This is a genomic window from Micromonospora parva (genome assembly GCF_000718515.1).
Taxonomy (GTDB): Bacteria; Actinomycetota; Actinomycetes; order Mycobacteriales; family Micromonosporaceae; genus Micromonospora; species Micromonospora parva.
The window spans coordinates 57,256-172,598 of record NZ_JNZS01000015.1 but is presented as its reverse complement, the minus strand read 5'-3'; the positions used below and the strand labels follow the sequence as shown (position 1 = coordinate 172,598).

Sequence of the window (115,343 nt, the reverse complement as noted above, 5' to 3'; positions counted from 1 at the left end):
GATGATGGACCGCAGGAGCACGGGCGGAGCAGCCAGACACGAGCGCGGGGCGACGCCGCAGGGTCGCACCAGCGTCGGCGAAACGGTCGCACTCGAGCTGTTGGCGATCCCGCTACTGCCGATCATGTGCCTGTCGGGCATTGAAATTGTCGTTTCCATGGCCCCATCCGAGGCCTGCGTGCCCCCATTCGTGCAGGACCGGTCGGACTGCGGGCCCCAGCCATTGGCCGTGTTTCCGACCGCGTTGCTGGCGGGCGGCTACGCCACGGTGGCTGCTGTCTGGCCTTCAAGGCTAGCCTGCCACTCTGGATGCGGATCCTCGCCTTATCCGTGGCGCCGTTCGCCGCCGCTCCACTTCTCTGGGCGCTGTTTGTCGATCGTCCCTACTGATCACGAACAGCACGGGCCGTGGGGTTGCCGTTCGTAGCACAAAACCCACTGATCTACCGCGATCCGCGCTGACCAGCGAGATCTGGGCTTGTCAGGCCCGTCAAGTATGTGCCGAGGCACGCCAGAGACGATGCGCTCGGTAGCGAAGCGGCTGGGAGAGTGCGCACGAGTCCTTCATGTCGGCCAGTACGTCAAGCAGATCACGGATCGGCCACCCGGAGTCCAACCAGTCGAGTGCCAGCGTCGGCCAATGCTCACCCCACGCGCTGAGGGCGAACCGCACGAGGGCGGGTAGCGGCGTGTCAGTCAGGGGCACGTGAGACAACGCCGCCCTGACGTCGGTCGGGATGCGCTCCAGCAGTGGCAGCAGCCACACCAGCCGGTCCCCGGCCGGATGCACCAACCCGTCGGCAGCGCCCTGGATTAGCCAGGTGCCGACAGCATCCTGCACGAGGAGCAGGCCGTCGTTATTAATCTCCAGCGTTACACGGGGGCGATCGTTGGCGGCGCCCATGCCGAGCATCCTGTCATGCTGCGGTGCGCACACCAAGGGTGGCAGTGATGCTATGGGGCATGAGGCGAGATCGAGGTGGGATCCGACGCTGCTACCGCACAACCCGCCTGATGGCGGCGATCTGGCCGAACCAGTTGCTCAGCCGCGAGATCTTGACCGTGTCGCCGGTTTTCGGCGCCTGGGCGATCAGGTCCTGCCCGATGTACATGCCGACGTGGCGGGGGTTGGCCATGGTGCCATGGCTGCCAGGGATGAAGACGAGGTCGCCGGGTAGCAGGAGCGCCGGGTCGGCCACCGGGGTGCCGACGTTGACCTGGTCGGTGGTGACGCGCGGGATGGAGATGCCGGCTTCCCGGTATGCCGACTGCATCAGCGAGGAGCAGTCGCATTGCTTGTCGGGGTCGCCGGAGTGCGGGTCGGTGCAGGAGCCACCGAAGCGGTACGGCGTGCCGAGCTGGCCGACAGCCCAGAAGAGGGCGGTTGCTACGGCGGGTGGGGTGTTGGCGGGTAACGCGAACCCGGCGGGGAGCGCGTCGAGGGTGTCGGTGGCGCAGTCGGCGAGGGTGTTGGTCAACTGCTCGACGAGGTGCAGGGCGTCGTCGGTCCAGGTGGCGTAGGCGTCGGGGAAGGCGGACACCTGGACGGCTTGCGCGGCCTGGGTGAGCGGCATCGTCTGCCAGCCGGGCACGGTCTGGAGCTTGTCGAAGAACATGCCGGCCTGGTAGGCGGGCTTGGACAGTTGCGCGTTGGTGCCCCAGCCTTGGCTGGGGCGTTGCTGGAAGACGCCAATGGAGTCGTGGTCGTTGCGGTCGCCGAGGTAGGGCAGGTTGCGTAGGCCGGATTCCTGCATGGCGGTGGCGACGGCGACGATCCAGCCCCAGCGGGGTACGCCTTTGGTGACCCCGACGTCGATGATCGTGGCGGCGATGTCGAGTTGCTCAGTGTCCCATCGGCCGGGGCCGGACGGCTGCCCCGAGGGGCGTAGGCCGGGTGGGGCGACGATGGCGCATCCGCCGGGGCCGCCGCCGGTGACGGAGGACAGCAGTAGGAGGGGCAGGCCGAGGCAGGCGATGACGACGACGGTAACGGCGCCGATGATGACCTTTGTCATGGTGGTGACCTCTCGGGATAGCAGGAAGGGGTCGGTCCGCGTGTGGGTGCACGGCTGGACGCCGCGACGTGCGTTCTAGAGGCGGTAGAGAAGGGGGAGCAGCGCGGCGTGGGCCTCGCGCAGGAGACCGGCGATCAGGGTGCTGGCCGGGAGCAGCGGGTGGCCCACTTGACCCAGGTGGCGTAGCACCAGTCCCAGTGGCCGGGCTCTAAGCTGGGTACGTACCAGAGGGCGTTGGCGACATCGAGAGACACGGCGCCGTTTATCTGTGGGGCGAGCAGGGTCATGGGTTGGCTGGCGCAGGTGGCCAGGCAGTGGCAGCCGGGGTTGTTGTAGATCGAGCGTGGTTGGCCGTGGTGGATCGGGCAGCGGCAGTCGCAGGCGTGCTCGCGGACGTTGCGGTGAGTGCGGTGCATAGATGTCTCCCTTGGTCGTCAAGCACGAATAGGTCGTGGGCCGCCCTCGTGGGCGGCCCACGTTGAGCCCTCGGGTCAGTCGGTGGACGTGCCGAGGACGTTGGCGGCTTGGCGGAGCAGGTGCTCGATGACGAGGCTGGCGTCGTGGACGTCGGCGCGGGTGTCGATCTTGGTGGCGTTGTCCCAGTCCCAGGTGCCGTTGGCCATAGCGGCGACGTGCCAGAGGCCGCCGTTACGGTCGAGGAAGAACGCGCAGCCCCGCTGACGGGCCACAAGTGCGAGGGGTTGGGTGGGGCAGGTAATGGTGCAGGCGCAGCCGGGCTCGTTGTAGGTGGTGCGCGGCAGCCGGTGGTGAAGGATGCAGCGGCAGTCGCAGACCCTGCGCCACGGTGGCGTGTGCGTCACGGGTTCCTCCGCAAGGGGTGAATGCGCGTACGCCTGGGTCGTCGCCGGAGTTGGGGCGGCTTCCAAGGCGTACGCGGTGGGATCGGGTTGTGTCAGGCCGTCATGCGTTCGGCGGTGGGATGGCGGAGGTTCTGCTTGATCCGAGGAGCAGGTTGTCCTGGACCTGTCGGGTTTCCTCGACGGTGAGCAGGTAGGCGGGCAGCCGCGGTATGTGTTCGCGCCAGGCGCGGTAGAGGCGGTGGGTTCCGTCGATGAGGAGCGTGGCGGGCGGCTGTTCGTCGACGCTGATCTGCGCCACGATCAGGGGCTCGGCCAGGTCGGTGGTCCTGGCGTAGGTCCGGTTGAGGGCGGTGCTGGTCGGGCCGATGACGCTGGTTGTCCACGGGCTGTCGAGATGCGCGAGGCCGTACGCGGCGGCCCAGGCCGGCACGTCCAGGGGCCGGGTGTCGCGGGGCGACGCCGCGATCAGCGCCTGCGCGGCGTCGATCGAGAACACCCACGGCCCGAAGTGGAACCACTGAGGTAGGCGGGGGCCGGTCACTGGTGGTCCTCTTTCGCGGTGACGCGGGTGTAGATCGCGATGCAGCGCAGGATCAGCTCGTGTGACGGCAGGATCAGCAGCTGTTGCCGCTTGTCGTCGCGGAGCTGGTCCCAGATGAGGATGGTGACGCTGGCCGACCACAGGTCGACGAGGACGCCGTCGATCTTGGCGTGCTGCCGGTTGGCGATGATGCGCCGCAGCGTGTCGATGAGGGTGGGGTCTCCGGGTGGGTGGTTGGCGTCGTCGGGTCGTTGCGCTTCGGGAAGCAGGGTGTAGCAGTCCTCGCAGGTGGACTCGACGCTCGGCGGGTCTTCGGTGTCCCACCGCGGAACATCGGCGGCGGGCAGGCCGCAGACGGACTGTCGGAGGTCGCGGGGGTGGCGGATGTGGCGGATCATCGGCGTGCCGTTCCGTCTGATCCGCGCCGCCTGGTGCTCGGTGCTGCCATGGGCATGTCCGTTCTGTGCGGTCCGGGGCAGCGGTCGGTGGACCGCCGCCCCGAGGGGCCGAGGCGCGGTCAGACCTTCAGTAGGTCGAAGGCGGCCACCTTCAGCTCGCCGACGTTGCCAGTGAGCACCCGGTTGGCGCGGGCGAACTCGTTCTTGGCGGGCTGGTAGTGGTCGAGGTACTCGGTGATGGCCTGGTAGCCGGCCCACCGGGTGCCGGAGATGGCCTTCTGGGTGTCGGCCTCGCGGATCAGGTACTTGAGGGTGCCGAGGCGCTGCTTGGCGTTGTTGCGGGTTTGCTCGGACGCGTTGTCCTTGACCGGCCACACCTGGATGACGATCTTCTCGAACTCGCGCATGGTCAGCTCGGTCTGGAGCATCCGCTCGGCGGCCTTCTCGAAGGTCTCCATGTACTTCCACATCAGGCCCAGCGCCTCGCGGGCCTGGCTGATCTGGGAGTTGACGTTGGAGGTGTGCCGGAACGTGTAGTGCCCGGCAGAGTGGGCGAAGGCGGCGCGTTGGGTGTTGGCGCAGACGACCCGGATCGGGCTGGCGTCCACCCGCAGGGCGGCGGTGCCGTCGTGCGAGGTCGTGCCGATGAGGTAGAGGTCCAGCCGGTCTACCCCGGCGATCTCCATCGCCGTCGGCAGTTTCATCGTGACGAACACCGACTTGCCGCGGCGGAGGCTGCCGGCGGTCTCGAAGTGGGCGCCGCCTACCTGATCGACGAGGCGGTCGAGCAGCTCGGCGCACTGCTCGTTCTGAATCACGGTGTAGTCGGTGCCGACGATGCCCAGGTACTCGGTTGCGCTGGTGACCGGGTTGCGGCGGACCGTCATGCGCTTGTCGTCGGCGGGGATCTGCACCTCGGCTCCGTTGACGATGTCGATGCCGACGGTGCGGATGGTCCGTACGCCCCAGTCGCCGAGTCGGGCGGCGGCCATGATCTCCTCGGCCTTCATCGTGTCCTGGGTGACGGTGCCCAGCTGGTGCCAGGCCGAGAGGCGGGCGCTGGCGAAAGCGGTCGTTCCGTCGGCGAACGTTTCGAGTTCGTGCGGCATGGGTTTCTCCTTCTCGATATACCGTGGGGGCCGAGCGCATCCGCTCGGCCCCCACGATGAGTTGGGGATGGTGCGGGTCAGGACTGCTCGGCGCCGTTGTCGTCCTGCTGGGGTTGCTCCACGGTGGGGCTCGGGTCGGCCTGGGCCGGGTAGATGAAGGTCAGCGGCGCATCGGAGACCAGGAGGATCCGGCCGGCGGCGGCGGCCTTGGTGCAGTTGTTGCGCACCGCCCCGGAGCTGACCGCGCGGCCGAGTTGTGCACTGATGGCGGTGGCGATGTCCTGCGGGCTCATCGGCCGGCCTGGGTTCGCGGTCAGGACGTCGAGGGTCAGCTTCTCCAACTCGCCTCGGCCGAACGGCTGGCTGCCGTCGGCGTTGGCGGTCGCGTCGCTGCGGCGGCCCATGCTCGCGGTGATGCCTGTCGCGCGCGGCGGCGTGCGACGGGGCAGTGTGATGATGTGGATCTCGCCGTCCGATGCGACGACGTGCAGCGTGCCGTCCGGCCGGATCAGGGGCAGCACCGCCGCTGTGGCGCTCGGCGCGGTGGCCAGGCCGCGGATGACCTGGTAGCACAGCGGGCAGCGGGGCGGCTCCGGGTTCGGGTCGACCTCGCTGGCTTTGGTTGGGCCGGCGATCCACCGTTGCGGCAGGCCGGGCAGCCGGCGGGCGGCGTTGGCCTGCTCCATCGCGGTCAGCAGCCGCGAGGCGGTCGGGTGACTGATACCGCTCTCGCCCACGATCAGGTCCAGCGTGGCACCGATGTCCCCGTAGTCGGCCAGGACACCCTTGATGGCCATGACCTTGCGGTCCCCAGGGCGAGCAGGCTGCATGACCGCGACGATCGGTGCCTGCTCGTCCTCGCCACGGTCGGCGTCGTCCACCGTTGCGCCGTCGGGCTCCGTCGCGTCGTCGCTGTCGATCTGGCTGCCCGATTGGTCGGCCGTCTCGGTGTCCGGCGTGTCGACGGCGTCATCGCTGCCGTCGTCCGGTCGATCGTTCTCGGCAGTGGGGCCGTGGACCGCATCGGTGGGCTGGTGGCCTACCTCCATGTGCGGCTGGCCGGCCGTGTTGTCGAGGTCCGGGTCGCCGACGTCGGTCTCGTCGGCCGCGTCAACGGGCGAGAACGTATCGGAGTCGCTCGGCGTGGCGAGGGTCCACCGGGCGGTGGTGCCCTCGGCCGGGTCGGCGTCGGTGTCCACCGCGACGATGACACCGGCGTCGGCCAGGGTTTTGATCGCCTTGTCGGTGGTCGAGCGGGCCTTGCCGGACTTGTCGGCCAACTCGTGGACGTCGCCCTGACCGAGGTCGGTCAGGGCGTCGAGGACAGCCTGCGTGGCAGGCGTCAGCGACAGCTGTTCCATCAGGGTTTCCTTCCATGGGAACTGGTGAGGGACGCCGGGCACGATGGCGTGCCGGGCGGTGGTGCGCCGGGTCGCGGGCAGCGGCCAGCGCGGCAGGCGCGTGAGGTCGTGCGCCGCCGAGGGGTGCTGCCCAGGCGCGACCCGCTGGTCGTGGCGGTGGGTGGTGCCGCCTCGCCCGGTCAGTGGCCGGGGACGGCCTGGTCGGGCTGGAGGTTGTAGAGGCAGTCCTCGGTCGGGTCGCGGTAGATGCCGGCGTCGGGTTGGGACAGCCGCAGCGGGTTGACGCTGCCGGGCAAACGGAGCCTGGCGTCGGACGTGCCGACCTTGATGTTGGTGGTGTGTCCGGCGAGGTTCTGCCGACGGCATGCGTCGGTGTGACAGGACGCCCAGGACCCTGTCACCGGGGTTGACGTAGCACCGCCGCACTGGCCGGCCCGGGTTCGCCTGCGCGTATGCGGCCCGAGCCTCGTCGCCGGTGGGGTGTCGATCCAGTTGCGGGTGTACCGGTACTCCCGGATTAGCTCTCTGATGCTCCGCACCGGTGCGGCGACCGTGCTGATGGAACCGATCAGGTCGACTTTGTTCATCAGGAAGGTGCGCAGCAGGTCCACCGCGAGCGCCAGCTCGGTGCGCAAGTGCCGCAGGTTGGTGGCGGCTTCGGGCAGGTGCGCGGCGGCGGGGCTGGGGTCGGTGGCGTGTTGGTCGAGGGTGCGCTCGGTCGTCGCGGTGATCCAGCGGCTGATCATGTCGAGGTTCGGGATGAGGTCCCCGGCTTCAACTGGTGAGGTGGGCGAGTTCGGCGGGGTCGAGTTGGTCCGGGGTGCGGTTGCGCCAGGTGTCGGAGTGGCGCAGGTGCCACCAGCGCAGCAGGGCTCTGCAGGCCGAGGCGAGGTCACCGCAAGCGGGTAGCGGATACACCGTGGCGAGCGGGGCTCGGTGATGCGGCTGGGCGATGTAGGCGGTCGGCGTCCATCCGTGCTCGGTCTCGGTGACCTCGCCGACGACGCGATCCGGGTAGGGGATGTTGAATGCGCCCGCGGCCTCGGCGTCGGGCACCACCAGCCAGGTGTGTGGGTCGCTGCGCCGTAGCGTCGCCACGCCACGCGACGGGTCGCAGCGCCGCAGCAGGAGGTACCGCTCGTCGCCGTCACCGATCGGCCGGTGGTTGCGCCAGGCGTGGTAGCAGGTGATGAGCGCGGCTCCGAGGACGTTGTGCCGTTCGCGGGCGATGAGCGCGTCGGTGAGCGTCTGGTGGTAGGCGGCGATGTGCAGGTCGACGCGGGCGGCCAACCCTTGCCGGGCCGTCTCGGCGAGCACACCCACTCGGGCGAGGGCCTCATCGAGGCCGGTGGTGCTGTCGGTGAAGTCGCGGGCAGTCCTGTGCAGGATGCGGGCAAGGTCGCCGAGTGGGTCGGGGGTGGCGGTGTCGTGGCGCCACAGGTGCTCGGGCAGGACGTCGTTGGTGTCGGCGGCGATGCGCCGCAGCGCCGGATCGGTCAGGAACACGAGAGTTCTCCTTCGCGGACGGGTTGGGTTGTGGGCATGCCGAGCACCGGTCGCAGCGGGGCTGCGACCGGTGCGGGGTGCTTCAGGTGGTAGGTGGTTAGGCGATGGCGACGGCGCACAGGCGTGCGCTGGAGCGCAGGCCACGCACGTAGGCGCAGGCTTCGTTGAGGAAGCGGAACCGGTCGGCGACGGATTCAGTGGCCGGGGCGAGCAGGCGGCCGTCGGTGGTGATCAGCGCGTCGCCGATCAGCGCGATGCGCCAGTGCAGCCCGACGTAGGTGGCTTCGCCGGCCTGGTAGACGGACAGCTCGTACGGGTCGAAGGAGAGAGCGAGCATCGCCAGGACGCGGGGCTGTTGCTCGAAGCGGCGGCGGGCCTCGGCCACGCTGACCTTGGTCGGGTCGGCGTGGTGCTGGGCGAGGTAGTCCTCGAAGGGGCGGGCCGGACGGGTTGTCGCGGCGATGTGGGTGTTCCAGGCCCGCCAGCGCAGGGCGGCGTAGTGGGAGGCTGTGGCGGCGGTGCCGGTCAGGTCGAGGCGACCCTTGCGGCCTCCGGCGGCCATGGTGACCGCGCCGAAGCGGCGGGCGGCGTCGAGGAGGTAGTAGCCGAGGAATCGGGTCAGCCAGCCGATGAGGCGGCGGTGGCGGACCTGGTAGCGGCGGGCGGGGGTGCCGTTGGCGTGCAGAAGATCGTTGACCTTCTCCGAGGCGGCGAACCAGTCGGCGTCCTCGCCGGGGGCGAAGCAGACGGTGATCACCGAAGCGGTGAGCGGGCGGGGTGTGGGCATGACGGGGTGCTCCCTTCGGGAACAGCGGGCGTGGAGTGGGATGCGCGGTGGTGCCACCGGCGCGCGGCGTCTGGGCCGGGAAAGTTGCCGTGTACGGCGCGGGGCGTGAATCACGAGCCGACCGAGGGTGGGCTGTGGGTGATCCCGCTGGCGCGGGCAGATCCGAGGAGGACCGGACGGGGCGGCGGTGCGAGCAAAGAGAGAAGAAGCTGCACCGTAGCTGTGGGACCTGACAGCGTCAGCGTTGTCAGGAACCTTGACCATGCCGGGTGAGCTGCGCTGACAGGATTCGCCGTGGGAGTGCCAGGGTCTGTCAGGGTACGAAGACACCGTCGTCGTAGTTGGGGTTGTCCGCCACGGGCTGCCCGTGGTCGCTGGGCAGCTCGGCGAGCCGAACCCGAGAGGTGGCGCCTACCGGGAGCCAGACGGCCTCGGCCGGTTCGGCGGTGTGGGTGGCGGTCGCGACCGGTACATCTTCGCGCTGGCCGCGCAGGAGTTGGTGCAGGTGATCTTCGCGTTGCTCGCTGCTGAGCCAGAGCAGCACCGGGTAGCGGGGGCCGCCGCGGCGGATCAGCTGCGCGTACCGGTCGAGTTTGGCCACCACCCGGCCGAGGGGTTCGGTGCCGGTGTCGGCCTCCAGGAAGAACCCCACCGTGGCGTCGGCGACGCTCCACAGGCCGTGACCGTCGGCGGTGATGGTGCGGAACTGCTTGGTGGTCATCGTCTCGGACCACCACCGGTCCAGGCGCGCCTGGGGGTGTTGGCGGGCATGCACGGTGAGCCGGACGAAGAACTCGTTGGCCATGAGCAGGTGGGTCAGGTTCGGGTTGGCCGAGAGCCGGTCGACGCACTGACGGCTGGTACGCAGGGTCGGTTCGGGCCGGCGGTGAGCGGCGGCTTGGAACCGGTGCCCCTGGTGGCCGAGCGTCCAGTGCCACGGCTGGCTACCACCCCCGGCGCGGGCGAACCGGAACCGGTCCAGCAGGCCCAGGGCGGCCAGTTCACCGAGGCGGATCTGACAGGTCCGTCGGGCGAGGAACAGCATGCGGTGAATCTGATCGGTGGTGAGGACCTGGTGGTCATCGAGCAGCTGGAGAAGCCGACGGTCACGGCTGGTGATGTGGGGATAGATGGACAGGAGGGTGACCGGTCGTGACTGCGGCATGTGGATACACCCCTGGAGAGAGAGTCCCATAGGGAGTCTGGATGAGTTGATCTCGGTTCCAGTGCTGGTGTCGGGCGGGTTCGGGCAGGTCAGGCACCTGACAGACCAGGGGCGTGGGACTCGTGTGGGGACTCGTGTCGCGGACACCCCCAGACGAGTCCCCGGTGCCGCACCCAGCCGAGCCCCGATGCGAGCCGGAGTGCTTAGCGGTCACGGTCGGTCATACGCCGCTTCATCGCGGTACGAGCGAGCTGCTGCATCGGCGGCTCACCACCGGTGCGGCCATGCGAGGAAGCGCACTCCTGCCGGATCGCGGTCGCTTCACCCACCAGCGGCGCCGGCGGGTTGGTCACGAAGGTGAACGCGGGTAACTCCCGATTGCCGACCAACAGCCGGGCAGCAGCCGTATAGACATCGAGGTGCGCGAGGTCGTGTTCGTCCAGCTCCGGTTTGGTGTGTCGGGACAGGTCCCGCGCGTCAGCGGGGTCGACGTTGAAGAACAGCTTCGTGCGCGCGTTGGCCGACACCGCCGCGGCGATGTCATTGGGCAGTTGCGCCAGGTCCTGGTGCGCCAGGACGAGCCCGAGCCGGAAGCCGCGGGCCTCGGCCAGCATGTCCCCGACGCTGCCGGGCAGGGTGAGGAAGTTGTGGCACTCATCCACGTAGAGGTTGGCGTCCTTGCGCTGGTCTTCGGGGACGCTGGCGCGGGCGATGGCGGCCTGCCAGACCCGGGCGACGATCATCGAGCCGAGGATGCGGCTGGTCTCCTCGCCGAGGATGCCCTTGGGTAGCCGGCACAGCAGCACCCCGCCGTCAAGGACCTGGCCCATGTCGAACGACGAGTGGGCATTACCGATCACGCTCTTGACGAAGTCTCGCAGGAGGAAGGCCCGGAGTCGGGCGAGGACGGGTGCGATGACCTGGCCCCGGAACTGTTCGTTGATGCCGTCGTACCAGAGCCAGAACCCGCCGAGGCCGTCCGGGTCGTCCAGGCCGTGGGTGAACCGGGCCCGGAAGTCCCGGTCCTGCAACAGCGATGGGACCAGGCTCAGGGTTGGTTTCGCATGGCGCATCAGGGTGAGGCAGGCGACACGCATGGTGTCGTCCATGCGGGGCCCCCACTGGCCTTGAAAGATCTTCGCGAAGATGCCGACGAGGTTGTCCACGGCCAGGTGAGGGTCCCCGCCGTCATCGAGGGGGTTGAAGCAGCCGGGGTTCTCCTGGTCCGGATCGATGATCACGATCTTCTTGGCGTAGGAGGCGGGTAAGCGGTCGAGGATGTCGGTGATGAGGTCTCCACGCGGGTCGATGACCACGGTCCCGCGTCCGGACTTGATGTCGCCGAGAATCATGTTCAGCAGCAGCGTGGACTTGCCGACGCCGGTCTTGCCGACGACGTGCACGTGCTGGCGGGCGTCGGTGACATGCATGCCGATGCTGTGGTGGCCGATCTGTGAGCGGCCCAGCACCTTCACGCCCCGGCCGCCGGAGGGGACCTGCACGGGCGCCGGCACGGCCTTGGCCCGGGCCCGATCGAGGCCCGGGACGGCGAGGTCTTGCGGCAGCGCGGCGAGGGCCGAGAGTTCCGGGACGGTGGCCAGGAACCCGCGCCGCAGCCGCCGTCCGGCGATCGTGGCCACCGGGTGGGGCATCTTCATCCGGCGTAGCCGGTTCGGGCCGGTGTACGCCGCGGCGGCCGAGGCGATGGTATGGCCGAGCCCGCGGAGGCGTTCGCGGACGTGGTTGGCCTGCTCCTTGTTGACTGGTGCGCGGTCGGCGGCGACGGCGAAGCGAACCGCGATCTCGAAGTGCGGCACCCGCACCGCCTTGTCCACGACGCTGCGGGCGTTGGCGGTGGCTACCGGATCCCGTTCGGCTGCCCGCGCCGCTGCGGCGCGCGTCGGGCTGTGCGGCCGGGACGGGCCGGGCAGGAAGACCTCCAGGAGCCACAGCAGAGGCTCGATGGCCAACCGCGCCGCACCCGAGACAGCGTCGGCCGCGATGTCGGGCCGCCCGTGGGGGTGATTGCGGGTGGTGGCCGCCGCCCTGCGGGCCACCCGCACGCGGCGGGCGGGTGCCGGGCGGGCGAGGATCTGCACGCACGCGTGTTCGCGGTGCCGGGCCTCGGCCCCGGCGGCAAGCAACGCCCGAAGCGGGTCGGTGTCGTGCTCGCTGCGCAGCGGCAGCCCGTCGGTGTGCTGCGGCCAGTGCGCCCCGCCCACCTGCTCGCTCACCTGGGCAGGGATCGGCGCGGCGGCATCCGTGGTCGTGAGGGTCGCGGCGGGCCAGGCCGCCCGGACGGCGGCTTCGACCGCGCCGGGCGGCACCGTGCCCGGCACCCAGACCCGGATGGTCAGGGCACGGCCGGTCCAGGTGTATTCCCACCCGACGTGTGGGTACCCGTACATCCTGCGTCGCCACACCGACGGTGTCAGCACGCCCGTGAGCGTCGTCCAGAACGCGGCGGCGGCTTCGGCGGCAACCTCCGGCGGTGCGGCGATGGTCAGCCACCGCGCGCCAGCCGCGAACCGCTGGTGCCGCCAGGTGAGTAGCTGGCCGTGGCCCACCACCGCTGCGACGATCGCGGCGGCGGCGACAACGCCGAGCCATGGCCGGGCGATGATCCAGTGCCCGAGGTCGGTAGGCCACGTCGGGGCGGTCATCAGTCGGCCTCCCCGATCCCGGTTACGGCAAGCCTGTGCTCGGCCGCCGACCCGACCGCGCGGAACGGGATCCGGCTACGACCGGCGACGAGCAGCCCTTCGCCGCGTGGCGCCGACAGCAGCAGCCGCGCCTCCCCGGCGGTCAGGCCGAACGCCTCGGACACCGCGTCGATGGACTGCGTGCTCTGGCGCATCAGGACCTGCGTGGCGGCGTTGGACACCACGGCGAGGCCGAGGTCGGTCGACAGCACGTCGGCCGCGTCCTGGGTGATCACGCACAGGCCGGCGGACCGCTTCCGGGCCGCCTTGGCCATCCGGAACAGAAACCGGCTGCCTTCGCCGTCGCGCATCAGCAGCCAGGCTTCGTCCACCACGACGAGCTGCCGCCGCCGGCGGGCGGCGGTGGCGGGGGTGTCGATGCCCGACCAGATCGAGTCGAGCGCCAGCAGCGTGCCCAGCGTGCGCAGCTCGTCGGGCAGGTGCCGCAGCGACCACACCACCAGGTGCCCTCGCGGGACGGTCGTGGTCGGCCCGTCGAACAGGGTGGCGAAGTTCCCGACCGTCCACGGGGTGAGCCGGGCGGCGAGCTGCCCGGCGGCGGGGTCGTCGTCGGCTGAGAGCGTGTCGGCGAGGTCCCGCAGCAGCGGTGCGGGTTTTGTCCAGGTGGCCGGGTCGCCGTTGATTCCGGCGCGGGCGTAGGTGGCGGTGATCGCTCGGTCCAGGGCGGCGCGTTCGCCGGGCGGCGGGGTCGCTCCGAGCATGACCGAGATCAGGGTGTGCAGGTACAGGCCGCGTCGGGTGAGGGTGTCGGGCCGGTGGTCGGCGGGCAGATCGAGGGGGTTGACCCTGACGCCCGGTTGGCCCAGCTGCACGACCGTGCCGCCGACGTGCTCGGCGAGGGGCGCGTACTCGTCTTCGGGGTCGATGACGGACACGACTGTGCCCTGGTAGAGGTTCCGCAAGACCTCCAACTTGACGAAGTACGACTTACCCGCGCCGGAGCGGGCCAGGACGACCGAGTTGTGGTTGTCCTGCGCCCACCTGTTCCACATCACGACCCCGTTGCTGGTCGTGTTGATCCCGTACAGCAGGCCTTCGGGCGCCGCGATGGTGCCGGGGGCCGGGGCAGCGAGGTCCGCCGCGGCGAGGGGAAACGCCGCCGCGAGGGCGGTGGTGTCGAGGATGCGGCGCATGCGTAGTGCGTCCACGCCGACTGGCAGAGTGGAGATCCAGCCCTGGTGGTGGCGGAAGGTAGCCGGTTGCAGGTCCAGTAGCACGCTGGCGGCGGCGGATTTCACGCCCGCGGTGACGGTGCGCAGCTCGTCGAGGGTACGGGCGTGGATGGTGACGTAGATGCCGGTGTCGAAGAGTTTCGCCGCGCCACGGGCGACGCGTTCAGCGAGGTCGGCAGCGTCGGCTGCGGCCGCCTCGACCATGGGATCACCCAAGCGTCCCTGGTCGGCGTCCAGCCGGCGTGAGGATTCCAGGCGGGCGCGCTGGCGCTTGAGCATCGGCGCGGCCAGTTGCGGCGCCACCGGGTCCAGGTGCACCGAGACGTTGACCCGTGCGGGGTAGGACAGCAGCGGGTCGAGCCAGGCTGGGCCGACCTCGGCCGGATACCCGCACACCGCGTAGGTGGCGGCATACCCGTCGCCGACCTGCACGTGCCACGGCGTGACCGACAACGCGGCGGGGGAGGACATATCCTCGCCAGCCGCGAAACTCATCTTCGGCCTTCTTAACAGGTTCACGATGTGCTCCGCAGGGTGACCGGGGCGCCGGGCACCGCACGCGGACCAGGCACCGGCGGGGAGAACGGATCGACCGCCCCGGCGAGCGCGGAGGCGACAGCCGGCCCGTCCAAAACTGTGGCTTCGACACCGAGCCCGCACAGCGCGCGCACCGCCGCGTCGGCCCCAAGCTCCCCGCTGATGACAGCGAGGACCTGACGGCGCAGCGGATCACGCTGGCTGTCGAGGTCAAGCAGGAACTCGGCGTAGTCGTCGGCGGCGGCCTGCAACGCCGGGTGCGCCAGCCGTGGTGCGTGATCGACGGTCGCCTGCGCGTAGACGGTCAGGTCGTGCCGCTGCGCAGCCACGACGATCTGCGCCGGCCCGGTCAGGCTGTTGAGGAACCGACCAAACCCTTCCAGCAGCGAGCCCTGTTCACCGCCGGTGCGCAGGTGGATATTCGTGGTGCCGCAGGCGATCAGGACCTTGCCGCGGCCCTCACTGGTCAGAAGTCCGGTCGGGCTGACCGCCGTGACGGGAGAACGCAGCGGCGCCGGAAGGCTCGGATTGCCGGCCACGACCGCGATCGAGCTGGCCCGAGCTGCACCAGGGGCGAGAGTGCGCGGCTTGCGACTGAGTACGAACCCGTGCCGCAGCCACACGTCCAGCGGCAGGCCGTCACGGCGGCCGAGCGCCACCACGACCGCCACCGCGAACACGATCGCTCCGGCGACGATCCACGCCACCTGCGGCAGCAGATGCCCGAACGTGCGGTAGACACCGAACCCGACGAGGCCGGCGCCGCCGACGATGCCCAGTTGTCTGAACGTCAGCCCGAACGCGATACGGTCGGGCTCGTTGACGTTGGCCGGGACGACGGCACGCGGAACGTTGTCCTCGATCGTCATCGCCCACCTCGCAAGGCGGCACGTCGCGGCCCACCAAGCGGGAGACGACGGGTGATGCCCTGGATAACCACTGCCCGTAGCAGAACCCCGCCGATGTTCGGCGAGCCCCTGCCCATTGCGTAGCGGCGCATCATCCCGGGGATCTTGACCGTTATCCACAGAACCACCGCGACCAGCAGCAGGTTCAGCACGTCTGAGCTCGGCAGGCCGATCAGGACCGGAATGCTCGCGTCCGGGTCGGTGAGCAGTTGGATGCCGTTGGAGAACGCGACGGCCTGCAGCACGGCCGTGCCGAGGCAGCCCAGCAGGCTGCGCCACCACAGGTCGGCGGTGGGTTGCGTCCAGGGCAGGCCATAGCAGGCCAGCGCGACCGGGGCGAGCCCGGCCAGGATGACCAGCACCGCAACGCGTACGACCCAACCGGTGACGAGGGTGAACATCAGCCCGACGATCAGCAGCCCGATGATCAGGGCGACGAGGGCGTTGGCGGGGTCGATGAGGGCGGCGGCCACGTGGGTGCGGGCCATCGTGACCGCTTGTGTGGTCGGCGCCGCGGTGCCGACCATGGAAACCGTCAACGCGTTGGCGACAGAGATGAGCACGGCGCAGAGCGGGACCGCGACGTTCGACAGGATGAACCCGACGACGAGGCGTGGCAGGAATTCCTTGACGCCGTATCGCATCTCGAACGAACTGCTGGTCATCGTCACGACGCCGGCGGTCAGTAGCGCGAGGATGTAGCAGACGTTGACGACCATCGCGCTCTTCGCGGCGATGGTCTGCACCTGCGGCAAGACGGTGACGTCCGGCGACAGGAACATCCACGACGTCAGATAGGCCAGGAGTCCGCCGAGCAGGTCTTGCAGCCGCTCGGCGAGCCATTCCACCAGGCCATTCATCATCCAGTCGACCATGATCGATGCCCTCAGCCGCCGATGATGCCCTGCAGCACCTGCAGGATCACGGGGGACAGCACCGCCAACGCGTAGCCGATCAACGCAGACTTGAAGTTACCCTTCGCCTGCTCGACCTGGGCCGGGTCACCGCCAGCGGCCATGTACCGGAGGCCACCGATGACCAGGAACATTGTCGCTACCAGCGCGATGATGCCCATGATCCACGCGGTGATCGAGGAAATGACCTCGTTGATTGATTTCGGGGCCGCCAGCGGCTGCGGCGCGGTGGCGGCGAGGTCGGACAGGACTGACAGAGTCATGTGCATAGCGACGCTCCACAAAAATCTGCGGGCCGCCGCGGTGGGGACCAAGGCGAAGCTTCGATTGGACCGGTGGGGGCGCTCCTCCCTTACGTTAAGCGAAGGGTTGCGGTGTCAGTACGCCGCGCCAGCCGTGCCGGACCATCAGCCTCACTGGATAGGAGATCCCTACCGGGCGGGCATGCCATGGATGACATGCACCGCCCAGAACTCGGCTGTCAGACCGATCGAACTCACCACGCGCCTGTCACGACCCGACAAGACCGGTCAGTGCCTTACGTAATCCCCTGGTCTCCTTTCCCAGTTGACCTGCGCCGGTTCTCATTGTTGTTGCCTCGACCAGGCGTGTTTCTCGGCCCAGTCGCCCCAGGCGGGCCATGGTTGAGGTCACGTGTCCCGTCCCACTTGAATTGACGGGCAGAACGCAATCGTCGGGCAGTTCCGCTGAGACAGGACAACCAAGGGGGCGGCGGTGAGAGGCAAGGCAGGCAAGTGTCGACGCCGGATCAACCTGGACCCCTCTGTCCCCCCCGGAATCACGGGGTCAGTTTTCAGGCGGAGCCGACAGCAAGTCCGACCGACTCGTCCCCGCGCGGCCTGCCACCGTGCTAGCAACCGATCCGATTTCGGCACGGAGCGCTGGGCGATGCCGCTTGCCAATCTGCCGATGGCGGCGCACTGACACCTGGAATCCCAGCTACTAACGAGCCGTCTGGGCCGGCTCCCGTCGGGCCGGCTTGATGTCAACGCCACCACTGTGACCGCGAAAACGGTGGACGAGCGGCGCGGAACAGTGAGTCGTGTTGGTGGCCGAGGTCGCGAGCGTGGCATCCACCACCCAATTAGGCGAATCAAGTACATAATTCGCGGATACCGCAGAGCTGTGGGTCAGGCCTAGGCCACCATCGGCTTCGGACCACTGCTCGGACTGAGCCGGCGGCCCGTCGTCACCGCCGGACAGTCCGGTGCCGATTCGTGCAGGGTGTGAAGGAGTGACTCGAGCATGCGCCGAGCTGGAACCATGTTGATCGCCGCCGGATGCGCGCTGGTGGCAGTAGCGGGCATGCCTGCACCCGTGGCCGCCGCTGACGGAAAGTCGGGTGGCGGCGGGAAGAAGTGCGCTGCCGAGCGGGTGTTAGCCCAGCCGCCGTTTCCACCAACGAACGTGAATTTGTTTACGCCGGAGACGTACTCGCAGGCGTCGCCGATGGTGCCGGCGCCGCCGCGGCGGATCACCCCGGCGCAGTTGCGCGTGCAGTTGGCGAAAGCGTTGCTGCCGCGGGCGGCGCGGCATCCGGGGGTGGTGAAGCAAGGGCTGGCGGTCTTCGACTATCCGAAAATCAGAAAGATCATTCCGGATCCGAACCTGCGGGCCGCGTTGGCGTCGCTGGTGGGCGGGCCGTCGGAGGTCAGCGTCGAGACCATCAGGTCCGGCTTCTACGCCAAGGTCATCTTCGCGGCGCTGCCTGCCTCCACCATTGCGCAAGTTTCGCCCGACACGCAGGGTAACCCGCAGATCCTGTTCAATGAGCGGTACCGCTTTGAGAACTTCAGCCTGCTCGGCGTGGCGATGGCGCATGAGACCCTGCACCAGGATCCTGCGGTCGGTCCGATGGAGGAGTACATCGCCTACGCCTTACACAGCGGCTACTACGGGCAGTTACTCCTTGAGCAACCGAAGCTGGCCACCAGCGGCACCGAGCTGACCCGGCGGACCAACACTCAGCTTCTGGCCCTGGTGAACACCCGGGACGCGAAGGGTCGGCAGAGCTTGACGGCGAATCGGGGCAACGTGTTCCCCGGCGGGAAGCCCCTGGCCAACTTCCGGTCGATATTCCCCGCCGACCTCGGCCCCGCAACACCAGGGAATCCGGATCTGAACGCTTTCCTCGGCGCGATAACGAAGACCCGGCAGCGCAACGCCAACTTTGACCGGGCCACCGCCGAACTTCTCGACGTCCGGTTGCTCTGGGCGCCGCCCGAGGGCCGGCTGCGCGTGGCCAAGCTGCTCCAACTCAAGCTCCCCAAGGGGTGCCCGCCCTGGCCGCAGCCGACGGTGCCCACGCAGATTCCAGCCGGCGATCGGCCAGCCGAAGCTGAACCCGCCGCCAGCCCGGCCGAACACTCGACGTCAACCGACCCGACCGGTGCCCTCGCGGCGACAGTGACCATGGTTTCCGGGCTCGCCCTGCTTCGGCTTCGACGCGGTCACGGCCACCGTGCGGTGCCGTGTCGACTCCACTGATGGGTACCCCATCCAAGGCCCGCCGCGCTGGACCGCTGACGGCGGCTGCAGCCAGCTTGGCCGCAGTCGCCGCTCTGGCGGTCTATGTGTCCGGATCGGAGCCACCACGTACCGCCGGACTGTCGGCCCCTGGTGAGGGCCGGACAGCGACGAGCCCATCGAAGCCGTACCCCATCAACCTCTCAACAAAGCACAACCGGCCCTTCACGTCCACGGTGTCCGCCGTTCCGGGATCGACTGCCGTGGCCACTGCCGCTACGGCTGTGACGGACCTGTTCCGGTTGACCAAGCTGGAGCCGGGATCCGTCCGGCTGCCGCTGGGGGGCACGGCGCGGGTGATCCGCCGTGAGATCGGCGGAGACGGCATGCTGCCCCTGCCTGATGGCATCGGGGACGCGGCCTGGTGGGGATCGGCCCTGAGCGCCGGGACCGGAGCCGCCGTACTCGCTGGGCACGTGAATTGGCGAGGCGAGGTGGGGCCCTTTGCCGAGCTTTGGCGGGCCGGGCACGGCGGTCGGGTCGAGGTTGCCGACGAACACGGGAGGTACCGGCGGTACCGAATAATTGAGGTACACACCGTGGCCAAGGCCGACCTGCCCCGTCGCGCCCCGGATCTGTTCGGGCAGCACGGCCCGCACCGGATTGTGCTGGTCACCTGCGGTGGCCGATGGGTCGGCGGGCCCCTCGGTTACGAGGCGAACCGGATCGTCGTGGGCTACCCGGACTGACCATACGTCCGCGTCATGCTCGCCATCAGTCTCCGCGCGCATTGCGGGCCACATCCGCGCGGCGCCGCACTCAGTTGAGTGCGACCCGTGCATCGCAAGGGATCTCGCGAAGTAGGCGACTTCAATGTGTGTCCTGGCGCCGAGACCAGGGAAGTGTGAGGTCAGGCTGCGATGGCGGCATTGCGTGGGCGGTACGAGCGAACGGGGGTGGATAGATCACCTCGTGTGACGGCAGCGGCGACGATCCGTTCGGCTCGGCGGCGGCGCATCCGTAGGGCCGAGGCGGCCACGCCCCGTTCAGCGGCCAAGTGCTCGATCAGAGCGTCGCCGAAACGGGTCGCGCTGATCAGTTCGGCGGCGTCGGTGGTGATGAGGCCGGCGGTGGCTGCGCGACCGAGCAGCAGGTCCGGATGTCCGTAGGGCATCTTCGGCGACCGTGAGCCGCTGGGCAGATTGAGAGGCAGTTCCTCGCCGTCGTCGGCCTTGATGACGGTGACGCCTGCACGCCAGGCTGCCCAGCACAGCCGCAACCACAGCCGGGGCGGGGTGAGGTCCGCCGTGCGCAGGGCGTGGAGGAATCCGGCGAGGACTTCGGAGTCGACGTCGTCGGCGTGCCGGGCACGGCCGCGGCTGATCTTCGCGGCGAGGTGTGTCAGCGCGGGTAGTGCGATGCCGATCGCGCCGACGACCCACGCGGGTCCCCATTCGCGGGCGTGGTGGGCGAGCTGTCGCCACAACTCGTCGGTGGTGTCGCTGTCGTAGCGCTCGCACTTGAGCAGCGTGCGCAGCTCGTCCAAGGGAATCGTCGTGTCTGGTAGGCCCGGGACTGGGCGGGCGTCGAACGCCAGGGGCGCCGGTTCGTAGGTCAGGAACGCGAATGCGGTCTCCGCGGTCGTCAGCGCTGTGTCGGTCGTCCGGACGCGACTGGTTGTTGCCATGGTGATGTCCCCTTCGACAGGGAGCCTGTCGCCTGGTGCGAAGGCCGAGGCCCTCGATTGGGACAGCACGACCTGTCACCAGAGCTGGGTTGACAGATCGGGTCAGACCGTGTCCGGTCGTGACAGGTTCACCGTCGTCAGGGCGGCCCGCGCCCGCAGGCCCGGCTGTCAGACTGTCGCGGGTGACGGGTGCTGTCAGATCGGGGGCGGGTTCGATCGGCCTGTCAGCAGCGCACTGGGGATCGTCAGTACGCCCGCCGGTTCGGGGGCCACCGTGCCCATGACCGACAGAAATCATCACCGCGCACCAGTTCCCGTGGGGGACGTGGTACCCGGCGACCCACCCGTGCCGATCACTGTCTGGCCAGTCCCCGCCCCGCACGAGGGCGAGGCCATGTCCAACGCGATGGGGGTGCGGTTGGTCCACAACCTCACCCACCCGTCCGACCTCATCATCGACCTGGCCGAAGGACCGCAGTTGGCCCGCGCGATCATCGCGGCACACCGCCGTAGTCATCTGCAGGCGGCCCGCGCGGTCGGCTGGGGCCGCGAGTCGGCGACGCTGATCGTCACTGGCTGGCCGCTTGCCGACGACTCCCCGGTTGACTTCTTCCTCCGCTGCCGTGCCCATCTCGTGCCGGGAGGCTGCGTGGCGGTGCTGCTGGCCCACGGCGACATCGCTCTGCCAGTCGATGTCGTCATCGCCGCCAAGCGGGCCGGGCTGGCATACCTGCAGCACATCGTGGCGGCCGACCGGCCGCCCCGGCCTGGTCAGCAGGCGCAGCTGGCGATCCACACCGACGTGCTGATCCTGACCCGCAGCGCGATAGAGGGCGGGCGCGCCGATGGGTGAGCAGCTGTCGATCACCTCGGTGTGGCTGACCTGCCAGATACCCGCCCGTGACCAGCGGCGAGGCCGCTACGTCCGGCAGACCTCCAGCCATCCCGCCAAGATGTTGCCTCACCTGGCCGCGCACGCGATCAGCAAATACACCGCGTTGGACGACATGGTGTTCGATCCGATGTGCGGGTGCGGCACCACGCTGGTGGAAGCCATGCACCTCGGCCGCCGCGGCATCGGGATCGACATCGAGCCCTCCTATACCGCACTCGCCGAGGCCAACGTTGCCCTCGCCGCGTCGCAGGGTGCCGCCGGCACTGCCAGGGTATTCACCGGGGACGCCACCGATTTGCTCGACCTGGTGCCCGCGTCGGTGGTCGGCAGGGTGAGCCTCGTGCTTACCTCGCCGCCGTACGGGCGCGGGACGCATGGCCTCGTACAGACGACGGGGACCGGGGTACGCAAGCGAGACCACCTGTATGGCGACCGGGAGCGTGGCAACCTCGCCTACGCGGGGTGGTCCCGCCTGCTCGACGGGTTCGCCTCCATCCTGTCCGCCAGCTACCAGCTGCTGCGCCCTGGCGGAACCGTGGTGATCACCTCCCGGCCGGTACGCCGCCAACGCGATGACCTGATCGACCTGCCCGGCGAACTGCTCGCCGCCGCACGGTCAGCCCGGCTGGTCCCGGTCGAGCGGACAGCGGCGATGCTGGCCGCCGTCCGCGACGGGCAGGTCGTGCACCGGGCCAGCATGTTCGGAATGATGGCGGTCCGCCGCAGCCGCGACGACGGCATCCCGGTGCACCTGGTGGCGCACGAGGACGTGTTGGTCCTCCGCCGCCCTTGAGAGCCTTGCCTTCTTCAGGAGTATCGGACCCGCCAAAGCCGGCGCCGGATGGGGCTCACCAAGCCGCTGACGGTCAGCTAGGCGGGCCTCAGTCCTGGCTGGTCCCGCCGCAGCCAGCAGACCCGACACGAGATCGGGGTTGCCGGGCTGTCAGGTTCTGCCAGGAGGCCGAACCTGACAGCCCCGCAGACAGCGCCCCGGGCCAGCTAGCTTGAGGGCTCTTTCTACTTCCCATGTGCCTCTTTTCTGACGCCTCGCGCGACGGCATCGCGCCCACCAATCACGGTCGGCCGCCGCCGCCAGCATCGGATCTGGCACGCACCAACCCAACCTCGCGCCCTCGCGCGACCAGGGTGCGGCTCCACCATCCCTTCGGGCGGCCACCAACCGGTGGCCGCCTTCTTGCTGCCCTACGGAGGACAACATGCCTCGTCCCACCCGGCACCTGACAGACGGTGAGGTCCCAGCAGACCTCCATCAACTCACACCGCACGGTCTCCTCCACCGCACCTTTACGGCCATCGTCGAACACACCGACGTGCACCCGGACCACGACAGGACCAACGTTCAACTGGCTGCTTGCGCCGGGTTGGTCACGGGTACGCCCTCGGCTACTACGGGCAGTCAGGCGGTGCAGTGGTGACTGGCGGGAGCCCGGCGGACCAGGTCCGTGCTCTGCATGCCGAAACGACGGCCGCCATCGAGCAGCGGACGGCGCTGGCCGTCGAGGCCCGTTCCGTCCTCATCGCCGCGTTGCACAGCAGGCTGATTTGTCGGCCGGGATGCGAGGACGCTCTCGCGACATGGGGCCTGGATCCGCTGCCGCAACGGTGGACTATTTCCGGCGAAGCGCAGCTGTCGTACACGCGGTCGCACACCAGCCATGACGAGGCCCGCGAGCAAGCGCGCTGGGGTGTGCCGAACGAACTGCGCCAGCTGCAGCCGGCGACTGCCGTCTACCCGCAACACGTCATCCACCTGGCACGCGCACCCGGCGGCGACGACGTACCTGGGCAGCAGCGGTACACGATCACCGTGCAGGTCATGCTCCACAGCTGGGCCACGGCGGTCCGGGAGGCGGACGCGTGCGAGATCGCTCGCACGACGATGGACACCCATCTGCGAGCACTGGCTGAGGCCGGCATCACCCTGTCCACGCCGACCTGGCAGTGCACCGAGAGCCCTGACGATGCCACGCCGGACCTAGTCGGCATCGATGCGCAAGGCGCTGCCGGCGCGGTACAGCTAACAGACGGCGACGAGATTGCCGCTGCGACGGTGGCGCGTGATGCTGCCGTACAGGCCCTCGCAGGCCTGCGACGCAGCATCCGGGCCCGCGCGATCCGCGCCCTGGTCGACGACGAGTTCGGCGGCGTACACCAGCACGCCGCCCAGCGGGTCAACCAGTTCCTCGTCGACCTCGGCCTCGACCCCCTGCCTCAGGCACACCACATCACGGTGACCGCCGACCTCACGCTGCCGGTCGGCGACGGCACCGCCCAGGATGCCGGCGACGCCGCACGACACAGGATGCGCGCCGCCACCACGATCAACCCGGACGAGGCACGGCCGTGGACCGCGTACGGCTGGAGCATCCCTGAGAACGCCACCGTCGGCCCGGACGGATGGCGGATTCATTGGCGGCACGAGTACGAGATGTGGCTACGCGGACATGACACTTCCGCCGACGCCATCACCGCGGCCGAAGACCTGGTCCGCGCGGACTTGACCCGGGCACTGGCCGGAACCGACCACTGCCTGGTGACGGTGACAGCCAGCGTCGAGAGCCAGGGCATCGATTTCCACCTGGACTCCGACAGCGACTGACTCGTCTGCCGCCGAATCTCTACGTCCCTGAGCAGACGCCAACGGACTGCCTTCCACGGGCCGCCCTCGGTTGGCACCTGTTTCCGGATCGGCGCTATGTGCGACGACTGCGCCGTCCCGCCGGCTTTCCACTCCTTCACCGCCCTCTCTGACGGGAGATCAACGTGTCGTTCCCCGACAACAAACTGACGGTCCGATCCTCAGCCGACCTGGCGACCGCGGTGCCGTACCTCATCGGGTTTCATTCCGGCGACGGCAGCATCGTCGTGATCGCCTGCCGAGACCGGCGCATCGTGTTCGCCGCCCGGGCCGATCTGCCGGCACCCGGATCCCCCGCACATCACCTGCGTGACCTCACCGCTCACCTCGTCCCGGTCGTGCAGCGGCAGCAACCGATCACCGACCTCGTGATCGTCGGCTACGGCGCCCAGGGACACATCGACCCGGCACTGCGTGGCGTCGGCGACGCGTTCACCGCCGCCGGCCTGACCGTGCGGGAACTGCTGCGGGTCACCGGAAGCCGCATCTTCAGCCTCACCTGCGGCGACCCCGGCTGCTGCCCACCACAGGGAACCCCCATCGAACCCACCACCTCGCTCGTCGCCGTGCACGCGACCGTCGCCGGGCTCGTCGCAGGGCCGGACCGGGCGGCAGTGGCCAGCCGCTTCACCAGAGACGACAGCACCGGCGACGGCATCCGACACGCCACGACCGAGGCGACCGCCCGCATGACGGCCTTGGCGACCAGCGGCAGCGCCGCTGTGTACGAGGCCGGCGTGCACGCAATCCGCAGCGCCTTACGGCAGCACGACGACGGCACGGGTCTTACCGACGACGAGGTGGCCTGGCTGACCGTGCTGCTGACACACCGGCCCGTGCGGGACCTCGCCGTCGATCTCACCCAACCGCACGACCAGCACGTCACCTTCTGGGCCGAGGTCACCCGCCGCGCCGACGAGGCGCTCGTGCCGGCACCCGCGACCATCCTCGCGCTCACCGCATGGCGCTGCGGCGACGGTGCCCTGGCCCTCATGGCCGCCGAACGTGCCCTGCAGATCGACCCCGACTACCAGCTCGCCGACCTGCTCCTGCAGGCCCTGCACGCCGGTCTGCCGCCCTCCGCCTTCGAGCAGGCGACCACCAGCACCCAGCCCAACCCTTCGAACCCGAACACCCGTACCGAACAGGAGTAACACGGTGGATCCCATTCGCAGCATCCTGCTGTCACTCGCCCGCACCGCCGAAGAAGCCCGACTGCGCTGGAACGCCAACCGCGCCGCCCTGCGCGCCCGCGGAGAAACGCCCACCCGCGACGAGGCATTCGCCCACAACGTCCAAGCCAACCTCTGCCTGATCACCGCGATCACCGCCGCCAACCTTCCAGCGAACTTCCGCCTCTACGACACCACGCTGTCCCGAGACCCGCTCACGGCAGCCACACAACTTCGCCAGGTCACCTCCGCCTACGACCACAGCGGCCCGATCGAGGCCGCACACGAGGCAGCGCGCCTGGCCTACAAAGCGGCGTTCGTCGAACCACTCACCGCACAAGAGCAGCACTACGTCGACCTGCTCGTCGATCTGCCCGCCGCGCGACGCGACAAGATCATCGAGGTAGCGGAGGAACGCTCCCGCCGCCTGCCGCAATGAGCATCGGCGCACCCGCCGCCGGCACCCCATCCGCCCTTCGGGCAGGGGCGCAGTAACACACGCTGCTCCCTCCGCGACTGCGGCGGAGCAGACCCTGCCGGTGCTCGACAGTGTCGGCCACGGCGGGGGAGTGAGCCACGACGGCGCAACGCGCCGCCCGGCACATCCACCCACGCCATCGGCCCACCGCCGCAGGACCTGCTTGGACGCAGGGCGCGCCGGGCATGGGCGGTAACCCCACGAAAGGAACTGATGAGCCTGTACACCCTCACACCCAAGCCCGGGTTCGAGCGGTACACCATCCAGGTCGGCTGGAACCCGCACCGCACGTACGTCGCGACCGTCGTCGACTTCACCTGGGACCCGGTCACCGAACCCCACCACCAGCCCGACACCATCCACCTGGGCCGGATCGAGACGATCCTCGACCCGGCCGAGGTGCTTATAGCGGTCGCGCCCTACGCCCACATACCAGCCGCCCTACCCGCCAAACTCCGCGCCGACCAGGCCGCCCACCCGGTGCGCCGCTGACACCAACTCCCGACTACCTGAGACGTCGCATTGCGCGCCAACGGCCGCAACCAACTCGCAGGCACGCCTACACGAGCACTGCTGACTGAACCATCCCGATGACGCCTCCTCGGGGAGGTCGCCGTCATCACCGATGCCGTGAGCCCGACCGGCACGAACCGCAAACCCGGTCCGCCCCAGAGGCGGGCCGTCGTCGTATCAGGACCCGGGACGCGCCGCCTGGAAACGATCGCGTCCCGGGTTCTCCAGTAAAGGAGGAACCCAGTGTCCCTACCACTGATCATGATCGCCACCGCGGTGGTGGCGCTCGCTCTCGGCAGGCTCACCGCCTGGCCGACGATCCGCAGCCTGCGCACCCAACTCGCCGACGCCACTTGGTCGGTGCTCCACGACCCGCTCACCGGCATGCTCAACCGCGCCGGCCTGCAGGCCGCACACGCGACCCTCGCCGAAACCGGCTCCGCACAGCCCGTCATTGTCGCCCTGGTCGACCTCGACGACTTCAAACGCGTCAACGACACCCACGGCCACGGCCGAGGAGACGGCCTCCTCATCGAAGTCGCCGACCGCATCACCGACATCGCGACGCTTCACGGAGGCGCCGCCGCGCGGCTCGCCGGCGACGAATACGCCCTGCTCCTGCCGGCCCGCGCCGACGACTTGGACCGCGTCGCCGAAACCATCGCCACGATCATCGCCCAACCCGTCGCGCTTCCCGCAGACGGCCGCTTCGCCACGGTCACCATCACCGCCAGCATGGGCCTGGCGCTCGTCGACACCAGCGACCCCTTCACCGAAGTGGCCCTGCACCGCGCCGACATCGCCATGTATCACGCCAAGCGAAACGGCCGGAACCGGCACGCCATCTACCAACCGGGCATGACTATGCCGCCCGTGCAGCACCGTCGCGGACCGCGCCTCCGCGACCGGCACCAGCCGGCCGACGGGGCCGCGGCATGACCGCCCCACACGAAGAGATGGCCTGCCAGACCTGCCTCTACCCGCTGAACACCCTCGGCATGCCACCCACCTACGTGCACCCGACCCACCTCGCCACCGACGGCCACGAACCAGCGCCCGTCCCGGTCAGCCAGCTCGACACCGTGCGCCGCAGCTGCGACTTCTGCGGCGACCCATACCCCATCTGGACGCTGCACGGCGGCGAGGTGACCGCCATCGCCATCGGCCCCACTGCAGGGCTGGTCCAAGACTTCGGCGACTCCTGGGCAGCATGCGCGGCCTGCCAAACCCACATCGACGACAGCCGCAACGACATAGTCATCGACCGCGCGGTACGGGCGCTCGGCCTCGCCAACCATCCCCACGTACGAACTCGAATCGAAGAGCTGCACCAAGCGTTCCTCAACGCCCGACTCGCCGGCCGAACGCTCATCACGACGACCACGTGGCCGGCAACCACCATCACCGCCGCAGAACTGCCCAAGGTCCGTGACCGGCTCACCCGCTTCTACCGCGGCAACAACAACCTGCCCGCCGCACTCGGAATCACCGACACACGCCAGCAGATTGCCGCCGGCCTCGAACGATCACACCTGTACTGGATCGACAACGACTTCACCGACCTGGCTGAGCACGCCGCAGGACAGCTGCCCGACGTACGCATCAGCCGCGACCTCATCCCCTCGGCCGACGGAATACTCATCTGGCCCCGGCCAGTGACACACCGGCAACTCACTGCCGCATCCTGGACCACCACCACCCACGGCCGGACCATAGTCCTCTACCGCGCCATCGGCGGCGGACTGCACGGCAAACCGCTGCAACGGCTACGCGAACAGGTCGGCTGGCTCGCACCGACGAGCGCAACCCACCTCCCCGAACAGCACTTGACACCCGGTGACCATCCGGCGGCAGCGCTGGTCGCGACATGGCTGCTAATCGCCCAGCAAACTGCAGACGTCACCGCGGCACGAGTCGACAAAGCCGTCGCCAAGACCTACGCCCGCACCAATCGGCCCGTACCCGAGGTGCGCATCGTGCGGATACGCGGCCGCAGCAGTCCAAGGCCGGACGCCGAGAAGATGCCAGGCAACCCTGGGGGCCCTCAGGCCAGTCGGTCCTGGGTCTCCGGACATTGGCGCAACCAAGCCCACGGCCCTGGCCGATCGCTGCGCCGCCCCGTCTACATCCACCCCTTCCTCAGGGGTCCCGACGATGCGCCGATCAAGTTGAGCACCACCGTACGCATGCTCAGTAGCCACCAATCCGAATCCCAGGACGATAAATAGATAGCGTTGTCGGCGGTGGCACGGTTCGGCCCGTCCCACCGCCGACAACGAACATCCGCCGCTATCTGTTTGTCGGGCCTGCTGACTCGGAAGCTGAAGGGGGACGGCCCGCTCGTCTAGCCTCGTGACCGGGCCGACCCCTTACGCGGTGCTATCCGTGGGGCCGTCGGCGCGGTGCGGCAGGCGGTGGCGAATGCGGCAGACGCAATCCGGCCCATGGACGCTCCCCTGCAGCGGCGCAAGAGCGCTACCGGACCTCCTGTCCTTACAAAGCCGAGCGGCTTGCCGGACACCGCATCGCGCGGGCGCTGACCACGCCGGCGTGAAGCGATTGACTGGCGTAGTCGAATGTCCCCCGGTCGAGCGAATTGCGGGCTCAGGGTCCGTCGGTTACCAGTCGAGTGGCCGTCGTTGGTAGAAGAGTCCCCCGGTTGGGCCGCCTGATGGCAGCGTGGCAAGCCATACGAAGGTGTCGGCAGCTTCATCGGGCGTGGAGGTCGCCTTCCCGTACGCCAGGCGGGTGTCGACCTTTCCCGGGGACGCGGCATTCACCAGGATGCCGTCGTCCTTGAGTTCAGCTGCGAGGATGCAGGTTAGTGCGTTTACCCCAGCTTTGGACACTCGGTAGGAGACGCTTCCGGTTCCCATCTCGCCGAAGGTACCCATGTGGCTGGTGACGTTGACGATTCTGCCGTATCCGTTCTTTCTCATCTCAGGGATGGCTGCGGTGCAGCAGCGCCAGGTCCCCGTGATGTTGGTGTCCAGGGTGGCTCGCACCTTCTCGATGTCGGCGCTAGCCGCTGCCTGGCCTCGGTCGATGGCGATGCCGGCGTTGTTGACGAGGATGTCTAGCCGGCCGTACTGGTAGCCCACGTCCGCCATGGCGCGAGCGACGCTGGCCGGATCGGCGATATCTAGTTGCTGCCCGGAGGCCGAAAGTCCATCCGCGAGTAGTTCGTTGGCGGCCCGATGTGCGGCTTCCTCGGTTCGGGCTGTGACGACCACGTGGGCGCCGGTCTCGGCTAAGCCGCGGGCGATGGCCTTGCCGAGTCCGCGGTTGGAGCCGGTAACAACTGCGACCCTTTTGGCCTCGTTCATGTCAGCAGACTACGCACGCACTCATCCAACTTTCCTGCGGCGGGGTGTCGATGCGCCACGAGGCGACCATGGATGTCGAGCAAGCGGCGATGGTTGCGCACGGATCGGGTGGCAACGACATCTGGAGCAGCCTGGGCAACAAGGCTGCACGCCTGCTCGACATCTCCGAGATTCAGTACGGAATCAGCGCGCCAGATCAGATAGGTTGCGCGGTCCCGGCTGCGCTCGGCCGGTTGGAGTGCGAGGGTCTGCTGAAGCCAATAGTCACTGGCATGGTGGCGCTGCAGGAGTAGGTAGCACGCCGCAACCTGGGCGGAGTACTCCGCATGATCAAAGTAGCTGGCCCAGGCTGGGCTTGTTTCATCATCAGCGCGTGACATCTCTGTGTCGGCGTCTGCGAGCCGGCGCTCGCACGCTACCGATTCGCCAAGCACGGCGTGTGTACGAGCCAAACGGGTAGTGAGCATCGCTCGCACGCGGGCGGGCGCATCCTTCGCCCCAGCCCGCGCAGCGTCAGCCAAACGGAGTGCCTCGGTGGGGCGTTCGGTGTCGACCCGCTGAAGGCTCATGCACTTCAGGATGTTCGCGCCTGCCGCGCGGTCGGCTGCGGAGTGGGCAGCGTGGAGGGCGGCAAACCAGTAACGCTCGGCCGCCGCGTGAAATCCTGCATCGAAACTGGCCCAGCCAGCGATTCGCCCCAATTCGGCAGCGACCACCAGCAGGCGATTGCCGGTAATCTCCGAGTAACTGCTGTGGCGCAGGAGATCCGTGACCAGGCGAAGCTCGGCGTCAACCAGCGACCGCACGCTCCCGCCGCCGAGGCTGGCGTCCATGCGGCGCAGGGCCGGCAGCCGCTGCTCAAAGCAATCTAGGAGATCTGCGTCGACGCGGCCTCCCTCAAGCGCTGCGTTGATCTTCGGAGGCTCGGTTGCGAGCCATCGTTCGGCTATCGCGGCAGCTAACCCGGCCTGCATGATCAGAAACCCTCGGCGATCTAGCACTGCTGGTCCTGCAGTGTCGTCAAGCAAGGCCAATGCTCCCTTGACAGTCCAGGGTGCTGACGCGCTGATCGCGGGACCGGTAGGGAGCCAGTGGGGCCACCCGAGCGCCTTAACTGTTTGCCTATCAACGCCGAGTTCGTCGGCCAATGCGACCTGTGAATCCTCATCCGGCACCACGCCCCATCGCTCCCAGCGCCAAGCCTTCTCGCGCCGGGCTGCAGTGTTCAGACGGCGCGCGATGACATCGACGAGATCTTGCTGCGTCCAGCTTCGCTGTTCTCGAACGTAGCTCAACGGATGCACCAAGAGCTGACTCCGTGGCGATGGTGTCCGCGTCATCCTGCCTCCCGATCGTCGCCGTCACTCTAGTCCGATCCGGTCAAAGAAACGTGCTCTCAGCTGCGGAAACTGCTCGGATTCGTCATGAGACAACAGCGAGACAACAAGCTAGGCGTCGATTTGCTCTGGTCGTTCGGCTTTCCTGAACGGGCCAATCCGTTTCGGTGTCGACCGGTCGCTGTCGGTGATTGGACCGCGCAGAACTCAGGTCGCCCGGCTCGGCGGTGAGCAGGGGAGGTCCGCCCTAGAGGCGTTGGCGAGCCTCCTGCATGGAGGAGTCAAGTTGGGGCCGAGAGAGGGGTGGCTTAAAGATGCACCGGAGGAAGTGGTTTGTTCCGGCCGACGATAGGTCGTTCGATCCCGTAGGCAGCAACGTGACGCGGCATAGGGCTATCGACGCACGGGTAAAGACGTGTGCGGAAGATCCGAAGCCCAGGCGGGTGGTGCTTAGCGTTGGCCGCGCACCCAGGACCAGCCGGCGCGATGGCTGACCTGGGGCTCTCGCTGGCGGTCGCCCTCGCCTCGCATGCCCGAGCCGCCGACCACTTCTGGTCGTTCATGGAGGACCGCAGTGTGCGGCTGCTTCCGCACCAGTTCGCGGCGGTGTTCTTCTCGACGCTTGGACAGTTGGTCGCGGGTCGGGGTGATTCGGCTGGTCGGCGTGCGGCGTTGGCGGTGTTGGGTCGGATGTACCGGCGTTTTGGTCTTCAGCCGTATCACGGGACGGCCGTCGCGGCGGCGTTGGTCGATACGGTGCGCCGGTTCGCGGGCGAGGGTTGGGAGCCCGAGCTGGCGGGTCAGTGGGAGGTGGGGTGTCGTCGGGCGCTTCGGCTCGCGGAGCGGGCGGCGGGGGCGTTGGGTGATGGTCCGCATGTGACGTTCGGCGAGGTGGAGGCGTGCGAGACGGCCTCTGATGGTGTCGCGGTGTTGACTGTTCGGCCGTTGCGGAGGCTTCGGTATTTGCCTGGTCAGGCGATGCCGGTGTGTACGCCTCGGTTGCCGGGGCTGTGGCGGTGGTATTCGCCGGCGAGCGTTCCGCGCCCGGATGGGCGGGTGGAGTTCCACGTTCGTGCCGTGCCGGAGGGTGTGGTTTCGCCTGTTCTGGTCGAGCGGGTGGCTCCGGGGGAGTTGCTGTGGCTGGGGCCGGCTTTTGATGTCGGGTTGTCGCTGGAGGCCGCTGGTGACGCCGATCTGCTGTTGGCGGGCGGGGGTACTGGTCTTGCGCCGCTGCGGGCGTTGGTCGAGCAAGTTGCCGCGTCGCCCAACGGGCGGCGGGTGACGTTGGTGGTGGGCGTGCGGACGCTTCTGGACCTTTACGATGCGGTCGCGTTGGACAAGCTTGAGCAGGCGCATGGTGACTGGCTCACGGTCGTGTTGGCGTTCTCGAACGACCGTGATGTGGAGCCCGCAGCGCAGGGCGATCTGCTCAGCTTGGCCCTGTATCACCATCGGCCGGGGCAGGGGTTCTATGTCTGCGGTTCACCGCGGTTGATCGAGGCGGCGCGGAACCGGTTGCCAGCTGCGGGGGTCGCTGCGGACAGCCTGCATCTCGCTGCGACGTTCCATAGCGCGCTCGATTCGGCGCTGTGGGTGTCTCGCCAACGCTCGGCGCACGCTGCCCACCTGGGGACCGTGCTGGAGGCGGCCGGCGACGGTAGCTCGCTCGGCCAATTCCGGAGGGGTGCGCCATGAGCTTGATGGAGACGGCGGTCCGTCGCGCGACCGGCGAGGACGTTGACGCCTTGTCCTCGGTCATGGCTGAGGCGCTGATGGCCCAGCCTGTGGGTGTTTGGCTGGTTCCTGATGTGGCCAATCAAGCAGTGGTTCTGCGTCGCTGGGCACGGCTTGTGCTGTTGCGAGGGCTGGAGCGCGGTCGGATCGATACGACCGACGATCTCGTGGCGGTGGCGGTCTGGTACGCGCGGTTAGAGCCGCCCCCGCCGGCTGCCGCATGGGTGTACGACCTGCATCGGCTCCTCGGCCCATACGCGGCGCGGTTCGCCCTGCTGCACGCCTGTGTCGATGGGCTGCGTCCCCACCGTCCTCATCACCAGCTCGCTCACGTCGCGGTCCGTCCTGGGCACGGGGATGCCGCGCAGGCGTTGCTGGCGGCCCATCACCAGACCCTGGACCTCGCGGGGTTGCCGTCGTGTGCGGAGTACTGCGGCGACCGGCCCGGAGATGGACTGCTCGCGCGAGTCGGTTATCAGCCGCGCTCGCCGGTTCTGCTCGCGCCAGGAGGTCCGGCTCTGTGGCGGATGTGGCGCCCTCAACCTTGCGACGAGCAGCCCTGCGGATCGGCTGGCGGTGGGCTGCCGCGACGAGTCCGCCTGGACCGCACCGTGACTCCTTTTCTTGGCCGCGTCATCCCGGCGGCACCGTCGCGTTCTCCCTGACCACCCAGTAAGGCACCGACTTTCTTTACCTGCTGGCGGCGACGTTTCGGCCAGCGGGCACTGCATCACACCCTCATACCGAAGGAAGGCACCCCTCATGCTGACCCGAGCCGCTCAGCCCACCACCGCACTGCGACCACGCAGTCCCGCCTTTGGGCGCTGGTTGAGGTTGCCAGCACGGATCGCGACTGCCGGCACCGGTACTGATCTCACGCTCGCAGGCGACGTGACGTCGTCGGAGTACGCCTGGGGGTATGCGATCCGGCGCGAGTGGCCCGACGGGGCTCACGACCTGTTCGGATTCACGCCCGATACCGACACCGCGATTCGCCGGCTTCACTGCGATCGGAGCTTCTGGCGCGGCGGTCCGGTACGGCCGACGGCGGTCTACCTCGTGCCCGCCAACGCCGCTGATGTGGACGCGCATCCGGTGGATGGCTGCCGTAGGTCGGGGTGCCCGGACTCGCCGCAGCGGGGGCAGCGGTGAATTCGGCGCAGGTGCAGGTGGGGCTCGCACGGCGGACGCTGACGCCGTTTGGGTTGTGGGTGTTTGGGGCGGCGGCGTCGGCGCCCATGGTGGTGCTCACCGGAGGCATCGTCGAGACGTACAAGACGACGCAGGTGACGGCTCTTCCTCTGACTTTCGTGGTCGTGGCGGGCACGGTCGCGCTGCTGGCGGTGGGGTACGCGGCGATGGCCCGCCAGCTCGGGCATCCGGCGGCCTACTACGCGATCCTCGCGCACGGGTTGGGCCGGAGTTGGGGTGTCGCTGCCGGCATGGTCGCGCTGGTGGCCTACAACGCCATCCAGATCAGCCTGTATGGGCCGTTCGGGGTGACGATGGCTGCGAACCTCGGCGGCGCGTGGTGGGTGTGGGCGGGCCTCGCACTGGTCGTCGTCGGAGTGCTCGGTGTGCGGGCGATCATGTTGTCGACCCGGGTCCTGGCCGTCGTGCTGGCCGTGTCGTTGCTGATCGTCGCGGCGTTCGTCCTCGCCGGGGTGGGACAGCCTGCGGACGGGGAGGTCTCGTGGGCAGGCTTTCACGCCTCGGGTCTGGCGGTCAGCGGCATCGGCGGCGCGGTCGCCTTCGGCGTAGCCGCGGTGATGGGCTTCGACGCGCCGGGGTCGCTCGTCGAGGAGGCCGTCGACCGCAGGTCGGTCGGACGGGCCACCATCGGCGGGGTACTCGTTCTCGGCGGGGTGTATGCCGTTGCCGCGTTCGCGATGGGCGTGGCGGTCGGCCCTGACGTCGTTGGGGAAGTGGCCGCTGATCCGGCGTCTGGGTTGCCGCTCTCGGTCCTGGCGCGCCTGGGCAACTGGTGGACGCCCCTCGGGAACGTGGTGCTGATCTTCGCGATCGTCACGTCGATGCTGGCGTTCCATGCGGTGCTCGCCCGGTACGTGTTCGCCATGGCCCGGGAGAAGGTGCTGCCGGCGGGTCTTGCCCGGACCAGTAGCGCGACCCGCGTCAGTGCGCCGCGTGGTGGGTCGTTGATGCAGACGGCCGTCGCGGCGGTGGTGGTGGGCGTGTTCGCGGTCAGCGGCGCTGACCCGGTGGCAGTTATGTTCACCTGGCTGTCGGCGTTGGGGGCAATGGGCCTGCTGTGTCTGCTGCTGGCCGCGTCGGTGGCCGCGATGACGGCACCGGCCAGCGTGCGCGGCCCGCAGGCCGGCGCGTGGGAGTGGCGGCTCGCGCCCGCCCTGGGCGTGCTCGGCGGGTCAGTGGTGCTCGCCCTGATGGTCGGCAACGCCGGGTCTCTCCTCGGTGCCGCGCCCGGATCGCTGAAACCGTTCCTGCTGCCCATGATCCTCCTTGCCGTCGCTGTCGGGGGCGGAGTGTGGGCCGGGCATCTACGGCAGGCCCGCCCGGAGGTCTACGCCGGCATCGGCCGTGGCACACCAAAGAAACATGCCGTTCCCGACGCCATGAACCTCTCGATCTGAGGAGGGCGATGATGAGGACTCACGCGGCTACGTCACCTGGTGGGAAGTACGGCGCCGATCCCCTGGACCCGCGCTGGCGAGCGGGCTACCCGCCGGCAGCACCACCTGCCAGTCACCCTGAGCCTGCGGTCGGGGTGCCGCCGCCCGGCTACGGCGCGGCACCTGTCCCCACCGGCCACCAGCGGCCACCCGACTCCGCCGTTCCCTCGAACCCACCCCCGGGCCCGTCCAGCTATGACCAACGCTCCGCCGACGGCGACGTGCCGGCTGACCTGCGCTGGGCGGACCTGCGCCGACAGGTCGTCTACCGGTCCAAGCGGCTGAACACCGGCCACCTCATTGAAGCCGATCAGGCATTCGGGGGGCGAGGCGCCGTCGGCCCTCACGCGCTGATGCTGTTCTTCGCCTCCGACGCCCCCAACGAGCCGCACGGCTACCGGCTGCACACCGCCCACCGCACCTGGCCACAGTCGCCAGACTCCGATGTCTTGCCGCAACTGCTCGCGGATATGACCGACGTCGCCGCGGACAATATCGCCTCCATCGGACGCGAGTGGAGTCCCCTCGGTCCAGAGGGTTCCATGGTCAACGGCGGAGACATGACCCTGCCTCCAGCTGCGTGGTACGTCGGCGTGGGTGTCAGCACCCTCGATTCGGACCAGGGCCGCTGGTACCAAGTCGCCCGGACACTACGCGAAGCCGCCGCCGCCGGCCGCTACATGTCGGCGTTCAACCTCAAAGGTCAGTGCTACGTCCTGTTGACCGACGGCACCGCCCTGCACATCGACCGCGACCCGCAGGTCCGCCTCGGCAACGACGGCGTGCGCTGCAACAAAACCCTCGACCCCAATCGAATCACGTTCCACAACCCGTACGAACATCTCACCAAGCAGGGCGACGACGAGACCCGCGACATCTGGCGGCAGCTCACCGCGCTGCACCACACCCTCACCGCGCACCTGCTCACGGGGCGGCGGGCGTGACCGGTCACCAGAGCCTCAGCCTCGCCGACGCCGCGAACCTCAGCCGCGCGCCGATTGACGTCACGGCCGTGCTCGACCACCTGATCCAGGAGGCCGACGCCGCCGCCGCGACGAGCATTGGGTTTCCCGGCGCCGTGGACCTCGACTACGCCGAGGTCATGACCCGCCTCGGCAACCGGCTGTGGAACAACATCGGTGACCCCGCGGACCTTGGCGGAGTCGCTCACACCCGTGTGCTGGAACGGGCCGTCATCGCCTGGGTCGCCGACACCCTCGCGATGCCGCGAGACGACCGGTGGGGCTACGTCACCACCGGCGGCACCGAAGGCAACCTGTCCGCCCTGTACACCGCCCACCACCGCCACCCCACCGCCCGCATCTACTACTCGACCGCCGCCCACTACTCGCTACCCAAGATCGTCCGGATGCTCGGGGCGCGGGGCGTCGTGGTCAACGCCGACGCGAGCGGGGAGATGGACTACGCACATCTCGCCGCCCAGGTCGGCCGCCGCCGACGCTGGCCCGCGATCGTGGTGGCCACCGCTGGCACGACCCTGACCGAAGCCGTCGACGACACCACCTCCATCCGCGCCGTCCTCGATGGGCACCAGGCCAATGGACACCTGCACGTCGACGCGGCCCTGTCCGGCATCCCCCTCGCACTCGACGGCCGGCTACGCCTCGATGACGACAGCGGCATCAGCAGTATCGCCATCAGCGGACACAAATTCCTGGGTGTGCCAACGCCCTGCGGAGTTGTCCTCATCCGCGACAGCGCCCGCCATACGGCCAGCCGCGTCACCTACACCGCCACCCTCGACACCACCATCACCGGCTCCCGCTGCGGCCTGGCCGCCGCCCTGCTCTGGCACACCATCGCCACCCACGGCCACGAAGGGCACCGCTGGCGAGCCACCCAAGCCCGCCGCCTCGCGGCTTACACCGTGGATCAACTGAACGCCGCCGGCTGGCCGGCCTGGCGGCACCCGCACGCCTTCACCGTCGTCCTGCCCACCCCGCCCGAGCAGGTGCGCAAGAAGTGGTTACTCGCCACCGACGGAGCCACCAGCCACCTCATCTGCATGCCCGGCGTCACTCATGGCCAGGTTGACGCCTTCGTCGCCGACCTCACTGCCATCGCGCCACCGAGGCCGATCCCGCGCCCCTGGCAGCGACCGCACCACCAGACCAAAACACACGAATCGTGTTAGGAGTACCGCAATGACGACCACCCACAGCGGCCAACTGCGCCCTGCCCCGCTGCGTGAGCTGCTCGACCCGATCATCCGGCAGCAGTTGAACCGGCTCGACATTCAACCCGGCCAGCGCGTCCTGGAGATCGGCGCGGGCGGCGGTGAGGTCACCGCCGACCTGGCTCGCCTCGTCGGCCCTCGCGGCAGGGTCACGGCGGTCGACAAGGACACCACCTACCTCAACCCAACAGGTGTCGTCGACGTTTATCAGCGGGACCTGAACGGTGACGACCTTCCGGGCGAGCCCGACAGCTTCGATGTCGTCGTGGCCCGGTGGCTGCACGGCGAGCTGCCACACCCCGCAGAGGCGCTGGAGCAGATGATCGCCCGGCTGCGTCCCGGTGGCTGGCTCGTCCTGGCCGACGTCACCGACACCCCGCCACGAGTCTTCTGGGCAACCGACGGCGACGTGTGGCTGATCCACACCGTCATGCGACGCGTCTACCGCACCATCGCCGGACTCGACGGTGCCGGCACCTGGACGGCGGACACCCTCGCCCTGCTCGTCGTCAAGGGCATGCCGCAGGTCTGTACCCACGCGTCCACCGAGACCTGGACCGGAGCTGGTCCCGGGTGCCAGCTACTCGCCAACGTGGTCGACGACCTCCGTCCCGTCCTGACCACACCCGAAGTCACCGATGCCGACCTCGACCGGTTCGTCACGCTCATGGCCGACCCAAACGTTCTCCTGGGCTCCTATGAGGGCAGGGCTATCCACGCCCGCAAGGCAACCGAATGACATGCGCCGCACGGGGCGCGGGCAGGGTGCGATCCGTCCGGCTGAGTCTGTGGCAGACACGACGGAAATCTACGCAGACTCCTACGTCAAGAACTTGGGCCACCGGCAGGCCGCCACCTACAACCAGCCATTTCCGACCCGGGTAGTCGCCGTGCGACGACTGCCCGACCGGACGCCGCTCATCGAGATGGGCGCGGTGGCCGGTCCCGGCCGGCGGCAGGGGTGCCCCCGTTCCCCTGCCGCCCCCGGCCTGACGCTCCGCAAAGTCCGTGCCGGTAGCTGCGGGGGCTACCTGCCCACCCATCATCCCAACTCCCTAGGAGGGTCCATGAACGACCTGCTCGCCGCCAACGACGACCCGTTCCAGCTGGACGTCCAGATCGTCACCGAGGGTCCCGTCGCCGCCGCACTGTTGGCCGACACGGACGACGGCTGCGACACCCAGAAGAACGGCGACTGCTAGTCGCTTCTCCTTGCCGGTTCCGGTGAGCGACCCGAACGTTCACCGGAACCGGCGACCCCCTGCAACCGAGCAAGTTCCCGTGTGAGGAGTGGATCGTGGCGGCGACAGGCAGTCTGTACCGGCATGTTGATGCCGCCACGATCCGCATCGCCGCGCACTCGTGGCGAAGCGGCGGCCTGCCGTGGCCGCATCGGGGCGATGCCGCAGGCATTGATGGTTGGCTGCGGGAGATGTGGAAGCGCCCTGGTGCGGCCGAAGCCGTGTGGACTGCCAGTCCTGAGTTCGCTTCCCGGGTCGAGGCGGTGTGCGCTGGCGGGACACTCGATGCCGGCCGCGGCTGGCGGATGGCTCTGGCTCTGGCGCGGTACCTGGTGCGTGCTCAGCGGCGGGCAACGCCCTTTGGGTTGTTCTCGGGGGTCGCCGCACTGCGCTTCGACCGGGCTGCCTCGGTCGTACCGTCAGGGCGCTGGACCATCCGGGTACGGCCGGACGCGGGCTGGCTCGCGTCTCTGATCGCGCGGCTCGAAGCCGACCCGCATATGCGCCGCAACCTGCGTGTGCAGGCAAACAACCTGGCAGTGGGACAGGGACTTCGGCTTGCGGCAGAGCGCCGGCCACATGCCTCCCTACCAGCAGAGGGCGTCTCCTCGGTGAGGAACACGGCAGCAGTGCGGCTGGCCGTGTCGCTAGCCACCGCGCCGGTGTCGTGGACGGAGTTGGTCGACAGGGTGACCGCCGCGTTCCCACGGACTCCGCGTGAGTCCGTGGACGCGCTGGTTGCCGATCTGGTCGACCACGGCGTGCTGATCTCCAACCTCCGACCGCCGTCAACCTGCGCCGACCCGCTGCGACACATCCTGGACCAGCTCGACACCGTGCAGGATGATCACCTCAAAGAACAACAGCCCGTCGCGGCTGCACTCGGGTCGTTGCACATCGACCTGGGTGGCATCGCAGCCGGTATGACACATCTCCTCGCTGACCTCACCAACGACGACCGCATTTGCGGCGTCACCGAGCCCATCTACCGGCCCGAGGCCTACGCGTTCGGCGGCGACCAGGCCATGACGGTCGCGCATACCCTGTTCCACGCCGACAGCCGCCACATCCTCGGCCATCTCGCTGCCGGCGGCGCCCACCGACGTGAACTCGGTGTCGTGCTCGCCACCCGCCTCATGCGTGCCGCCGGGCTGGAGTTCGCCGAGCAAGGCGACGTCTGGCGACACCTCGTGATCCGCCGTCACCAGTCCGACGCGCCAGGACCGAGCCTTCAGCTGATCGCTGCCGTGCAGCGGCTGCTCATCGCCGGCGACGACGCGCCGGGTAGCCCGCTGGCAGCCACCCCCCAATGGCCGCAAGCCCAGGAGCGGGCGGGCGCAGACCTCGGCTTCCTCGACCGGCACGGCGCACTCACCCGCGACCTGCGCGGGGTGCTAACCCACCACCTGCTGTTCCTCTTCAATCGGCTCGGCATCTCAGCCGCCGACGCCTGGCTCCTCGCGACGGCAGCCACACACGTCGCCTTCCAAAACTCGTCCACTGACGCCTACGACAAGCATCAACTCGCCCAAACAACAGAGAGAAGCACACACATGGTCCACTCGTCCGACGCCGAACCTGAAGCACCCAACGCAGCCATGCTTCGCGAACAGCTCGTCACCGCCCTGAAGCAGCGCGGCCACATCCGCTCGGCTTCCGTCGAGCAGGCGTTCCGTCGGGTGCTCCGAGAGCAGTTTCTCCCTGGTGTCGATGTGGAGACCGTCTACACCCGCCGCCAGATCGTCACGAAGCGCGACCCCAGCGGCGCCGCGCTGTCCTCGGCGTCAAGCCCAAGCCTCGTCGCGGACATGCTCGAACAACTCGATCCGCACCCCGGACATCGCGTCCTGGAGATCGGCGCGGCCACCGGCATCAACGCAGCCCTACTCGCCGAGCTGACCACCCCCAGCGGCACGGTCGTCACCATCGAACTCGACCAAGACCTCGCCGACGGCGCCCGCACCAGCCTCGCCCGCGCCGGCTACGACACCGTCGACGTGATCCACGCCGACGGCGCCCTCGGCCACCCCGACACCGCGCCCTACGACCGGATCATCGTCACCGCCGGAGCCTGGGACATCTCCACCGCCTGGTGGGACCAACTCGCCCACCAAGGCCGCATCGTCGTACCCCTACGCGTACACGAAAGCGGCCTGACCCGATGCTTCGCCTTCGACTGCACCGACACCCACCAACTCACCAGCACCACAACACCGCTGGTCTGCGGATTCGTCGCCTTATGCCGAAGTCGGCATAACGCGACTTATGCGGACCTCACGGTTATGCCGATGGGGCCTCCGGAGAAGTCTCGTCCCGCTCAGGAACGTGAGGCACCCGGGCCATCGGTATTGCGACGCCGGGTGAGCCGGGCAACCCGCCGTCGTTGCCAGCGGCGAGGGATCGTTGGCGTGAGATGACGCGCGGATCGCGCATGACAGTGAGTCGTCACGTTCTGTACCAGTACTCTTCCAACCTTTGCGGCGCCGTCACCGTCGCATTCGGCGCATCATCGACGCCTGCCGCAGGAAGGCGCTCGGCACTGCACCAAGAGGGCTGTCGCCCGATGGCATGATGCAGCGATGCTCCCTACCCGCCGTTCCCTTCATGACCGCGTCGCGGCGTCGTTGGCCGCCTGCGCCGACGGTGAACTGTCGGCGTTGTTGCAGGCCGCGTCACCCGTGGGTGTAGGCGTGGGAGGCGGCTCTTCGATCGCCGATGTCGATGGCACGCCCGTGTTCGTCAAGCGGGTTCCGATCACCGACCGGGAGCTGGATCATCCGCACAGCACGGCGAACCTGTTCGACCTGCCGGTCCGTTGCCAATACGGCATGTACCGCCTGGCCGGTCCGGGCTTCGGCGCGTGGCGCGAGCTGGCCGCAAACCAGAGCGTCACCGAGGGCGTCCTCGCCGGGGAGACGGAATCGTTCCCGCTGTTGCACCACTGGCGGGTGCTGCCCGGCCGCCCGCCGGTCGCGCCCGAGCACCTCGACATCGACGCCGTCGTCGCCCAGTTCGGTGGTAACCAGGCCGTGCGTGCCCGGTTCGAAGCGCTGGCGGGCGCGACCGCGAGCCTCGTGCTGTTTCTCGAATATCTCCCCGACGGATTGCCCCGCTGGCTTGACGACCCGGTCGGCAGAGCCGCGACGGTCGAGCGGCAGCTGTTCGAGATGGTGGCGTTCCTGTGTCACCGCGAGCTGCTGCACTTGGACGGACACTTCGGCAACATCAGGGCCGACGACGACCGGCTCTACCTGGTCGACTTCGGGCTCGCCACCTCACCGCGCTTCGACCTGTCGGACGCCGAGCGCGACTTCGCTGCCCGCAATGCCGGTCACGATGCCGACTACGCTTCCATGCGGCTGGTGAACTGGCTGGTCACCTCGGCGTGCGGGGTGCCCGTGCCGGCCGACAGCGGTCCCATCGCCCGCGACCAGTTTGTGCGCCGATGTGCGACCGGAGACATCCCACCGGACGTGCCGCCGCCCGTGAGGGAGATCATCGCCAGACACGCCCCCGCAGCCGCCCGGATGAACGACTTCTGCTGGCGCCTGTTCGACGGCGACCTTCACGCCGAGTATCCCGGCAGTGAAACCACGGTCCGGATCAATGCGGATCGGGCAAGTTGAGGAAGCGGACAACACCCTCCTCTCGGCTCCGGACGTCGTCGGGTCGACGAGCCCCTCGTTGAATCGAGGATTCCTGTGTGCAGCCGACCTGCTGGCTCGTCGGCGAGCCAGGGGTCTGTGGATCTAACGGCACCTCTCTTGTCAACCCGCGGGCAGCAGAGAGGTCTCCGTGTCTTTGATCATGGTGCGGTAGACGACGTCAGCGAGGCGTCGTTTCAGGCAGCGCATGGCTTCCTTGTGGGTTTTGCCTGCGGCTCGTTTGCGCTGGTAGTAGTCCCTGCCTGGGGTCGCTCGTTTGATCTGGGCCATGGCCATGACATGCAGCGCGTAGTTCAGTTGCCGGTCGCCGGCGCGTGAGAGGCGGTGCCGTTGGATGTCACCGGATGACACTTCTATCGGCGCGACACCGCAGTACGAGGCGAACGCGGACTCTGATCGGAACCTGTTGACGGCTCCGGAGCGGGCGAGGATCTTGGCGGCGGTGACGTCGCCGATGCCGTGTAGATCGGTCAGGGTGGTGCCGGACGCCGCGGCGGCGGCGGACAGCGTTGCTGTTGCCTCGGTGATGCGCCGGTCGAGGCGGCGCACCTCGCCGAGGAGGTCCACGGCGACCTGGCGCATGGTGCGGGCCAACACGGCCCGTGGGCGGATGCTGCGCAGCGCGGCGGCGGCGTTGTCGGCGGTCAGTCCGCGGGGCAGACCGGCGGGAATGAGCTGTGCCAGCAGCGCATGCAGCCGGTTGACGATCTGGGTGCGGCTGCGGACGAGGTCATCACGGTGTTCGGTGAGGCACCGCAGGGCCGCGATGGCTTCATCGACGACGGCGGTGTTGAGTCGAGCAGCGGTGTGCGCAGCGATTCCGACCGAAAGGGCGTCGGCCTGGTCGGTTTTGCGGCCGTGCCCGGTGGACAGCAGCCGCACGCGGCGGGCCAGCTTCGCGGGAACGTCGACCACGTCGACGCCATCGGCGCTCAGACGGGCGGTCAGCGCGGCGCCGAGGCCGGTGGCGCCTTCGACCGCCCAGGTCGCGTGCGGCCAGCGGCCGGCGAAGCGGCGCAGCCCTCGATAGCCGTCGCGGTTGACCTCGATGCGGATCGCGGCCAGTGGCTGGAGTCGGTTGTCGACTGCCACGGCGGTCCAGGACGCCTTGTGAGGATCGATCGCGATGACGACCGGGGCAGGTGCTGACGGTGCGGCGGAAGGCACGGGGTCTCCTTGCAGGGCCGGGGAAAGGGATCCGGCGAGGAGGGCAGACCAACTTCGGGCTAAACAGACCTCTCTCGAGCCACTCCCGCCGGCGGTTGTGGCCGGGGCGCAGGCCGTTAGAGGGCCAGCCCGAGGGCGGCAAGTGTTTCCCGAGCGACCCAGACCACAACCTCGAAGATCATGGCTGCAGACCCTGATCTCCGCCACCAATCCAACAAGTTGGAGGCCTCTCTGCTGCTGGCGGGTTGACAAGAGAGGTGCCGTTAGCGAGACAGCCCCCCGAACACAGCGGATCGCTGGGGATATTGGTAGAGGCGAGCGGGCTGGGCCAGGGGAGCTTGCCAGATGCGGCACGGGAATCGCTGTCGGTAGCCCTCGCTCTAGCCAGAACTGTAATAGCCGGCCGCGCGCAGCACTGGTGTTGATCCCGGACACCTCCTGACGACAGTCGGCTTCGAGCAACCCGAGGCCGCAAATCACCCAGGCCGCGGCAAGCGAGACGTCGGTGTCTCCTTCGGCAGAGCCGGGACCGGACTCAAGCGGATGGGCGCGTCAGGGCCTGCCATGCGCCCAGAGATCCGGCGGGGGCGAGCACCGCGAGTGCTTGGGCCGCACGAGAGCATGCGACATAGGCGATCCGCTTAGTTTCGCATTCGAGGATAGAGTGCTGGAGCACCGATTTCCACGTGCCGGCGCTTTGGGGACAGCGGCACGCGGCTACCCGGTGTTTGGTGTAGAAGACAACGGCGTCGTGGGTCTCTCCCTTGACGGCATGTGTGGTGGCGAACAGGATACGGACCCGCTGGTGTTTGGGGTGGGCGTTCCACGTGCGCTCGTCGCGTGCGGCGAACAGGGCGGCTAGCAGGCGGTCCTGGGGAGATTTGATTGGCTCGGTGAAGCTAAAGCAGTCACGGCGGATCGCGGCACGTTGGCTATGGTTGAGGTTGATCAGCGGCAGATCGGTGCAGGTTACGCAGTCCGAGATTCGCAGGAGCCGCCCCGTCACGTGGGAGGCGATGAGCTTCAGATCGGTGAAGAGGAGCACCCGGTATGCGAGGGTGTTCCCCGCTCGGTTCGATGTCCGCTGAAGGGTGGCGAGGCGCATGTCGGCGGCAGTGGAGTGGCCGCCGGCACGGACAAGTACCTGCTCGTAGGCGCGGACTGCCTGGTCCGTTTCACTTCGACTCAGATGGTGCACGGTCTTGAGGAAATCGCGGGTCAGTGGGCTGTCCCAGACGGTTCGGTGAGTGCCGACAGCGGCAGTACCGGTGTACTGGGCGTGCAGCCGGCGGGCGTCCTCGCCTGAACGCGCGATGACGGCAAGGTTCTTGATGCCGGCGCTGTTGCCGTCGTGGGGCGCGATGTCGGCAAGCAGCTCGGCGGTCGTGTCGATGACCTCCTGTAGCGTCGTCAGCTCGGTACCGTCGTCATAAAGTCGCACGTCGACCGCGGTTCGGTAGCTGGCGTTCTTCGCGCCCGATCCTGCCGTGAGAGTGATGCCATCGGCAGCCATCGTGGTGAGGGCCGCGCATATGGGTGGGCCACAGCGATAGCTCTCTTTGAGCCTGCTCACGCGCCACCCGGTCGCCATTGCTCGGCCAGTAAAGAGGTCAGGGCGGGCGGTATTCCACTCGTAGATGGCCTGGTTCTCGTCGCCGACGAGGACCACGTGTTGAAGACCAGCCCCTATCAGAGTGTCGACGATTGCATGCTGGACCTCTGTCATGTCCTGTGCTTCATCGATGACCAACACAGGGAAGCGACGAGCCAGCGCTTTGGCAATCGCAGGGGAGCCTTTGACTGCCTGGTAGGAAAGGTAATTGGCGTCCGCCTGCAGAGCCATGCCGGTGGACCAAACGTATTGTTTCATCAGTGAAATTTTAGGAGCGTTGCTGTCGGAGACCGATTTTGCGACGGCGGTGGTACGGGGCTGAATCATGCGTGGCGATTTGTCGATGAGCAAGGGCTGGGCATCCTTGCCCATTGTGTAGCAGTCGAAGTAGACCGGCTTGAAGGCGTCTGCTGGACTTGAGTTGTGAAGTGGCCAGGACGCTCGCCACTGCTGATAGGGTTCGCCGACCAGACTAGGTCGGCCGCCCTTATACCCCATCACTTTCCCGCCGTGCGGTAGGAACAGGTGCTGGTTGATAAAGGCATCGAGGGTGCCGAGGAAATGTGGACTACGCAGAAGGACGTGCGCGGCGCCGTTTTTGCGGATCCGTGTCTGGACTTCATCCTTCGCAACGTTGGTGTACGAAAGTACGGCGATTCCTTGCCATGGCTCGTGTCGCTCCTGCCATGAAGCCGCGAGGTCGAGGCAGTAGCGGGTCACCGTCGTGGTCTTGCCTGTTCCTGGCCGGGCTGAAAGGCGTTGCAATCCCTCGAGTGGGTGGCCGGCGTCGTCCCACAGCGACCTTTTCTGCTCCTCAGAAAGCGGCATCAGGTTCCAGCCTCGTCGCAGTGGGTAACGAAACGGATCGCGTCGCAGATGTAGCGTGGGACCGTGAACTGCTTAGCGGCTTGGTCATCAGGGAGCGCCGCGAGGGCCTCGTATAGGTGGAACGCGAACTCGGACTTCGCCTTTCTGAAATACCCATTTGTGCGCCAAGTCGAATACCAGTCATCCTCACGAAGGCAGGTGCCTTTCGTACTCTCCTTCATCTTTTGGTAGGCAAGCGCCGGGTGCTGGTGATCCAAGAAGTCGCGGACGAACAGCTCTTGTTTGCCGGCCTTGGAAACCTCGCTGGGCGCAGCCGCCGCAAATGCGTTTTGCAGCATCTGCAGCATCTGCTCGTGAACGCCTCCTATGATCGCACTACGCAGCAACCCGAACTCGAATGTCCCGTACCCGGTTGCGGTCGCGGTAGCGCCGTCGACAACAAGGCCAGGGTCCAACGCGGAGTCGAAGTCTGAAAAGAACTGGACGTCCGATTTGACCTCATGCGGACTTGCATCGCTGTCAGTGATGAACACGCCCCGACTGTAAGGGCCTTGGGTTGCGCCGAACAGAGGGCGGAAATGGTCGAATCCCTCGTCGGAGTCCACAACGACGATTTCGATGGCGTGGTCTCGTAGGCTCAATCCAATGATTTCGGAGAAACGCTGCATTAGCAGCGCCTCCGTAATGCCCTCGACGAAGATCGCGCCAGACGCGAATAATAGTTGAGAACGGGTCACGTCCAGGAACTTGTGTAGATATCGCTTGTGGTGATCATGGCCGGCAAAGGCCGACGCCAGATGCAGTGGTCGTGAAATCCCCTTGGTCTCGTCGCGCCGCATGACAACTATCTTGTCTATGTCGGTCTTGGCCGTGATCGTCGGCGAGTGAGACGTGACAAAGATTTGGTGGTCGGTAATCTGATTCAAGGCATGAAAGAATGAGTCTTGCAGCTGTGGATGCAGGTGCGCTTCCGGTTCCTCGATGAGGAAGAAGCGGTGAATGTCCTTCGCTGCACGGGCGTCGCCGCGGCGGGACAGCACGATGCTCGCATAGATGAGCTGGTTTATGCCCAGGCCGTTGCTGCTCAGGGGGAGCCCGTCTGAGCCATGTAGGGCGTGAGCGAAGACCGGTAGCATCGTGCGCAACAGATCGTCCGATACCCCTTGAGGAGCGAAGCTGACGGCATCGTCGGCGATTCTATAAGGCTTGGCGTATGCGGAGAGATTTCGCCCGGCCGCAGTGTGATGAGCGTTCCCCGTTACGTCCTGGAGCATCTCGTCGGCTCGCTTGCGCAGCTCACCCGGAATAGCCTTGAGTTCCTCCGCGCGGCCGTCCGGCGTGTGGCTCACGATCAAACGTTCGATCTCTGCACCGACACGGGCGCGATCGTTGACCAGATCGCGGAGCGGCGCGAGGTAGATTGCGCGGATGCTGTCGAGGACTTCTCGGGATACGGGATTGCTCCAGTTCGGTCCACCACGAAGGTCACTGCGCACGTGCGTGAAGCGCCCGATGACGGGATCGTACTCAAAGTCAGCGTGGTAGAGCAGCTGGAACGTCATGAATTTGACGCCCGTAGCACCTACCGCATGCACCTCGTCGGGGCAGCACAGCTCGTAGAACTGAGCGGGCAGGTCTGAGTCAGCGCGGCCGCTGAAGGTTGCCTCGAAACTCACCGTAACCAAACCCGCAGCAGCACGGTCGCCGAGGAAGACATCGGTGTGGCGCAATCGGATCGGGTCTTCGCGCTTCTCATAGCTGCACTGACCCAGGACCAGCCTCAGGGCATCAATCGCCGTGGTCTTAGCGGCGTTGTTTGGGCCAATGATGACATTCAGGCCAGGTTGGTAGTTGAAGGTAGCGTCGTCAACCGAGCGAAAGTTGCGCACCCTCAGGGACCTGAGGAACAGCATCGGAAGGCCCGGTGCGGAGCCCTCGGCCTCGATGAGGGGATCGAACATCGGTCTGTCCGTCGGCAGATGGTCCGGCTTGGTCACAAGCCACTCCCCAGAGTAACCGCCGTTGGTGGCGTGAGACGAGGGGCACGGCACCGCGCGGCAGTCGAGCGGCAGTCCGTACCCAAGCTCCATGTTGGTATCAGCTACCGCCACACCTGACGAACTTGACGAGCAGCGTGTCGCGACATCCGAGTCAATGGGATGAGCGGTCAACGCTGCCCGCCACCTATCACAGATCGTTCGGGTGAGGCCGATCGGGACCGTTGACGCCAGCAGACCCCGGACCGGCTCACGGGCCAGATCGTTCGTCAGCAGCACCGCACCCTCCGTGCCGATAGAGGACCAAGGAACTTCTCAACAACCGAAGCCTCGCCCGGCCGACCCAGGACGTTGCGTGAGCACGGGCTTGCACTACAGGCCCGCCGACATCACCGGAAATCGAGTTCGCGACGGCGCCCGGACCCGTTGCGATGGCCGCGCTACCTACTGCGAGGACGCCAGCCGGCTACGGAACGGCGCACCCCGGGTCCTCGCCACCCTGCGCAACACCGCGGTCAGCCTGCTCCGCCTGGACGGCGTCACCTCGATCACATCAGCCTTGCGCCGAAACGGCCGAGACCCGTACCGATCCCTCCGACTCCTTAGACTCGTCCAAAACGGTCACATCTCGACCTTGCCAAGACCCCGATCCAAACCCCCAGGGGCGACGCCTGTTGAGGACCGGCACCAGAGCGCGCCGCCTCAGCGAGCGACCAACACGATTTTCAGCCCGGAACGGGCCACCTCGCCAGAGGCGACAAGGACCAACCCTCCGGTTTCAGAGAGCTGGACGATGTAACAAGCACCCGGGTTGATCACGCCTGTGTCTAGGTGGAGTCAACGCTGAGGGAAGGGCCCGCCGTGTCTGATCTTGCGGCAATCGCCCGTGAGCGGGCAGTGCTGACCGTGATAGCCGACGCGGTCGTGCATGCGTCAGTCGGCAAAGGCCTCTACGGGTCGCCGTGGCCTGCCCCAATTCCCACCTCGCCCTGGTGGACCACCTGGCACAAGCACTGCACGCCCGCGGCCGCGCCTGTCGCTGCCTGCCCATGACGCCGAATCCGAGAGACGCCGTGCCACCGCATCGGCAAGCGATCGGTTCAACGATAGTGGTGATAGCGAGCGGACTGAATGCGGAGGTCGACGGTGGCACCCGACGGGTGAACATCAGTGTGATTGCCGACGTGCAGCGGGACAGCGAGGTCAGCCACTCGGAATCCGACGAGGCGTGTACACATGGGCAACCGGTGACTCGGACATCATCATCGACTACCGGAACCCGGACGGGCCTGTAATCCGCTACACCGCGCCCTATCTCGCGGCACGCGACCAGCCGTAGAAGGGCTCGGCGCCCATGTGCTGGCGTCGTTCCGGCTTGGCGGAAGGCCGCTCGACTGAAGCGGCGTTCGCAGCGACGGATCCGGCGGCGACCCATGCCGACCCCCGCTGGGGTAGCCGGACACATCCTACCGACCGGTCGCCGGATCGCAAGAACCTCTGTGGCGCAGCGCGTGGTGGGCAAGTCAATCCAGCCGGCTGCGCCCGTGCCGGAGCGTAGAGCGCATTCGGCCCGACCAACCGGAGCCGCGGCCGTGACACGACGCGGAGTCGTCCGACGCCGGCGCTACAGTCCGTCCGTGGTTAAGCCATTCTTCTACGCGCGGCCCGCGGCCGGGCGCTGCGTGTTGAGCGTCGCGCCAGCGGTGGCGAGCTGGGACGCGGCCGGCTCGCGCGGTCAGGCGCGGTCGTCAGCATTCATCGACGACGCCTGCACCGCCGTCGCCGAGCAGGCTGTCAGCACGTCCGGCCCTCTCGCGTTGCGGCTGGACGTCGGGCTGGTGGACACCGCGCCGCTATACGCCTCCCACGACCTGGACAACTACCTGTTTCCGCTGGTCCCGAAGCTGACGAGCCGGACGGGGCGGGGCTTCGTCTCGGTATGGGCGACCAAGCGTCACGCGGCGACATCCTCAGTGGCGGTCTGCCCGGCCGTACCGGTCGATGATCCTGCCGGGACGTACGTGTTCGACGTGACGACGACGGCGTCGGCGAGCACGAGGGCCTACAAGGAGCAGATCCGTGATCAGATCACGACTGGCATCCCGCTGCCGGGCGATGGCGTTGCGCTCCAGATCGCGTTCGTTGTCGGACCCCACCGGGCCTGGCCGAATTTGTGGAAGCCGACGATCGACGCCTTGGGAGCGATCCTCGGCCACGACGACGGCGCGGGGGAGTGGAACGCCCGCGACGGGCGCATCACCGATCTCGGGCTGCACTGCGTCGTTGACCCCACTGTCGGCAGCGTGATCCGGGTCGCGATCCGGGCGTCGCCGGTCCGTCCCGCTTCCTTGCGGCTCGTTCATCCTCGTTGATTACTCCGGTCGTGCCGGTTACGTGAGGTCCCGTGAAGCCGATAAGGCGGACGAGCGTTTCGGATTCCACCGGGTGATGGACCATTGATGACGGCGGGATACCTGCCCGCTGCGGATGTTCGGGAGTCCTTCACTACCTCAAGCCGCCGCATTCAACTGCGGCCACGTCCTCGAGGTCCAAGCCGTTTCGAGGCGTCTCTTCGTGCGAAGCGCGGTACTCGGCAAGGTCGATAGCGTTCAGGATGAGCTGGCAGGCCCAACTCGTCCATACGGACCCGCGAGCAGTGGCGTGCTCACGACCTCAAACACGTTCCGCCCCTCGGCTTTGCCAGTAGGTCGCGCGAAGCATTCGGTCCTCGCCAGCGAAGCTCCGCTGGCCTGTGTCAGTCAGGGGTAGCTGGCTGGCCAGCAGATGGCGCAAGGTGTCGTGGAGGCCGACGATGCTTCGTTCAACGAGCTCGAAGTCAGTGAACGCGGCCTTGCCGCGGTGCGAGAGATTGCTGCGGACCTGGTACCAGGCGCCGATCGAACTCTGGCCGGGAGCACGTGCTCGCTTCCGAGGGTCTCGGCTGTCGCGGACCTCGATCGGCGGCGGGTCCGCCCTTGCCACAGCGGCCGTAGTGGCCGAATCGCCTTGAAGTCGGCTCAAGCGTTTGCCAGGTTCAAGTTTCGGGCCGAAGACGAGGGCAGTGTACCGCTCGAGCACCGTGCACAGCGTGAGGTACAGACCCTGGATCGGAAGAAAGGCGTCCCAGAATCCCTTCATGTCGGCGGGCATGGGCCTGACGGTCTCGAGATGGCGTTTGGCGATACCGAAGATGCCATCCATTCCACCGCTGAACAAAGGGTCATCAGCAGATGACCATTGCTGCTCGTGCAGTTGCGGGTTGCCGCTACTCGGACTCCGCCCGACGTAAACCCAGGCTTCAACCTCACGCCCGGTCTCGGCCTTCGCTCTTACCCTTCGCTCGATGTACAGATCCTTACCCTCGTACTCCTGAACCTGGCGTCGGAGGGCGTCGGCACGCTCAGCCATGGGCGTCAGGAGATTACCTCGGACGGAACCACCTGGAACGTCGGTGATGAATGGAAGCCCATCGCGCACGTAGAGGCTGTAGCCTGCGAGCTCCGCATGCTCAACCCGTGATATCCAGGGCTCCACCTGCCAGTGAGCCAGTTCACCGCAGCACAGGCTGCCGTAAACAAAGATCGCTTCGGGGTCGTCGGACACGGACCGAAGTTTGCCACGACCGAAGGACAAGCCGCGACGGCGCCACTGGGGGAGGGTGATTCGGGCTCGGGATGCGTTGACCGCCGGCAACGCCTACCACGTAGCCAAGGATCAGCAGTGCATAGCCGCTCAATCGGGTGCCGGCCCGCCCGACAGGAGGCCGGTTCGGCCGATGAGGTGCAGCCAGTCTCGGAGCCAGAGACTGGGGAGCAACCGGCTCAGCTGAACGGCGCCAAAGAGCGCTCAACGGCACCGAACGGTACTCAACCCCACCGACCACAAGCTGCGCGTTCTCGTTTTTGCGGGTCAGAGCCGGTGCAGCGTCCTGCGTCGGACGGAGTGCTCCGCGGTTTGCGCAGCAGTCGACCGCACACTATGTCGCCTGGCAGGGGAGTATGTGGAGGTCGCGGTAAGGAGTCGCTGGATGGCCTGCCCTGCAAGTGGCAGGCTGGCGAAGTGGCCACCGCGTCCGAAGTGCTCACGGGCGTCGGGCGGAGAAGGGCGTCGTGACCTGCGGCGATGTCGGCGAGCGAGCGGGTGCGACCTCCAGAGAACTCCGAAGAGGTCGGCCTCTGCTGTTCCCTGTCTAGTCAGAGCCGGCTTGTCGTCGGCGAGTCCATCGACGCCACTCAAGACGCTCTAACATCTTCTGGACTGGCCTCGGCGTCGCCATCGCCGTGGTGATCACGATCGGGATCCTGATCGCGGTGCTGTTCAAGTAGGCCGGTGGGGATGTGCCCCGGGCGCTCGACAGGTAGCCCGTCACGTCTTACGAGCCGCGCCGGTGGAGAGGCACGACCCAGTCGCCCACCGGTCGCGGTAGAAAGCATCGTGCAAATCCGCTGGCCAGCCGCGCCGGGTTGCCCAGAACCCGGCACCGTCGTCGAACTCGCGCGGCGGACTTCCCGCCATCGGCGCAGGATGCCGGCGACCATCCGAGCCGTGGTCACCGGATTTCAAACGGGCGTAACCGGCTTGGATCGGGCATAGAGGTTCGACAGGCGCAGGTCAACGGATAGTTGGTGACGGGCTTCGGGGCTAACCGATCCGGGATCGATGAGACCATGCCACGGCCCGGCGGCGAGCCCAGAGGCGTAGCATTTGGGGCATTCGCCCTCACTGGTGCAACCGAGGTTGCCGGTTATCAGGTTGCGCGCGTGACCGAGCGCGTCGTCGGGGTGGTCGGCGCGAACAAGGTGCCACAAGCCAGCTTGGTCCTCGGGTTCGAGGCCGGCCGCGATATCAGTGCGCATCGGCCGGTAGAGCTGCCCGTCGTCGTAGCGGATGGCGAAGACCCGGTCGAGATGGTCGACTTCGTCCGGCTGCGGTTGGTGTCTGGCGTACCAATCGCTGGCGTCGGCCAGGGTGCCGGGACCCCAGAGGTAGTCGGTGGGAAAGAGGGTGTTCTCGAAGCGGCTATCGAAATGGGCAAGGCCGGGGTCCATCTCGTGGATGCCCGGGTGGAAGCGGCCTCGCAGGATGACGCAGCACAGCTTGTCGTCGCCTTCTTGGGGACCGCCACGGAGATTTTCGGCGAGGAACGTCTGGGTGCCGCCCTGTTCGTCCCAGGCGACGACGACTATGTTGCGTTCGCTTGGTGCCGGGTACAGGCGGCTGCCAGGGGTCGGACGGCCCCACAGCTCATTGATGAATTCCGCCAGATCTCTCAACGTGCGAACGCAATCGACAGGCATGAGCAGATGAGCTGAGGTCGGGTGCGCTACGAAGTTTCGCAGCTGCATCGACACGCGCTCGTGGCCGCGATTGCGTTGCCCGCGTAGCAGTCCCGCTGCCCGCGCCCACCGGTGGAGTCCGTCGAGCATCCCGTTGAATCGCACGGTGGCTGGTCCTGCGCCCACCCGTAGCCGCGACTTCTTGCCAGCAGACGTTCTGAGGAAGTCCATGATCGGCTCGTAGGAGGTGGCGTCCACGCGGAACTCGCGCTGGTCACTGGTTCGGACAAATGTGACGGTGCCGGCGTGAAACTCGAGGAACCGGTCTCGCAGTGCGTGCTCGATGACCAACAGAGCATGGCCGTCAACAATGGTGAAGATGTCGTAGCAGAGCACTCCGTACGCGTAGATCGTGCGTAGCTGATCGAAGCTCTGCCGCGTTCCGGCCGCGACGGCAGGGACAAGGTCGAGGCCCGCGACGAGTTCCTGCTGGAACTGCGCAGCTGATTCCGGAGTAAGGACCTTGTCAAGGCTGAGCCCGCCCGGGGTGAACCGCTGCGTGCGCTCGTCGGCTTCTCGCAGTTGTTCCAGGGACTTGATCTCCACTGTGACCTCGCCGTCGATTCGAGACGGTGCACACACCGTGCCCGGTGTTCACCGAGCCGCCCAGAGTGACACACCACGAAGCCGCCTGTCCTCCCATATCCCGACGGCTCGTCCCGTGCTGAGGAAGGGCTGGAACTCGCGTGGCTGGGGCGAGCCGATCCGGGACGTCATCTGCAGGGTTGGACTGAGGTATCCGACAACCGAGAGCTGACCTTGATCCGATCGTCGGTGCTTCGATGCGGTGGCACGAAATTCCACCAGAGCCAGCACAAGCTGTTGCTCTACGATCGGCGAGCACAGACATCGGCGATGAGGGCGGCTATGACTCACGGTAACGGCGCTGCGCAGCTATCGCTGAGTGCACGGCAAGCCGACATCTATCGCCGCCTCCTGCGCCTGGTAGGGGCCGGGGCGGCGGAGTTCTGGAAGGAAGCCTGCGACCGGATGGCTGAGTCGCCCGTGCGCCCAGTGACCACCCACATGGTCGGCCACGCGCTTCGCGAGGTCGATAGTGCGCTGCGTGCCGTCTTAGAGGAGCGGGCGATGGCACAGGTCGGCCCGGCCCAGATCCGAGCGGCCCGCAAGGCTAAGGAGTCCGGAAGCCTGGAGATCTCTGCGATCTGCGCGGATCTTCAGATACCGGAGTCGCACCCGCTGAGGGAGTTCTGGCTCGGCCAAAGCCCCGAAGTGCCAATCGGGCTGCACAAGCGCGCGCATCGCAACGGGCTTGAGTATCCCAGGCCCATGGATGCTGGCTTCCGAGAGTTTTTCTCCCAAATGGAGGCACTGTTCGATCTCGTCCTCGAGCGCTTCGAGCTGCGTTACAGCACAGTATTCGATAGCCTCGACTTGCTCCTAGCGGAGCAGAACCCGGTAGCCGAGCACGCTAAGCGCCTAGCGCAGAAGTTTCCCGCGAACGAGACGGCTCGACGCTACTTCTTCAACCGAGCATCGACCGCGTGGCTAGGCGCTCTGCGCGAGCATGGGTTCTTCATCAATCCTCCGCCTGCGATCCTAGAGCCTGGCAACGAGTCAGCCGTCCTGCGCCGGTGGCCGGAGTCGGAATACCTCGTCCGGGTAGCCGCTGACGACCCGCAGGCGACGATCGAGGCGGCGCTTGATATCCCGGCGACGGACAACAGCTACGTGATCTGGGACGTGGTGAAGATCGCCCTGACCCTCCCGCCAGCTCACGGGGTGGGGCTGGTGCCGACAATCGTCGCCTCGATACCTGGCCCCTTCGGGGTGATCGCGGCCGACGAGATTGGAGAGCTCGCTGTTCGGCTGGCGGAGGCAGAATACGCCGAGGCCGCCGACGATCTCATCCGTGGTGTGCTGAAAGACGTGCCCAAACGCGGCCAGGAGGCGGTCCGGGTCTACGACTACGTCAGCGTCGTTCGGACCCCGCTGCCAGCCGTTGCGTCCGTCGTCGGCCTGCCGATGCTGACCTTCGCCGTGGGCCTGCTTGATGCCGCGGTCGAGACCTTCAAAGCGGACGGCGAGGACAACTCGCGGTTCTGGCGGCCTTCGCTGCTCGCCGACGAGGACGATACGTACGGCCCGGATGCGCGAGACGCTCTAGTGGACGCCGTGCGTTCCATTGCCGAGATCTTGCTGTCGTCCGGTCAAGCAACCTTGCAGCAGGCCCTCGATGTTCTGGAGCAGCACCACGCGTTGATCTTTCGTCGGATTGCGCTGCACCTGGTACGAGAAAACGGTCGGGACGATCCGGGCCTCGTCCGCCGCTACCTGTTCGATCGAGACCTGCTGGCTGACCGCGGCGCCGAGTACGAATTTCAGCTGTTCCTGCGCGATGTCCATGCCTTGCTGGAGCCGCACGAGGTGCAGCAGCTTGTCGATGCGATCCTGGCCGGCCCAGACACTGCCCCGTGGAAGAACCGCTTCTCGGAAGCCCACGACCATCCGGATCCGGACGCGACCGTGCGGCAACTCGCTGGCATGTGGATCCGCGACCGCCTCGCACCCCTCGAACCAGTCCTCGATTCGGCCGCTCGAGACCGATACCAACAGCTCGTGACCCAATGCGGGCCGGCTTCGGATCTGTCCGTCGTGCCCGTACGCTTCGCCAGCTCCTGGACCGAGGAATCACCGGTTGACGCCGGCGAGCTCCAGGCACTACCGGCAGCGGAACTCGTTGAGTTCTTGGCACGCTGGCAGCCCCCGCAGGATTGGCGCGGCCTCGACCGCTCGGCGATCTGCAATGCCCTGAGCGCGTCGATCGCTGCCGCCGCCGAGCAGCGTTCACACGATGCCGGCGCGTTCACCGGAGTCGATCCCGCGCACGCCAGCGCGATCCTCGAAGGCTTCACCGATGCCGCGCGTGATCGCCGCGAGCTCGATTGGGCCGCGCTGATCGAATTCTTCCGCTGGGTCGACGATCAAGCCGCGGCGGAGCTTGCGGCCATGGTGACGACGCGCGCCGTCCGGCAGTGGCGGCGGGCGCGCTACAACGTCCTGCACATCCTCGGGACCGCGCTGCGCCACACCGACAGCCCGATTCCGGCGGGATGCGAGCCCGGGATCTGGGCGATCGTCCGCTCCGCCATCGCTGATCCCGATCCCCAGGACGAGGCCGATCCCGCCTCATCCGCGCTCGACGCCGTCCGTCCGGCCGCGCTGCACACCGCTATCCAACTCGGCTTGTGGAAGCGCCGGGCAGACTCCCAGCCGCCGGCAGAGCTCCTAGCCCTCATCGAGCAGCACCTCAGCGGACCCGATGGGTCAGCAGCGGTACCTGAAACCCTTGGCCGTAACCTGCCGGTGCTGCACTTCATCGATCCGTCCTGGACACGCGAGCACCTCGATCAGATCCTGCCCGAAGACAGCAGCCTTAACGACACCTGGACGGCCGCCTGGGACGGCTTCCTTGACAACCCAGCCCCGTCAGATCAGCTCTGGGATCTTCTGCTGCCCCACTACGAGCGCGCCGTTCGCGAGCTGTCTCCGGACGGCGACGACGATTGGGCGGTGATGCGAGCCAGCCAGCTCGCCAGCCACCTCGGTCGGCGTTACTGGTTCGGCTACATCGGCCTGGACGACCCGGACCAACTGCTGCACAGGTTCTATCAACAAGCGCCGGCCCAAGCTGCGGCCGTCATCGTGGAGATGTCGGGAAATTCGCTCGCCGCCGCTGTCCCGCTCGACCCAGCCCACCGCGACCGCCTCATGAAGCTCTGGGAATACCGGCTCGCCACGGCCAACCCGAGTTCGCGGCACCGCGAGCTGCAGACGTTTGACGACTGGTACCTCAGCGGCGCCTTCGACGAGGATTGGTCCCTTGCCCAGCTGCGCAACATCATGGTCAGCGACCCGGAAATCCATCCGAGTTTCCGGGCTCTGCAACGAATGAGCAGCAACGCCACTCAGCACGCTCCGGCCTGCCTCCACATCTTCGAGACGTGGCTCGACAACGGCCCGAAGTACTGGGACTACGCCCGGAGAATCGACGATGTGAAGGCCATCCTGCGTGGTGCGGCCGCCGCGGGCGCCGCAGAGCGCGTCAGGGTTGAGCACATCGTCAGCCGTTTCTCAGCCCTTGGAACCGATCTACGCGACGTCCTGACGCAGGATTCTTTTCGCGAGAACGGCGCTGGCTGAAGCGCGCCCGGAACTAAATCAGCGTCTGCTTCTCAACCGTGCCCACTGGCTGCTATAGGATCACGGCATGAGCACCCATGCTGAGCATGGGTGTCGCGAGTGTGTGTACGAATCCCCCCTCGAACGCCTGCCGGGATAGTGGCGGCAGCAATCGGCTGACGCGGCTACCTGGGCGTGAGTTGTAGTTCGCTGCGAACGACGATCATGGACTCGTGGTCGATGTCGCCCACGGAGTTGAACTCCCACGCCTCCAGTGCCGCTGGTGCCCGAGGACTGTCCGTGTCACCGGCGGCGAAGCTGCAACATAGTGACCCTTATGGACGTTGCTGGTCGGGCTGGTTTGCCCGATCCGATTTACCGACGAGGCGATGTAGCGAAGCGGCCGACGGCGAAAGCTCCCGCCGGGCGGCGTTGACGAACTCAAGGCGCCGCAACTCAACCTCATCGCGCAACTGACACCAACCGACCTCGTCGACGTTCTCCCGGATGCCAGTGCCGATGCTCCAGAAGGCCGCGTCTAACTTGAGGGCCGCTTCTACGATGCTCGGAGGTCCCACCAACTGCACCCGAGCGAGAGCTGCGTTCCATCCCGCCCAGTCGACGCGCTCAAGCTCCTTGGACCGCCAACGCACGAGCCCCATGTAGGTCGTGGCCTGCTCCTGTAACAGGGCTGCAGAGGTATCGGTTAGTACCGAGCGGGACCAAGCTCGACTCTGGCTGCGATTGCTCATCCAGCCGCCGGCAGCCACACCCAGCAGCGTCACGAGAACGCCGGTAGCAGTGGATAACCCCATTTCCCAATTCACGGGACCTCCGTCTCATCGCAGTGGCCACCCCCGATGGTGTCAGCTACCTACAACGAGGCCGAGCGACGCTGAGGCCGTGACGACCGCGTGGTCGGCGCCGTCGGGTCTGCCGCTATGCCGCTACGCCCTGCCCGCCGCCGGAGCAGGTGGTCCAGGCGCGGTGAATCGGCACCATGGCAAGCGGCCCGTGAAGCTGTCGTAACGGCGGTTGCGGGGCGGCGTTCAGCTCGTGGGGGATAGCCGGGCTGTCTCGTCTCCGCGTGCGTTGAATAGCACGAGTGCCGTGCCGTCGAGACCGGCTCGTCTGGCCGTCGTGACCCATTGTTCGATCGGCACGCTGTCAGCGCAGAACGCCAATGTGATTGCTCTCGCGGTTGCGAGCAGGGTGCCGCCTGCGGCGGTGATCCACCGACCGCTCTGGTCGTTGCAGCCGTCGGATCCGTGCCACTCGCCGTCCGCCGTTAACTCCAGGTAGGCCGCGCTGTGTCCGCTCTTGGGCACCCAACGGCCTATCGGCTGGCGCTGATCGGCGGGAACGAGCATCGTCGGTAGTGCTACTGCTGGTGCCAGGGCACGTCGCGCTTCGTCGGTGACCACCGGGGGCTCCAGCACGGAGTCGGCCTTGTCGGGCTCGGGGGGCGGTGTCGCCCCGGGAATCAGGCGGGCGACCGCTTGCCCACGTCCGTCCAGGAGTACGGGCAACCCCGCCCCGTCGGACTGGTAGGCGGTCACGCTCCGCAGCCACCCGGGTGTCTCTTGACTAGCCTTCTCGCAGCCAGGGGTGCTTTCGACGACGACCGCGGAAGCCGACCAGACGTCGGCGAGGAACACACCTTCATCGTTGGCCCGCCAGGACCCGCCCAGCGTGCCGCAGTGGCTGCCGATCAGGTGCAGTTCACCGGCTGCGAGGCGCAGGATCGTGCCCGCGCCGGGGTCGGCAACGTCAACGAGCGTCCAGGAGCCGATCAGCAGTTCCGGCGCCATCGACATTGCGGCCCCGGTGGTGCCCGTGACCGACGGCTTTGGGTCTGCTGCCTCCGGATGGCCCTGCCTCGCGCATCCGGTGAGCAGAACGCCCATCACGACCAACGTCGCGAGGCGCTCCTGACGCGTCTTTTGGCTTCTCATCCTGCGGTCTCCTGGCTCCTCCAGGCACCGTCGGGCCGGAGCTGGGCGGCACTCGACGCACGACAGTTGCACTTCGGTCAACGGCTGTTAGGAGCGTTGGATGCGCCCGCGATCTCGTCGAGGCGCGACCCTCCACGCAGGATGCCCGTCGAATGACAGCCATGCCGCGCCGCCGCGCTTACCTAAAGGAATGCCGCCGCACAGAATGCTGTCTTTGCCGCGAGTGGTGGGAGACGAAGCCGGTCACCTACAAGTCGTCGGAGACGGCCAGAGGGACTTCGGTCGACGCATGAGTGGACCTTCACCTCTACTTGTCGGCATCAAGAACGCGGTCGGGTGCGGCCCCGACTTGCCCGCACCGAAGGATGCCGAAGCCAGCACGCCGCTGGCGGCTTCAAACGATCCTTGCGGTGACCTCGTCTAGCGCACGGCAGTGTCGAGCACGACACCTGGCATCCCACACAGGGGTACGTGTCGCTCGGAAAACGAGGTCGCCCGTGTATCGGGGATAGGCGTCCGAAGAATCGTTGGCTAGCAGCCCGCGAGTGTCGGCGGGCTGGTCTCGGCGGCCGTCTCTCAGGTCGCCGGGGCAGCCGCGCAATCGAGAAAGCCGTCCTTGTGTAGGCCGCCTTTCATCACACACTCTGTTCTTGATGATCAGGGCGGGTGGCCGCCCCTGACGCCGAGTAGACGGGTTCCACCGTTTCGGGCGAGATTTTGGCATCTATGCAAGCTTGCTCCAAGGAGGAACACCTTTTCGGTATCGGCATGCGTGAAGCGCCTGTACTAATGGGAAGAATGCGCGGGCGAGCTGTCAACCCGTCGATTGCGTGGAGGAGGCGCCTGAGTGGGCGAGGTGCTTCGGGCTCGCCGTGTCGCCTGTACCCACCGCTCGGGGTTTCGTAGAGTCCCACCAGCAGGCCGCGACAGGGTGCGCTGGTGTGCCTTGGCTTCCCGGGCCCACTACCGATACGCAGCAGGTGCAGGCTGGGAAGGCAGGTGCAGCACGGTGGTGCCACCCGAGCTCCAGCACGGCAGGTGTCGGCTTCCCGACAAATTGCCGAGGCTGAAAGGTATTCATGGCGTCGGTCGTGACGGATGTCGGCCTTAGTCGGTTACGTGTTCGGCAGTTGAAGCGTGTTGCTTCCTAGGGCGTGGAGGAATTTTCGCCAGGCATCGTTTGAGAACGAAAGGAGCGTGTGGGCGGCGGCCGAGTTGCACACCTCAACCGTCGTGGAGTAACGAGATACGTCGACGCAGTGATCGTTCTGGCATTTGGAGCTGCGACGGGTCCAGATGGGGTGGGAGTTACGATCTTCTTCCATTTTCCGATTCTCCTGGAGTCGACGTTTTGTTATCGGCGGTTTCGACGAATGGAAGCGCGGTACTGATGACGGTTCATGCAGAAATCGCCTTTGCTTGCGTGCCGAGCCGAGCCTCGGACGCGAGGAGAGCTTTACGGACCGTCTCCGGTTGTGTCGCGCTATGTAAGTACGGTAGCAGGGCCATGACCAGTTCGGCCATGAATGTCTGGCTCTTTCACCCGACTCGGTGTCCGAAGGGCTGGTCTGATAGCTTATTTCCCTCAGCGGCAAGCCGACAGCCAAAAGAGAATTGCTCTAGGCAAGTTTCCTCATTCATTTTGCCTTTTGCAGTTGCCGACTGGAGGGCGTAGACGTGACGACGGGCGGGCAAGGGCCTACCACGAATCGACGGCGCCTGCGCCTCGTGCTTCGCCAACTGCGCCTCGACCGCAGGCTTTCGCTTGAGGACGTGCGCCAAGAGATGGACTGGTCGCTGTCAAAGGTGACACGGATCGAGAACGGCTCGGTCAGCATCTCCGTCAACGACCTGCGGGCCCTGCTTGACTTCTACCAGGTGCGCAACGCTGATCAAGTGCGCGACCTGCTCGATTTAGCAAGGTTGGCACGCCGGCGTCACTGGGCCGCAGAGTATCGAGACTTCGTGTCCCCGTCCTATATGGACTTTTTGGGCTACGAGGACGACTCGTGGCGCATCAGCCAATACCACCCCTTCCTTGTGCCGGGCTTGCTTCAGACGGAGCGTTACGCCCGGCTGGTGGTGACCACAGGACCGCAATACCGCGTCGACAATCGGGCGGCAGACGCTCGGGCGCAGTTGCGCATGGCACGTCAGAGGCGTGTCTTCGCCCAGTCGAGGCGATGTGAGGTACGGATCGTCCTCGACGAACGAGCCCTCAAGTCCGTGGAGAACACCGACCTCATGCTCGAACAGATCGAACAGGTGCTGTCCCGACTGCCGGAGCTCGACCTCGTGGTTCTCCGCCGGGACACGGCCGCCAACTCCGTCCTTGTCGGCCCGTTCTCCCTGCATGAGTTCGAGTCAGAGGTAGATCCAGACGTGGTCTACCTCGACAACCTGCCGGACGACGTCGCACTCGTCGAGGACCACGCGGTGGTCGCCGGCTATAAGAGCTCCTTCGAGGATCTGTACCGCCAGGCGGCGGCGGGCGACGACGCTCGGCGCCTACTCGAGACCATCGGTGCCTCTCTGCGGGAGCAGGCACCCGCCTAGCTTTCCCGAGAGTGCCGCGGATTGGGTACGTCGACTCGCGAACCATCGATACCCGGGTCGCCCTGGTTGAGCCGCCTTGTGCCCAGCGCGGCGGATACGCGAATCTGCGTGACGAAGACGGGCTGGTGTGCCGCCAACCACTCGACCATGACGGCCAAGAGTCCTATCAGACCAGCCACTTTCAGATCGTCGACTTGCGTGCCGACAAACACCGCCACGGCCACGACGGTGCCCAGTGACCCACGCCGTCCGCGGGCGCCGACCGAGTAGGTGGGCCACCCGGCCGAACCGACTCCGTCCGACTCAGCGACGGTCACGACCTGTGGCGAAGGCGCGAGGTCCACAACCAGCTCGTGGCCCGCCGCCAGTTCCTGTGAACGCACCATGAGTGCGCTCCTCCTATGTCTATAAGGGGTAGCAAGACGCGGTATGCACTTGCCGTCCGCAACTCCCAACCTGCCCTGGGCGATCAGACGTATGCAATTTACGCCGCCGGGAACGTGGAGAAGCCGCGACACGCGGAGTGTTGCTCTCGTTGCCGCCGGTGATCTTGAGGGCCGCCCGAGTCCCCCTTGTCGGGCCGCCGGTTCCCATCGGCCTGCTGGTAGCCCTCGCTCACCCCCAAGCGAGCAGTTCGACCGATGCCGCTGTCGACCATGCGAGCACACGCTGCCGGGAGGCATCAGTTCTGCTGGTCGGGCCGGTGCCGGCAACGGCCCGCAGAAGGCCCCCAGCCAAGTAGGAGTGCACCCCTACCGCCGTTCGAAAGGTCCACCAACGCCGATCGCAGTCGCGCCGAGACCTTCAACAGCCAGCGAGCTCCGCCACGAGTCTGCCGGCAGAGAGTGTCGATGGGTGCCTTCAATGGGCGAGGTCTCAGCTCTGAGACCTTCGTGGCCGGTTCGCCACCCCTTCACAAGCGAGCCCATTGATGGACATGATGGTCAGGGACGGTTGCCATCCACCAACGTCGAGGAGGCCGCCATGCCGATATCCCAAGCCCCTGCTGATTTTCCGCGCGCCGTGCGCTACGTCGCCGCAGCCGTCCTTGCTGCCGCCGGTCTGGTCGGTGTTAACGCGCAGTCGGCGTCGGCCACACCTCCCGGAATCCCCTCTAAGGCGACGGCGCAGTCACAGCTCAACGCCCTGACCGTGGCAACCCAAGGCTCGACCAGCGGCTACTCGCGCGACCTGTTCCCGCACTGGATCACCATCAGCGGAAGCTGCAACACCCGCGAACAGGTCCTCAAACGCGACGGCACCTCCGTCGTCGTCGACAGCGCCTGCGCGGCCACATCAGGCCGCTGGTACAGCCCGTACGACGGCGCCACCTGGACGGCCGCCTCCGACGTCGACATCGACCACGTCGTCCCCCTCGCCGAGGCATGGCGCTCCGGCGCCAACTCGTGGACGACCAGCCGTCGGCAGAGCTTCGCCAACGACCTGAGCCGCCCGCAGCTGATCGCCGTGACGGACAACGTCAACCAGTCCAAGGGCGACCAGGACCCCTCGACCTGGCAGCCGCCCCTGTCGTCGTACCGGTGCACTTACAGCAAAATGTGGATCACCGTGAAGTACAACTGGAGCCTCACCCTGCAGACGTCAGAGAAGTCCGCCCTGCAGAGCATGCTCAACACCTGCGCCTCCTGACCACGATGCCCGGCTTGCGGTTCGCACCCCTTCGGGGTCGCAGACCGCAAGCCGGACGCTACGCCTGCTGAGGCGGCGGGCGGGCTGCTTGCGCCACTGGCCGCCCGCGCCGGCGGCGAGAAGGCGCTTGACCATGGCGAGGGCCTCGTCCTCGGTGTCGAACTCCCACCGCAGTGCCGGGCCGCTTTCGCTATCTCCGGCGCAGGCGGTGACCTTTCACCTGACCTGGCGGGTCAACCACACATCCCGGCGGCCCAGACGCCCCCAAATCCCGCTCCACCAGCGCCCCGCCACGTCCGCCACCAGCGCATCGTACGAACGTCCGAATCGCGGCCGGCGTGGGGTAACCGGTTGACCCGGATGGGGCTGTGCCGACCGTTCTGTGGTCCGAAATGGCCGCACCTCGGTGTGCTGGCTACCCGCGCTGACGTCACTCGTCGTGGGGGAGCGGCCCGTCGTACTGGAAGGTTGGCGGATCGTCCTCGCCGTCACAACGAACATAGCGGTACTGCGCGGGCGGGCTGGGGTGCTCGCGGATGCCGAGGTAGGCGCCGCTCTGCGGCAGGATGAGGAGCTGCGGAAGGAACCCGTTCTCGTCGACCTCGATCGAAGTGATGCGACCGTCGGCCGGTCCGCCGAGCAGCCAAGCCTCGACCGCGGGCATCAGCGATTTACCAGCAGCGTGGCTGCAGCCGTCAGTAGCCCCGCAACCGCCGCGACGAGCGCCGCCACTGCGCCGAGGAGACCAGTAACACCGGCGAGGCCGTCCGCTGCTGTCTGCCAGTCCGTGCGTCGTGATTGGCTGCGTCCACCCCAAGTCATGGCTGCTCTCCCTTACCAGTCGATGCGACGTCGCGTCGCCGCCTGCGGAGTACCTCAGCCGGCACGTTCAGCCGCTCAACCCGCAGCGGCACCATCTGTGGATAACTCGGCGCCTGTGGATTACGGCATGATCATCACGTTCTTCTGGGATCATCCGCCGCGCGGCGTCGACCGAAACGCTTGATTGACCGTGCTCAGCGACGAAATGGCAGAACGGGTCTGCGGTGCTGATCGCGTCCGGCGCGTTCGTCGAGGTGAAAGCGCTCGCTGCCCGTGGCTGGTCGCTCCTGACGAGGGAAGCCTGGGACGAGTACGGCGCGGAGTAGACGAACCGCCTCTTCGAACTGCCGCGCCGTTGCTGCCGGCGGGCCGGCCGGAGATGACGCATTGGCGGTTCCCGACGAGCGCGGATCCACCGGTTCCGGTCACCCTGCCGAACGTGGTGGTCAAACGCGACCCTCGGAAACTCAGCGGCCGGGTCCATTCAGTCGAACTCATCGAAGGCTTGGCCGGCGAGAATCTACGCGATCGTCCAGAGCGCCGCCGGGGTCCGCGGTGTGAGCTGTCTACCGCAACTCTTGGCGGAGCCCCGATGAGGCGGAAACGGGATCTTCACCTACATCGACGGCTGGTACAACACCCGCCGTATCCAGAAAGACCTCGGCTGGCGAACCCCAGACGAGTGCGAAACCGCCTGGCACACCCACCAGGCACAGCACGACGAGACCACTATCGTTCAGCCCGAGCCCACCGGCGCTAGATAACCAACCCTCCGGCAAGCCGGGCGAACCTCGCCACAGCACGTGCGGCGGGGCCATGTCAAAGCTGCGCCACATCGTTGACGACTTGCCGTAGCCGGATGTGTACTGCCAGAGCCAGCGCTGTGTGGACGTGTGGCTGGTGCCGGCGGCGAAGGTCATCCGGCGGCTTACGCACTAACGGGGAGTGGGCCCTTGCTGGTCATGCCGCTTACGACCTCCTTCCGGTTCGTTCACGAGCCACTTCAGGGCGATGATGACGCTCTGCCGATGCTGGGCAACGCGAGCCTGGTGGAGGGGTTACGGTCTCGTATCATCCATTCCCACGGCGGCGCTTTCCTCGTCACCGGCTTCCGCGGGGTTGGCAAGACGACACTGGTCCTGCGCGCGCTCAACGAGTTGTCGCAGGGCGACGAGGATGATCTCGTGGTGCCGGTGGTGCTGAGTGTGGCCCGGTCGACCGACATTGATCGGCTGCTGTTCGCGGTGACCCGGCGTGTGTTCGAAAGTCTCCACGACCGTGGCCTGCTGTCGCGATTGCCTGCCGACGTGCAGCAGTCCCTGCTGGTGGCCTACATGCGCACGTCGCTGGCGTTCAAGCAGACACGGTCGGAAGCAACCGAGCGGGGCGTCAATGTCGAGGCTTCAAACGGTCGGATCGTGAAGGTTCCCCTGCCCAAGGTCGTGACGACCACGAAGCGCACCCGGTCCCTGGCCACCGAAGCCCAGTTTCTCGCTTACTCGGAGACCGATGTCGAGCACGACATCATCAGGATTGTGTCGCTGCTGCGCCGTAGTGGCTCCGTGACCGTGCCGTTGCCAAGGTGGCGTCGGTGGCTGCAGCCGTGGTCCAAGCCCACCAAGGCCCGGATACGGCTGGTTGTCGTGCTCGACGAGGCGGACAAGTTGACCAGCGCCGATGCAGGGCTTGAGGTGATCGAGAAAATCCTTGGCGGCGTCAAGAACGTCCTGACCATGCCGGGTGTTCACTTTCTCGTTGTGGCCGGGCCGGACCTGCACGACCATGCCATCAGGGACGCCGCTCGAGGCAACAGCATCTACGAGAGTGTTTTTGGATGGCGGCTGTACGTGCCGTGCAGTTGGTCGGCAGTCGACCGTCTCCTCGACGTCGTGCGTGCCGACACTACCGAGTACCCGGCGGAACTCAAGCAGTTCCGCGACTACCTGCAGTTCAAGGCAAGGGGCATACCGCGGCGTCTATTGCAGGAGTTCAACGGGTTCGTCTCCTGGGCAGAGAGCGGCCCGACGCTGCACGTGCAGGAACACGACGCCAAGCGCGTCCAGTTCTACGCCAACCTTGAGGTGCTCCTTAGCGAGCACCTAGAACAAGAGCAGCAACGGCGGGACCAACTGTTCAGCGCCGACATCGACGAGGATCGCCGCAAGCTGAGCGCCTACTACGTTGTGGACTGGGTTCTGCGCAGCGAGGGCGAACCATTCTCCTCGAAGGACTTAGTCCCCGAGGGCGAGCCCCGGCATTTCGATCCCGCTCTCGGCATCTCGGAGCCGGGCGTCGCTCGAATGCTCGAGCACCTGCAACGTCACCAGATCATCGAATACGTCCGGCGGTCTAACGCGACCGCAACGATCATCGGCGACGCAAACGACGCCATCTTCAAGTTGTCCAGCGAAATTCGGCGCGCCCTGTTCGGCTTCGCCGCCGCGAACGAAGCCGAACGCGCGGCCCTGCAGATCTCCGCCTTGGCCGACGGCGGTACGTCTACCGGCGCCGGAGGTGCGGCACTGCCGCCAGTGCGGGTTCTCGCGAATCGATACGAGTTGCGCGAGGCCATCGGGCGCGGCGGCATGGGCACCGTCTACCGAGGTTTTGACCGGCAGTTGCAGCGGGCCATCGCGGTCAAAACCCTCGGCTACTTCGACAGGGACGACCCGGGCGCCCTCGTACGGTTCCGCCGCGAGGCTGACATTGCCGCGCAGCTGCGACACCCGCAGATCGTTCGCACCTACGACGCCGTCGACATCGACGAGGGCGGCGTGGCGATCATCATGGAGCTCATGCTCGGTTCTGATCTGGCATCCGTCGTCGCCGAGTCGGGCGCCTTGCCACCTGACGAGGTGGTGCAGATTGGGCGGCGTCTGGCTAGCGCCTTATCGTACCTGAACGAAAAGCGGATTGCGCGAATCGACCTAAAGCCATCAAACATTGTTATGGAACCCCGCCGGGGTCCGGTCATCGTGGACTTCGGCATCGCACGGCAAGAGGGTCGTGGCAATATCACTGCCGCAGGTCAACTCGTGGGCACACCGATGTACATGGCCCCCGAGACTATTTCTGGCGGGACCCCCGACCACCGCTCCGACATCTATTCTCTGGGCCTCGTTCTGTATTTCTGTGCGACAGGAAAGGTGCCTTGGGAATCAGCCAGCGTGGCGCTGCTGCTGAGCAAGCGCCTCCAGGAGGACATCGACACTTCGACGCTTCCGGTGCCGGCGCGCCTGCGTGACGTCATCGCCACCGCAACTCGGCGTGAACCCGACGATCGGTTCCAAAACGCTGCGGAGCTTGACGCAGCTTTGGCCGCGACGTCGGAATCGACCTAAGGGACGTCTCGTAACTGGGTGAAGGCGCTGCCTAGTGCGGGCCATTGGTGAGCCGGTGAGGATGATGTTGTCGAGGTTGGCGACGCCGGAAGCAGCGTCGGCCAATGTGTGGGCGGCGCGGCGGTAGTCGCGGAGGATCTTGAAACACTTCATCCTGGCCAAGGGCGTTCGACGCCTGCCCGGACGGTGCGGTGTTCGGTGCGGAGTGCTTCCTTCCAGTCCGCCCATCGGCCGCCGTCTGTGGGTTTGTGGTGCGCGGCAAGGTACTGGCGAAGCCCGCGTCCGCCTTGGACCTAGGATCCGATCGTCGTCATTGCGCTGGGCGATCCGCTGCCCCGCCGGGCCCAAGTATCGCTCTATGCGAATGCGTCGATCCTTTGGGATGCCTTCGAGCACCCGCTGCCGGTCCAGAACTTCTCGGCGGCTGGCGCTTCGCTCGTATCGGCAGGCCGCCGGCGTAGCCGGTCGAGTCCAGGCCAAGCTGGAAGAGGATTGGAGCCCGCAGCAGATTGCCGCCTGGCTTCGACAGGCCTATCCCGACCAACCCTCGTGGCACGTCTGCCACGAGACGATCTACCAGGCGCTCTACCGCGGCGGCAGAGGTGGACTTAGCCGCCAGCTCACTCGCCGACTTCGCACTGGCCGACCGCTGAGGAAGCGGCGCCGTCGAGCTGACCCGCGCCGCTGCCGCTTCGTGGCTCCCACGCTGTTGATCGAACATCGGCCGGCCGCCGCCCTGCACCGCACCCGCATCGGTGACTGGGAGGGAGACCTCATCGTCGGTCGGCAGAACCAATCCGCCATCGCCACCCTGGTCGACCGCACCAACCGCTACCTGCGGCTGGTGCACCTGCCCGTCGACCGCACCGGCTCTGTTATCTGCTGCAAGGTCCAACGAGGATGGGATGAGAACAGGGACGGTCCCTACTCACGCTCGCCTTACGCAAGGGGGCAAATGCGCCGCGACGTTGGTTGCCGGCCGCTGCAACAACTTCGAGGACCTCGGCATTGTGGTCGAGGTGAACAGCCGTTTTGCTGTCTCCTCCTTGCGCGGGCCAGGTGGTGGCTGCGCAAGGACAACCTCGGCTCTGCTCGATTCGAAGTCCTCGAAGGGGTTTCCGACGTCGATCCACTGGTAGCCGCCTCGCGATCGGTCGGCGGTCGGCGGCACGGTGTGGGCCTGGTTTGGGGGGAGCAGGTTGGGAGCAGCGGGGTGCCGTGAACGGGCTTGAACTGCGTCCAACGCCATGGAACGGCGCGCATCTGCACCCACCCGGTCCTGCGGCCTGATGTTTCCGCAGGTGAGGGTGGGTGTGGCGTCCTGTTTCCCGCGGAGCGCTCTCCGGTTCTACCCAGCAGCCGAGGGCCATCTATGTCGCCTGGCGGGGCAATGTGCGCAGGTCAAGGTGGTAAGGAGCCCTTGGTTGGCCAGGCCTTCAACTGGGAGCAGATTGGGTGCAGGTTGGCGAAGAGGTCACCGCGCCCGAAGTGCTCACCGACGTCGGACAGAGACGAGGCGCTGACCTGCGATGATGCGATCAATCGGTGCGGTGTGACCTCCCGGTGAAGGGCGAAGGGGTCGGGTGGCGCGCTGTTCCCACTGGAGGCCGGCGTCTCGGCTCGCCTAATGCGCGCCTCCAGGTGCTATAGATCGACATAGAGCGTTGCGGGTTAGCGGGCCGTAGTCCGCCGCAGTTCCGTCATCTGAGACACCGGTCCCACGGGAAACGTCCTGAGTAGGCCCTTCAGGCTGGAGAGCTCTTCGGAGGATCCGAAGGCGTCAGCGTCGGCGCTGCGGCGCAGGCGGTAAGGGACGTCAGCGCATGTCGATGCTTGTGTTCACGGTGAGGGCCGTCTCGTCCTGCGTTGTGGTTCGTCCGGGCATCGAAACGTGGTCGTGCCGTCCCACGGAGAGCGCCATCACGGTGACCTCTTCGGCCGAAGAGGTTACCACGACAGCTAGACTTGCGTGAGCTTTAGAGTTGCGGTGAGCGTCATCGGCGGTGGGGCAATGGGTCGGGTCGCCCCACCGACACGACCCCCCATGCCTGCGGCCAGCGTGTAGCGCATGGGTAGGGGGCGCACTGCTCCCTTGGTGACGGGCGTTCTGCTGATGGGGGAGCGGGACGCGGCGGACTGGCGACGCCCCTGTCGGCCCCCCGTTTACCCCCGAAAATCCCCGCGCACGGTTGACAACCAGTGACAAGTGGCGATCATTGCCTGATCACGTCTGCGCAGCTCAACGACTACTCTTGATAGTCAGTGACAAGGGCAGGATGGCTACGTTTGGTAACAAGGGGTTTTGACAAGCAATGACAAGCCTTGAACGAGGCTTGACATGAGGTTCTTCTGGGTTCAAGTCTCCTCGTTATTACTCGGGTAGCTACCCTGCGGTCAAGATGGCCGCCGCGTGCTTCCGGAGGCGCTGTTGTTCTTGCTCCGTGCGTACACCGTCAACCTTGACGCCCTCGCAACGCAGAGTGAGGTGTAGCCGCCGTACGACTTGGCCGGGCTGCTCTGGCCCCTCGATAGCGCTCGGCACGGTGCAAACCGTGCGGTCGGCGCCCCCCGTGACCAGCTGTCCACGATCGCTAAATGCCACGGAGGTGACCGTGCCGCCGTGCAGGCCTGTCTGCCATAAGGTGGTTGCAGGACCAGCGGAGGCAGTTCTGGGGAGCGATTCGACTCGCACCTGTCCGTCATGCTGCCCCAGCGCTAGGAGCACGTCGCCGTTACGGCTGAGACTAAGGCCCAGGCAGCTGATACGACCGATCCTGAGTGTCCGAATTTCGCATTTACCTCTGTCGTCGAGAAGACCGACCCTCACCTGTTCGTCCGTGGCGACAGCGTATGCCCGTCCGTCGAGTTGGTCGGAGCAGGTGACTGCTCCCTCGGCGTCCCAGTGGTCGTGTACCCCAGCATCGGTGGTGCTCAGCCAGAGCGCTCGCGTCCGGCCGCCGTTCGTCTCCTCGAGGAGCAGTGCGGTGTGCTCGCCTGGCAGGGTGAGCCGGAACCGGGACTTAGTCGCGAACCGCGAAGCGATCGTGAGTGAGTGACCTTGAAGCTCGTAGAGACTGAAGAGACCCGGGCCGATCGCGGCTAGACGTCCTTGCGGCGTCCGATACAACCGCTCCACCGGGTGCTCCGTCCTAGCGATGATCTGGCTCTCGTAATTGCCGCCAGGGTGCAATCGCCACTGCCGCAGTGAACCGTCCTGGTAGGCCACAACGATCCGCTCGCCATCGAACGCGGTGAGTGCGGTGACTCGGGCGGTCTCCTCCAGTCGGATCCCGTCGAGATCTGCGTTGGTGAAGTCGACTCGGGTCAGGTCTGCGTTGTCGAGGTTCGCGTTCCGTAAGGAGGTGTTGACGAATCGAGCTTCCGTGAGATTCGCTCCGCTGAGTTGAGCGTGGTCCAGCCGTAGGCCGGACCAGTCGCAGTTCGGCAGCTCGCCGCGGGCGGCATAGAGCAGGGTGATCGAGTTTCCGCCGAGGAAGGCCTCGGGGAGGCCCAATGTCGCGGAGCGCGTGAAGCTCTCCAGGTGACTCAGCGGTGCTGCGTCGCCCTGCCCTCTCAGCATCTCCGCGGCGAAATGGGCGATCTCGGAGGGGAGTGGGGTGGCGTGGAGGATCTCCCGAGCGCGTTGCGGATCGGTCCGCAGCCTGCGGACCAAGGCCCGGGCGAAGAAGTACTCGCGCATGGAGCGGTGAAAGAAGTCGACAGGCCACCTGTCGAGGTTGTCGTCGCGTACGGCTTTGAGCAGCGAACGTACTCCGATCCTGGCGGTAGCGTCACCGTCGGCCCGGACCATGTCCGACGCCGGAGCCGCAGCATCGTCGCTCATCTTCCACAACATCGCCGCGATGCCGTTAGGGGCGTTCGCGGAGTAGTCGCGAAGGTAGACGGAGGATTTGTTGGATCTTTGCAGTTCGACCGCGATGTCCTCAAGGATGGCCAAGAGGTTGCCGATCAGTTCGCTACCGGTAAGCGATAGGTTGGCGTCCTCTAGCAGCTCTAGCTTTCGCCGGAGGCTCTTCTCCACGTAGGTGGTGTAGAGGATCAGCTCGCTGAGGTTGCTGTCTGGAAGTTCAGTGAGGGTTTCTTTGATCATTTGCAGGAAAAGCGGCTTGGCGGCTAGACCGATGGGATCGTACAGATTGCGCAGGTTGTCCAGGATCCGGGCGGTCCGGTCATCATTGGCGAACTGCTCGAGGTAGCGGACCCTCTGGTCACGCGATCCGGAGGCGATTTCGCGGACCATCGGGTCGTGCAGCCTGTCGAGCACGCGGTCCCAATCGCGGACGCTGAGGGTCCGGCGTCGAGACGTGACCAGCACCTTTGATCCGGTGAGCTCGGTCAGGCAGGAGCCGATGCTTCGAAGGTTGTCGGTAATCGCCGCAGGGGATAGGTCGGCGGTCATTTCGTCGAAGCCGTCGAGGATCACGAGGGTCCGTCCGCGACGTGCGAGCTCGCGCCACTGGTCCAGTGTCGCCCCGAGTTCTTCGAGCCGCCGCTGCAGCAGGGCGCGGCCACTGCCGGCCTGCACGAACTCCCTCAGCGGGATACGCAGCGGGAACACGCCAGTGGCGGGTGACCAGCGGTACTGCTCGCAGAGCCGTCGCGCGAGGGTGTAGGTGAAGACGCTCTTGCCCTCACCGAAATCTGCGAGAAGCAGCATCGGCTCGGTTGACTCGCCGTGGACCCACGTGAGGGTCTCGTCGAGCAGGCTGCCTTCCAGTAGCGCGCCCTTGCCATCAGTGACCCTGAGTTGCACCTGATTGTCGTAAAGCTCATCGAACTCTCGGAATTCCTCCCACACGAAACAGAGTCGGTGTGGGTCGTCCAGATATGCATGCCAGATCCGGTCGATCGGCAGCCGCGGCGCCAGACTCTTTCGGAGGCTAGCGATGGCACTCTCCACCATCGCGAGTTCCCGGGCACCTGGGGGCCTGCCGTACACAGCCTGGTAGACCTCAGGGTCAAGGGCGAAGAGTCCTTCGACCCCCTCCTCTGGACTCCAAACCTGAACCGAGAACGGGTACTCCTGTCTCTGCTCCCAGACGTCGAGCATCTGCCGGAGTTCGTTGCTGGGACCCGCATGTGGCGAGATCAAGATCCAATGGTCCACGGTTGCCCCGCCCGGGTAGAACCTCTCCTGGATCAGCTTGTCGGCGACGTCTCCGAGCGTGATCGCGCGGTGCAGATTCTTGCATTCCACGTGGCACCGTACGGTCGGGCTTCCCGCAACGCTGCAATCCAGTGCGACGTCATGGCCGTACTGAGTTCCCGGCCGCTGGTTCCGCAGCCGGGTCACCAACAGCTGGCGGTTGTCCGGATCGATGTGGAACAGCCGGGCGAAGAGGTCGACGGTCGCCTGTTCCAGAACGGCGCCGGACTGCTGCGGGGAACGTCCGGTCCTGGTGTCGGACGCCCCGGATTCATCATCGGCCGGCCCCGCCTCCGAGAGGAGATCGGGGCTGCCCACGTCCTGGGTCCTCGCGGTCACCCTCGACAGAGTGGGGGCGAAGCCGTTCGCCTGGGCAATCGGTGTCCAGATGGTGCCGACAACCCGCCGGTCGCCATCTTGAAGGCGGAGGAAGCCAAACTCCATCCTAAGCCGGGCGAATCGCGCGGAGTCCGTCTCGCCGTCGGCCACGGTGTCCGGACCGACGTGCTCGCCGAGCAGGGCCGCCGCCTCGTCGTACCGGCCGTCGCGGACTAGGTTTCGAAGTCCCGACTCCCAGCTCTCGGCCAGGCCAGTCTCTTCCCGGCCCGACGAATCCTTGCGCACGTACAGCTCGACGCTAAGGTTGTCGCTGTTTTCCTTCACGTTCGACCGGTCGACTACCTTGGCGAAGTCTGGGACGTCCTCGAACGCGCGGTAGGCAGCGAGTAGTTCCTCGACCCGCCCTGGGACGAGGTGGCGAGCGCGGCCGGGCTTCTCGGCCGGAAGGTCGGCGAACAAGATCTGGCCCGCGCGGTCGGCGGGCTTGGCCCCGGGTGGGCGCAGCACCAACACGCACGTAGCCACGCCGGTGAGGTAGAAGAGCCCCGCGGGAAGCCCGATGACCGCCTCGATCACGTCGTCGTCGAGTAGAGCCGCGCGGATCCTTCGGTCAGCACCGGACCTGAACAGCACGCCTCTCGGCAGCACCACCGCTGCCAACCCGTCGGCGCTGAGCACCGACACCGCGTGCTGCACGAACAACAACTCGGACCGGTTCTGTGCGGGAAAGCCCCAACGGAAGCGCTCCGGATGACGCAGCTCGCCTGCGCCGACTCGACTTCCGAAGGGCGGATTTGAGATCACCCGATCAAACCGCTCAAGGACGCCGGCTCGCACATGCCTTGGCTCCGCCAGGGTGTCGCCGCGTTCGAGACCGGTGCTGGGAACGTTGTGCATGAACAGATTCAGCCTCGACAACGCCCAGGTGCTGCCGTTGATCTCCTGGCCGGCGATGACCCGAGGCAGGCTTCCACTCCGCGCCTTGACGTGTTCGACGGCCTCGATCAGCATGCCGCCGATCCCGGCGCAGGGATCGTAGATCGTCGTCTTCTCGGTGGGATCCACCAGCCGGATCATCAGCCGGGTCACATCGGCGGGCGCGTAGAAGTCGCCACTCTTCGACGAGACGGTCTCCGGGAACCTTCTGACGATGTATTCAAATCCCTGCTTCAGCAGGTCAGGCGGCATGCTCTCTGGAGCCAGCGAGAGTCCCGCGAAGTGGACAAGGAGATCCCTTAGCGTCCCGTCCGACAACCGGTCGCCGCCGATTTCTCGGGTGAAGTCGATGTGCGTCAGGACGTTTCCGAGCGCCGCCTGGTTGCCTTGTTCGAGGACCCGAAGTGCCTGATTTAGATAGGCCCCGACATCAATGGAGGCACGGTCCATGAGGTAGTCCCACCGTGCCTGCTCCGGCACGACGAGCTCATCGGGATACGACCTGGTCCTGCCGTCCTGTGCCGCAACCGGTCTTCTGTCCCGGCCTGAAGCGAACTCGTCGGTGAGGTGCCGCGCACGCCTGGAATCGGACGTATCGGACGCGTATTTGAGCAGCAGGACGCCGAGGAGATACCACTTAGTGTCTAGGTCGAGGTGCCTCCGGCTGCCGAGTATCTCCACCGCCGCGCCCAGGTGACGCTCGAACTCGGCCAGTGTCGTCAGGGTCTGCTCGGATGCGGCGCCGGTTGTCCCACGGCCAAGTTCGTCGCCGACGTCCAGCAGGCCGCTGAACGTGCCGAGGTCGGTCAGCCCGGCGAGTACAGCAGCGGATTTTTCCGGCGTCAGAGCACGGGCGGACTGGAAGACGTCCCGCTCGCTCGAAGCGACCCATTTCCGTAGCAGTGGATAGTCCGGTCCGGTGACCCGTCGGAAATTGACGACGGTGTAGACATTCACCCAGCCCGGAGCGCCCGGATCAGGGGGCCAGAGCAGGTCGGCCAACGCCGGGTTGCGCAGCTTGCAGGCCAGGGTGCCGATCGCCTGTACGCGGTTCTGACCTGTGAAAACGATGAGATCGCCCGGCCGCAGCCGGTCGATGATCCCGTTGTGACTCGGCAGCGCACCCCAAAACCGGGCGGTACCATCCGGATGTCGCGAGAGAAGGTCCCGGGCCTCGGCTGCGTTCAGCGCGGCGTGTAGCTCATCGCCGAGGAAGTTCACGGGATCTGCGAGGGTGTCGGCGAATCGCTGCCGGGTCGCGCGGTTGCCGTACGAGGGGGCGATCAGGACGAGCGGGGTACGGTCGATGGCGCGGGTCAGCGGCTGACCCGCCGACTCGATTTCGGTGCGCTCTATGTTTGCCTCCGCGATCGCGTCTTGGTCGGAGCCCACGATATCCATATAGTACAACCTATGGCGGCGGTACGACAGGCCGAGCGAGCCTCGTGTCGCTTGGTCGATCTGGAACTGACCGAGCGTCGGTCAGGATGTGAGTCCCGCGTTGCGGGAGTGGCGTGGCTGCCTGTTTGGCGGACGGCCGAGGCGAGAGCCGACATCGGCCTGAGGCTTCCAGCGCACGGGGCGATCTACCGCCGAGACGAATGGGCGGCCGCCCTCGGGAAGCGGCTTCTCGCAGTTCACGCCAGCGATCTCGAAGCCCTGATGCGACAGTCCACCACCGGTGCCCCCTCACGACGCAACCCACGCCACGGGCGGCGGGCCAGGCAGCGCGCCTCATCGGCGCAGCCCGCGTCTTCTACAGCCGCGCCACCGCCAACGGCCACCTGGCGCCACGGACAGCGTCAGTCATCGGATCTGCAAACCCCGCCGGCTGCCCAACACACTGGCCGCGCGATGCTACTGCTGGAGTGCCTCATACTTCTCGCCGGTGGCCTGAAGGTGCTCGATGATTGCCGACCACACCTGTTCGGCGGTCCCGTCGCCGAGAAGTCGCTGTGCTAGGTGCATCTCCGTAACGACGTGTCGCCATATCAGGCGGAGGTCCTGCGACCAGGCTGACCGGAAAATGCGTTCGGCGAGCTCGACCAGAATCCTGGTCCGGTCGGGATGGGGGGCGAGGATCTCGACTGCCAAGCGCGGCGCTCGAGCCTGTTCGTCGAGGTGCAGCTGGCCGAACTGGTCGAGGAAGAGTCCTTCGACGACTCCCTCGCGGTAGCCCAAGGGCCAAGCAGCCGCGTCTTGGCTCTGCGCGCACGCCTCGACACCATCGGCGCGCACGGTGAATGTGTTGCGGGACGCCCGCTGGCCCACGGCCACACCTAGCTGCCGCTGGTCGGCAGTTTGCAAGTGCGGCAGGTCAACAGCCGCAAGCCGTGTCGCAAGAGATCCCCTGCTGAACGAGGCGCTACGCAAATCGGCGATCAGCGGCTGCAGTGACCCGAGAAGCACTAACTGTAGCCGCCGCAGTGCCCAGCGGGTCCACAGCAGTGCGGCATCGACACAGGTCTCCAAAATTTCATCTTCAAGAAGCGGCAGGGCGGATCTGCCGTGACCAGTGCCGTACGTGTTGCGTAGCTCCCGCAACACCCCGGCTAGCTTGCGGGCTGAAGTGGCCGCTTGGCGGACCGCAGCGTCCGCCGCTACTCCGGGCCCGACTTGGTGCTCTATCGCGCGATGTGCATCGCCTAGCACCTTGTCGAACTCCTCGCCGCTACCGGCAGTGCGCCCGCGAGCGTCGAGCACGACGCGTGCTGTCGCCTCGACGAGGTCCTTGGCCGATCCGACCACCAGTGGACGGTCGTTTTGCGGCTACCGCTGACCGAAGTCGTTGAAACGGATCTTGGATTGCTGCCCATGCGGCATGGTCCAACGCCTCCGGTTGGGGTAGCTCGGCGGTCAGCACGTGCGTGGTCATCCATCGATCGTGTCAGCCCGATCCGGCACGGCAGGGACCGGCCTACTAGGCGCCGGTCGGCAACCTCACGCCGGGATAGTTCTCGATCTCACGCGATACCTCGAACACGAGCCGGGACAGCGGCGGCAGCATTCGGCTGATGTGGCTATCTGAGCGTGAATCGTAGTTCGCCATGAAGGGCGATCATGGATTCGTGGACGTCGCCCCACCGACACGTACCCCCATGCCTGCAGCAGGTGGGTCCCGACGGATGAGGGATCGTCGATCTCTTGGTGACGGGAGACCCTGATGGTAGGGCGCCGGCCGCGGTCGGACCGTGGCGACGTCCTGTCGTTCTGCCCCCCGTTTACCCCCCGAAAACCCCCACCTGCTGTTGACAAACAGTGACAAGAGGCGATCGGTCTCTGGCCGTGTCTGTGCAGCTCAGCGCTTATTTCTGACGGCCAATGACAAAGTCGGGGTAGCTACGGACGGTAACAAGGGGTTTTGACAAGCAATGACAAGCCTTGAACGAGGCTCGACATGAGGTTCTCCTGGGATCAAATTTGCGCGTCCCCCCACGAGCGCTCGGCGCTGAATGTAGCGGCCAACTCCCGCAACGTGGGAGCGATTCGCGAAGCCATCCGTGTACAACAGCACCCTCGGTTCAGGAATTTGCGAGGGATGCTCTCACCTTCGCTCGCGGTACTCCCAACGGCGCTGGTTGTGCGGATACCCTACCGGCCCTGCGCTTATCGCGAGGTTGCCCGGACGGATTGCGACATCGCCAGTGGGGCCCGACGTGATCGGGCCAAGTCCGGCTTGGAGATCCGCCTCGAAACCGGGCAGCTTGAGGCGGACGAGCGAGGGCAGCAAGACGGCGACGGCGACCAGTCCTACCAGGATCGGCGTTATGGTGGTGATCATGACGACCGTGACGCGGTTTGACAAGAAGAACGCGGTCCACATCACGGAGAGTAGACCGAGCGCGACAGCAGCGACGGTGGCCGTGCCGAGAGCGGCGCTGCGGGCGGTACGGCTTTCCCGTTCAAGCAACTGGACCACGCGCTGTGCGTCCACGTGACCTTCGTCAATCTTCAAGCAGCGGCGAAGATGTTGCAGTGCTTGACGTCGTGAATGTGCGTCGCCCACTGCGCCGACCGACGAGATTCCACCGAGCCGAGCCTTGCAGACGGCCGCGACGTAGTACGGGTCTGGTTCACCGGCGGGAACGCCCTTAATCGCCTCAATGGCCTCGGCGTACGCCTCGGCAAAGACGTCGTCATTCTGCGTCGCGTCGGCCTGGTGGAAGAGCAGGCGGGCTAAGGCCAGGTGCAGCCGCCACGGTACGGCCGCCTTGCTCAGGCCCTCCCGCAACACGTCTTCTGCTTCCCGCGACTGCCCCAGCGCCGTGAGCGCCTCGGCAAGACCAAGTGCGGCCTCCTGCACTGACGGATCCGTACGCAGCACTCCCCGGAAAAGGCGGGCCGCCTCCTGCGGCTCTTCCGTGAGCAGACGCAGATGCCCCAGTTCGACGTGCGCCGGGGCGTTGTGGGCATCCTGTGCAACGGCAATGCGCAGGTGCGTTTCTGCCTCGTCGTAACGACCCAACTGCGTATACAAGGCAGCGAGGTCTGTGTGGCTACCCCTGTATGGGTCGACCTCCAGCGCCCGTGTGAGGTGGTACTCGGCAGCAGGCAGCCGGCCGAACCGATAGTCGATCACGCCTAAGCACACCAACGCGGCGGCGTCGACTTGCTCGTCGACCAATGCGAAGCAGATCTGCTCCGCCTGTTCCCATTGGACACGCTCGTCCTGCCGTACCAGCGCCCATGCCCTGCCCAAACGGTACTCTCGGTCGTGTGGCATCAGTTCGACCGCTCGGCCAAACTGCTCCTCGGCGGCCACATAGTCGCCGGACGTGAACTCGACCCAACCCAGGCCGGCGATGGAAGCAGCGCGTTCCTCGTCCGATAGGGCAGTGCGTTCTAGCCGGCCGAATGTTGATCGTGATGCCGATAATCTGTCGGAGTCGTGTTGAATCCGCGCCAGTTCCACCTCCAGTTCACGTAGGTGAGGCTGCTCACGTACCAGCAGGGCGATCGACCGCTCTGCCTCGGCGTAACTACGTAAGGCGCGCAGCGCGGTTGATTGGCGCACCAACACCCGAGGGTCTGCCGCGCTGTACCGTCCTGCCTCCTCGTAGCAGGCGAGCGCCTGACGCGTCTGTAGTCGGTCTTCGAAGACCCGCCCGAGGCTTAGGTGCAGCGTCTGATCGCTCGGCCGCAGCCTCAACGCCATCTGCGCGGCCTGCTCGGCATCCGAGTGGCGTAGAAGCTGTTGAAGTACGTTCACCCGGCGCTCGACGACCTGCACATGCCCAGGATCCAGGGCCAGGGCCTGATCGAACACGGCAAGAGCTTTCTGATGTTCGTGCCGAGCAACGTGTACCTGACCCAACTCACTCAGCAGGTCGACACTGTCTGGGCGGGTGTCGACCGCCTTCGCGGCGGTGGCTAGCGCGCCGGCAAGGTCGTGCGACAGGCGCAGTAGCCGGATGCGTGCTGTGAGCGCCGTATCATTGCGTGCGTCGAGGGCAAGGGCGCCCTGTACACAGTCGAGGGCTTGTCGGTACTGTCCCCTGTCCTCCGCAACGCTTGCCAGCTCTAATCGAAGGGCTGGCGAATCGGAGCGGGCGTCGATCGCCTCGCGGGCGGCCCGCTCAGCCTCGTCGAGGCGCCGCAGCTGCCGAAGCTCTGTAATACGCCAAGCCTGTGCCCATTGGTGTCGGGGATCGATGGCGAGGGCCTGTTCGGCGGCCGTCAAGGCCCGCTCGTAATCGTACTGATCGTCGTACAAGTAGCTGAGCTGAAGGTATAGCGCGGGCGTTTGGGGCCGCCTCTCAATCGCTTCGCGGGCGGCCTGCTCGGCGTCGTTGTAGCGTCTCAGCCGCCGTAGTCCACTAACCCGCCACACCAGGGCCCATTCATGCCGTGGGTCAATGGTGAGCGCTTGCTCGACGGCTGCTAGAGCCCGCTCGTCGTCATGTCGGTCTCGGTGAACGGCACTGGCTTCCACATGTAGGGCTGGGGAGTCTGGGTGATCGTCGATCGCTTCGCGGGCGGCCTGCTCCGCTTCTTGGAAACGTCGCAGCTGCCGTAGTTCTGTGATCCGCCAAACCCGTGCCCACTCGTGCCGTGGGTCGATGGTGAGGGCTTGCTCGACGGCCGTTAAGGCGCGTTCGTAGTCGTACTGATCGTCGTAGATGTAGCTGAGCTGCAGGTACGGGTCTGGGGAGTTGGGCCGGGCGTCGGCTGCCGTGCGCGCGGCCTGTTCGGCTTCTTCGAAACGCCGTAGCCGCCGTAGGCCGAAAATCCGCCAGCCCAGGGCCGATTCGTGCCGTGGGTCGATGGCAAGGGCTTGCTCGGCGGACGCCAAGCCGCGCTCGTAGTCGTGCTGGTCCTCGTAGATGTAGCTGAGCTGGAGGTACGGGTTTGGGGAGTTGGGCCGGGCGTCGGCTGCCGTGCGCGCGGCCTGTTCGGCTTCTTCGAAACGTCGCAGCTAAAACGCCGAAGTTGCCGAAGCTGCGTGATGCGACCCGTAATGGCCCAAACGTAGCGTGGGTCAATGGCAAGGGCCTGCTCGGCGGCCGTCAAGGCACGTTCGCAGTCGCGCTGCTCGTCGTAGATGTAGCTGAGATGGAGGTACGGGGCCGGGGAGTCGGGCCGGGCGTCGGCTGCCGTGCGCGCGGCCTGTTCGGCTTCTTCGAAACGCCGTAGCCGCCGTAGGCCGAGAATTCGCCAGCCGAGGGCCGATTCGTGCCGTGGGTCGAAAAACGCCGAAGTTGCCGAAGCTGCGTGATGCGACCCGTAATGGCCCAAACGTAGCGTGGGTCAATGGCAAGGGCCTGCTCGGCGGCCGTCAAGGCACGCTCGCAGTCGCGCTGCTCGTCGTACACGTAGCCGAGAGCCAGTCGCAGCACCGTCGAGTCGGGTCGGACGTCGATTGCTTGGAGAGCCGCCTGCTCGGCGTGGTCGAGCCGCCGTAGCTGCCGCAGAACATCGATCCGCTGACTCAGGGCTGGAACGAGGCGTGGGTCAATGGCAAGGGCTTGCTCGACGGCCGCCATGGCACGCTCAAAGAGGTGCTGGTCCTCGTGCAAGTAGCTTAGTTCAACGTACAGCAGCGGCGCGTCCGGCCTGCGGGCAATTGCATCGTGAGCGCTCCGCTCGGCGTCGTCCCAGCGTCGCAAGCGCCTTAGCTCGGTCGTGCGCCACTCAAGCGCGTCGGCAGAGCTCGGGTCAATGGTATGAGCCCGTTCGAAAGCCACTAGAGCGTCTTCGTGGCGGTGACCTTCGTGAAAGACGTGTCCGAGTTCGAGCCAGGGCCGAGGGTCATCCTCCCTCTCACCGATCGCGTCGTGTGCCAACCGCTCAGCTTCGGCCAGGCGGCGCAGGCCGCGTAGCGCCTCCAGTCGTACCTGTAGGGCGGCCACCTCTGCAGGAGTGGCGGCGACCAGGTCGAGTTCGGCAAGTGCCCGCTTGAACTGGTAGCGGTCTAGCAGACTTCGGGCGTACTCGATGCGAGGCGGGTCAGCGGTCAGACCGATCGTGGTGGCGACCGTATCGACCTCGTCGAACCGGCGCGTCTGGCGTAGCCCATGCAGCAACCAACGGAGCGCTCGTGGATCATCTCGATCGAGCGTGTATGCCTCTTGGAAGTACGGCACAGACTCCTCGAACCGATACTGGTCGATCAAAAGGCGGCCGGTCGAGATGCGTACTAGTGCGCTCGTGGGATGAATCTGGGATGCCTCGGCAGCCAGATTCGTGGCCGCGACGTAGTGGTGCCCCCGGCTGAGGCTCGCAATCAGCCAGGCAGACACATCAGCCGTGCCTCCATTCAACTCGTATGCGCGACGAAGCACTCCAGCGGCGTCGTCCGGCCGGTGCCGAGCAAGCAGCACCCGAGCGTGTGCGACGGCTAGGGCGTCGGTCGGTTCCGGCTGCCCCATCAGGACGTCATTGAGTAGGTGCAGCGCGCTTGCCGTCTGAAACGTGCGCCGAAGTTCGTCAACGCGTCGGACCAGGTCATCGGTGTGTCGAGAGGGACCTTCTGGCCTAACCCCTTCCTGCTCAACTGGGGCTCTAGATGCCTGAGCGGGAACCACTTTAGTGGCGGGGATCTTGGGCATCGGGTACTCCTCCGGTTGCCTCGGACTGGAGGCAACAGCCAATGTTTCACGCTCTATCCCGCTGGCACTGTCGACTAGACGACCCAACCCGTTGGTAGCGCGCGGAAGCCTGCGAGAGCCGCACGATCGCCGAGACGGTGAGTCAGCGCTGCGTCAGCGTGAGACACAAGGATCTCCTGGTCTGTGGGGTGGTCGCCTTCAGCAGCTCGACTCCACGACAGGAGGCTTCCGGTACAACTGCAAGACGCAGGTCGACGAGGCTCCGTTCTTGTGTGCTTCTTCCCGCGACGTTTCGCGCCAGTACTACGGCAGCGTCGCTCTGGCTACGGTCGACGTGCCTGCGGGCACGGTGATGGTCGAGCAGGTGGCGCCGACGAGTAAGGCTTTCCGATCGACGGTCCTGCCCGCGCCCCACAGAAGATGAGTGGCGATCAACGACTCCGCTGGCTGGTACACCGTGAGCCTCGACGGTGCCTCAAGCCCATCCCGCCAGCCCTTCAGTGATCAGCAGAATCTCGGCGACATCCTCTTCTGGCCTGAAGCCACTCCTCGGAGATCTGACCCGGCTGGCCCGCGACGTGAGCCAGCCGGGGCCTGTTTTCTCGGCCTGTTCGATGGTGTCGCCTCCGATCGGCCGTGCAGTTTCGCGGGAAGGGTATCGGCAGTTTGGGGCGTGCCGCACGGTAGTGCCGGGCACCAGGTCAACGAACGCTGGAGCAGTCTGTCCGCTTGTCCCTTGTGTGAGGCCGGCCTCCTTGTGCACTTCAATCATGATTGTTCCCACCAGCCCGGGGAAGAACCTGGGACATGGACTGGTCGTGGCCGGTCGCCGTTGACGGGGTGCAACGGTTCAAGCCTGCTCTTGCCCGATGGCTGCTTGCGAGCTAGCCGGCAACAGGCCATACAAATGATCAGTGCATTGGGCGGGGCTCGCCGTGGTTGTCCTGTGTCCCCACGCTTGGAGGCTTTGGCCCATGATCCGCTTGCCATGTCCAAGATGGACCTACACTAGCGCCCGTCTCCTCGGCTTCCTCAGCGCGTTCGATCCAATCGGTCAGTACCTTTCACGAGCATTGGCTGGGGCTCTGCCGAGCCCGAACAGGCAAGGTCGCCGGTCGCGTTAGTCGTTGTCCGGCGCTGGAGTTCCGGCCGCTTGCCAGATTAGGTCCAGTAGAAGCTGCTGGTGCGCGGTCTACGCATCGTCTCGGCTTTCCGCATCGTGACCAGCGCGGCCGGAACCGTCGGTCTGCTCCCCGGGTCCCAGACGCCGCTGGTTCGCTAATCCAAGGAGGGGAGATCGCCGCCCCGATTGCGGGCCGCCTGAGCGACGCCGCCGCCATGATCGCCGGCATCGCACTGTCGATCAACGGCGGCTGAACAGCCGGTTAGTCATCCGCCTGGGTGCAGAGTTCTCTGGACCCAGAGGACCATTCCCTTGGTGAGTTCGGACAAGGGCTGAACCTGTCGGACCCTCTGCCTCCGCTGAGATTCGGTCAGTTTGCGGGCCAAGCCCTCATCCCAGTACTCCTTGATGACCTCGGCGATCAGGTCGTACAGCTCGGGTGAGGGCGGCGGTACAGGTGTCGGCAGCGGCAAACCGCTGACGTCGAAATCCTGGTGAGGTGGATCGCTGGGGTCGTCGTCGTAGACCACGGCAACTCCTCGAAGGCGTAGATGCACCCAGCGTAAGGACATCGGCGCATGCCGAATACCGACCGATATCTGCCGTGGTCGTGCCAGGAAGTGGCAGAAACCTGACCTGCTGGTGAGTCGACGGACCGGTGGGCGAGCACAAGTGCCTACGCTGTAGCCCGCGCGGCCGAGAAGGGATGTCCATCACCGGTGACCGTCCATGTCGCGGTCCTCGACCCCCTGCCGATGTATAAGCAGGGAGTGGCCGCGACCCTGTCCGCGATCGGTCACATCGTCGAGACGCCTGAAGACCCGCTGGCATGGGTCCGCCGGTCTCCGGGCGCGGTCGTGCTGTTGACGTTGATCGGGCACGGCGACTGGGATCTGCTGTTCAGGCTGGGGGAGGAAAAGTCACCCCATTCGGTGATCGCCGTGGTCGAGGACGACGTCGTGGTCCTGGGCGTTCGGGCGGTGCGTGCCGGTGCCCGGTCGGTGATACCGCGCTGTGTCACCAACGAGACGTTGCGACGCACGATCGAGGCCACGCTCGACGGTCAGGCGGTCCTGCCCGCCCGGGTGGCGGTGGCGCTGGCCTCCGGCGAGGAAAACTCGCTTCCCCCGGCGGAACGGTTGGAGTGGCTGCGTCAGCTTGCCGAGGGAGTCACCGTGGCGCAGCTCGCCCAGCGGGCCGGGTACTCCGAGCGCGCGATGTTTCGCCTGTTGCAGGCTCTGTACAAGGAGATCGGTGTACGCAGCCGCCTTGAGGCCATCATGCGGGCTCGTGATCGGGGTTGGTTGCCGAGAGCTCGTCCAGCACCGGCTGCAATGGACCCCGGGGGCGGCCGCGGAGGTCGATCCGGCTGACCAGGAACCGCAGGAGTCTGCGTAGGCCCTCGCTCTCCGGTGCCCCGGACCGTGACTCCCGGAAGGCCTGCACGGCGTCGGCGACCGGGACGTCGCGGTCGAGAACGTCATCGCACATCGCGAGCGCTCGGAAGTCACCCGCCGCGAAGTCGCGGGGATCGTGCCGGTAGCGGTCGCCGGACTCGGCGGCCAGCTGCCGAAACCGCATGCTGGCGATGGTGGGGCGGCGCTGGCGCCGGGCGGCCACTGCCTCGAGCGCGAGGACCACCAGCGAGTGGCCCGGGCGCCGGTAGCGTCTGACCGAGAGGATCTCCTGCGCAGCGACGCCCAATTCGCCGTTCTCCAGGTGCACGAGACAGAGGGTCGTTCGAGCTCGGGTCAGGATGGCCGGGTCGTGTAGCTGCTGGGCCAGCTCGACCGCCTCGGCAGCACGGGCGTGTGCAGCCGTCTTGTCGCCTTCCCAGAAAAACAGGTCAGCCTCGCCGTCCGCGAGCGCGGCACGATGCCAACGGCCGGCGCTGTCGTTAGCCCAGCGCTGCGCCTCCTCGATCCACCGGCGGGCCTCGGGCAGTTGGGCGAGCTCGGCATGCCAGCGGGAGAGCTTCAGGGCGAGGGTGACCCTGCGGGCCGCAGCCCGCCGGGCGGTCGGCGTGTCGGGGTAGCCGTCCTCCGAGGGCAGGCGGTATGCCGTCTCGACGTGATGGATGGCTTCCGGGAACCGTCCCCAGCGCCGGTAACAGTCGGCCAGGCCTTCGAGCCCTCCCATCCGGAGGACCGGATCGCCGAGCTGCTCGGCGCCGTCGAGCACCGTTCGATAGCGCGCGAAGGCCTCCTCGGCATCGTTGTCGAGCCAGGACATCGCGGCCAAGTTGGCCCCGATCCTGAGCTTCGCCACTTCGTGCCGATCCTGTTCGGCGTAGGCGAGTGCACGCTGATAGGCGGCCCGCGCCTCGGCGAAGCGTCCGCGCGAACGGTGGATGCCGCCGACTGCACTCTCGTTGGCCATCTCGAGGTACGGGTGGCCGAGGCGGCCGCGCAGCGTGTCGCGGGTGTCGAGCAGCAGGAAGGTGTTGTTTACCTCGCGAAGCCGGTCGTGGATGTTCTCCAGCAGCTCGTACGCCGACTCGAACTCGCCCGCCTCGATCAGCGCCCGCAGTTCGGCGAAGTGAACTGCAAGATCAGCCACGGTTCGAGGATTCCGGTTGCGCATTTCCTTGAGACGGGCCGCCACGTCAGACGACAGGTCCCGAGCACCTCCGTCCATACGCTGGAGAATCGCGTCCGCGTCGGCGTCCGTGAGCTCGTACCGGTCGCCGTCCCGCCGCACGAGCATGCTGTCGGTCAGTCTCTCCAGCGCGTGGAGAGTCTCCTCGTCGGCCGCACCGTCGAACAGAGCCAGAACGTGCTCCTCGGCGACCGGGATCCGAAAGGCCGCCAGCGCCTCCAGTACCCGGCGAGCCGGTGGCTCAAGGTCGTTGAGCAGCAGACCGAGCAGGGTTCCGGGCACCTCCCTCGGTGCGAGGCCGGACAACTCGTCGACCAGGGCGCGCAGCCGGACGCGGTGAAGGGACAGCGCGCAGACCGCGTGGAACAGGTTGGTGAGGCGTGGATTGCCCTGAAGTACCCGGTAGAGCTGGCTGAGCCCTTCGTCGTCCAAGCGCCGGACGCGCGAGGAGCCACCGGGGCGCTCCCGCAGCAAACCCACAAAGTGGTCGTAGTTCAGGCGCGCGATAGCGATCGGTGGTTCGCTCACGGCCCACGTGCCGTCCGACGGAGAGGTCGGCACGACGCTGGTGACCAGCACGACCGAGACACGGTGCTCTGGTCGCGCGCTCAGCGCCTCGAAGGCCTCGTCCAAGGCGCCGTCAGTGAGTACGGCGCCCGGCCCCAGCAGTTGCTGCGCATCCTCGACGACGATGACGATCGTCTTGTCTCCGATCGCGTCCAGCGCCGCCTCCAATCGGGCCAACGAAGACTCACCCGGCCGCAGTTCGGCCCCCGGGGCCGTACCACCCTCGATGCACTCGATGAGGGTCTTCGTGTCCAGTAGGGCCCCGCCGACGGCTGGCGTGCGGAACACCTGGACCTGGCTGCTGTCCAGACCGCTCAGTACCCTGCTGACCAGCGTCGACTTGCCGACCCCGCGCGGCCCGACCACGACGACCACGCCGTACGGCCCGTCGACCAGCCGCTTGCGCAACGCCACCCGTGCCGGTTCGTGGAAGGCCGGGACCGCACTGCCGCCCGTCGTTCGTCGGGGACGGGAGCGCGATGCGTTGGCGTCGGCTCCCGGCAGGATGAACTCTTGGGGAAGTTGTAGCTGGTCGGTGTCCTCGATCTCGTCACGGGGGAGGAGTTTGGTGGCGGCATGCGCGGCGAGCCAGAAGAACCACTGGCGGTCGGCCGGTGTGAGCAGTGACCGACCGGAGAGGATCAGCCCGATCGCGGTGAGACAGACGAGCCGTTGTTTCGGCCAGTCGCCCAGCAGACCGTTTGCGTTCGCGTATTCGTGTTCGGCGCCGTATATGCCGGAGATCAACTGGCGCATCTCCCGGTCGAGCTTCGAGGAGAGCTTTCCATCATCGGTCTGTGGATGCAGCAGCGCGTCTCTTAGCGCGGCCTTATCCAATGCCTTCTGCTCGCGCAGGCGCATCGCGATGGTGGTGCACATCAGATAGCACGGATCCCACGCCAGGAGCCCGCGCGGGCGGTATCGCGAGAGGTCGATCAGCCAGTAGTCAGGCGGATTGCTGGCCTCCGTGGCCACCAGCAGGTTTCCCGGATGCAAGTCACCGTGGGTGTGCCCGCGGAAGGGATACAGATTGACGAGGTCTCCGAGCGCGCTGTGGGTGGCCAATGCGAAGGGATTGACGAGGTCCCCGTCCAGGTGACGCAGCCAGGTCTTCGGAGCGGAGACGAGGCCGGCGTACCTGTCCGCCCAGGCGTGCAGGATCCCACCCGGCTCGATCCGGTCTCCCAGCAGCTCCTTCAGGACCTGCCCGGCGGTCATCGGACCACTCATCACCGTGTTGGCATTCCAGTCGAGGAGCAGCGACCGGATGATGGCCCTGCAGGTCGCCCCTGGATCAATGTGCTTCTCGAAGATCTTGTCGAATCCGATGGTGTGGTCGAAGCCGCCCCCCGCGACCTGCTGAAAGGTGATCCAGCCGCCGCCCACCAGAGGCTTGACGGGAAAGTTGTAGCGCACCAAATGGTCGAGCCTGAGCGGCTTAACGTGCCACTCCGCCAGCTGATTCGCTTCGAGCTCGGTGAGAGCCCGATCCGGCGCAGTGTCCACCTTGATGATGGTTCCTTTGCTGGATCCCGTCCTCCCCTGTGCGTATACGCCGAACACCCGGGCCGACGTGAAACCCGAGGCCGACCAGTTGACCGGGGTCAGACGAACGCCCGTGTCCTGCGCCCACGACCTGAGCGCGGCCTTCGCCGGTTCCGAATCGAGCTGGTCGAGGATCTCCTCGAGCCCATGGTCGCGCTCCATCGCATCCTCCTGATGTCCGAAGGGGCGGGGGATCAGGGTTGTGGGGCGGTGATCAAGCTTTGGACGGCGGCCATGGCGGCCTGGACCGGGCGGATGAAATCGGGACGGAACTCGGAGTGCTCGTACGGTCCGATGAAGTCGGCGAGCTTTGGCGGGGTGGGGATCTCGGTGGTGCCGGACGGGACGCGCGGCATGACGGTTTCGTACTCGGTGATCAGCTCGCGTAGATATTCCTCGGTGGACTTTAAGAAGAGGACGAGCTCAGGTACGCCGTGGAAGACTTCGCCCTCAGCGTTCACATTGCGGATCATGAGCTCGAGGCTCAGCTGCGCGTCGAGGAGGAGTTGGAGTTGCTCGTCGTACGTGGCGACCCGCAGTTTCCCGTCTCCCGCTGTGGTGTGGATCTGGGCTCTGGCGCGCAGCAAGCGGCGTGCGCGTTTGACCGCGTTGTACAGCACCACCAGCTCGGCCAGGTAGCGCTGGCGGATTTCGCGGATGGCGGTCGCGCGATCCTCGGCCAGCTTGAATCGCTCGGCCCGTTGTTCGGCCTGACGGTTGAAAGCCTGGTAAAGCAAGGAGACGCCGCCACCTAGCACGACCACCAAGAGGAACTGGAGCAATGTCTTGTAGCCATCGGCGCCGACCACTCTGGTGGCGGAATCGTGCCAGATGATCAATATCGCTGCGGCGGCCATGGCGAGCAACGCGCCTGACGCGAGCGCCAACGTGAGGCGGCGGGGCAAGGAGCCTTCGAAGCGATCGATAGTGCTGAGCTTAGCCGGAGTTTGTCGCTGCGCCGTGCACGTGACAGTTCGGCCGGGCACGGCAGGGCCACCGTGGTGCCGGTGACGTCAGGATTTCAGGGCGGCGGCCATGGCGGCGAGGTCCACACTGAGCAGCTGGCTCAGCTCACTGACCTGCGGGGGTGGGGTGCGCAGCGGACGACGGGCGCGGGCGCCCGAGGGGAGCCCGCCCGCCGCACCGGCGACGAGGGAGAGCGGCGTACGCACGGAGGACAACTCGTACACCGACCACATCGCCGTGCGCGAGTCGGCCAGCAGCATGATCCGGTCGTCGCAGGCGACCAGCACCGCACGGCTTCCGGCGCAGGCCACCGCCACCGCCGCTCGACCGCTAACCCGCCGCACCGTGGTCACCACGTCGGCGGCGGCCCGCTGAGGGTTGCCGGTGACACCGTCGACTCGCCAGACACCCTCCTCGAGGCGTACGGCCAGCCCGGCATCGGCGAACGCCGACCGCGCCTCGGCGTATGAGTCATCCTTGGCGCCGCGCGCGAGCTCGACGGTCTCCCGTAGCGCGGACGCACTCGCCACCACGGCGAACAGGTGCCCGGCCGGCAGCAGCAGAGCCTCGGCCAGCGCGAGGTCGGTCTCGGCCACCCACTCGGCGGCGTCCCGCCAGGCGGCGGTCACCAGCGCGTCCGCGTCCTGGCTGCCGTGCAGTCGCGCGCCTTCCCGCAGGGTCGCCACTACCAGGGCGAGCCACGCGTACAGGTGCGCGAAGGCTTCGGCCGGCAGCTCGTCCAGGGCGTTGTCGTCGGGCACCAGCGCCCACGCAAGCCACCGCAGATCGGTACGCCAGCCGTCGTCGCGCCACATGCCTTCGGCGAGCAGCGTGAGGTACATCGACGCGGCGAGCATCCGCAGGTGCATCGGTGGCAGCGACCCATGGTCGCTGTCCACCGTTGGCGTGCTGACCGCCTCCGCCCACCGTGTGGCGAAATCCCGGTAGCGGGCCCGCTCGCTCGCGGTCAGCCGGTCGAGGAGGTTGCCGTCCGCCGAAGGGTCGTCGCCCGTCGGCGCGTCGGGCGCGATGCCGGCCTCCTCCTCGGTCGCCTCGTCCTCGCGTACGTCGTCGACGACGAAGCTCGACCGACGGTCGCCCACCGTCGGTGGGCGGCGGCGCGGGAAGACGAGGCGGGACAAGTCCGGTCCCAGCACGCGGTCGGAGTCCTCCAGGTAGTCCCGCCAGCAGTTGCTGTCGGTGCGGACGTCGACCCCCTGCCGGTCCGAGGAGGCTGACGGGGTGCGGGGCCGGGGTGTCACGAGCAACGTCAGCCGTTCCAGGTCGGCGGTAAACCGCGCGGCGAGCGCCGGATCGGTGAACACCTCGATCGCCTCGTAGGGCGTTCCCCGGCCGAGGCGCGGCGCGTCGTCCGCGTCCCGTACCGGTCGGCACCGGGAGGGATCGGTGACGAAGACGGCTGCCGACTCTACCCGTACGCCGCCGACGTCGACGACCGTGCGCACCGCGCCACCGGTCACCTCCGTCAGCACGAAGCGGGCCGTGGCCTGGCCCACCGGAATGACGCCTATAGCCTGCCAGGTGCCTGGCTCACCGGAGGGCGAGGTCTCCACCACCACCCGTCCGGTGACCGGGGCGGCCAGCTCCACCAGCAGCGTCGTCCCGTCGACGACGGCGCAGCCCAGCAGGACCGGTGCCGGGCTCCCCGTCACGCTCGTGCTCTGGCCCGCCCGCAGCTGGGCCATCGCGGCCTCACTCGGCTCCTCGCCCTCGGGAAGGAGTGAAACTGGGTGGGGTGCCAGCACGGCCAGCTCACAGTTGCCGCCGTGCTCGGTGCTGCGCAGCAGCGCCGCGGCGGTGATGTTGGCGCTCCCGGTCAGGCCGTGGGTCACCCCGGCGGGCGTCGTCCACTCGACCACCTTGCCGTGCAGCGGCGGTCCGGCCGCCAGCACCCGGAACTCGCGCTCCACCGCGGGCTCGGTCGCCCGCAGCAGTGCGCCGCCCTCGAACCGGCCGAAGGCGGGCTGCACCGCGACGCGTACCGCGTGGGGTTTCATCCGGTCGACGAGCGCGCGCACGGCCGCAGCCTGCGGGTCGTAGAACGGCGCGGCGAGGCGCAGCTCTGCCACCGCGTCGGTGGGCAGGTGACCGAGCAGCGAACCGTGCAGGTTGCCGACCACCCGGACCTGCGACCAGCCCTCATCGACCTCCACCGGGCGCATCCGCCCGGCGACTTCCCGGAGGGTCAGGGCGATCCAACTCGGTACGGCCACAACCGTAGGCAGGTCCACCAGCCAATCCGCCACGTCGTGCAGCAGCCGTGGGCCACAGCCGAGGCGGCTGCGGGCGGTGAGCCACACCTCGCGGTTATGGCCCCAACCCGAGGCCGTCGGGTTGCCAGAGCCGACTGCCACCCACACGTCGTCGTCGCCGAGCAGGACGGCCAGCTTCGGATGGAACGCGCCCCGGGAGACCGCGTGGCCGTGCTGGTACGCCAGACCCGCGCGCCGCACGTCTACCGCGTCGTGCACCGCCTGCCCAGCGTCAGCCAGCACGGTTATCCGCGCGCCGAGCGCCCGGGCGGTGGGCACCGCGAACCGCTCCAGGATCCCCAGGTCGAGGGTGTACCCGGTGACCAGGAACTCCCGCAGCCGGGCCCCGTCGAACCGGTCCCGCCACCGTTCGAGCAGGCTGAGCGGCGACCGGAACGACCACTGCAACTCATCGGTCACCGTGCCACGTCCAGCAGGGCCAATCCGAGCGGGGTAACGGGCTGGTGCACCTCCGGGGTGAGCAGCCCCAACTGGACGGCGAGCCCGGCGAGCTGATTGATCCGCAGCCCGATGTTGTCCCGGCTCTCCCGACTGGCCGCCACGTACGCTCCACCGCGTTCGTGCAACCGGCTCGGCATCGACATCGTGCCGCCACGATGGACCTTCGCCTTCCGCAGCGCCACCCGCCGGGACTGGGCGAGCATGTCGTCAACCAGCTGGCGACCTAGGTCGCGCAGCGGCCAGTCGACGTACTCGGTGCGGCGCTGCGCCACCCACGACGGGTCCAAGTAGGCCCGCCGACGACCGAGGAAGTAGCGCCGGGCGGTCCCGGTGAGCAGGTCCGCCCGCCGTGCGCCGAGCAGCAGCAGCGCCACCTTGGCGGTAAGGGTCTCGTCCTCCCGCAGGGCCAGTTCCGCGGGGAGCGGATCACCGCGGCCGTCCACGAGGTCGGGCAGCCCCGCCTCCAAGCCGGCGACCGTGCCGGCGGGGAGTTGGTCGGCGAACCAGTCGCGCAGGTGCTCCCGGGTAACCGGCCCGTTGCGGTGCACCTCGCCAACCAGGGCGGCCCAGAGGTGACGCCACGCACCCACGGAGTGGTGGCGCAGCAGGACGCCCCGCCACGCCTGGGTCCGGTCGTCACCGGCGAGCACCGAGTCCTCACGCGCCGCCGCCCCGTACGCGACGGCCTTCCGAAACGCCCCCACCCAGGTCGGCATGGCCGGGTGCAGCTGGCAGGCGCGGGCGAGGATCCGCAGGGTCGCCCGGCGGGTCTGGTCGTCGCCGGTCCAGTCGTCCGGGTCGTGCCGGCCGGCGACGGTCGCTGTCATCAGCGCGGCCAGCGCGCTGAGGTCCTCGGGCCGGCCGGCCAGCGCCGCCGGCTCCTGCACCCCGGCGTCGCGTTCGGCGATCTCGAACAGCGGGGCGAACATGTCGACGATCGACGGCGGGCAGGGGTGCCGGCCGCTGCGCAGCGCGCCTCGATCCACCGTCACGGTGCCTAACCTGATGCTCGACCCGCCGTACTGCGACCAGAAACCCCAGGCCCGGGGCGAGTAGGACCGCTGGCCCTCACGGTCGGCGACGCTGAACTCGCGGCCCGGCTCCGGGGCGAGCCGGACCAGGGCGTCCACGCCGTGCGCCGGCGCCGGATCCGGACCGTCCGAGCCGGCGGCCCGGGAGATCACCGCGAGCGCCACCTCGGTCCGCCGGATTAGCCACCGGCACCGCTGTTCGTCCAGGCCGGTGGCCTCGGCGTAGGCGGCCAGCGCCCAGTAGAGAGCGTAGTAGCGGGCGTAGTGGCTCAGCGTGGAGACGCCGGGGACCAGGATGTCGACGCCCGCCATGACCGGCGCCTCCACGGCCAACGGGTATCGGCCGGCACGCGCCGTCAACCCCGGCTCGCCCCAGGCCGGGCCCTCCACGGCGATCGACGGTGCGATCACGGTCGATGTCCCCTCGCTGGCATCTCGCCAGTGTCGTCCGTCCGAACCGCGTATCACATCCGCCGAGCGGGCAACCACTATGGATGGGGCACGGAGCGGCTGCTAGCGGCATCGTCGAACTGCATGTCCGCGAATGGAGAAACCCACCGCGAACACTCGCCGATCGTCCTGTCGAGGCCGACTGCGGGCAAGGCTTAACTTCGGAACCTAACCTTGAGATACCAGCGAAGAAGATCCAGATCAGACGCTTTCGGCCGAAGTCAACGGGTTCCTGCTGAACGACCTCGGTGAGCTCCTCGAGGAAGTCGTCGCACCAGCCGCGGGGCAGATACAACTCCCGGTCATGACCGGTTTCTGCCCTGGCCAGCCGTGCCGTCGCTCCAGTTGATGTCCACGGTGTCGCTAGATTTGCGTGAGCTCGAGAGTCGTGCCGAGGGTAATCGGCGGTGGGGCAAGGTCCGTCTCGCCCCACCGCCACGAACCCCTGCTCGCGGTACGCGAGTCGCGACGGGCGGGCGCACGCTGTTTCCTGGCGACAGCACGCCCCCGACGGTGGGGGAGCGGGGCGCGGTGGAACCAGTGCTGCCACGTCGGCGACCCCCCGTTTACCCCCCGAAAAACCTCGTCTACCGGTGACGATCAGTGACAAGAAGCGACCAGTGTTTGATCGCGTCAGTGCAGCTCAACGTCAATTCTCGACAATCAACGACAAGTTCGATTTGGTTACGGATGGTAACAAGGGGTCGTCGGTTCGAATCCGGCCGTCCCGACTGGTATTCACCAGCGGATATAGAAGATCATGTGTGATCTTGCGGTAACGCTGGCGGTAACGGAGATCGCTTAACGTGGGCTGCATCCCTCGATCCCGTTACCGCGGAGGTGCAGCCGTATGGCTGTCTACAACTACCGCCTCGCCAACGGCCAGACCCGCTGGTTCTTCATCATCGACCTCCCACCCGACGCCAACGGGCGGCGCCGCCAGCACAAGCGGCAGGGGTTCCCCAGCCAGGCCGCCGCACTGAAGGCGGAGCAGGACGCCCGCGCCGCCTACGGTGGAGCGGACCTCGGGGCCGACGGCACCGTCGCTGCCGAGTTGGAGAGCTGGCTCAACGAGCGCGAGCTGGATGTCCAAGAGACGACGCTCAGCAACTACCGGGACATCATGCGCTGCTACGTGGTGCCGCACATCGGCGCGCGGCAGCTCTACGCCCTCGACAAGCGAGTGATCCACGAGCTGTACAAGAAGCTGCTGAAGAGCGGTGGCAAGAACGGCGGCCCGCTGTCGTCGACCACCGTCCGGATCGTGCACCGGGTCCTGATGAAGGCGTTGAGCGACCTCGGGGTCAACGTCGACGGTGTGCGGCAACCTCGGCAGGTCGAGCGGGAAACGATGGGGCGCAAGGGCGTCTGGACGCCCGCGCAGTCAGCGAAGTTCCTCAAGCACCACGCCGACCACCGGCTACGTGCCGCCTGGGTCCTGGCGATCGTCGTCGGCACTCGACGTGGAGAGTTGGCCGGTCTCAAGTGGCCGCGCGTTGATCTCGATCGCGGCGTCTTGTTGCTGCACTGGCAGCGCACCACGACCAGCAACGGCGTGGTCGAGAAGTCTCCCAAGGGAAAGAGCAAGCGGGCGGTAGCGCTCGGGCCAGCCCTGGTAGCGGAGCTGGACGCTCACCGAACACGCCAGGATGCGGAGAAGGTCGATGCCGGAGTCCTGTACCACGATGGCGGCTACCTGTTCTGCCGGGAGGACGGTGAGCCGTACTACCCGAAGTACTTCACCGACCAGTGGGCGAAGGCCTGTGCCGATGCCGGCGTTCCCGTCATCTCCCTTCACGATGCGCGACACACCTCCGCTACCACCGGCGCTGACGCTGGCGTTCCCGAACACGTGATGCAGCGGCGGCTCGGTCACGCCGACAGCCGCACGACGCGAGAGGTCTACACCCACGTGTTGCCGGAGAGCGAACGGAAGGCCGCTGAGTTGATGGAAGCGGTGCTCGGCGACGCCGCAAGTTGGTCACCCAGGGCGTAGCCGTGCTGGAAACGCCTGCTCACACACGGCATTCGCCTCTAGCTGTACAGCCTGCTGTCTTCCGACTTCGAGTTGGCCGGTGTCCGGGTCGCCACCAGCGCTTGAACCCACGTGGTTGCGTCGTTGCCTGTAGGGCTGGCTGCGTTGGGAGCGCCCCAGATAACCGATCGCCCGCATCGTGAGGCTTGACGCCGACTTCGGCGTGTTCACGACCTTAGGGGGCCGGACGATGGCAACCACCACAAGCGACGGACGCAAGCCGAGTCGAGTGCAAGACCAGGTGTGGACAATCGATGCGGTACGTGACCTCGGCGTCACCACCGATATCGAGACAGCTGGAGCGATCTTGGGTATCGGACGCACGAAGGCTTATGACTTGGCCAAAACCAACGAGTTCCCGGTGCGCCTTCTGCGTGTGGGCCGGCGGTACGTGGTGCCCGTTCATGCGATCCTCAAGCTGCTTGGCGTTGAGTAGTCGGATGGGCAGGTCCCGATAGAGCGTTCTTACGGCTGGGCCGTCCCCCGGTTACCTACCGATCCCCCGACGGTCGACGTCACCCCCGCGTACGCGGGGAGCAAAACAACTCCCACCGCTCGGCGACGTCCGGCACGGGATCACCCCCGCGTGCGCGGGGAGCAGGGGGAGTGGATGACCACCGGGCCCGCCCCCATCGGATCACCCCCGCGTGCGCGGGGAGCAGGGGGAGTGGATGACCACCGGGCCCGCCCCCATCGGATCACCCCCGCGTGCGCGGGGAGCAGGGACTGGCGGGGTCAGCCGCCGGCGTGACATGGGGATCACCCCCGCGTGCGCGGGGAGCAGAGCGTCCGGACGAACAGGGCCAGCATGGTCCCGGGATCACCCCCACGTGCGCGGGGAGCAGGGACCGGCGGCGGGCCCGCTGTCGGGTGACCCGGGATCACCCCCGCGTGCGCGGGGAGCAGGCGTCGCCGTACTGGAGCGCGCCCCGGGCGAACGGATCACCCCCGCGTGCGCGGGGAGCAGGGTGGGCGGCGGGTCGACGGCGGTGTCACCGACGGATCACCCCCGCGTGCGCGGGGAGCAGGCCTCCGCCGGGACCCGGAACCAGTCGATCGCCGGATCACCCCCGCGTGCGCGGGGAGCAGTGACCGCAGCCCAGCAGGGCGCCGACATCATCCGGATCACCCCCGCGTGCGCGGGGAGCAGTGGGGGTGCAGCCCGCCGCCTCACCGGCGGACCGGATCACCCCCGCGTGCGCGGGGAGCAGGACATGTCGATCGCCGCGCCGTAGCGGACGTTCGGATCACCCCCGCGTGCGTGGGGAGCAGGACATGTCGATCGCCGCGCCGTAGCGGACGTTCGGATCACCCCCGCGTGCGCGGGGAGCAGTCGATCGTCACCGCGACGACGCGCGCCCGGCCGGGATCACCTCCGCGTGCGCGGGGAGCAGTACACGCCGGCGTTGCGCGACCTCGCCGGCGCGGGATCACCCCCGCGTGCGCGGGGAGCAGTCGACCCCTCTCGATTGGACTCCGGTGCCCTGGGGATCACCCCCGCGTGCGCGGGGAGCAGCCGTCCGGCCGCGTAGCCAAGCCGTTGTACCAGGGATCACCCCCGCGTGCGCGGGGAGCAGGACCGGGCCGTTGTCGGCCACCCGGTCCGGGCCGGATCACCCCCGCGTGCGCGGGGAGCAGCGTCAGAGGCTCGCTCGCAGGCGGCTCACGGCCGGATCACCCCCGCGTGCGCGGGGAGCAGGGCGTTGCCGGTGGCCGTCGAGGTCGATGCGGGGGATCACCCCCGCGTGCGCGGGGAGCAGAACGGAATTGGTCGGGTCGCCACCGTCGTACGAGGATCACCCCCGCGTGCGCGGGGAGCAGATCCGGGTACCGCCACGCAGGTTAACCGAATCGGGATCACCCCCGCGTGCGCGGGGAGCAGAACGGGTCGGGTTGGGCCACGGTCGCCGGGTACGGATCACCCCCGCGTGCGCGGGGAGCAGAAATGGCCGCTCACCTGGCCGGGCGGATCACCGGATCACCCCCGCGTGCGCGGGGAGCAGGACGATGAGCTATGCCGGTCGGGCTACCACGTAGGATCACCCCCGCGTGCGCGGGGAGCAGCACCGGTGTGCCGGCGCAGCTGCTCCCCCGGGAGGATCACCCCCGCGTGCGCGGGGAGCAGGCCACCGAAGTCCAGGCCCGCGAACGCCAGTCGGGATCACCCCCGCGTGCGCGGGGAGCAGTTGGGGGGGATTACTTGCTCTCCTGGTAAGAAGGGATCACCCCCGCGTGCGCGGGGAGCAGGCCGGCCCGTTGTCCGGGTGGCCCTCGGTGACCGGATCACCCCCGCGTGCGCGGGGAGCAGGGCATGGTGGTGGACAAGACGCTTTACGCCGAGGGATCACCCCCGCGTGCGCGGGGAGCAGCCCACCGACGAGGAACTCGCCGCCGCCCGGACGGGATCACCCCCGCGTGCGCGGGGAGCAGCCGGTCTTCAGGTCGAAGACCACGGGCTGCCCGGGATCACCCCCGCGTGCGCGGGGAGCAGATCGACCGGCCGGGTGTGGTCGCCGACTCCCAGGGATCACCCCCGCGTGCGCGGGGAGCAGCGCCGGTTCGGGCCGCACGTCCTGCGCGCCACCGGATCACCCCCGCGTGCGCGGGGAGCAGGAACTTGGAGATGGTGTCCTGGTCGTGGGCGTAGGATCACCCCCGCGTGCGCGGGGAGCAGCCGCTGAGGCCGGGCGAGGGACAGCACGGCTGCGGATCACCCCCGCGTGCGCGGGGAGCAGGCTTCTTGACCTGCGGCGTTATAGATCGACTTCGCAGTTTTCATTCACTAGGTCTCGCAAGGCCGTCTCACTTTGTTCGCGTTCGCGTCGTAGGTAGGTAGAGGGCAAGCGGACTCCGCTACAGGATAAATGATGAGGCTTAAGCGGAGCGCCCGGCGAACAGGCATCGCCGCACGGGGTGGGCCGAAGTCGAACACCCGCTGATGAAGAGTAAGCCGTGGGCGTGGTGCACGGCTATCGATGCCGCTTCGGGCATTGCCACCTTCAAACATCGCCCTCATCGGCGAACGGGATCACACCTCCGACGCCCGGATGCCGCCCTGCCGACGTCGGAAACCCTGGTCGCTCGGGTCCTGTATGTCCGGTCCACGTGAAGATGGCACTAATCGTCGCGCTTGAGCAGTAGCGGTGCCAACTAGGTGCGGACGGCGGAAGCGTTTCCGTCCAGGTTTAGTTGGCACCTTCTTGAGCGGGGTGGCCGAGCGTGGCGACGTCGTCCTCGTCGAGCTTGATCACCACCGATGCCTGGGTCAGTGGACTTGGCCGGGATGCTAGGGCCGGCGGTGTGCAAAGAGGACCGCTCCTGGAAGGCTCTCGTCGAGGCCGAGCAGCATCTGGGCCTTGACCGTGAATCCGGCATCGCGCAGCCAGGTCGCCATCCGGTCCGGCTGACGGCGGTGCACGTAGACCTTCATCGGATGACCGCCGTAGCCTTCCGTCTTCAGCTGTGACCCATCTCCGACGTGAAAGCCGAGCAACAGAGGTCCATCGGGACGCAGCACCCGCCGAAAGTGGCCAAGAACCGCCGGGATCTCGTCGTCGGGGATGTGGATCAACGACCAGAAGGCGAGCAGAGCAGTGATCGAGGCGTCAGCGAGTTGTAGGTCCGTCATCGAACCCACCTCGAACCGCAGGTCGGGGTGCTCCCGCCGAGCGATGTCGATCATCGCGGGTGCCAAATCGACGCCGAAGGCATCGACGCCCAGCTTATGCAGGTGGGCAGTGACATGGCCTGGTCCGCAGCCCACGTCCGCCACCGGGCCACCGCCGGCGGCATGGACCAGGTCGGCGAACAACGCCAACGCCGCGAGCAGATAGGGCTCCCCGGCCAAGGCCACCCGTGTGTAGTCGGAGTAGCTGTCGGCGACCGTGTCGTAGGAGATCCGGATGTCTGCCAACCAGCCGTCCGCTCGCCTGCTCCGTGACCCAGAAGTGCCGCCGCCTTCCAACCGCGTTCCGGTATCCGTCATCGTTCGGCTCCTCCTCATGTGGTGCGGACGCGTAGGTCTCGGAAGCCGCGCACGCTACCAGTCTCCAAGCCAACTTCGGTGAACTGAGCACCCATCTTCGAGGTTTGACACCGCCCTGGCCGTCACCAGCTACAACGAGACAGACGCCAGATGTCGGAGACCGGAGACCAGTGCCAACACAATCCGGACGGTGCCACCACTGGTGCCAACAACCGTGGACGGTGCCAGCTTCAAGTGGACCGGACACTGTAGGCCGAACCACCACTGGGGCGTGACCGGGATAAAAACCTTACTGGCAGGAGCGCGTATTCGTTCTGAGCGAGTTCTTCTTCGGCGGGGCCGCCCACTGCCGAAGCACATCACGGAACGTAGCCGAAACGGGTTAGCGCCAGCATCCGGGTCTGCCGATGTGAGTGCGTTAGGTGATACCGCACGCTGCGACGAGCGGGCGTCAGCCGTTGCCGTGCTGCCGTTCCTGCTCCGCCAGAGCAGCCGCTGCCCTGTCCAGGTCGTGGTGAGGAAACACAGGGATGCCCCGGCGGCGCAACGCCTCGGCCGCGACGCCACGCCCAGCGACGGTGACGCCGGTGAAGGTTCCGTCGTGAACGTAGGTGCTACCGCAGGTAGGGCTGCCCTCGACCAGGATGGCGAGCCCGACGCCGGCCTGCAGTGCCTTGTCGACCGCCCGCTGCGCCGCCGCCTGGAACAGTTCGGTGACGTCACGGCCCGATGCTTCGTGTACGTGGGCGTGGCCGTCGAGGACGTCGGCCGCGCTGCCGCCGACGATCTCGGCTGGCGGGCGCGGCACCGGGAATCCGACGGCCAGTTCTGGACACAGCGACACGAGGCGCCCTTCAGAAGCCCACCGCTGCCAGATCGGAGAGGCGACCGGCACGCCGGTCTCGTTGAACCGGATCGGTGCGCCGCCCAGGCAGCCGCTGACCAGGATTTTCACCATGGCAACACCTGGGGCAGCAGCGCCGTCAGCGTCGCCGCGGTGTAGGTTGCCGTAATCCCTGGCGGCAGGCCGTCTCCAGCACGGTCGAGGAATGCCGTGTCGATACCCATAGCGGCGGCTCCGGCGACATCGGACGATGCGGAGTTACCGATGTGGATCACGTCGCCGGGGCCTAGGCCGAGGCGGGCCAGCGCGAGCTGGAACGGTTCGGGGCGGGGCTTGTATGCGCGGGCTTCTTCGCTGGTCACCGTTGCGGCGACGGCGATGCCGTGCCACCGCAGCACCGCCGTCAGGTCGTCCTGGTCGACGTCGGAGACCAGGCACACCGGCACCTTCACAGCATCGAGGAACGGCCGGCTGTCGTCGTACAACGGTGGATGACGCCAGGAGTGCAGCTGCTTGCGGCAGATCGGCTCAAGTTCCACGGATGCCCCGAAGTTCGCCACAGCCTCGGTGAGGCTGCCGAGCGTCAGGTCGGCGAGCGTACGAAAACCGGCCCCATACGCCATTTCGGCGCTGGCCTCCAGCCGTCGGGACCACTCTGCCGCGATAGCAGGCGGATCGACTGCGATCAAATCCGCTACCTGCACGCAGACGTCATTGACCGCGCTCTCATCATCGTGTACGAGCGTGCCGTACAGGTCCAGCAAGATCGCCTGATACACGGTGAGACGCTACCCGACTGGATCTGACCCCGGTCGGTCGCCAGGCGCCCCTCGTATCGAAGCCGCCATCACAGACCGGCACAGCCGGCACCTTCATGCGTACGCTCCTCTGCCGCCGACCGCGCGGTTGTGTCGATGAGCGAGCGGGGATCGAATTTCTCCTGGCGGCCGTCGTAGTTGGGGCACCGCAACCAGTTGACCGGTGCAGTCCGCCCGCGATTGGGTGGCGCCGTGAGCAAACTGTGGACCGCCCCCGAGGACGACCCCAGGACCTTCGGTCAGCCCGCCGGCGAGAAGGCGACCTACCGGGAGTACCTCGACAACTACCTTCTGACCATAGAGATGAAGTGCGACGGACTGGACGCCGAGCAGCTCGGCCGACGCTCGGTACCTCCCAGCACCCTGAGCTTGCTCGGCCTGGTCCGCCACCTGGCTCAGATGGAGAACCACTGGTTCCAGCGTGTGCTGCAAGGGCGGACCGACGCACTGTGCCTTTACAAGCACGAGGACGACCCGGATTGGGACTTTGGGGGCGCGGTCCCCGACCCAGCGGTGGTGAAGGAGGCCTTTGCAACCTGGAAGGCCGAGATCGCCAAGACCGACGAATGGCTCTACGCCCTCGAGGAGGCCGACCTGGGCCGCGAGGTGCCGGTCGACGGTGGCAACCACGCCACGCGCGACGTGCTTGTCCACGTGATCGAGGAGTATGCGCGGCACGCCGGCCACGCCGACCTCCTGCGCGAGTGCATCGACGGGCGAACCGGCCTGTGACCCACCGGGCGGTGGGTCAGCATAGGGACCGCCGCCAGCGCGGTAGCTATGCCCCATGACCTCGATCTTCTCCGGCCGAGAGCACTCGCGACCATCCGGATCTGCCGCTGGCCGGGCGCGGTGGAGGCGTGTCCGTAGCGCTCGGTAACCGGGCCGGGCACCGGCGCGCGCTTACGGTGTCAGATATGGCCGCCCGAACCCTGAGCACGCTTCCTCGACTGCCTGTCTCGATTCGGCGTCAGTGAGGTCTGGTCGGTGGCGGCTGGCTGGATAGCGGTTCCAGGTGGCGCCGGCGTGGGCGCGCTGGCGGGTGGTGGTGGTCTGGTGGAAGCCGAGCGCGTCGGCGATGACGGGCGCGGGTGCTTGGAGCACAAGCTGGCGCAGCGCGGAGACGCGGGCCCCGACGAGTGGGAAATCGAGCTGGCGCAGCCAGCGGTGCAGGGTGTTGTAGGCGACGGGCTGGCCGGGTAGTCGGCCGGGGAACAGCCATTGGTCGTCGCCGCGCTTGCTGATCAGGCGGTCTAGTAGTTGCGCGACCGCGGGTGGGAGCGGGCTGGGTGGTTCGCCGAGACGTAGGTGCGGCTCGTCGTCGATGTCGAGCAGGTCGTCGTGGGTGAGGTGCTGGACGCGGCTCAAGGGTTGGGCGTAGGGCAGCATCAGCACGGCTGCTGCCCGGGCCGGTGCCGGGGCGGTGTCGTCGCTGAGGTAGCGGCGCAGCAGGGCCAGGCGGCGCTGTTGGGTGAGCGAGGAGCCGGGCTGGAACGAGACCCGGTGCGGGATGAGGTGCAGGGGCAGGTGGTGATGTTCGGTTGCCCAGAGCAGGAAGCCGCGGATCAGGTGGCGTTGGTGGACTCGGTGAGTGACGTACCAGTTGTCGATCGTGGACTGGGTGACGTGGCTGGGGTTGATGTCGCGTTCGTGCAGCCAGCTCAGGAACAGTTCGGCTTGGGTGAACTGACCGGTCGCGTACTGTTTGGCGGTGGCGCGCAGCGGCCGGGTCGCGGCGTCGGCGCGGAGCCGGGGGAGTTGGTGCCAGACGGCGAAGCGGCGCAGCAGTTGCTCGTGCGGGTGCTCGGCGATCGCGGCCAGGTGTCGGTGCAGCCACGCCTCGATGGCGAGTAGATGCGGGTCGGCTGGTGGTAGCAGGTTGCAGGCGATCAGGTGGCGGCGCAGGTGGTCGGCGGCGAGCGGCCGAGGCCAGGAGTGGAAGGCCTCGTGAGTGAGCTCGAGTTGCCCGGTGGCCAGCGCGCGCAGCAATTCGGCCGGTCCGGATCGCGCCAGCCAGTGCAGCGTCTTCTCCGGTGCTCCTGTCGCGTGCAGGTGGGTGGCAAGGGCGTTGAGGCGGGCGGCTGGTGCGCCGGTGCCGTCGTCGAGGAGCTTGGCTAGGCGCCGGGTCAGCTGGCATGACGGACAGACCGGTGGTTTCCCGCGGCGTCCAGGTGGGACGGTGCCGCAGTCGCAGCACAGAACCTCGGGAGCTGTCATCACGGGTCCGGGCGCAGGATGGCCCGCAGCGGACGGACCGTCCCGGAGTTGCCGGCGTTCGTGTCGTTGACCGACCCCGCCGCTGCTGCTCGGCGTGGGGCCAGGTTTTCCGCGGTGGTGACGATCAGCTCGGCAGCCGTGGTGTCGAAGATGTCGCACAGTGCAGCGAGGACCGCGAGCGACAGTCGTTCCGGTGTACCGGAGACGAGCCGGTGCACCTGCGAGGCGGACAAGATGATGCCGCGGTCGGCGAGCAGCGGCACCAGTTCGGTGGTGTTGAACATGTTGTGCTCGGCCATCACGTTGCGCAGCCGCCATCGGTAGCTGGCCTGGCGTTTCATCCGATCGCTCCGGCGGGTTCGAGGGCTTGGTGCAGTGTCTGGTCCAACGCCCGGCGCAGGGTCTGGGTGCGAAAGTCCGACGAGACGCAGGTGTAGATCGAAGTGGTGGAGGCGTGCTCGTGACCGACCTGCTGCTGCACGAACAACGGATCCCAGCCGCCCTCTATCACGTGCGTGACGTAGGAGCGGCGAAGCGAGTGGAAGTCCAGGCCGGGTCCGAGGCCGAGCGCATCGCGGTAGGCCGACAGCCGGCTGTTGATCTGCTGCAGACCGATGCGAGAGCTTCGCTCAGACGGCCAGAGGGCCGGGTTGCCGTCAAGGGCCAGCAGCGGCCGCACCTCGGTCGTCCACTGGCGCAGTATGTCGACGGCCCACGGCCACACGGTCAGCACGCTGCGGCGTTTCGGGGCGGAGCCCTTCATCGCCTTGCCGTGGCGGACGTAGCAGACGCCGAACCCGTCGAACTCGGCCGCGTAGGGATTGGTACCGAAGTCGGCGACGTCGAGCATTCGGGTCTCGTTGCGGCGCAGCCCGTAGGCGTACGCGGTCTTGAGCAGCACAGCGTCCCGGAACGCTGGCAGCCAGCCCTTGCGGCCGGCACCGCGGATGCGCGTGACCTGCTCATCCGCGTGGTCGAACAGAGCCTGCAGCTCGGCGGCGGTGAACGCCCGCTTGGCCGGGTCGGCCTCGTTGTCCTGTACGTGCACCGCGGTGTTCCACTCATGGCAGACCTGCACCGGGTGGGACCCGAAGCGTTGCTCGCACTCCTTGGCCCAACCGTAGGCCGGGTCGGTCAGGTAGTCGCAGAACAGCCGGACCGCTTCCTGGTAGCCGCGCAGAGTGGAGCGGCGCAGTCCACGGACAGAACGCAGATCCATGCTCCACTCGTCGACCATCTGCGGCAGCCATTGCCAGGGATAGCTGGTCACGTAATCGGAGAAAGCGCGGATCACTCGCAGCCGCGACGCGATCGTCGCCAGCGACAGGTTCCGGGCGGCCTGCTGATCGCGCCAGCCGTCGAGCATCGTCGCGAACACGTGCTCTTCCGGCCGTAGCAGCGCGACGCCCGCGACGAGCTTGAGTCCGGCGGAGCCGCTGACTTTCACGCTGAGTACAACGCCGGACGCTCGCATCGGATGCGGGATTCACGCGTTAGGTGCGATGGACTGGTGAAGGCGCAGGTCAGAGCCCTGCCTTTCGAAGATCGAAAGCTGGCTCTTCGATGTTGGTTTCCCGTTACTCGGTGCCTGGAGTGAGCGTTGCCAGCTTGACGACCTGGTGTTCGAGGTGCGTGCCTACCAGCGCGTAATCGCATCTGATCGAACACGCGCCGGTTGGAGCAAGATATGGCCATTGCTTATCAATCTGTGGCCGGGCGCGGCCGCAGATTGGCAATGGGAAGTAGGCGGCGCTCGTCGCGGCGGCCGGGCCGACTACGGTAACCGCTGGCGCAGACGTCGCCGGCAACGCTTCGGGCGCACAGTGGCGGCAATGGACAGTGAGCAGCCTGCCCCGCGCCGCAAGGCACGCCACCGTGCCCACAACCGGCCGGCCCGTTCGCGCGCGATGTTGCTTAGGCTGTCCGACGAGGAGAAGGCCGTCATTGACGCGGCTGCGGCGCTCGCTCAGCTGACCGCGACCGGCTACGCGGCGAAGGCCGCGGTCGCCGCCGCGTCCGCCGCTCAGGCACCCGGTGGTACGGCAGGCGACTTACGCGATCTGCAGCACGAGTTGTTCGCCGCTCGTCGTGCCGTGGTGATGTTCGGCAACAACGTCAATCAGGCCGCGGCGGCGTTCAACGCCACCGGTCAACTGCCCGACTGGTCGGCGAAAGCTGTCCGGCTCTGCGCGGCGGCGGTGGTCCGGCTTGACGAGGTGATTTCCCGGATTGATAGGAAGCTGCGTTGATCACGCGGGTGCATCGGCGTGGCTCACGAGTCGGTGGCCTGCTGCGCTATCTGTGGGGGCCAGGCAAGACGGAAGAACACGTCAACCCGCACCTGGTGGCCGCGTGGGACGGCGCGGGCAGCCTGACCGACCTCGAGCCCGTACTCACCGTCAGCGGCAGATGGAACGTCCGGGCGCTCACGGCGTTGCTGGAGCAGCCGGTCCGCGCCGGCTACCGTCCGCCGACGAAGTTCGTCTGGCATGCCAGCATGCGGCTCGCCCCCGAGGATCGGCATCGCACCGTCGGCGACACGACGTGGGCGAACATGGCGGTGCAGATGCTCACTGAGGTCGGCGTCGCGACTACCGCCACCGACCCGGGCTTGCGGTGGATCGCCATGCGTCATGCCGACGATCACGTACACATCGTCGCCACGCTGGTACGCGAGGACGGCCGCACCGACTGGATGCGCAACGACTACCCGCGTTGCGTCAAGGCCACCTACAACGTCGCCCGCCGCTACAACCTCCACCGCCGGGTCCCGCCGGCTGACCGCACCGCCCACCGCCGCCCCCATCCCGCTGAGGTCAGCAAAGCCCGTCGCGCCGGCCGTGCCCAGACGCCCCGGGACGAGCTGCGCCGGCGGGTACGCACGGCAGTGGCTGCGGCCGGGTCGCAGGAGGAGTTCTTCGCCCGGCTACGCGCGTCGGGGATCCTGGTCCGGCTGCGGCACAGCAGCACCGATCCCCGGCAGATCACCGGGTACGCGGTGGCGCTTCCCGGGGCCCGCACCGCCGGCGGGCACCCGTTGTACTTCAGTGGAGGCCGGTTGGCGCCCGACATGACACTGCCGAAGCTGAGGCTGCGGTGGGGCGTCCCTGCGCCGTTGCCGGCATCGCCCGGCCGGAGCGAACGGGTCGACGCGATGCGCCAGGCCGCCAAGGTGGTCACCGCGGCCGCCGACGACATCCGCCGCGACGCCCATGCCGCGCCCGGACGGGCGCAGGCCACCGCGGTTGCCGCAGCTGACCTTCTCACCAGCCTGGCCTCCTCGGCCGAGGGTGACCGGCGTGGGCCGCTGCACCGGGCAGCTGAGGTGTTCGATCGCGCGGCCCGGGACCTGTACGGCCGGGTCCAGAAAACCACCAGCCGCTCCCAGGAGATGCGCGCCATGTCGCGCCTGGTAGCGCTCATGGGCCGCGTCTCCGGTGACGACGACACAATCGCAGCCCTTGCGTTGGTGATGGACCTGGCGCGGCTCGCCGAAACCCTCGCACAGCTGCGGAACGCCCAGCAGCGCCTGCACCAGGCCGAGGCGGCGCGGACCGCAGCTGACGCGCTGCGGGTGGTAGCGGGCACCTGGCAACGGGCGGTAACGGTGCCGCTAACTCCGACGTCAACACCCGCACCGACAGTGAGAGGCGGCCGGCGTACCGCGCGCAGCCGCTGAGCAGGCAAGGGAGGTGCACGTGCCGCATCCGCAGCACCACGAAGACCCGATGGCCGAGACCCGCCAACAGTTTCTGCAAGGGCTCGCAACAATGGCGACCGTCGGCGAGGCCGGCGCCCGCTGGGCCGCCGTCGGCATCCAGAACAAGGCTGCTGAACGAGAACGCGAGGCCCACCGGGAACAGGCCGCCGCGAAAGCCCGCCGTGAAGCCGACCGTCTGGCAGCGAAGGTACGGGCGGACCGCGAGCGAATGGCGGCTTCGCTGGACGGTGATTGGCTGGTCAACAAGGCTACCTTCGCCGAAGCCGCCGCCGTGTGGCGTACTGCGACGATCCACGCGAGTAGCGATCCGGTAGCCCAGCGGGCGGCCGAGTTCGCAGAGCGACGGCTGCGGCAGATCCGCCCGGACCTGATGGGCGCTTATGAACGCCACCGCCAGGCCGGAAAACCAATCTCTGAGGCCATGCGTGCCGCTGCCCAGGAAGTCTGGGACCGCGACGCGCGCTCATACCATCGCCAGCATGCGGCTCGCGCGCACGGCGGCACACGCGACCGACAGGGGATCACACCCGACGGTCCGGCCGCGCTGCCACCGTCTGGCATCGGGTCGGTCGATGAATTCGACGCCGCGGTTCGGCAGGAGGCGATGGAGTTGGCGGAGTACGTCCGGCCGGAGGCACTCGACGAGTTGCAGCGCCAGTGGCGAACCGTCGGGAGGCTGCCCGCTGGCAACGCAGTGCAGCTACTCCGCGACCTCGCTGCCGGAATGAACGAGGCCATCAGAGCAGGCGAAGCTAACGGGCTGCCGGTCGAGGGAATCCGCCTGGCGCAGGGTCACGTGGAAGAGGCCCTGGCGCGCGACCTGCAGAGCCGAGCGGCTGTCGAGCGCGGTGTAGGAGTCCGCGACGGCGGGACGGCCGACAACCCCCGTACCCCTGCCGACAAACACGCAGCCGGGCAATCGGCGGGCACACGCCACGACGACAGTGCTGATCACATGGCCGCCACCGCCGCTGCCGTCCACCACGCTGACAGACTCACGGTGCCGGCCTGGGCGCAGGCCTTCCCAAAGCTTCGCGTTGCCCAGATCAATCCCATAGTCGCTGGGAAGCGGCCGGCGACAGTGCTCACTGCGGTGCCGATGCAGGGCCAGACACGATGACGGCCATCAGCTCGCAACAGGCCCAAGCGGGAGCGGTTACCCACATCGACGAGCTCGCCGCTGAGGTGGCGAGATTGGCGGCGCGGGTTGCTGAGCTGCAACAAGCCCAAGCTGAGCGCCCGCACGCCGGCGACGGGGACCAGCCGCCGCTGTATTCGACGGTCGAGGAGTGGGTGACCACCTACCTACTGCCAACCTTCCCGCGCCCGGTCAGCGAGGTCGGCATGACCCGCTGGCACTGGTGCGACCAATGGTGGCGCCATGACGAAGCGGTAACCCGGCTGACGGCCCTGTGGTACGGCTGGGAACAGGCCCGCCTACAGATGACCGGCATGCTGTCCTGGCTGCGAGAACTGGACCACCAACTGCCAATCCTGTACGGCGACGACGGCCCATTCCGCAACTGCGCTGCGGGCGGCGACCTCGGGGAGACGCGACACCACTCGCCGCCGGAGGTACCGGCCGAGTCCGCGCCAGAGAACTGGTGGAGGTGGTGGGACTGACACCGGGCCGACGGTGGCGGCGTTCATGCTCACATGCAAGTGGAATCGGGGGCCTCGACGCTGAGCGGCTGGCCCGACTGGATCCAGGACGCCGAGCACGCCGATTGTCCCGGCTGCGGCCAACCGATGGACTATGTGGGTTTGATCGGCGGCGCGGAACTGGACGACTACGGCGAGGGCGCCTACTACCTGCACCTGCGCCAGCCGTGCGGATTCGCTGCGGTGAACTACCAGCAGAGCTGACCGCCGCCAGTGGTACGTCGCGAGCCGTCGGGGAGCTCTCACGGGCGCCATGGCATTGCTGCGTTCGAGTCAGATCCACGTCCATGGGCGGATCGCGGTCCGCAGCCGTCGGCGCCACCGTGCGCGCCGCGGGCGGAGGAAAATCTGCATGTCCTCCAGCGCGTTGTCGGCGGTGCCGCTGGTGTGTGGCAGCGTCCGAGCTCGGCGCAGGGCGACGACTACCTTGCGTTCGTCCAGTTGACCGTAGACCCTCGCGAGATGCCCCAGGCACGTTGCAGCGAGAGCACTGACTTGGTGATCCTCGTGCTCAAGTAGCCGAAGGTGCAGGTCCTGCAGTTCTTTCCAGTCTCCGTCGCCGTGCAGTGCGGTGCCGACCATGGCATCCAGCGCGGCAGGCAACTCGCCCCGGTCGAGCGCGGCGTGTACCTCGGCCGGTGTCGACGACGGCGGGTTGTGGAAGACGTGATGCTCATGGCGCACCGTCACATTGTCCTGCGTCGTCCGGGGGCAGGTGGCCTCAGTCGCCGTCCGCCACGTGCGGCAGATCAGCGCATGCGGGACCGCTCGCAGTTCGGCCAGTGCTTGATGCGACACGCGCCATCGGTAGAGGTTTCGTCCTCCAGCGCGCAACTAGCGGCCGCCTCTCCAAGCCAACGGTGTCGAGGCGGAGATCACCGCTTCCGCCGGGGGATGAGGAATGCAGCCCCTCCCACTACCGCGCCCAGCCCGATCAGCGCCAGACCGAGCGCCTGCTGATCATCTCCGGTCACCAGGTTCACCCCGAAGCCGATCAGCACCGTGCCCACCCAGGCCACCGCCACCGCGACGGTCGACTGGCGACTCAGTTCGGCGAGGCTCTGTTTCGTCGCCTCAAGCTCACCGGTCAACCGCGCGATCTCGGTCTGCTGAGTGCCGTTGCGCTGCTCGTGGCTCAGTTTGGTTTCGTTGAGTTCGCGCTGGCTGCGCTCCAGGCTCCGGCGAATCGTCTCGTGCTGGGCGCGCAGCTGGATGATGGTCTCCTGGGCTTTCCCCTCGGACAGCGCCAGCACCCGGATCATCGGCTTGTTGTCGACGTAATCCTCGGGCTCGAACTCGCTGAAAAGGTTGTCGGAGTCGGCCATGGTCAGGACTCCTCGCCGACCATTGCCTCACGAACCAGGTCGACGTTGTGGCGCATCGTCTTTGTGTATGGGTGCTGCGGCCCACGTGCCTCCCTACTTCGCCGCAATCCAGATTCGAACACCTCCAAGGCGCGCGGCAGCTCGTCCATGCGCACTAGCGTCGTCCCGAGCGTGGCGAGCACGGCGAGGGTGTCCGGATGATGCGTACCCAGCACCCGCTCGGCGCGCTCCAAGACGTCGTTGAGCCGTTCCAGCGCCTCGGCCCGGCGGCCCGCCAGCACAAGGGACACCGCGAGATTCTGCTCGATTACCAGCGTGCTGGGGTGGTCACGGCCCAGTACCCGGGCGCTCTCCTCGTACGTCTCGGTGTACAGCTCGATCGCTCGGATCACGTCGCCGGCGTCCTGATAGGAGCCGGCTAGGTCGCTTTGCGAGATCAGCGTACTCGGGTGATTACGGCCAAGGACCCGCATCGAGGCGGCGAGGGTCTCCTCATACATAGGGATGGCGCGCGTAAGCTCGCCCTGCCGTCGATAGACCCCGGCGAGGTCGTTGCGCGTGCGCAGCGTGTCCGGGTGGTCAGGGCCGAGGACGCGGATGCTGTCGGCGAGGGTGCGCTCGAAGACTGCGGTGGCTTCGTCGAGCCGGCCGGTGGACTCCAGGACGCTGGCAAGGTTGTTTCGGGTGCGCAGCGTGTCCGGGTGGTCCGGCCCGAGGACGCGAACCCGGTCGTCGAGGACGTCGCGGTAGAGGGAGATTGCCTCCTCCAACCGGCCGAGGGAGACGTACGCGTGGGCGAGGTCGTTGCGGGTGCGAAGGGTGTCGGGATGTTCCCGACCCAGGATCCGCGTGCGATCTGCGAGCACGTCGCGATAAAGGGACGTCGCCTCCTCGTAGTCGCCGCGGGACTCCAGCACACCGGCCAAGTCGTTGCGGGTACGCAGCGTATCGGGGTGATCGGGTCCGAGGATGCGCTCACGATCTTGTAGGACCCGGACATACTCGTCCCGCGCACGAGGCACGTCACCGACGGCTCGGTAGGCGCCGGCGAGATTGCTGCGGGTGCGCAGCGTGTCCGGGTGGTCAGGGCCGAGAACCCGGATGCCGTCGGCGAGCGTCCGTTCGTATAGGGAGATCGCCCGCCGGAGCTGTCCTGCTGCACGATAGGCGCCGGCCAGTTCGTTCCGGACCACTTGCGTCTCCGGATGGTCCGGGCCGAGCCGCCGCTCCTGGTCGGCCAGCCGCTGGTCGAGGTCGCGCACCCGGCGTTCCGGGTCGTCGACCGCCGGAATCGCGGAGGACAGCTCCACCAGTGCCCGGTACAGCCGGTCACGCAGCTCGCCGGGACTGCTGACCTCGACGACGTGCGACACCCGGCGCAGATGGTCCCGGAACCCGAGCTGCCGATCGCCAGCCTCGTCGTCGACGTACAACCGGCGGGGGACCGGAATGATCAAATCCTCTCCCAGCAGCAGGACGACCAGGGGACGATTGGTGGCTCTCGCGGCCTCGAACGCCTCGGCAACGCGGGGATCCCAGTGGAAACCCACGATGCAGACCACCAAGTCCGCACCGGCCGGAGCGACGATCTCGTGCCCGGCCTGCCGGACCGCCGCTCGCGCTGCCTCGGCGAACGGGCCGTTAGCTGGGTACTCCGCGAGCTCCGGCGCATAGACCAGCTGCACCCGACGCCCGGCGGTTGGGGTTGCGCCGAAGGTCGACCGTTCGCCAAACACGTTGTGCTGGACGTTGCTGTCGCCGACTGTTACCCCGTGTGCTCCGGTCACTGACACCCGGAATTTTCCATCCGCCACAATGGATCAGATTATGAGGACTGTGGGTGGAGCCAGATCCGCTGTTCAGGTGATGCTGCCCAGAACAGACATGTGAGGCTTGGGTTCCGGGCAGGCGCGCAACCTTCTGGCTGTGCACTCTCATCGGCTAGAAGAGGGCGCTAGGCGCCGACGGCGGAACTCTGTCTGACGGTCGTCAGCTTGTTTACACGCCGCCGTCGCGATCGCAAGCGATCAAACCGACTTCGTGTGCCCATCCGTTTAGACAGAACCCGGTTTCAGCAGCCTCGATAGGCGGATTGAGGTCGTACGCGTCTTCTAGGCGCGCGATCGCGGCGATCGCGACGGTGTCGACCCCGGTCCCGGTGTGGGTGACGATGCGTCGGGCGACCCGGATCGCCTCATCCGGGCTTGTTGCCTCGAACAGCAGCGGCACCAGGACCCGTACCGCAGCGCATCTGCCGTCGATGTCCTCCAACAGCCGGGGATACCGCTCGACGAGCCGGGTGAGGCGGTGGTCGACCACCGTGTCGAGCATGGGCCGCGCTCGCCGTTGCAGGGCGGCACGCAGCTGAGCCCGGCCGTTTGGCCGGCGCAGCAGGTCGGCGGGGTCAGCGCTGGCACTGAACTCAGCTACCAGCAGCGGGCCGGGCAGGCGTTGCTGGCGGAACAGCTGCCAGGCCCGGTCCATTGCGTCACGGCCGGCCGGGTCCGCATCGAATGCCGTCACGATGCCCCCTGCGGCACCAGGCAACTTCCGCAGGATCGCGGCCTGGTAATCGGTCAGCATGGTGCCGCACGGCGCAAGAGCCACCGCTCCCGTCCGTCGGGACCGGGAGTAGGACAGCCAGACCGCGAGTACGTCAGCCGGCCCTTCGACCAGGACCGGTGTCCACCGGTCGCTGAGGCGATCCTGTTGCTCCGCAACACCGAACAACAACCGCCCCTTGTTGTAGATCGCTGTCTCGGGACTGTTGAGGTATTTCGGTACACCATCCCCGGCACCAGGGCTGGCGCGCCCGAGGAACGCCACAGCATGCCCGACCGGGTCGCGCACCGGGAATACGATCCGGTCCCGGAACACATCGATGAGTCGGTCCGGCTTCCCTCGGGTGCCGGTCGACAAGCCTGCACCGATCAACTCCTCCGCCGTGAAGCCAACCGCGCGCAGGTGACGCGTCAGCGAACTCCAGCCTGGTGGTGCGTACCCGATCCGCCACGGCCACTCGCGCTGAACAACGACACCGAGGCCGCGTTCGGCGAGATAGGCCCGGGGGCCGTCGGCTTGTTCGAGCTGAGCCCGGTAGTACGTCACCGCGGCCTCGACGGCCGCCAACAGCCGCCCGGGCTCAAGTCCGGTGCCGCGTATCGGGGATGTCGGCTGGTTGAGTCGAGGTGCGCCCATGGCCTACCTCCGCTTCCAAGCTAGCTTCAGCCGGCCCGTCCCCGCCAGGCGCGCAGCGCCATCCGGTCCCGACGGGCGGCGCGGGTGCGCTGCGCCTGGCGAGTCATCTCGACGGTGGAGGCGGCGACAGCAGCAGTCAATCGCGCAGCGTTCGGCTCGTCGTACCAGGGCAGCAGGTTGAGCATCGCCACCTTCACGCCGGTGGCGAACAGCAACGCCGAGCCCTTCGGCAGGGCCCGGATCCGAGCCGGGTCGAGGATCCGCTGTCGGCGCACCGAAGTTTGGTACGAGGCATGGCCCTTGCCGTCTCGAGTGCGGGAGGCCACGGCGACGTCGTGTTCGCCGACGAGCCGGGACAGGTCTTCGGCGAACCGGGCGTCGTCGATGCCGGCGCCGACTAGCTTGACCGTGGCCGCTGACCACAGCGCGTCCATGCCCTGTTCACCCCACACCCTGGTCCCTTGCCTGTAGGACTGCAGGATGGTCAGCGGGATGATGCCCCGGCTGCCGAAGTGGCTGTAAAGCTCGGGCAGGTCCGCGATTTTGCAGATGTTCGCTGCCTCGTCCAGGCAGGCGACCAGCGGTGGATCGAGTCGGCCTCCGTGCGCCTCGGCGAGTGTCACTGCGGCACGCAGCACTTGGTCGGTCAGACCGGCGACGAGCGGGGCAGCCGCTCCGGCACCGTCTTTGGACAGCAGGTACAGCGTGTCGGTGCTCTCGACGAACACCTCGACGTCCAATGCCGGCAGCGGTAGGTCCGGTGGGGTGACCCAGGCCATGATGGTCGGGTTGGCCAGGCATGCGGCTGCGGTGCGGGCGGTTTCGTAAAGCCCTTCGCGGGTCTCGGGTGCGCCGGCTTGCCGGCCGGCCATTGCCCGCGCAGAGGCACCGAACCCGTGGCTCTTGAGGATCGTCGCAGGCTCCCGCGACGTGGAGTCCGACAACCACGCTTGCACTGAGGTGAGCGTGCGGCCTTCCAGCGCGGCAGCCAGGATCAGCGACGTGAGCAGGTCCAAGGCACCCTGGATCCAGAAGTCGTCGCTGCCCTGCGAGTTGCGAACCTGTTGGACAAAGTGGTTCGCCAACCGCCGGGCGTCCTCGACGTCCTCCACAGCTGCCAGGGGGTTCCACCACCAGGCCTGCGAGACGTGAGCGATGGACTGCGGATCGAATACCCACACGCCGCCATGCTCGGCGCGAACGGCAGCCGTCGTCGCCCACAGATCGGGCTTGTTGCTGGTAGCGAGGGCCGCCCCCGGCGCGCCGAGGATCGATTGCACGGCCAGAGCGGTCGTCTTTCCGGCGCGTGGCGCCATTACCGCGAGGATGACGTCCTCCCAGGAGGAGTAGAGCCGAGGACCTGAACCGCGCCGCCGCCGATGCGCACCGAGCACGACTCCAGCTGATTCGGCCGAGATCTCCTTCACCGCCGCATCCGCCAGGCCGCGCCGTAGGCGCCGAGCCCTGGCGGCCACCGCGGGCAGCGTCATCACCCGTACCTCGGCGGGACCAGCCAGCGCCGGCAGAGGATCCTGGGCGTCGGGCCTGCGCCCCTGCCACCACACCGCCGCGAGGGTGACCAGGCCGACCAGAACTAGCAGCAGAACCGCGTAGACCAGACCGATAACGGTGGGGGACACGCCGGGCCACAACGCCGACCATTCGGTACGCAGCAAATGTCCCAGGTACGCCGACCCGAAGCCGGGGCCAGTGGCCGGCTGCCCGGTCACCGCGGCGGCGATCCGTCCGGCCAGCCACGACAGCCACATCAGGGCGAGTGCCGCCCACACCAGCCCGAGCACCAGGAACGGGGTGAGCGGGCCGCCGGCGCTACCGCCAGGCTCGACAGGCCGGGTGTTCATGGCTGCACCTGCCGGATCGCGGCGTCGGTGTCGTAGAGCTCCCACTCGTCACCGACCAGGGTCAGCGACACCGGCAGACCGTTGCGCTCACCGGTCTTGATCAGGTACTTGCCCCGGCCCGGATGCACCGAACCGGCGAACCACGCCTCCGGTGCCGCCCAGGACGCCACCAGCTCGCGCTCCGGCCCGGACAGCTTGATCACCTCATTGACCCGGTTCAGTTCGCGCGGCGGCAGCCCGGCCAGGATCTTGATGGCGGACCGTTCGATAAAGCCCTGAGCCTTGGCCCGGTCCTCCGGGGTGGGCAGAGCGTCGAGGTCGGCGAGGGAGTGGGTGACCATCACGCTGGCCATTCCTCGCTGGCGGTTGAGCCGGGTGAGCGCGTCGGCGTGCTCGACCAGGCCGGACGCGCCGCGCAGCGCCCGCCACAGTTCGTCCATCACGCCGAGGTACTGCCGGCGCGGCGCGAGGCCCTGGTCGGCCAGCACGGATGCCGCGTCGACCATCCCGAAGCCGTACGCCCAGGTGCACAGCATCGCGGCGGCCACCAGCTGGTCCCCGGCTGCGGCGACCTGGGAGATGTCGACGCTGACAGCTGGGGCGTCCAGGTCCAGGGCGTTGGTCGTCGGACCGTCGAACACCCCGCGCAGGCTGCCCTCGCACAACAGCGCCAAGGTGGGTACCAACTGGTCGACGCGGCGGCGGTACTCGCCGTCGGTACGTGCCCGGGCCGCGGTGAGGAGCTCGTCGGCGCCGGCTTCAACCAGG

Annotated in this window: 82 protein-coding genes, 1 pseudogene and 1 CRISPR repeat array (1 of these 84 running past the window's edge); of the genes and pseudogenes, 34 read left to right on the top strand and 49 right to left on the bottom strand. The window is 67.3% G+C overall.

The genetic code is table 11. From position 1 onward, the window contains the following. Positions 1-490 precede the first annotated feature (490 nt). From IF22_RS0121710 to IF22_RS0121630, 16 genes are all read right to left on the bottom strand, one after another. Positions 491-913, bottom strand: a complete 423-nt coding sequence (locus tag IF22_RS0121710) for a hypothetical protein (RefSeq protein WP_030334828.1) — start codon at positions 911-913, stop codon at positions 491-493. Positions 914-995: 82 nt separating this feature from the next. Further along, complete coding sequence (locus tag IF22_RS0121705; protein WP_030334826.1) at positions 996-2,015, bottom strand: C40 family peptidase; 1,020 nt, start codon at positions 2,013-2,015, stop codon at positions 996-998. A 491-nt stretch (positions 2,016-2,506) separates the two neighbouring features. Further along, entirely contained in the window at positions 2,507-2,836 is a 330-nt protein-coding gene (locus IF22_RS35125; RefSeq protein ID WP_156057796.1) for a hypothetical protein, read from the bottom strand. A 100-nt stretch (positions 2,837-2,936) separates the two neighbouring features. Next, a complete protein-coding gene (locus tag IF22_RS0121690; protein ID WP_030334824.1) occupies positions 2,937-3,377 on the bottom strand; it encodes a hypothetical protein in 441 nt (146 codons plus the stop codon). After that, the gene (locus tag IF22_RS0121685; protein ID WP_030334822.1) at positions 3,374-3,775 is read right to left on the bottom strand and encodes a hypothetical protein; all 402 of its coding nucleotides are present in this window, start codon (positions 3,773-3,775) and stop codon (positions 3,374-3,376) included. Before IF22_RS0121685 ends, IF22_RS0121690 begins: the two co-directional genes overlap by 4 nt. Before the next feature lie 119 nt (positions 3,776-3,894). Next, the gene (locus IF22_RS0121680; RefSeq protein WP_030334820.1) at positions 3,895-4,884 is read right to left on the bottom strand and encodes a DUF932 domain-containing protein; all 990 of its coding nucleotides are present in this window, start codon (positions 4,882-4,884) and stop codon (positions 3,895-3,897) included. Positions 4,885-4,961: 77 nt separating this feature from the next. Further along, a complete protein-coding gene (locus IF22_RS0121675) occupies positions 4,962-6,245 on the bottom strand; it encodes an MSCRAMM family adhesin SdrC (protein WP_051708697.1) in 1,284 nt (427 codons plus the stop codon). Positions 6,246-6,424: 179 nt separating this feature from the next. After that, the gene (locus IF22_RS33265) at positions 6,425-6,991 is read right to left on the bottom strand and encodes a hypothetical protein (RefSeq protein WP_245233696.1); all 567 of its coding nucleotides are present in this window, start codon (positions 6,989-6,991) and stop codon (positions 6,425-6,427) included. A gap of 28 nt (positions 6,992-7,019) precedes the next feature. Next, positions 7,020-7,751 (bottom strand): hypothetical protein, encoded by a 732-nt coding sequence (locus IF22_RS0121665; RefSeq protein ID WP_030334816.1) that lies wholly within the window; start codon positions 7,749-7,751, stop codon positions 7,020-7,022. Between the two features lie 97 nt (positions 7,752-7,848). Further along, complete coding sequence (locus tag IF22_RS0121660) at positions 7,849-8,538, bottom strand: hypothetical protein (RefSeq protein ID WP_030334814.1); 690 nt, start codon at positions 8,536-8,538, stop codon at positions 7,849-7,851. Positions 8,539-8,851: 313 nt separating this feature from the next. Then, a complete protein-coding gene (locus tag IF22_RS34640; protein WP_030334812.1) occupies positions 8,852-9,703 on the bottom strand; it encodes a replication-relaxation family protein in 852 nt (283 codons plus the stop codon). 203 nt (positions 9,704-9,906) lie between these two features. Further along, positions 9,907-12,366 carry a type IV secretory system conjugative DNA transfer family protein gene (locus IF22_RS0121650; RefSeq protein ID WP_030334810.1) on the bottom strand — a complete coding sequence of 820 codons (2,460 nt, stop codon included), beginning with the start codon at positions 12,364-12,366 and terminating at the stop codon, positions 9,907-9,909. After that, complete coding sequence (locus tag IF22_RS0121645; RefSeq protein WP_030334808.1) at positions 12,366-14,093, bottom strand: VirB4 family type IV secretion system protein; 1,728 nt, start codon at positions 14,091-14,093, stop codon at positions 12,366-12,368. Before IF22_RS0121645 ends, IF22_RS0121650 begins: the two co-directional genes overlap by 1 nt. Before the next feature lie 20 nt (positions 14,094-14,113). Continuing rightward, a complete protein-coding gene (locus tag IF22_RS0121640) occupies positions 14,114-15,004 on the bottom strand; it encodes a PrgI family protein (protein WP_030334806.1) in 891 nt (296 codons plus the stop codon). Continuing rightward, positions 15,001-15,918, bottom strand: coding sequence for a TrbL/VirB6 family protein (locus IF22_RS0121635; protein WP_030334804.1), 918 nt, complete (start codon positions 15,916-15,918; stop codon positions 15,001-15,003). Before IF22_RS0121635 ends, IF22_RS0121640 begins: the two co-directional genes overlap by 4 nt. Before the next feature lie 11 nt (positions 15,919-15,929). Next, complete coding sequence (locus IF22_RS0121630; RefSeq protein ID WP_244236120.1) at positions 15,930-16,220, bottom strand: pilin; 291 nt, start codon at positions 16,218-16,220, stop codon at positions 15,930-15,932. 1,021 nt (positions 16,221-17,241) lie between these two features. Between IF22_RS0121630 and IF22_RS0121625 the strand changes: the two genes are divergently transcribed. Then, positions 17,242-18,465, top strand: coding sequence for a hypothetical protein (locus IF22_RS0121625; protein ID WP_156057793.1), 1,224 nt, complete (start codon positions 17,242-17,244; stop codon positions 18,463-18,465). Between the two features lie 263 nt (positions 18,466-18,728). After that, positions 18,729-19,193 (top strand): class F sortase, encoded by a 465-nt coding sequence (locus IF22_RS35665; RefSeq protein ID WP_051708696.1) that lies wholly within the window; start codon positions 18,729-18,731, stop codon positions 19,191-19,193. 161 nt (positions 19,194-19,354) lie between these two features. Here IF22_RS35665 and IF22_RS0121615 read toward each other — a convergent pair whose 3' ends face one another. After that, on the bottom strand, positions 19,355-20,131 hold the full coding sequence (locus tag IF22_RS0121615; RefSeq protein ID WP_030334796.1) for a hypothetical protein: 777 nt from the start codon (positions 20,129-20,131) through the stop codon (positions 19,355-19,357). A gap of 412 nt (positions 20,132-20,543) precedes the next feature. Here IF22_RS0121615 and IF22_RS0121610 point away from each other — a divergent pair, with 412 nt between their 5' ends. The 8 genes from IF22_RS0121610 to IF22_RS0121575 all read left to right on the top strand — a co-directional run bounded on the left by IF22_RS0121610 (position 20,544) and on the right by IF22_RS0121575 (position 28,076). Further along, positions 20,544-20,984: a hypothetical protein gene (locus tag IF22_RS0121610; protein ID WP_245233704.1), complete on the top strand. Its 441-nt coding sequence runs from the start codon at positions 20,544-20,546 to the stop codon at positions 20,982-20,984. Next, positions 20,977-21,819, top strand: a complete 843-nt coding sequence (locus IF22_RS0121605; protein ID WP_030334794.1) for a TRM11 family SAM-dependent methyltransferase — start codon at positions 20,977-20,979, stop codon at positions 21,817-21,819. The genes IF22_RS0121610 and IF22_RS0121605 overlap by 8 nt, the downstream gene beginning before the upstream one ends. A 753-nt stretch (positions 21,820-22,572) precedes the next feature. Then, on the top strand, positions 22,573-23,646 hold the full coding sequence (locus IF22_RS0121600; RefSeq protein ID WP_156057790.1) for a hypothetical protein: 1,074 nt from the start codon (positions 22,573-22,575) through the stop codon (positions 23,644-23,646). Positions 23,647-23,810: 164 nt separating this feature from the next. Next, the gene (locus tag IF22_RS0121595) at positions 23,811-24,839 is read left to right on the top strand and encodes a DUF4192 domain-containing protein (RefSeq protein WP_030334792.1); all 1,029 of its coding nucleotides are present in this window, start codon (positions 23,811-23,813) and stop codon (positions 24,837-24,839) included. A 4-nt stretch (positions 24,840-24,843) separates the two neighbouring features. Then, on the top strand, positions 24,844-25,296 hold the full coding sequence (locus IF22_RS0121590; protein WP_030334790.1) for a hypothetical protein: 453 nt from the start codon (positions 24,844-24,846) through the stop codon (positions 25,294-25,296). 252 nt (positions 25,297-25,548) lie between these two features. Beyond that, complete coding sequence (locus IF22_RS0121585) at positions 25,549-25,827, top strand: hypothetical protein (protein ID WP_030334788.1); 279 nt, start codon at positions 25,549-25,551, stop codon at positions 25,825-25,827. 264 nt (positions 25,828-26,091) lie between these two features. Beyond that, positions 26,092-26,787, top strand: coding sequence for a GGDEF domain-containing protein (locus IF22_RS0121580; protein WP_156057787.1), 696 nt, complete (start codon positions 26,092-26,094; stop codon positions 26,785-26,787). Then, positions 26,784-28,076 (top strand): hypothetical protein, encoded by a 1,293-nt coding sequence (locus tag IF22_RS0121575; RefSeq protein WP_156057784.1) that lies wholly within the window; start codon positions 26,784-26,786, stop codon positions 28,074-28,076. The genes IF22_RS0121580 and IF22_RS0121575 overlap by 4 nt, the downstream gene beginning before the upstream one ends. 390 nt (positions 28,077-28,466) lie before the next feature. On the opposite strand, the gene IF22_RS34630 is transcribed toward IF22_RS0121575, so the two are convergent. Continuing rightward, the gene (locus IF22_RS34630; RefSeq protein WP_081883954.1) at positions 28,467-29,174 is read right to left on the bottom strand and encodes an SDR family oxidoreductase; all 708 of its coding nucleotides are present in this window, start codon (positions 29,172-29,174) and stop codon (positions 28,467-28,469) included. After that, positions 29,171-30,478 carry an NsdA family TPR-like regulatory protein gene (locus IF22_RS34625; protein WP_245233703.1) on the bottom strand — a complete coding sequence of 436 codons (1,308 nt, stop codon included), beginning with the start codon at positions 30,476-30,478 and terminating at the stop codon, positions 29,171-29,173. The genes IF22_RS34630 and IF22_RS34625 overlap by 4 nt, the downstream gene beginning before the upstream one ends. A 519-nt stretch (positions 30,479-30,997) precedes the next feature. On the opposite strand from IF22_RS34625, the gene IF22_RS0121560 reads away from it, so the two are divergent. From IF22_RS0121560 to IF22_RS0121515, 9 genes are all read left to right on the top strand, one after another. Next, on the top strand, positions 30,998-32,206 hold the full coding sequence (locus tag IF22_RS0121560) for an FAD-binding oxidoreductase (RefSeq protein WP_081883952.1): 1,209 nt from the start codon (positions 30,998-31,000) through the stop codon (positions 32,204-32,206). After that, on the top strand, positions 32,203-32,910 hold the full coding sequence (locus IF22_RS34620; RefSeq protein WP_081883951.1) for an N-acetyltransferase: 708 nt from the start codon (positions 32,203-32,205) through the stop codon (positions 32,908-32,910). The genes IF22_RS0121560 and IF22_RS34620 overlap by 4 nt, the downstream gene beginning before the upstream one ends. A gap of 498 nt (positions 32,911-33,408) precedes the next feature. Next, complete coding sequence (locus IF22_RS0121545) at positions 33,409-34,854, top strand: APC family permease (RefSeq protein ID WP_030334780.1); 1,446 nt, start codon at positions 33,409-33,411, stop codon at positions 34,852-34,854. A 260-nt stretch (positions 34,855-35,114) separates the two neighbouring features. After that, the gene (locus tag IF22_RS0121540; RefSeq protein WP_081883950.1) at positions 35,115-35,837 is read left to right on the top strand and encodes a hypothetical protein; all 723 of its coding nucleotides are present in this window, start codon (positions 35,115-35,117) and stop codon (positions 35,835-35,837) included. Next, on the top strand, positions 35,834-37,048 hold the full coding sequence (locus tag IF22_RS0121535; protein ID WP_030334778.1) for a histidine decarboxylase: 1,215 nt from the start codon (positions 35,834-35,836) through the stop codon (positions 37,046-37,048). Before IF22_RS0121540 ends, IF22_RS0121535 begins: the two co-directional genes overlap by 4 nt. Before the next feature lie 10 nt (positions 37,049-37,058). After that, on the top strand, positions 37,059-37,829 hold the full coding sequence (locus IF22_RS0121530) for a class I SAM-dependent methyltransferase (RefSeq protein WP_030334777.1): 771 nt from the start codon (positions 37,059-37,061) through the stop codon (positions 37,827-37,829). Between the two features lie 328 nt (positions 37,830-38,157). After that, positions 38,158-38,292 (top strand): FxLD family lanthipeptide, encoded by a 135-nt coding sequence (locus IF22_RS34615; RefSeq protein ID WP_081883949.1) that lies wholly within the window; start codon positions 38,158-38,160, stop codon positions 38,290-38,292. Positions 38,293-38,387: 95 nt separating this feature from the next. Beyond that, a complete protein-coding gene (locus IF22_RS34610) occupies positions 38,388-40,748 on the top strand; it encodes a thiopeptide-type bacteriocin biosynthesis protein (RefSeq protein ID WP_425339854.1) in 2,361 nt (786 codons plus the stop codon). A 162-nt stretch (positions 40,749-40,910) separates the two neighbouring features. Further along, positions 40,911-41,957, top strand: coding sequence for an aminoglycoside phosphotransferase family protein (locus IF22_RS0121515; protein WP_051708694.1), 1,047 nt, complete (start codon positions 40,911-40,913; stop codon positions 41,955-41,957). 141 nt (positions 41,958-42,098) lie between these two features. Here IF22_RS0121515 and IF22_RS0121510 read toward each other — a convergent pair whose 3' ends face one another. From IF22_RS0121510 to IF22_RS0121500, 3 genes are all read right to left on the bottom strand, one after another. Then, positions 42,099-43,163 (bottom strand): IS110 family RNA-guided transposase, encoded by a 1,065-nt coding sequence (locus IF22_RS0121510; protein ID WP_030334772.1) that lies wholly within the window; start codon positions 43,161-43,163, stop codon positions 42,099-42,101. 535 nt (positions 43,164-43,698) lie between these two features. After that, a complete protein-coding gene (locus IF22_RS0121505) occupies positions 43,699-45,603 on the bottom strand; it encodes a UvrD-helicase domain-containing protein (RefSeq protein ID WP_081883947.1) in 1,905 nt (634 codons plus the stop codon). Further along, positions 45,603-47,879, bottom strand: a complete 2,277-nt coding sequence (locus IF22_RS0121500; RefSeq protein ID WP_156057781.1) for an ATP-dependent nuclease — start codon at positions 47,877-47,879, stop codon at positions 45,603-45,605. The genes IF22_RS0121505 and IF22_RS0121500 overlap by 1 nt, the downstream gene beginning before the upstream one ends. A gap of 1,403 nt (positions 47,880-49,282) precedes the next feature. Here IF22_RS0121500 and IF22_RS0121495 point away from each other — a divergent pair. After that, positions 49,283-49,972, top strand: a complete 690-nt coding sequence (locus IF22_RS0121495; protein ID WP_245233695.1) for a hypothetical protein — start codon at positions 49,283-49,285, stop codon at positions 49,970-49,972. A gap of 301 nt (positions 49,973-50,273) precedes the next feature. Here IF22_RS0121495 and IF22_RS34600 read toward each other — a convergent pair whose 3' ends face one another. Together IF22_RS34600 and IF22_RS0121485 are read right to left on the bottom strand one after the other, a co-directional pair. Then, positions 50,274-51,203, bottom strand: coding sequence for a gamma-glutamylcyclotransferase family protein (locus IF22_RS34600; RefSeq protein ID WP_167337324.1), 930 nt, complete (start codon positions 51,201-51,203; stop codon positions 50,274-50,276). Between the two features lie 956 nt (positions 51,204-52,159). After that, positions 52,160-53,482 (bottom strand): hypothetical protein, encoded by a 1,323-nt coding sequence (locus IF22_RS0121485; RefSeq protein WP_030334758.1) that lies wholly within the window; start codon positions 53,480-53,482, stop codon positions 52,160-52,162. A 321-nt stretch (positions 53,483-53,803) separates the two neighbouring features. On the opposite strand from IF22_RS0121485, the gene IF22_RS33250 reads away from it, so the two are divergent. Next, positions 53,804-57,100 (top strand): hypothetical protein, encoded by a 3,297-nt coding sequence (locus IF22_RS33250; RefSeq protein ID WP_036412006.1) that lies wholly within the window; start codon positions 53,804-53,806, stop codon positions 57,098-57,100. A gap of 314 nt (positions 57,101-57,414) precedes the next feature. On the opposite strand, the gene IF22_RS0121465 is transcribed toward IF22_RS33250, so the two are convergent. After that, positions 57,415-57,906: a hypothetical protein gene (locus IF22_RS0121465; RefSeq protein ID WP_124770903.1), complete on the bottom strand. Its 492-nt coding sequence runs from the start codon at positions 57,904-57,906 to the stop codon at positions 57,415-57,417. 222 nt (positions 57,907-58,128) lie between these two features. Further along, complete coding sequence (locus tag IF22_RS0121460; RefSeq protein WP_124770904.1) at positions 58,129-58,986, bottom strand: META domain-containing protein; 858 nt, start codon at positions 58,984-58,986, stop codon at positions 58,129-58,131. 1,776 nt (positions 58,987-60,762) lie between these two features. Between IF22_RS0121460 and IF22_RS0121455 the strand changes: the two genes are divergently transcribed. Further along, positions 60,763-61,590 carry a DUF5753 domain-containing protein gene (locus IF22_RS0121455; RefSeq protein WP_244235799.1) on the top strand — a complete coding sequence of 276 codons (828 nt, stop codon included), beginning with the start codon at positions 60,763-60,765 and terminating at the stop codon, positions 61,588-61,590. Here IF22_RS0121455 and IF22_RS0121450 read toward each other — a convergent pair. Continuing rightward, positions 61,587-61,976: a hypothetical protein gene (locus tag IF22_RS0121450; protein ID WP_030334747.1), complete on the bottom strand. Its 390-nt coding sequence runs from the start codon at positions 61,974-61,976 to the stop codon at positions 61,587-61,589. The genes IF22_RS0121455 and IF22_RS0121450 overlap by 4 nt on opposite strands. 598 nt (positions 61,977-62,574) lie before the next feature. Here IF22_RS0121450 and IF22_RS0121445 point away from each other — a divergent pair. Further along, on the top strand, positions 62,575-63,240 hold the full coding sequence (locus IF22_RS0121445) for an HNH endonuclease family protein (RefSeq protein WP_030334746.1): 666 nt from the start codon (positions 62,575-62,577) through the stop codon (positions 63,238-63,240). A 430-nt stretch (positions 63,241-63,670) separates the two neighbouring features. On the opposite strand, the gene IF22_RS0121440 is transcribed toward IF22_RS0121445, so the two are convergent. Continuing rightward, positions 63,671-63,904, bottom strand: a complete 234-nt coding sequence (locus IF22_RS0121440; RefSeq protein WP_030334745.1) for a hypothetical protein — start codon at positions 63,902-63,904, stop codon at positions 63,671-63,673. 1,186 nt (positions 63,905-65,090) lie between these two features. On the opposite strand from IF22_RS0121440, the gene IF22_RS33940 reads away from it, so the two are divergent. Together IF22_RS33940 and IF22_RS36485 are read left to right on the top strand one after the other, a co-directional pair. Then, the gene (locus IF22_RS33940; RefSeq protein ID WP_051708693.1) at positions 65,091-67,403 is read left to right on the top strand and encodes a protein kinase domain-containing protein; all 2,313 of its coding nucleotides are present in this window, start codon (positions 65,091-65,093) and stop codon (positions 67,401-67,403) included. Between the two features lie 397 nt (positions 67,404-67,800). Then, positions 67,801-68,283, top strand: a pseudogene (locus IF22_RS36485) (IS30 family transposase); the annotation flags it as partial. A 1,503-nt stretch (positions 68,284-69,786) separates the two neighbouring features. Here IF22_RS36485 and IF22_RS33245 read toward each other — a convergent pair. The 5 genes from IF22_RS33245 to IF22_RS0121400 all read right to left on the bottom strand — a co-directional run bounded on the left by IF22_RS33245 (position 69,787) and on the right by IF22_RS0121400 (position 83,546). Beyond that, positions 69,787-75,246: an N-6 DNA methylase gene (locus tag IF22_RS33245; RefSeq protein WP_036412004.1), complete on the bottom strand. Its 5,460-nt coding sequence runs from the start codon at positions 75,244-75,246 to the stop codon at positions 69,787-69,789. Between the two features lie 456 nt (positions 75,247-75,702). Next, positions 75,703-76,593, bottom strand: coding sequence for an abortive infection family protein (locus IF22_RS0121420; RefSeq protein ID WP_030334741.1), 891 nt, complete (start codon positions 76,591-76,593; stop codon positions 75,703-75,705). A 796-nt stretch (positions 76,594-77,389) separates the two neighbouring features. Beyond that, on the bottom strand, positions 77,390-80,170 hold the full coding sequence (locus IF22_RS0121410; protein ID WP_342446911.1) for a tetratricopeptide repeat protein: 2,781 nt from the start codon (positions 80,168-80,170) through the stop codon (positions 77,390-77,392). A gap of 181 nt (positions 80,171-80,351) precedes the next feature. Continuing rightward, a complete protein-coding gene (locus tag IF22_RS0121405) occupies positions 80,352-81,893 on the bottom strand; it encodes a tetratricopeptide repeat protein (protein ID WP_081883941.1) in 1,542 nt (513 codons plus the stop codon). 1,389 nt (positions 81,894-83,282) lie between these two features. Then, on the bottom strand, positions 83,283-83,546 hold the full coding sequence (locus IF22_RS0121400; RefSeq protein WP_030334736.1) for a hypothetical protein: 264 nt from the start codon (positions 83,544-83,546) through the stop codon (positions 83,283-83,285). 189 nt (positions 83,547-83,735) lie between these two features. On the opposite strand from IF22_RS0121400, the gene IF22_RS34575 reads away from it, so the two are divergent. After that, the gene (locus IF22_RS34575) at positions 83,736-84,389 is read left to right on the top strand and encodes a helix-turn-helix domain-containing protein (protein ID WP_081883940.1); all 654 of its coding nucleotides are present in this window, start codon (positions 83,736-83,738) and stop codon (positions 84,387-84,389) included. Here IF22_RS34575 and IF22_RS0121395 read toward each other — a convergent pair. The 4 genes from IF22_RS0121395 to IF22_RS0121380 are packed head-to-tail and all read right to left on the bottom strand — an operon-like array spanning position 84,295 to position 92,869. Further along, positions 84,295-87,888, bottom strand: a complete 3,594-nt coding sequence (locus IF22_RS0121395; protein WP_030334732.1) for a tetratricopeptide repeat protein — start codon at positions 87,886-87,888, stop codon at positions 84,295-84,297. The two genes, IF22_RS34575 and IF22_RS0121395, sit on opposite strands and share 95 nt — an antisense overlap. Positions 87,889-87,920: 32 nt before the next feature. Beyond that, positions 87,921-88,712 (bottom strand): hypothetical protein, encoded by a 792-nt coding sequence (locus tag IF22_RS0121390; RefSeq protein WP_030334730.1) that lies wholly within the window; start codon positions 88,710-88,712, stop codon positions 87,921-87,923. Between the two features lie 27 nt (positions 88,713-88,739). Beyond that, positions 88,740-91,385: a phospholipase D-like domain-containing protein gene (locus IF22_RS0121385; RefSeq protein WP_030334728.1), complete on the bottom strand. Its 2,646-nt coding sequence runs from the start codon at positions 91,383-91,385 to the stop codon at positions 88,740-88,742. Beyond that, positions 91,382-92,869: a hypothetical protein gene (locus IF22_RS0121380; RefSeq protein ID WP_167337323.1), complete on the bottom strand. Its 1,488-nt coding sequence runs from the start codon at positions 92,867-92,869 to the stop codon at positions 91,382-91,384. The genes IF22_RS0121385 and IF22_RS0121380 overlap by 4 nt, the downstream gene beginning before the upstream one ends. A gap of 889 nt (positions 92,870-93,758) precedes the next feature. Here IF22_RS0121380 and IF22_RS0121375 point away from each other — a divergent pair. Both IF22_RS0121375 and IF22_RS0121370 read left to right on the top strand, forming a co-directional pair. Then, positions 93,759-94,904 (top strand): site-specific integrase, encoded by a 1,146-nt coding sequence (locus IF22_RS0121375; protein ID WP_030334724.1) that lies wholly within the window; start codon positions 93,759-93,761, stop codon positions 94,902-94,904. A gap of 229 nt (positions 94,905-95,133) precedes the next feature. Further along, entirely contained in the window at positions 95,134-95,379 is a 246-nt protein-coding gene (locus IF22_RS0121370) for a helix-turn-helix domain-containing protein (RefSeq protein WP_030334718.1), read from the top strand. Between the two features lie 76 nt (positions 95,380-95,455). Beyond that, positions 95,456-97,678: direct repeats of the CRISPR family, unit length 28 nt; unit sequence GGATCACCCCCGCGTGCGCGGGGAGCAG. 551 nt (positions 97,679-98,229) lie between these two features. Here the strand turns inward: IF22_RS0121370 and IF22_RS0121365 are convergent. The 3 genes from IF22_RS0121365 to IF22_RS0121355 form a co-directional block, all read right to left on the bottom strand. Then, positions 98,230-98,928: a class I SAM-dependent methyltransferase gene (locus IF22_RS0121365; RefSeq protein ID WP_030334716.1), complete on the bottom strand. Its 699-nt coding sequence runs from the start codon at positions 98,926-98,928 to the stop codon at positions 98,230-98,232. A gap of 451 nt (positions 98,929-99,379) precedes the next feature. Further along, the gene (locus tag IF22_RS0121360) at positions 99,380-99,886 is read right to left on the bottom strand and encodes a 2-thiouracil desulfurase family protein (protein WP_030334713.1); all 507 of its coding nucleotides are present in this window, start codon (positions 99,884-99,886) and stop codon (positions 99,380-99,382) included. Continuing rightward, positions 99,880-100,551: an HAD family hydrolase gene (locus IF22_RS0121355; protein ID WP_030334712.1), complete on the bottom strand. Its 672-nt coding sequence runs from the start codon at positions 100,549-100,551 to the stop codon at positions 99,880-99,882. The genes IF22_RS0121360 and IF22_RS0121355 overlap by 7 nt, the downstream gene beginning before the upstream one ends. 231 nt (positions 100,552-100,782) lie before the next feature. Between IF22_RS0121355 and IF22_RS0121350 the strand changes: the two genes are divergently transcribed. Beyond that, complete coding sequence (locus tag IF22_RS0121350) at positions 100,783-101,322, top strand: DinB family protein (protein ID WP_051708692.1); 540 nt, start codon at positions 100,783-100,785, stop codon at positions 101,320-101,322. Between the two features lie 171 nt (positions 101,323-101,493). Here IF22_RS0121350 and IF22_RS0121345 read toward each other — a convergent pair whose 3' ends face one another. The 3 genes from IF22_RS0121345 to IF22_RS0121335 are packed head-to-tail and all read right to left on the bottom strand — an operon-like array spanning position 101,494 to position 104,254. Beyond that, positions 101,494-102,807 carry a hypothetical protein gene (locus IF22_RS0121345; RefSeq protein ID WP_156057778.1) on the bottom strand — a complete coding sequence of 438 codons (1,314 nt, stop codon included), beginning with the start codon at positions 102,805-102,807 and terminating at the stop codon, positions 101,494-101,496. Then, positions 102,807-103,148 carry a helix-turn-helix domain-containing protein gene (locus IF22_RS0121340; protein ID WP_030334705.1) on the bottom strand — a complete coding sequence of 114 codons (342 nt, stop codon included), beginning with the start codon at positions 103,146-103,148 and terminating at the stop codon, positions 102,807-102,809. The genes IF22_RS0121345 and IF22_RS0121340 overlap by 1 nt, the downstream gene beginning before the upstream one ends. Beyond that, positions 103,145-104,254 carry a tyrosine-type recombinase/integrase gene (locus IF22_RS0121335; RefSeq protein ID WP_425339853.1) on the bottom strand — a complete coding sequence of 370 codons (1,110 nt, stop codon included), beginning with the start codon at positions 104,252-104,254 and terminating at the stop codon, positions 103,145-103,147. The genes IF22_RS0121340 and IF22_RS0121335 overlap by 4 nt, the downstream gene beginning before the upstream one ends. Positions 104,255-104,639: 385 nt before the next feature. Between IF22_RS0121335 and IF22_RS0121330 the strand changes: the two genes are divergently transcribed. Genes IF22_RS0121330 through IF22_RS0121310 form a run of 5 tightly spaced genes read left to right on the top strand, consistent with a single transcriptional unit; the run spans position 104,640 to position 108,394 of the window. After that, positions 104,640-105,056, top strand: a complete 417-nt coding sequence (locus IF22_RS0121330) for a hypothetical protein (RefSeq protein ID WP_030334701.1) — start codon at positions 104,640-104,642, stop codon at positions 105,054-105,056. Further along, positions 105,053-106,486 (top strand): relaxase family protein, encoded by a 1,434-nt coding sequence (locus IF22_RS0121325; RefSeq protein ID WP_030334700.1) that lies wholly within the window; start codon positions 105,053-105,055, stop codon positions 106,484-106,486. Before IF22_RS0121330 ends, IF22_RS0121325 begins: the two co-directional genes overlap by 4 nt. A 19-nt stretch (positions 106,487-106,505) precedes the next feature. After that, positions 106,506-107,648 carry a hypothetical protein gene (locus tag IF22_RS0121320; protein ID WP_156057775.1) on the top strand — a complete coding sequence of 381 codons (1,143 nt, stop codon included), beginning with the start codon at positions 106,506-106,508 and terminating at the stop codon, positions 107,646-107,648. Then, positions 107,645-108,151, top strand: a complete 507-nt coding sequence (locus tag IF22_RS0121315) for a DUF4913 domain-containing protein (protein WP_030334695.1) — start codon at positions 107,645-107,647, stop codon at positions 108,149-108,151. The genes IF22_RS0121320 and IF22_RS0121315 overlap by 4 nt, the downstream gene beginning before the upstream one ends. Before the next feature lie 33 nt (positions 108,152-108,184). Continuing rightward, entirely contained in the window at positions 108,185-108,394 is a 210-nt protein-coding gene (locus tag IF22_RS0121310) for a hypothetical protein (RefSeq protein WP_030334693.1), read from the top strand. Positions 108,395-108,463: 69 nt separating this feature from the next. Here IF22_RS0121310 and IF22_RS0121305 read toward each other — a convergent pair whose 3' ends face one another. The 6 genes from IF22_RS0121305 to IF22_RS33240 form a co-directional block, all read right to left on the bottom strand. Further along, positions 108,464-108,988 (bottom strand): hypothetical protein, encoded by a 525-nt coding sequence (locus IF22_RS0121305; protein ID WP_245233693.1) that lies wholly within the window; start codon positions 108,986-108,988, stop codon positions 108,464-108,466. 77 nt (positions 108,989-109,065) lie between these two features. Continuing rightward, positions 109,066-109,515 (bottom strand): LPXTG cell wall anchor domain-containing protein, encoded by a 450-nt coding sequence (locus IF22_RS0121300; protein ID WP_030334689.1) that lies wholly within the window; start codon positions 109,513-109,515, stop codon positions 109,066-109,068. A 2-nt stretch (positions 109,516-109,517) separates the two neighbouring features. Then, positions 109,518-111,308, bottom strand: coding sequence for a tetratricopeptide repeat protein (locus IF22_RS0121295; protein WP_167337322.1), 1,791 nt, complete (start codon positions 111,306-111,308; stop codon positions 109,518-109,520). Between the two features lie 205 nt (positions 111,309-111,513). Further along, positions 111,514-112,713: a toprim domain-containing protein gene (locus tag IF22_RS0121290; RefSeq protein WP_081883937.1), complete on the bottom strand. Its 1,200-nt coding sequence runs from the start codon at positions 112,711-112,713 to the stop codon at positions 111,514-111,516. A gap of 26 nt (positions 112,714-112,739) precedes the next feature. Further along, on the bottom strand, positions 112,740-114,575 hold the full coding sequence (locus tag IF22_RS0121285; protein ID WP_081883936.1) for a type IV secretory system conjugative DNA transfer family protein: 1,836 nt from the start codon (positions 114,573-114,575) through the stop codon (positions 112,740-112,742). Beyond that, positions 114,572-115,343: the 3' portion of a hypothetical protein gene (locus tag IF22_RS33240; protein ID WP_245233692.1), read on the bottom strand. Its footprint extends 500 nt past the window's final position; only the last 772 of its 1,272 coding nucleotides appear in the window; its start codon lies off the right edge, out of view; the stop codon is at positions 114,572-114,574. The genes IF22_RS0121285 and IF22_RS33240 overlap by 4 nt, the downstream gene beginning before the upstream one ends.

Coding starts and splice junctions, on each gene's coding strand:
- IF22_RS0121710 (WP_030334828.1), bottom strand. CDS start 913: ATGCTCGGCATGGGCGCCGCCAACGATCGCCCCCGTGTAACGCTGGAG.
- IF22_RS0121705 (WP_030334826.1), bottom strand. CDS start 2,015: ATGACAAAGGTCATCATCGGCGCCGTTACCGTCGTCGTCATCGCCTGC.
- IF22_RS0121685 (WP_030334822.1), bottom strand. CDS start 3,775: ATGATCCGCCACATCCGCCACCCCCGCGACCTCCGACAGTCCGTCTGC.
- IF22_RS0121680 (WP_030334820.1), bottom strand. CDS start 4,884: ATGCCGCACGAACTCGAAACGTTCGCCGACGGAACGACCGCTTTCGCC.
- IF22_RS0121675 (WP_051708697.1), bottom strand. CDS start 6,245: ATGGAACAGCTGTCGCTGACGCCTGCCACGCAGGCTGTCCTCGACGCC.
- IF22_RS33265 (WP_245233696.1), bottom strand. CDS start 6,991: ATGATCAGCCGCTGGATCACCGCGACGACCGAGCGCACCCTCGACCAA.
- IF22_RS0121660 (WP_030334814.1), bottom strand. CDS start 8,538: ATGCCCACACCCCGCCCGCTCACCGCTTCGGTGATCACCGTCTGCTTC.
- IF22_RS34640 (WP_030334812.1), bottom strand. CDS start 9,703: ATGCCGCAGTCACGACCGGTCACCCTCCTGTCCATCTATCCCCACATC.
- IF22_RS0121650 (WP_030334810.1), bottom strand. CDS start 12,366: ATGACCGCCCCGACGTGGCCTACCGACCTCGGGCACTGGATCATCGCC.
- IF22_RS0121645 (WP_030334808.1), bottom strand. CDS start 14,093: ATGAGTTTCGCGGCTGGCGAGGATATGTCCTCCCCCGCCGCGTTGTCG.
- IF22_RS0121640 (WP_030334806.1), bottom strand. CDS start 15,004: ATGACGATCGAGGACAACGTTCCGCGTGCCGTCGTCCCGGCCAACGTC.
- IF22_RS0121635 (WP_030334804.1), bottom strand. CDS start 15,918: ATGGTCGACTGGATGATGAATGGCCTGGTGGAATGGCTCGCCGAGCGG.
- IF22_RS0121630 (WP_244236120.1), bottom strand. CDS start 16,220: ATGACTCTGTCAGTCCTGTCCGACCTCGCCGCCACCGCGCCGCAGCCG.
- IF22_RS0121625 (WP_156057793.1), top strand. CDS start 17,242: ATGTTGATCGCCGCCGGATGCGCGCTGGTGGCAGTAGCGGGCATGCCT.
- IF22_RS0121615 (WP_030334796.1), bottom strand. CDS start 20,131: ATGGCAACAACCAGTCGCGTCCGGACGACCGACACAGCGCTGACGACC.
- IF22_RS0121605 (WP_030334794.1), top strand. CDS start 20,977: ATGGGTGAGCAGCTGTCGATCACCTCGGTGTGGCTGACCTGCCAGATA.
- IF22_RS0121585 (WP_030334788.1), top strand. CDS start 25,549: ATGAGCCTGTACACCCTCACACCCAAGCCCGGGTTCGAGCGGTACACC.
- IF22_RS0121575 (WP_156057784.1), top strand. CDS start 26,784: ATGACCGCCCCACACGAAGAGATGGCCTGCCAGACCTGCCTCTACCCG.
- IF22_RS34630 (WP_081883954.1), bottom strand. CDS start 29,174: ATGAACGAGGCCAAAAGGGTCGCAGTTGTTACCGGCTCCAACCGCGGA.
- IF22_RS0121560 (WP_081883952.1), top strand. CDS start 30,998: ATGGCTGACCTGGGGCTCTCGCTGGCGGTCGCCCTCGCCTCGCATGCC.
- IF22_RS34620 (WP_081883951.1), top strand. CDS start 32,203: ATGAGCTTGATGGAGACGGCGGTCCGTCGCGCGACCGGCGAGGACGTT.
- IF22_RS0121530 (WP_030334777.1), top strand. CDS start 37,059: ATGACGACCACCCACAGCGGCCAACTGCGCCCTGCCCCGCTGCGTGAG.
- IF22_RS34615 (WP_081883949.1), top strand. CDS start 38,158: ATGAACGACCTGCTCGCCGCCAACGACGACCCGTTCCAGCTGGACGTC.
- IF22_RS0121515 (WP_051708694.1), top strand. CDS start 40,911: ATGCTCCCTACCCGCCGTTCCCTTCATGACCGCGTCGCGGCGTCGTTG.
- IF22_RS0121505 (WP_081883947.1), bottom strand. CDS start 45,603: ATGCCGCTTTCTGAGGAGCAGAAAAGGTCGCTGTGGGACGACGCCGGC.
- IF22_RS33250 (WP_036412006.1), top strand. CDS start 53,804: ATGACTCACGGTAACGGCGCTGCGCAGCTATCGCTGAGTGCACGGCAA.
- IF22_RS0121460 (WP_124770904.1), bottom strand. CDS start 58,986: ATGGGCGTTCTGCTCACCGGATGCGCGAGGCAGGGCCATCCGGAGGCA.
- IF22_RS0121450 (WP_030334747.1), bottom strand. CDS start 61,976: ATGGTGCGTTCACAGGAACTGGCGGCGGGCCACGAGCTGGTTGTGGAC.
- IF22_RS0121445 (WP_030334746.1), top strand. CDS start 62,575: ATGCCGATATCCCAAGCCCCTGCTGATTTTCCGCGCGCCGTGCGCTAC.
- IF22_RS0121440 (WP_030334745.1), bottom strand. CDS start 63,904: ATGCCCGCGGTCGAGGCTTGGCTGCTCGGCGGACCGGCCGACGGTCGC.
- IF22_RS33940 (WP_051708693.1), top strand. CDS start 65,091: ATGCTGGGCAACGCGAGCCTGGTGGAGGGGTTACGGTCTCGTATCATC.
- IF22_RS33245 (WP_036412004.1), bottom strand. CDS start 75,246: ATGGATATCGTGGGCTCCGACCAAGACGCGATCGCGGAGGCAAACATA.
- IF22_RS0121405 (WP_081883941.1), bottom strand. CDS start 81,893: ATGCCCAAGATCCCCGCCACTAAAGTGGTTCCCGCTCAGGCATCTAGA.
- IF22_RS0121395 (WP_030334732.1), bottom strand. CDS start 87,888: ATGGAGCGCGACCATGGGCTCGAGGAGATCCTCGACCAGCTCGATTCG.
- IF22_RS0121375 (WP_030334724.1), top strand. CDS start 93,759: ATGGCTGTCTACAACTACCGCCTCGCCAACGGCCAGACCCGCTGGTTC.
- IF22_RS0121370 (WP_030334718.1), top strand. CDS start 95,134: ATGGCAACCACCACAAGCGACGGACGCAAGCCGAGTCGAGTGCAAGAC.
- IF22_RS0121365 (WP_030334716.1), bottom strand. CDS start 98,928: ATGACGGATACCGGAACGCGGTTGGAAGGCGGCGGCACTTCTGGGTCA.
- IF22_RS0121360 (WP_030334713.1), bottom strand. CDS start 99,886: ATGGTGAAAATCCTGGTCAGCGGCTGCCTGGGCGGCGCACCGATCCGG.
- IF22_RS0121345 (WP_156057778.1), bottom strand. CDS start 102,807: ATGACAGCTCCCGAGGTTCTGTGCTGCGACTGCGGCACCGTCCCACCT.
- IF22_RS0121340 (WP_030334705.1), bottom strand. CDS start 103,148: ATGAAACGCCAGGCCAGCTACCGATGGCGGCTGCGCAACGTGATGGCC.
- IF22_RS0121330 (WP_030334701.1), top strand. CDS start 104,640: ATGGACAGTGAGCAGCCTGCCCCGCGCCGCAAGGCACGCCACCGTGCC.
- IF22_RS0121315 (WP_030334695.1), top strand. CDS start 107,645: ATGACGGCCATCAGCTCGCAACAGGCCCAAGCGGGAGCGGTTACCCAC.
- IF22_RS0121310 (WP_030334693.1), top strand. CDS start 108,185: ATGCAAGTGGAATCGGGGGCCTCGACGCTGAGCGGCTGGCCCGACTGG.
- IF22_RS0121300 (WP_030334689.1), bottom strand. CDS start 109,515: ATGGCCGACTCCGACAACCTTTTCAGCGAGTTCGAGCCCGAGGATTAC.
- IF22_RS0121290 (WP_081883937.1), bottom strand. CDS start 112,713: ATGGGCGCACCTCGACTCAACCAGCCGACATCCCCGATACGCGGCACC.
- IF22_RS0121285 (WP_081883936.1), bottom strand. CDS start 114,575: ATGAACACCCGGCCTGTCGAGCCTGGCGGTAGCGCCGGCGGCCCGCTC.